We start from the raw sequence: 95,351 nt of genomic DNA, 5'->3' as shown, positions 1-95,351 counted from the left end.
GACTGCACCTGCTCCTTCGCCGCCGGGCGCACATCGGTCGCCGACACCACCGCCCCCAGCCGACGCGCCGTCGCGATCGCCTGCAGCCCGGCCACGCCCGCGCCCATCACCAGCACCCGCGCCGGCGGCACCGTGCCCGCCGCCGTCATCATCATCGGGAAGGCCCGGCCGAACACCGACGCCGCCTCCAGGACCGCCCGGTAGCCCGCCAGGTTGGCCTGGCTCGACAGCACGTCCATCGACTGCGCCCGCGTGATCCGCGGCACCAGCTCCAAGGCGAAGCTCTCGATCCCGGCCTCGGCATAGGCCGACAGGCTGTCGGCGTCGTCATAGGGCTCCAGGATACCGATCAGGGTCGCGCCGCGCGGGATCAGCGACAGCTCGTCGACCTCGCCCTCGCCCGACCGCAGCGGACGACGCACCTTCAGCACCACGTCCGCGCCCGCCAGAGCGGCTGCCGCATCGGGCGCCACCTCCGCCCCCGCCGACCGGTACGCCTCGTCCGTCACCGCGCTGCCGAGCCCGGCGCCGGTCTCCACCACCACCGTCGCGCCCAGCGCCACCAGCTTCTTCACGCTGTCCACCGTCGCCGCCACCCGGCGCTCACCACCCCGCCGCTCCCGCAACACACGTATCCGCATGGACAAGACTCCCCCATGCGGCCCGTGCAGCGGCGCCGCATCGCGTTAGAGACGCCGCGGCAGCCGGTCGGGCCACCGCGGTTCCACTCCTCAAGTGGAGGTCAGGCGTGGACCACGGCCGCGGCCGGGTCCTGCAGCGCCGGCGAGGATTGCTGCAGGAAGTGCCGGATCAGGTCGCGGGCGCTGATCACCCCGACCAGGGTGTGGTCCTCCATCACCGGCACGTGCCGGATGTGGTTCTCGTCCATCAGCCGCAGCACCGTCTCGATGCTGTCGCGCGGCTCGCAGCTGATCACGGTGCGGCCCATGAAGGCCGAGACCGGCATGGCCAGCGCCGCGGCGCCATGGGTGGCCAGCGCCCGGGCGACGTCGCGTTCGGAGAACACCCCGACCACGACATTGCCCTCGGTGCGGCACACCTCCTTGACGACGAGGGCGCCGATGATCTCCTTCGTCATCAGCGCGACGGCGGTGGCCACCGTCTCGCCGACGCGGATCATGACGACGCGCGAATCCTTCTGGCGGAGAATGTCTTCGGCCCTCATTGGCTGGGTTCCTCCTCTGGAAAGCGGCTCTTTCCGGCCGCTCGGACAAGGGTCAGGCCGGCACCAGCGCCGGCGCATGTTTGGCTTCGGCTGGCACGGACCGGCTGTAGAGCCCGGCGATCTCGGCGCGCTGCTGCACCAGGGCCAGGACGGTGTCGACCGTCGGGGTCGGCACCCCGACCATGCGGCCGAGCTCCTGAATCACGGTGACCAGCGGGTCGATCTCCATCGGCCGGCCGCGGTCGAGGTCCTGCAGCATCGAGGTGCGGTGGGCGCCGACCGCGCCGGCGCCGTCCAGCCGCCGCTCGATATCGACCCGGAAATGAACGCCGAGCCGGTCGCCGATCATCTGTGCCTCGGCCATCATCCGCCGCGCCACGTCGCGCGTGGAAGGATCGCCGGTGATGACGTCGAGCGTCGCATGGGTCAGGGCGCTGATCGGGTTGAGGCAGAGATTGCCCCAGAGCTTGAGCCAGATCTCGTCGCGGATGTTGTCCCGCACCGGCGCCTGCAATCCTGCCGCCGTCATCGCCTCACTCAGGGCGGTAACGCGGGCCGAGCGGCTGCCGTCCGGCTCGCCGAGCGGGAACTTGTCGCCGTAGTGATGCTCGACCACGCCGGGCGCCACCACCTCGGTGGCCGGATAGACGATGCAGCCGATGCCGCGCTCCGGCCCCAGCCGCTGCCACTGCACCCCGCAGGGATCGACGGTCTCGATGGTACGCCCCTCGAGCGCGCCGCCATGGCGGTGGAAGTACCAGTAGGGCAGCCCGTTGACCGCGGTGACGATCGCCGTCTCCGGCCCCAGCAGCGGCTGGATCGCCTCGACCACCCCCGGCACCGAATGGGCCTTGAGGCAGATCACGACATAGTCCTGCGGGCCCAGCTCGGCCGGGTTGTCGGTGCAGCGGATGCGGGCGGTGCGGGTTTCGTCGTCGATCCTGAGGGTCAGGCCGTTCTGGCGCATCGCCTCGAGATGCAGGCCGCGGGCGACGAGGCTGACCTCGACCCCCGCGCGATGAAGCTGGACGCCGAGATAGCCGCCGATGGCTCCCGCGCCGTAGATGCAGAGTTTCATGGCCGCGCCTTCCTCCCAGTGATTGGAGTCAGGGCCGCTGAGCAGCCGACCGGACCATCGTGGTATACAAAATACCTCGTGTCAATCGATCCAAGGGCCAATCTGTCCCAGGGAGGAAAGCTGCGTTGGACTCTCGTCTACGGTATACTTGTGACCGGCAGCGCCCGGAGCTATAGCCGAGGGGAACGCCGGCCGCGCAGGCGACAGAAGGGCCTCCGATGAGCTTCCCGCAGATCGACGTCAAACCGCTCGACACCGAAACGAGCTTCCGGATCAAGGCCTACAAGGCGCTGAAGCAGGCCATCACCGAGATGGACATCTACGGCCATGCCGGCGAGATCAAGCTGGAGGAGCGGCAGCTGAGCGAGATGCTGGGGGTCAGCCGCACCCCGATCCGCGAGGCGATGACGCTGTTGGAGCAGGAGGGCTTCGTCCGTTCCGTCCCCCGCCGCGGCATCTTCGTGATCCGCAAGAGCAAGGCCGAGGTGCTGGAGATGGTCACGGTCTGGGCCGCGCTGGAGAGCATGGCCGCGCGGCTGGCGACCCAGGTCGCGACCGACGCCCAGATCCGCAAGCTGCACGACTATGTCGACGTGTTCCATGACCGCAACCCGGAGGAGCATGTCACCGAGTATTCCGAGGCAAACGTCGCCTTCCACAAGCAGATCATCCGGATCAGCGGCTGCCAGCTGATCGTCGATATCACCGACAACCTGTTCATCCATATGCGCGGCATCCGCCGGGTGACGATCGGCCAGGATCACCGGGCGCAGCGCTCGGTGGTCGACCACCAGAAGATCGTCGCCGCGCTGGAGGCCCGCGACGCCGACCTGGCCGAGACGCTGGTGCGCGAGCACACGCTGGGCTTGGCCGAGCACGTGCGGAAGCACGGCGACTTCCTGGACTGATTCCCTCGCCCGACCGAGCGGACCTTGCAAAAAGGATGATCAGTATCATCTAACGCTCATTGCATGATGATAGTCATGTAAAGGAGCGAAAAATGAGACTATTGGATGGCAAGGTGGCCCTGGTCACAGGCGGCACGTCGGGCATCGGCCGCGCCAGTGCCGTGCTGTTCGCCCGCGAAGGCGCCAAAGTGGCGTTGACCGGGCGGCGGGCGGCCGAGGGCGAGGCGGTGGCCGCGGAGATCGCCGCAGCCGGCGGCGAGGCGGTCTTCATCCAGGCCGACCTGACCCGGATCGATGCCATTCCCGGCATCATCGAGCGGGTGGTGGCGCGCTTCGGGCGGCTGGACGCCGCCTTCAACAATGCCGGCATCTCCGGCGGCGGGCCGATCGAGACGCTCGACGAGGCGCGCTGGGACAGCCTGGTCGACACCAACCTCAAGGCCCAGTTCTTCGCGCTGAAGGCGGAGGCGGCGCAGATGAGGGCGCAGGGAGGCGGCGGATCGATCCTGTTCAACGGCTCGGTGCTCGCCGGCATCGCCGCGCCCGGCACCTCGATCTACAGCGCGACCAAGGGCGGCATCGTCTCGCTGGCCCGCGCCGCGGCGGTGGAGCTGGGGCCGCACGGCATTCGCGTCAATTCGATCAACCCGTCGATCACCCGCACCGAGATGACGCAGGGCCGGATCGTGAAGAATGAAGACGGCACCGAATCCCATCCCCTCGCCTATGGCATCCCGCTGAAGCGATTGGCGGAGCCGGAGGAGATCGCGCAGGTCGCCCTGTTCCTGCTGTCGGACCGGGCCTCCTATGTCAACGGCCAGGCCATCATCGTCGATGGCGGCCAGAGCGCGGCCTGACGCCCGCTCGAACACCCCTGAGGACACCATCATGACTCGTGCACGCAAGGCGCCGGCCACCGGCCGGCTGCCGCAGATCCTGCTCGCCGCCGCCCTGTTCGGCGCCTTCGCCACCCGCCCCGCCGCGGCGGAGGTGATCCTGCCCGGCGCCGGCCTGACCGCCACGCTCGGCGACGTGAATATCAGCGTCCATTACCAGCCGGCGGCTTCCGGATACGAGACCGTGGTCACGGCCGGCACCGACGCCCCGGGCAGCGTCGTCCGCTTCGTCTCGACCCTGGCGCCGGGTCAGGAGGCGGTGGTGGCGGTGCCACGTGGCGCCGGCCAGCCGGCCCTGGAGCTGCGCCTGCTGCGCATCGGCGACCGGCTGGAGCTGCAGCGCCCGGTGTCGTAACCGGGGCGAAGGCTCAGAGACCGTTTGGAAATGCGCTGGTGTGAGTCGGCTGGCGGTGGTTTCGAGAACCGGCGCGCAGCGGACGTTTGGGTTCGTGAGCACCGGAAGCGGAGCAATCGCCGTCAGACGGCCTCACCAGTAGCATTTACAGGCGGTCTCTCAGTCCAGCGGCAGCAGCAGCGCGTCGACCTTGCCGGGGAACTTGGCCAGCAGGATCGCCGCCTTTTGCCGCAGCGCCGGGTCGTGGTAGGCCCGGGCGGCGGCCAGCAGGTTGCCCAGCGCCTCGTCCAGCCCGTCGCCCGGCGTCAGCTCGGGATAGGGCCAGGACGGGTCGATGGTGCCGGCCGCGGTGACATAGCCGGCGACGAAGCCGTAGCCCTTCTGCAGCGTGTGGCTGTCGAGCGAGAAGCGCCAGAGGTCGGTCGGGTCGGTGTCGCCATTGGTCAGGCCGGCGTCGACCAGCTCGGAATAACGGCCGAGACGGTTATAAGCCTGCAGGTTGAACTGGCTGTAGTGGAAGGCCCGGGTCCGCTCCAGCTCCGCCATCTGGCGGCCGTCCTTGTCGAACTGGCCGGCCACCCGGCGCAGCGCCGCGATCTTCAGCTGCCGCTTCGCCACCTCCGGCTGGTCGGTGAACAGCGCGAACGCCGTCACCTGGGCGTCGTACCAAGTGCCGTGGTTGTTGTGCCAGTTGGCCTCCTCGAAGCCGTTCTCGCTGGTCAGCAGCCACAGGGTGAAGAGGCGATACCACAGCTTGATCAGCTGATAGTCGAGCTCGCGCAGCGCGCCGCTGGGACGGATCAGCTCGACCGAATCCATCACGTCGATGAAGGCGCGGCTGTCGATGATGCCGATGCCGCGGCCGTCGACGATGCCCGGGATCGCCTGGGCATAGGTCATGTTCGGATTCATCCGCGTCTTCGGCTGGACGAACCAGACCCGCAGCATCTCCGCCGCCTTGACCGCGTATTTCGGGTCGCGGGTGAAGGTGTAGGCGAGCCCCAGGCTGCGCAGGTCGCTGCCGAAGGTGGACAGGCGCAGGCTGTCGGTGGCGTCGGTCTTGCTGTCCGGGTTGGTCTGGCCGTCGCGGCGGACATAGGGCAGCCCGGTCGGCGTGTCCGGGTTCGGCCACCAATAGGGGCCGAAGCTGAAATAGTCGTGCTTGTCGCCGGAGGCCGGGGTCAGCGTCTTGTCGGTGACCGACGGTGCTGTCTTGGCCAGCGCCTTGTCGGCGGCCTGCAGCAGCGCGGTGTAGGATGGACGGTACAGCGGATCCCCGGCGGCGATCTTCGCCCGTGCCTGCTCCAGCTTGGCCGGGTCGTAAGTGAACCAGCGCGGCTGGGCCGCCAGGGCCGATGCGGCCGTCAGAGCCGCGGCAATGATGGTACAGGCGAACGCCGCAGCGCGCATGGCCGATTCCTCCCGGTTGGATATTTGTTCTACCGAGTAGATATCGACCGCTTCTTAGGCTCAATCCTTTTCTGCCCGATGCACCGACTTGACCGAACCGGGATCGAGCACGTTGCCCTTACCTCGAATTGAGCTTATGCTTGCAATTGTTACATCAAAATTCCATCGAATTGTTCGAAATTCTGTTTCCCGCCACTTGATTTTTGGATCCGACAGAACGCTGGCGGATTGCTTTCAGGAGACGACGATGATTTCACTTCAGGATTTGAAAACGCTGTTCCCGAGAGGTCGCGACGACATCGTGGAGGCGTTTGCCAGCCAGGCCAACTCGGTTTTCGCTGATTTCGGCATCTCGAACACGCCCAACCGGCTGCAATTCTTCCTGGCGCAGGTCGCCCATGAATCCGGCGGCCTCACCGTCATCGAGGAGAATCTGAGATACAGCGCCAAGCGGCTGACCGAGGTCTGGCCGTCGCGCTTTCCCACCCTGGCCTCGGCCGAGCCCTTCGGCAACAATCCGGAGGCGCTGGCCAACAAGGTCTATGCCAGCCGCATGGGCAACGGGACCCCGGACTCGGGCGACGGCTGGAAATATCGGGGCCGGGGATACATCCAGATCACCGGCCGCGACGGCTATCGCAGTGTCGGTGCCGCCATCGGGATGAACCTGGAAGCCGATCCGGACCGCGCCGAGGCGCTGCCGGACGCGCTGCGCGTCGCCTGCGGCTTCTGGAAATTGAAGAACATCAATGCGGCCTGCGACGAAGGCGACTTCGTCAAGGTGACACGCCTGATCAACGGCGGCACGATCGGGCTGGCCGACCGGGAAGCCTGGCTGCAGAAGGTGCGAAATGTCCTCAAGCCCGCGCCCGCGACGCAGCCCGCGGCGAGCACGCCACCCACCAAGGACGACATCCGCAAGGTCCAGCAGGCGCTGCGGGACCGCGGCTTCACCTCGGTGACGGCCGACGGGATCATCGGTCCCAAGACCAATGCCGCGATCGACACGTTCCGGCGCGATAACGGCCTGAAGCCGGGGTCGATCGACAGCGATCTGAAGAAGGCCTTGAAGATCTCCTGATCCGGCGCCGGGCGCCGTCACGCCCCGGCGGCGTCCTCACCGGCTCGGTTCAGCCGACCTCCAGGGCGGTGAACCGGGTGTGGACGCCGCCCCAATTGGCGAGGCCGACCTGACCATGGCGAATGGGCCGCTCGTCGGTCCATTCGAACCCGGCCGAGCCCTCGGCGCCGGAGACCTCGCAGCGCAGGGCTGCGCCGGACGCGGCGACGGACAGGCGGTAGCTGCGGCCATGCGACCAGGCGAAGGGCACGGACCGCACCGGGCGGGTCTCGCCTTCGGTCCGGAACAGGGTGAGGCAGCCGTCGCCGGTCAGGGCCAGGGCGTAGCTGCGGCGGGCGCCCTGCACCCGCGTCAGCACGGCGTGGGCGGGACCGACCAGCGGCACGATCGTGGCAGCCACCTGGTAGTCCCGCCACTCGACGTCGCCGGTGTAGCTTTCCGACCGGGTCGCACCGCTGGCGTGATAGCCGCCATCCTCCAGCCGCCAGAAGCCGCGCAGCCAGGTCCATTGGCTGATGCCGCCGGTCTGCGGCCGCTCACGGGCGAAGCTGGTCGAGAACCGCGGCGCGCCGCCCCAGTCGAGCCAGGCCAGGTGCAGCGACCCCGCTTCCCAGGTCCCGCCGAGGTTGCGCAGCACGATGCCGACCTCGGACAGACAGGGGTCCGCGAGCGGCGGGATGTCGAAGGCCAGGTCCTGCCATTCGCCCGGCCGCAGCGGCGTGGTTTCTGCCTGGTGGCTGCGGTCGTGGTTGTCGTCGCGGACATAGAGGCCGGCCCGCAGCGAGGGCGGGGCATCGGGCGGGACCCACAGCCGCGCCGTCACCCGCTGGCCGGGATGGACCTGCGGCGAGAAGCTGGCGCCGTAGAAATTGCCGCTGAGCTCCGACGGCCGGAGGTGGCTGCGGGTCGACAGCCGGATCTCGCCGGTGTCGCCGAGCTTGCGGATCACCACGGCCAGCGCGCCGGCCGGATCGATCTCGGTCGATCGCCGCCATTCGATCGGCCGGCCCAGGCCGCCGGTCGCCCGGGCCTGGAACCCGCCCATCGCCCCGGCGTGGCGGAGATGCCGCCGGGGCGGTACCGGCCCGGCCTCGATCCCGGCCAGGCCGCGGCCAAGCCGGGCGAGCAGGTCGGCACCCTGCGGGATCGTCATCAGGTTGCGGCCGCCGATCAGCCCGGCATTGACCAGGATGTCGTTCACGGGCCGGCGCCAGGACGGGTCGATGCCATCGACACCGACGGCGACACCCATGACCGCGCCGACATTGCCGACATTGCAGTCGGTGTCCCAGCCGGCCATGGCGGCGATCCGCAGCGCCCGGCTGAAATCGCCGGCGCCGTACAGCAAAGCGAGGACGATGACGCCGGCATTCGGCACGATCGGGACGGTGCCCGGGTAGCGGTCGTAGCCGAACTCGGCCGACAGCACGGCGAAGGCGGCCCGCCAGTCGTCGGGACAGCGGCGATGGGCGTCGACCATGGCGCGGACCATGGCGGCATAGTCCCCGTCGCGGTCGATCCGGGCCAGCCCGGCCTCGATCAATGCCGCTGGCTCGCGAACCCCGAAGGCAGCACTGACCATGGCGGCGACGAAGCGGGCGCCCTGCAATGCGTTGCCGTCCCAGGCCACCCGCGCAGCCCGCTCCGACAAATCCGCGGCAAGATCCGGCCGGCCCGGCGCCATCATCCCCCAGATGTCGGCGAAGATCTGGCCGCCGATCTCCTCGGCGACGATCCGGCCGTTGAGCGCGGCCGACCCCGCCAGCGGCGCCGGGATGCCGGCGGCGAGGTTGAGATAGGCGGTGTGCATGGCGGCGACGCCGTAGCCGCCCCACCACAGCGTGCCGTGCTGGTCGCCCAGATAGTTCAGCCAGCCCTCGGCGATCTGCTGCGTCGTCACCTGCGCCGAGGCCCCGCAATCCTCGAAGATGCGGGCCAGGATCATCGAGAAGGCGGTGTCGTCATCCGGCTTGAAGAACCGGCCGTCATCCTCGCTGAGATAGAATTCCAGCTCGCCGATATGGCTGCGGATCTGGGCCTCGGTCCAGTTCTCCAGCGGGGCGCCGAAACGGACGCCGATACATTTGCCCAGCCAGCCGGCATAGACCCGGTCGTCGTAGCCGTCCGGAATCACCCCAGCGCCCCCGCCTCACGCAGGACATCGATCTCCGCGTCCGAGAAGCCGGCCCGACGCAGCACGTCCTCGGCATCGGCGCCGGGCTCCGGCGCCAGGCGGCGGATCGCGCCGGGCGTGGCCGACAGGCGCGGCAGGACGTTGTGCACCGGCAAGGGCCCCAGATCCGGGTCGGGGATCGACACCACCACCTCGCGCTCGATCACATGGTCGTCGGCCATGAAATCGGCGATGTCGTGCACCGGGCCGACGGTGATACCCTCGGACCGGAAGATCTGCAGTGCCGTGTCGCGGTCGCGGGCGCCGATCCATTCGCCGATGACGGCGTCCAGCGCCACCCGGTTGCGCACCCGGTCGGCATTGGTGGCGTAGCGCGGGTCCCGCGCCATGGCGTCGCCGCCGACCAGCAGCAGGATGCGCTTGGCCATCCGGTCGGTGGAGCCGGACATGGCGATCCAGCGGCCGTCGCGGGTCTTGTAGACGTTGCGCGGCGCGCTGTTGCCCGAGGCGCTGCCGGTCCTCTCCTTGACCTGGCCGGTGACGGCGTAGCTGCCGGCCTCCGGCCCCAGCACGGAATACATCGCTTCCAGCAGCGACAGGTCGATCACCTGGCCGCGGGCCATGCCGCGGTCGCGGGCCCGGAGCGCCGCCAGCACCGCCTTGGCGCCATGCAGCCCGGCGATCATGTCGGCCAGGGCCAGGGGCGGCAGCACCGGCTCGCGGTCGGCAAATCCGTTGCGCGAGGCGAACCCGGACATCGCCTCGACCAGCGTGCCGAAGCCGGGCAGCCGGCTGGCCGGCCCGGTCTGGCCGAAGCCGGAGATGCGCACCAGGATCAAATCCGGCGCCATCGCCAGGAGGCGGTCGGGCGCCAGCCCCATCTCCTCCAGCACGCCCGGCCGGAAGTTCTCGATCATCACATCGGCGGTCGGGATCAGCCGTTCCAGCGCCGCCATGCCCTCCGGCTTGCGCAGGTCGAGCACGACCGACAGCTTGTTGCGCGACAGCTCCTTCCAATAGAGGCTGTGGCCCTTCACCAGCCAGTCGCGCAGCGGGTCGCCGCCCGGCGGCTCGACCTTGATCACCTCGGCGCCGAAATCCGCCAGCTCCAGCCCCAGCGCGTTGCCGGCGACGACGCGCGACAGGTCGAGCACGCGGATGCCGGAGAGCGGCCCTTGGCTCTCCGGCTCGAGGCGGGCGGGGTGCGCCTCAGCCATGGGCGGCCTCGCGGATCTCGATCACCCCGGCCTGCATGCGCCCGGCCGAAGGCAGGCGCAGCCCGGCCATGCCATAGGCCAGCGTGCCGTCGCGGGCCTCCAGCAGCACCTTGCCGTCGACCGACAGGGCCAGCCGGTCGCCCACCGCTTCTAGCGCCAGGTTGTAGGTCCGACCCAGCTCGCGCCGGAACGGCGCCCGGGCCAGGACGGTCTCGCCGAAGTCGCGGCGGATGATCGCCACCTCATCAGCCGAGACGAAGCCGGCGGCGTAGCAGCGCTCATTGCCCTGGCCGCGGGCGCAGACCAGGTGCCCGTCGCCGGCCAGCGGTGTCACCTCCGCCGTCACGGTCTGGTCGCGGGCGTAGAGGTGCCCGGTCCAGAGGTCGGCGTCGGATGCCGTGAGGGCGTGGATGCGGCCGTCCTCGATCTTCCAGACGCCTCGGTTCCAGGTGCAGCGGGTGATGCCGCCCCATTCATTGGCCTCGATCTGCGGGTCGAGACGGGTCGAGCCGACGCCGGACACGGTGAATTCGTCGATGAAGATCCGGCCGAGGAACTTCAGCCGGCCGAAATACTCGACCTTGATGCCGATCTCGTCGACCGCCTCGCCACCCGTCTCCGGCACGGTGAATCGCAGCTCATGCCATTCGCCAGCCGGCGGCTGGGTCCAGGCGCCGATCTCGTCGATCGTGCCGCTCATCGCCCGGCGGACATAGGGCACGATGCGGAGATGGCCGTCGCCCTCCCAGGGGTCGAGCCAGAGGCGCAGCGTTGCCTCCTGCCCGGTCGCCACCACCGGCGAGAACATCGGCCGGTAGCGCTCGTCGTCGAAATCGCTGCGGCGGTAGAAGGGCTTCCAGAAGATCCGCCCGCCATCGCCTCGCTCCAGCCGGTCCAGCAGGGCGCAGAGCGCGCCGCGGCCGGTCGCCTTGCGCTCGTCGGACCAGGACAGGGCGATGCGGTTGTCGGGCGCGGTGCGGAAGCCGTGGGTCGATCCCGGCAGGTCGAAATCGAAGCGCAGGCCGCGCCGCTCCATATCCGCGACCCAGTCCGCCGCCCATTCTGCAGGCAACTCCTCCCCCGCCAGACGATGGGCCAGCACCGCCAACTCGCGGCAGAAGCTGGGGATGTCGACGATGTTGAGCGACCCGGTGATGCCGGAGGCGACGATGCCGTCATTGATCGGCTCGCGGTAATGCGGCGCCACCCCGGCGATGCCGGCCAGGGTGCCAACGATGGCCCCGGCATTGCCGGCGTTGCAGTCGGTGTCCCAGCCGCCCATGGTCGCGATCTCGACCGTGCGCGACAGGTCGCCCTGGCCATACAGCAGGGACAGGATCAGCAGCCCCGCATTCGGAATGATGTGGCAGACCCCGGGATAGCGGTCATAGCCGAACTCGCTCTCCAGCATCTGCCGGCAGGCGCGCCAATCCTTCGGCTTCACCCGGTGCAGGGCCTGCACGGCACGGGCGACGCGGGCGTATTCGCTGCCGGCCGGGACCGTGGCCAGGCCGGCTTCCACCACCTCCTCGATCGTCTCGGCGACGAAGGCCTTGGCGATGGCGGCGGCGACGAAGCGGGCGCCGTGCAGGCCGTTGCCGTCATGCGAGACGCTGGCGGCGCGGGCGGCCAGGTCGGCGGCGCGGGCCGGATCGCCGGGGCACACCCAGCCCCAGGAATCGACGAAGATCTGGCCGCCGATCTGCTCGGCGATCACCGTGCCGTTGCGGGCGATCGAGCCGGATTCGGGCGCCGGGACGCCGGATTGGAGATTGGCGAAGGCAGTGTGCTCGGTCGAGATGCCGTAGCCGCCCCACCAGAACATGCCGTGCAGCTCGGCGGCGTAGTTCAGCCAGGTGCGGCCGACATCCTGCGGCGACGGGTCCAGCCCGAAATCGCGCAGCGCCCGGATGAAATAGACCGGCCCGTTGGTGTCGTCGTCGGCGGCGAAGTTCTTGAAGTCGCGCAGGTAGCCGGTGATCTCGCCATAGGTCTTGTCGATCCGGTCCCAGGTCCAGATCGTCGGCTCGACCGGGGCGCCGAGGCGCACGCCGATGGCCTTGCCGAGGAAGCCGGCATAGATGCGGTCGAGGGTGTCGGTGGGGAGGGGCATTCCGGGCTCTTGGTCTTCGGGCGGGTCAGCGGCCGGCGGCGGCGCGGGCCGGCTGGGCGGGATCGGCGGTCAGCGCCAGGCGCTGGGCATCGCGCCGGCGGGTGCGGTCGAGATCGGCGGACAGGATGGCGGCGGTCGCTTCGTGGAAGCGGTCGGCCTCGGCCGCCAAGTCGAAGCGGTTGGCGCGGTCCAGCAGGTCGCGGTCGGCCGGGTCGATCACCGCCTCGCCATGCATCGCGCCGAGGATGGCGCCGGCCATGCAGCCGATGGAATCGGTGTCGCGGCCGGAGTTGACGCCGTCCACCACCGCCTCGCGGAAGTCGCCGTCATGGATCAGGCAGAAGCCCAGCGCCAGCGGCAGTTCCTCGATCGCGCGCAGGCGCGACGGGGTGTAGTCGTTGGTCGGCACCCCCGCCGTCTCGACCCGGCGATGGACGTTGTCGCCCATGCTGGAATAGCGGCCGATGACCGACTGGAACTCCGCCGTCACCCGGGCGTGGTCGGCACGGTGCGGCTTCAGCCGCCGCGCCACCTCGGCGATGTCGGCGATCGCACCCCGAGTGCCGTCCTTGGCGAGATTGATCGCGGTCTCAACCACTGTTTCAACGGTGGTGCCGGGCACCATGGCGGCGGCGACGCAGGCGGCCATCACCCCGGCCGCCTCCAGCCCATAGCTGTGCTGGTGGCCGGCGGCGAGGTCGACCGCCTCGTCATAGGCCGCCTTGGGATCGCAGGCGTTCACCGCGCCGACCGGGGCGATGTACATGGCGGCGCCGCAATTGACCATGTTGCCGATGCCGCCCTCGCGCGGGTCGCAGCTGGTCAGCTGATGGCGCTGGAAGATCCATTTCTCCGGGTAGAACAGCCGCTCGATCAGCATGGTCTCGCGCTGCATCTCGGGGATCCAGCGCGGCGTCCAGGCAATTTGGCGGACCATGCCGCCGGCCATGTCCCAGGCATCGAGATGGCGGCCGGCCTCCTCGTAGACCGCCATCAGGCACAGCGTCATCAGCGTGTCGTCGGTGACGATGCCATGCCCCCGGATTCGGCCGCCGCGCGCCGCCTCCGGCGCGTCCTTGCGGTGCCAGTCGACGTCCAGCGAGGTGACCCGGCCGTAGCGCTGCCGGATCTCGGCCGCGGACAGCTTCTCGATCGTGGCGCCGATGGCGTCGCCGAACGCGACGCCATGCAGCATGCCCCGGACCCGGCCTTTCAGCGAGGCGCCGGCGTCAGTTGGTTCCATTCAGCTTGGTCCTCGCATATTCGGTGATCTCGGCGCCGCCCTTGGCGTTCCACTCGGCGACGTAGTCGTCCCACTTCTCCATCGGCAGCTCGCCGGAGATGAACTTCCAGACATAGCTGCGATAGACGTTCTCCGCCGCGTCCAGCCGGGCCGCGTACTCGCTGGGGAAGACGAAGCTGTCATCCGGCGAATAGTATTTCTGGGCCAGCGCGATCGACTTCTGGGCCTGTTCCGACAGCAGCGGCACCGGCGGCGTCCAGGCGTCCGGCTGGTCGATGATGAAGCGCGGGTACCAGGTCGCCATCTTGTCGGTGGTCTTGACGGTGCCGCCGTCCTTGACCCATTCCTCGCCCTCGAAGCCCATGCGGTCGATCTGCTGGCCTTCGGGGCTCGCCATGAAGTCCAGCAGGGCGACCACGTCCTCCTTGTGCTCGGAGATGGCGGACATGGCGAAGCCGCGGCTCTCGCGGCTGACGTCGACGGCGCGCAGCCCCTGCCCGCCCGGGCCCTTCGGCGGGTCCAGCGGCACCAGGGTCGTGCCCGGATGAACCTGGCGCATCTTGCCCTGGTAGATGTCCAGGTTGACGCCGACGACACCGAGGATCACCCCGACCCGGCCAGAGTAGAACTTGTCCTCGCGGGTGTCCCATTTGGTGGTGATGAAGTCGGGGTCCAGCAGGCCTTCCGCGAACAGCTTGCGGTAATAGGCGACCTTGTCGCGCTCCTGCGGCGAGACGCGGGAATGGATCCACTGGCCCGAGGCGTCCTTCAGCCAGGTGGCGCTGACGCCGAAGGCCTGGTTGAAGATCTCGTCCAGCTCGTCGGTGGCGCCGGCCGGCGGGATGGTGGCCACCGTGATGCCGTAGGTGTCCTTCTTGCCGTTGCCGTCGAGATCGCCGTCGACGATCTTGCGGAACATCGCCTCCCAATCCTCCAGGGTCTGCGGCGCCGGCAGGCCGGTCTTCTCCAGCCAGTCCTGGCGCATCACCCCGACCTTGGCCCGCACCGGGAACGGGTAGATCAGATAGGGGTAGTTCTCGAGCCGCGGCTTGTTGTGCGCCCACAGCGCCTGCTTCAGGTTCGGCGCCTTATCCAGCCAAGGCCGCCAGTCCTCGAGTAAGCCCTGCTCGACGATCTTCTGGTCGCCACCCTGGAAATAGATCAGGTCGGGGATGTCGCCCGACAGCAGCATCAGCGACAGCTTGTCGGCATAGCCGCCGGGCGGCACGTCGACCAGGTCGATCTTGATCGGGTGGCCCTTGGCGGCCATCCCGGCCTCGATCGCCCCGACCAGCTTGACGTCGTCCGGGTTCGCCTTGGTGAAGTCCTTGCTGACGACGCGGAGCGTCACCGGATCGGCGGCCTGCGCCGACGAAACCATCGCCGCCGCGAACACCAGGGCCAGCGCGGAACCCAGCAGCATCTTGTTCATTGCGTCTCCTCCTCGGTTTTTTGGTTGAGGCTCATGGCGGCGGGTCATCCCTTGACCGCCCCGCTCATGGTGCCCTTGGTGAAGAACTTCAGGATCAGCGGATAGATCGCCAGCACCGGGATCAGGGTCAGGATGATCATCCCGGCCTTCAGCGCCCTGAGGTCGATCTGGCTGCCGCCGGTGTACTTGTTCATGGCGTCCAGCCCGACCATCAGCGACTTGTCGCCTTCGACCACGAACTGGCGCAGCACCACCTGCAGCGGCCACATCTTCGGGTCGTTCAGGTAGATCATCGCCCGGAAATATTCGTTCCAGTGCAGCACCGTGTAGAACAGGGTGATGGTGGCGATCGCCGGCAGCGCCAGGGGCGTCACCACGTACCACAGGGTCTGCAGCGGCGAGGCGCCCTCGATCTCGGCCGCCTCCATCAGTTCCTTCGGGATCTCCTCGAAGAAGCGGATCAGCACGATCAGGTACCAGGCGAAGACGCCGCGATAGAGGATCACCGACCAGTAGGAGTTGAGCAGGCCGAGCTGCTTCATCACCAGATAGTCCGGCACCACCCCGGGCTCGAACACCACGGTGACCAGGATGAAGACCAGGATCGCCCGCCGCCCGGGCAGCCCCGGGCGCGACAGGGCCCAGGCCATCAGCGTGGTGGCGACGACGTTGATCACCGTGCCGGCGATGGTGATCAGCAGGCTGTTGGCCAGGCCGCGCAGCACCTGCGGATGGGTCAGCAGCACCTGCCAGACATCGAGCGAGAAGCCGTGCGGCAGCACCGCCAGGCCGCTCATCCCCGGCACCTCGGCGCTGTCGGACAGCGACACGGCCAGCAGGTTCAGGATCGGCTGGACCGTCACCACCACCATCAGCAGCAGGGTCGAGCAGATGATGGCGTATTCGATGCGCTCGAACGGGGTCCGGCGAATGTTGCTGGCGGCCATCACCACACCCCCTTGCCGGTGATGCGCTTGGAAACGAAGTGGGCGGCCAGGATCATCGCCATGCCGATCACCGCCTTGAACACGCCGGCGGCGGTGGCATAGGCGTATTCGCCGCCGAGGATGCCCATGCGGTAGACATAGGTGTCGAGGATGTCGATCCGGTCGCGGATCGCATCGTTCGAGAAGTTGAACACCTGGTCGAAGCCGGCGCTCATGAAGGCGCCGAGATTGAGGATGAACACCGTCGCCATGGTCGGCACCAGGGCCGGCAGGGTGACGTGCCAGATCTTGCGCCAGCGCCCGGCGCCGTCGATCGTCGCGGCGTCGTAGAGCTGCGGGTCGATCGCCATCACGCCGGCGAGGAACAGCAGCGAATCCCAGCCGGCACTGCGCCACATCTCGGAGAAGACCAGGACCCAGAGGATCGAGCCCTCCGACGTCATGAACGGCACCGGGGCGAAGCCGAACAGGCCGAGGATGTCGTTGACCGTGCCGTCGGTCGGCGACAGCACCGCGATGAACACGCCGGCGATGACGATCCAGGACAGGAAATGCGGCAGGTAGATCGCCGACTGCACGAAGCGGCGGTAGCGGCTGCCCTGCACCTCGTTAACCAGCAGCGCCACGATCACCGGTATCGGGAACAGGATGACCAGCTTCATGGCGCTGATCAGCACCGTGTTCCACAGCACCTGGTAGAACACCGGGCTCTCGAACAGCGCCCGGAAATGCTTCAGCCCGACCCAGAGGCTGGGGCCGATGATGCGGTAGTCCTGGAACGCCAGCTTGGCCTGCCAGATCGGCAGGTAGTGGAAGACCACGAAATACAGCAGGCCCGGCAGCAGCATCAGGTAGTAGCCGCGCCAGCGCCAGACCCGGCGGAAACCGGATTGGCGGGCGGCCTTGGGAACGTTCCCAGCGAGGGGATGCGTCAGGTCGGTGGAGCTGTGGTCGAGGCCGGTCATGTCAGGCGCTCTTCTTCCGGACGGTCCGCAAAGCCGGCGGCGGGGCGGCGACCGAGGCGCGCTCGACCACCCGGCAGGGCAGCACCGTGTGCTCGATCTCGGCCTCGCCGTCGATCCCGGCCTGCAGCAGGCGCATCGCGTGGACGCCCATGTCGTAGCGCGGCTTGTCGACCGTGGTCAGGCCGGGATCGGTGAAGCCGCCGGCCTCCACCCCGTCCATGCCCATGATCGAGATGTCGCGCGGGCAGGCCAGGCCGGCGGTGCGGGCGGCCAGGATGGCACCGACCGCCATCAGGTCGTTGGCGGCGAAGACCGCGGTCATCCGCCGGCCCTCGCGCTCGATCAGCCGGCGCGCCGCCGCCAGGCCGGAGTCGGCGGTGTAGTCGCCCTCGTCCATCGGCAGGGATGCGGGGTCGAAGCCGTGGCGCTGCCAATGCGCCTGCGCCTCGGTGACGAAGCGGGTGCGGGCGACGCGCCGGTCGCGGCCGTTGATCAGGCCGATATGGCGGTGCCCGGCGGCGATCAGGTAGTCGAGCGCCAGGCGCACGCCCTGGGCGACGTCGCTGCGCACGCTGGAGAATTCCGGGAAGCGCTCGCCGGAGGAGCCGATCACCACCACCGGCGCCTCGGTCTGGCGCAGCAGGCCACGATCATCGGTCGCCGGATTGAGGATGATGCCGTCGACCCGGGCCTGGCGCAGCGCCTGCAAATGCCGGCGCTCGCGCTCGACATCCCAGTCCGAGCTGAAGATCAGCAGCGACCGCTTCTCCGCCTCCGCCTGGTCCTGGGCGCCACGGGCGAGGTCGGCCCAGAACGGGTTGGAGATGTCGGGGATGACCAGGCCCATCATCCGGCTGCGGCCGGTGCGCAGGCCGAAGGCCAGGTGGTTGCGCTCATAGCCGGACTGGCGGACCGCCTCCTCCACCCGCTGGCGGGTCTCGGCATGGACCGCGCCGACGCCGGACAGCACCCGCGCCACCGTCGTCTTCGACACGCCGGACAGGCGGGCGACATCGATGATCGTTGGCTGGCGCTTGCCGCTCAAGGGCGTCTCCCGGGTGGAATGCTGCCCTGCCTCTCGGACAGGTTGTGTGGGAACGTTACCAATTCCCATCTCCTCCCGTCAAGCGGGCATCGCGGAGGGTGATGATGCCGCAATCGTTCCGGTCCTGGAAAGACACCTTTCTCGACGCGCAGAAAGGCCCGAAAAAATCTGCGAGCGGGCCGGAACCGAACCGCGCAGCCGCTATTCTCCCTGATGAGGCCGTGCTGCGGGCGCGTTTCCGCCGCCGGCAGCCTCACCGGGTTTTCAGAGACCAGCGGGCGCAGCCGTCTCGGTGCACACCGCCTTAGACAGGAAGAAATGCTTCGCCCCAAGGCGATGCGATTTCTTTTGCCTGACAATAAATTGTGTGTTGAAGCAATGTAAGTACCCCGAGAGATGAGAAGAAATAACCTTTCAATTTACAAAACATTCACATTTGTTAGCAAGAATTGCCGTGCGGGTCGGAATCAAAGGGCCATATTGGTCCCAATACTAAAGAAGGATGTGGTGGATGAGCAACGATCGCGACGAGCAGATCCGGCGGCGCGCCTACGAAATCTGGGAAGCGCTGGGCCGGCCCGAAGGCGGGCAGCAGCAGCATTGGGCCGAGGCCGAGGCCGAGATCCTGGGCGAGGAGAGCCAGGGCACCGGCAGCGTCCCGGAAGGCGCCGAGGAGCTGGACCCCGATGGCGCGCCGAAGCGAGGCTGACCGGATGCCGATCCTGGGACTGGAGGGCGGCCGATGACCCCGCCGGCCGCCGCCCGCGCCGCGCCGGCAGCGCCGACGGAACGCACAACCCATGCCATGCCGTTCGGCGCCGAGCTGCGCCCGGACGGCAGCACGCGCTTCCGCCTGTGGGCGCCCGATGCCGAGGGCATGACCCTGCTGCTCGGGCAGGACGGCGCCCCGCTGCCCCTGGAACGCCTCGACAACGGCTGGTTCGGCCGCACCGTGACCGGCGCGCCGGCCGGCACGCCCTATCGCTATCGGCTGGGCGACGGCACCGAGGTGCCGGACCCCGCTTCGCGCGCCCAGGACGGCGGCCCCTTCGGCCCCTCGATCGTCTGGGATCCGAACGGCTATGACTGGCAGGTCACCGGCTGGCGCGGCCGGCCCTGGCACGAGGCCGTGGTCTATGAGCTGCATTGCGGCGCCATCGGCCGGCCCGGCGGCTTCGCCGCGGTGGAGCAGCAGCTGGACCGCCTCGCCGAACTCGGCGTCACCGCGATCGAGCTGATGCCGGTCTCCGATTTCCCCGGATCGCGCGGCTGGGGCTATGACGGGGTGCTGCCCTTCGCCCCGGCGTCGATCTACGGCACCCCGGACGACCTGAAGCGCCTGGTCGACGCCGCGCATCAGCGCGGGCTGATGGTGCTGCTGGACGTCGTCTACAATCATTTCGGCCCGGCCGGGAACTACCTGCCGCTCTACGCTAAATCCTTCTTCGATGCCGACCGCCTGACCCCCTGGGGCCCGGCGATCGACTTCCGCCGGCCGCAGGTGCGCGCCTTCTTCCGCCACAACGCGCTGTACTGGCTGGAGGAGTTCCGCTTCGACGGGCTGCGCCTGGATGCCGTGCATGCCATCCGGGACGACAGCCGGCCCGACATCCTGACCGAGATCGCCGACGCCGCCCGCGCCGCCTTCCCCGACCGGCACATCCATCTGGTGCTGGAGAATGACAGCAACGAGGCGCGGCGGCTTGTCGGCACGCCCGGCCCCGCCGGGCGCTACGACGCACAGTGGAACGACGATGCCCACCACGCCGCCCATGTCGTGCTGACCGGCGAGGATGACGGCTATTACGCCGACTATGCCGACGCCCCGGTGCCGCGCCTGGCCCGGGCGCTCTCGGAAGGCTTCATCTATCAGGGCGACTGGTCGGAGCATCGCAAGGCCACGCGCGGCGAGCCCAGCGCCCATCTGCCGCCGACCGCCTTCGTCAACTTCCTGCAGAACCATGACCAGATCGGCAACCGCGCCCTCGGCGACCGGCTGACCGCCCTGGCCGAGCCGGCTGCGGTCGAGGCGATGACCGCGGTGCTGCTGCTGGCGCCGCAGATCCCGATGCTGTTCATGGGCGAGGAATGGGGCAGCCGCCAGCCCTTCCCCTTCTTCTGCGACTTCGAGGGCGAGTTGGCCGACGCGGTGCGCCGCGGCCGGCGCGAGGAGTTCGCCGCCTTCGCCTCTTTCGCCGGCACGACCGAGGCGCTGCCCGACGCGCTCGATCCCGCCACCTTTGAGTCGGCGGTGCTGCAGCAGCCCGATGACGATGAGGCCGCGGGCCGGCTGGATCTGGTGCGCCGGCTGCTGCACCTGCGCCGGCACCGGGTGATGCCGCTGCTGGCGCCGCGCCGGATCGGTCCCGGCATCGACCGCAGCCGCGACCACATGCTGGACGTCGCCTGGATGCTGCAAGGCGGCGGCTGGCTGCGCATCGTCGCCCATCTGGCCCCGGGGAAGGGTCCCGCCTGGGAGGTGCCGGCCGGCGAGATCCTGTTCGAGAGCACGCCCGGCCTTGTTGCCACCCTGGCCGACGGTGTCGAAGGCTGGGGCACCGTCGTGGTGCTGGAGCCCGCCGCATGACCGTGATCGCCCACCCGCCCCGCGCCACCGCCCGGCTGCAGATCCATGCCGGGTACACGCTGGACGACGCCCGCGCCGCCCTGCCCTATCTTTCCCGGCTCGGCATCAGCCATGTCTATGCCTCGCCGCTGCTCGCCGCCCGGCCCGGCTCCACCCATGGCTACGACGTCGTCGACCCGACCCGGATCGACCCGGAGCGCGGCGGCGAGGCCGGCTTCGAGCGCTTTGCCGAGGCCCTGGGCTCCCAGGGCCTGGGCCTGATCCTCGACATCGTGCCGAACCACATGGCGGCCAGCCCGGGCAATCCCTGGTGGCGCGACGTGCTGGAGCACGGCCGCGCCAGCCCGCATGCCGCCGTGTTCGACATCGACTGGAACGCGCCGGCCCATCCCGGCCGGCTGCTGCTGCCGATCCTCGGCAAGCGCTATGGCGAGGCGCTGCGCGCCGGCGACATCAAGCTGCGCCGCGATCCCGAGACCGGCCGCCCCGTCATCGCCATCCCCGGCCACACCCTCCCCGTCGCCCCCGGCACGGTCGAGGCGATCGACGAGAGCCTGGGGCCGGACGCGCTGCACGCGATCCTGGAGCGGCAGCATTACCGCCTGGCCCATTGGCGGGTCTCGGCGGCCGAGATCAACTACCGCCGCTTCTTCGACATCGACGATCTGGTGGCGGTGCGGGTCGAGGACCCGGCGGTGTTCGACGCTACCCACGGCCGCATCCTGGCCGCCGTCGCCGCCGGCCAGGTCCAGGGGCTGCGCATCGACCATATCGACGGGCTGGCCGACCCGGCCGGCTACCTGGCCCGGCTGCGCCAGGCGGTCGACGCCGTCCGCCCCGCCGGCGTGCCCTTCACCATCTGGGTCGAGAAGATCCTGGCCGAGGGCGAGGACCTGCCCGCCGGCTGGCCGGTCGAGGGCACCACCGGCTACGAGGTCGCCAACGCGATCCACGCGCTGCAGGTCGATCCGGCGGCGGCCGGCCCGATCCGCGCCGCCTATGCCCGCTTCACCGGCGACCAGGGCAGCATGGCCGACACCATCCGCCGCTGCCGCCGCGCGGTGATCGAAGGCAATCTGGCCGCGCCCTTCGAGGCGCTGGTCGATGCCGTCGACCGGCTGGCCTATGCCGGCTGGGAGTCCCGCGACCTGACCCGCGCCGATCTGCGCGAGGCGCTGGCCACGGTGATCGAGCATCTGCAGGCCTATCGCGGCTATCCCGGCGATGGCGGCACCTTCAGCCTCGACGCCGCGATCGCCCGGGCGCGCGAGACCGTGCCCGGGCCGGCGCTCGACGCCGTGGCGAAGCTGGTCTCCGGCCGCGTCCCCGGCGACGACGCCGCCCTGATCCTGCAGCGCTTCCAGCAGCTGACCGGCGCGGTCGCGGCCAAGGCGGTGGAGGACACGGCCTTCTACCGCCACCTGCCGCTGGTCTCGCTAAACGAGGTCGGCGGCTGGCCGGAGCGGTTCGGCATCGCGCCCGACGACTTCCACGCCGCCTTCGCCCGCCGCCGGCAGGACTGGCCCGACGCGCTGTCGTCGCTGTCGACCCATGACCACAAGCGCGGCGCCGATGTCCGCGCCCGCCTGGCGGCGCTGACCGAGCTGGCGCCGGAATGGCAGTCCGGCCTGGTCGCCTGGTCGGCCCTGCTGGCGCCACAGCGCGGCGGCAGCGAGGATCGCCCGGTGCCGAGCCGCCGGCACGAGCACCTGTTCTACCAGACCGTGCTCGGCACCTGGCCCGCCGGCGGGCCCGACAAGGATTATGCCGACCGGATCGTGGCCTATCTGCTGAAGGCGGCGCGCGAGGGCAAGGACGAGACCAGCTGGACCGACCCGGACCAGGCCTATGAGGCCGGGCTGGAGCGCTTCATCCGCGCCGCACTCGACCCCTCCGGCCCGTTCCCGGCCGCGGTCGCGCCCTTCGCTGAGCGCCTCGCCCGCATCGGCGCGGTCAACGGCCTGGCCCAGCTGGCGATGCAGATGACCCTGCCCGGCGTGCCCGATTTGTACCAGGGCACCGAGGAATGGGACCTGTCGCTGGTCGACCCCGACAACCGCCGCCCGGTCGACTGGGACCGGCTGGCGCGGCAGCTCGACACGGTCGCCGAGGCGGATCCGGCAGAGCTCGCCGCCGCCTGGCCGAACGCGCGGATCAAGCACTGGCTGGCGGCGCGGCTGCTGCGCCTGCGCCGCGAGGACCCGGAGCTGTTCGCCCGCGGCGACTATGCGCCGGTGGCGGCGCAGGGCCCGGCCGCGGCCCATGTCGTGGCCTGGCGCCGGTCGCTGGACGGCCGGCATCTGGTCGTCGCTGTGCCGCGGCTGGTGGCCGGCCAGTTGAACGGAGCCCTGGGCCTGACCGGCTTCGACGGCACGGCGCTGACGCTGCCGGATGGACGTTCTGTGGGGGACGACGTGCGGGGGAATGAGGGCAGCCGGGCCGATCTCGGCCCTGTCTTCGGCCGGCTGCCGGTGTTCCTGCATCGTGTTGGAGATCGCAATGGTCAATAGAGTGCTGCGCCTGATCTCGAACCCCGCCGCAGAGGCCGGCCCCGGCCTGCCCCTGCCCCGCACCCCCGCCGGCCTCGACGAGCCGCAGCGCGAGCATTTCGAGCGGCTGGGCCTGTCGGTTGCATCCTCTCCCCCGCACCGGACCGAACTGACCGGCTGCTTCGCCGGGCAGGTTGACATCCGCGCCGTCGCCCGCCCGCCGGGGGACGAGGAGGAGCCGGCCCCGCTGGTCTGGGACGTGCTCGGCCACTGGCGCAAGCGGCGCCGGCTGTGCCTGCACCCCAGCGATCTCGACGAATGGCTGGGCTTGCGCCCGGTCGACGCCTTCGCCCTGCTGCGCGGCCTGCGGAACGATGCGCTGGCCGAGGCGTTGGGACCCACGGCGGCCACCGACGTGTTCGAGTGGCGCGGCCACCGGGTGCTCAACCCGTTCCGCGACCGCTTCGGCAACGAGACCAGCCCGGCGAGCGAATACGGGATGGATTACCGGCTGTGGCGCGCCCGCTGGCGCGACGCGCTGTAGGCGGCTGGGGCGCCGCAGACAAATGAGTCCCCCCTCCCCTCGCGGGAGGGGGTTAGGGGGAGGGGGTTCTCTCGGCCTGGTGCCGCCTGGACTGGGTAGACTGGTTGTGACGGCGGGTTGGATTTCTTGCCCATCCGCGCGCGGACGCGCGCAGACCCCTCCCCCTACCCCCCTCCCGCAAGGGGAGGGGGGACTGAGAAGAAGTAGAGTCGGGCTATTCGGAAAAGACCGCGAGAGAGCCGGTCAGAGGGGATGTAGATGAAGCGCGTACGACCGGCGTCGATGCGGGTGCTGGAGGGGCAGCCCTTTCCGCTCGGCGCCACCTGGGACGGGCTGGGCGTCAACTTCGCCCTGTTCTCGGCCAATGCCACCAAGGTCGAGCTGTGCCTGTTCGACGAGGAGGGCAAGCGCGAGCTCGCCCGGGTCGAGCTGCCGGAATACACCGACGAGGTCTGGCACGGCTACCTGCCCGATGCCCGCCCCGGCACGGTCTACGGCTATCGCGTCTACGGCCCCTATGAGCCCGCCGCCGGCCACCGCTTCAACCCGAACAAGCTGCTGCTCGACCCCTACGCCAAGCGGCTGGTGGGCGAGCTGACCTGGAACGACGCCCTGTTCGGCTACACCATCGGCGCGCCGGAGGAGGACCTGTCCTTCGACGACCGCGACAGCGCCCCCTTCATGCCGAAATGCCGGGTGGTGGACCCCGCCTTCACCTGGGGCCGCTCGCGCCCGCCCGCCATCGCCTGGGACCGCAGCGTGATCTACGAGCTGCATGTCCGCGGCTTTACCATGCGCCATCCTTCGGTGCCGCGGCGCCGGCGCGGCACCTATGCGGGGCTCGGCCATCCCGCGGTGGTCGACCATCTGCGCGACCTCGGCGTCACCACGGTCGAGCTGATGCCGGTGCACGCCTTCGTCCGGGACCGGCACCTGCTGGAGCGCGGCCTCAGCAATTTCTGGGGCTACAACACCATCGGCTTCTTCGCCCCGCACCCGACCTATTCCGCCACCGGCGAGACCACCGAGTTCAAGGAGATGGTGGCGCGGCTGCACGATGCCGGGCTCGAGGTCATCCTCGACGTCGTCTACAACCACACCGCCGAGGGCAATGAGCGCGGCCCCACCCTGTCCTTCAAGGGCATCGACAACGCCTCCTATTACCGGCTGGCGGAGGACAAGCGCTACTACATCAACGACACCGGCACCGGCAACACGCTGAACCTCAGCCAACAGCGGGTGCTGCAGATGGTGACCGACAGCCTGCGCTACTGGGTCACCGAGATGGGGGTGGACGGCTTCCGCTTCGACCTCGCCACCATCCTCGGCCGCGAGCCCTATGGCTTCGACGAGAATGGCGGCTTCCTCGACACCTGCCGCCAGGATCCGGTGCTGGCCCGCGTGAAGCTGATCGCCGAGCCCTGGGACCTCGGCCCCGGCGGCTACCAGGTCGGCGGCTTCCCGCCCGGCTGGGCCGAGTGGAACGACCGCTTCCGCAACACCGTGCGCGGCTTCTGGAAGGGCGACGAGGGCCAGGTGGCCGACCTCGCCTCCCGCCTCGCCGCCTCGGGCGACCTGTTCAACCGCCGCGGCCGCCGGCCCTGGGCCAGCGTCAACTTCGTCACCGCCCATGACGGCTTCACCCTGAACGACCTGGTCTCCTACAACGACCGGCACAACGAGGCCAACGGCGAGGACAACCGCGACGGCCATTCCGACAACCTGTCCTGGAACCACGGCGCCGAGGGCCCGACCGGCGACCCGGACATCCGGATCTTGCGCGAGCGGCAGAAGCGCAACCTGCTGGCCACGCTCCTGCTGTCCCAGGGCACGCCGATGCTCCTCGGCGGCGACGAGTTCGGCCGCACCCAGAACGGCAACAACAACGCCTATTGCCAGGACAACGAGATCGGCTGGGTGGATTGGGCGGCGATCGGCGAGGACGGCCGCGCCTTGGCCCGCTTCGTCCGCCGGCTGATTGCGCTGCGCCAGCGCTATCCGGTGCTTCGCCGCAGCCGCTTCCTGGCCGGAATCTACAATGAGGAGCTGGACGTCAAGGACGTGGCCTGGCTGCGCCCCGACGGGCAGGAGATGGGCAATGACGACTGGGCCAATTCGCAGACCCGCTGCCTGGGCATGCTGATCGACGGCCGCGCCCAGCCGACCGGCATCCGCCGCCGCGGCTCCGAGGCGACCTTGCTGCTCCTGCTGAACGCCCACCACGAGCCGGTGCCCTTCCTGCTGCCGGAAGTTCCGGACGGCACCGTCTGGACCGCTCTGGTCGACACCGCCGAGCCCGACGCGGCGCCGCGGGGGCATCTGCCGGCGGGGGAGACCTACGCGCTGCAGGGCCGCGCGGTGGTGCTGCTGTCGGCGCAGACGGGGGGATGAGGGAATGGAGCTATAGGGACCATCGTCAGCGACGCTGGTAACCCGCTCCTACTGATCTGCCTGCCGAACTAGCTACTAATGCAATACCCTCGGTCATCACGCCCGGGGCCTATCACTCGTCAATTTCGAATCAAAATCGTCGCAATCGGATAGCCAGTAGCGGTACCGAATTGTGTCATTGCCACTCGATATGGTAGAGTTGGCAAATTCTAATGTGAGGCATTCATTATGGAGACTATGTTCTCAATATCGGAAAAAATAGCAACTCCAATTTCATTAGCCGCCCTGGCAATTCTAGTTCTATTTTACTTGTTCAAAATCCTACTGGAACGATTGAATTTGGCTGAAATTCTAGGAAAAAATCTGTATAAATTGGTACTCCGTTCTGTCACTTATATATTTATACTGGCTATTACCGCTTTATGCGTTGGAATCCTAGCCTTCGTTTTCGTTCAGTATATAAATTTTAAGAATAGTTATCGTGCGGATGCTTACATAAACAAGCTGACCGACGAGTCAATCGATGTACGTGCAACAGCGGCTCGAGCACTTTGGGCATTGGCAACGCAATCAGGCGGGCTCGGGCCGATCGCATGCGCCTCGCTGTCCGCTCTGGTTCGGCGACGGGCATCCGACACCCTTGTAGGCAATCATTCTGTCCTTGCCGCCGACATTCAAGAGTCTATGACCGGAATCAGTCAGATCGCTGCAAAGGAACAATGCACAGATGTCGATTTGAGAGGAAGCGACCTTCGGCGCCTCCAGTTGCCCGGCGGCCATCTTGCAGGAGCGAACTTGGTAAAAGCTCGACTTGACCAAGCGAATCTTTCAGACGCAGATCTCAGAACCGCTCGCCTGGTTGGCGCAGTATTTACTGAAGCCGTCCTGAGAGGTGCAAAGTTAAGCGGCGCGGCGCTCAATCAGGTGACTTGGCGGGACGTAGATTTACGCCAGTCAGATTTGAATTCTGCACAAGGCATCGCCGGTGCAGATTTATCTTCTTCGAGATTGGATGGGATAATACTTGACAATGTCGATGTGACGAAGACAAGATTTCCTCAGCATTTTTCTCCAAAATAGATACAGTATATTGAACAAAGAATTTAGATATTGGAGATATTCATGACAAAACACAATCCATTGATGACGAGAAGAGTAATTTTGATGGGATCGGCGGTGTCAATTGCACTGCCATCTCGTGCCGCGCCGTCGGACTCTACTGTTCATTGTTATATAGGCCAAAGCGGAAAACCATGGGATGAACTACACCTGGGAGCTTTGATAACACGTAACCCGTCATCACATAAACAATCTATAAATATAATCCGTGATGTAGTAAATTATACACGGGTCCTTAGAACGAGAACTACGGAGCATCTCAAACTCATATTCTTTCCAGAATTGTTGAGATATCTGCTTCGGCAAAATGAAATGAAGTTTATGTGTATCAAATTTCAAAATCTCCCATGGCCAGACGATGCCTTTGAGAGAGATATTCTATATTTACAAGCACATAGATTGCTTTTAAACAATTCATCAATTAAACCCACCTCAGAATTAGTTATTCACCTCACGGATCATGGGGTTACGCATCGAGATATCTTTAAAAAAGCACTTTCGGAGGTAGAGCCTTGGAAGCCATCAAGTCGCTTTCACTACATCGACCAAGATGATCTCGTACAAATTGCACACTTCTTAACCGGCTTAGTTAACTGCGAAGCAAAGGAGTCTAGAGTACGCAGGGAAATCGTTAGTTTAGCCAAAAAAGAACTAAACGCTTCTTCATTTACTGAAGAGGCGTTTCGCAACCATCCATTCTTCCGAATCAGGCAAATATCAGTTTAGACCAAACATCGCACACAGAGCGGCGACTGTCGACAGACAGATTGATCGACTTTCTTGATTGTGTCAATATCGATTGATATTGAGGGCCAGAAGCCAGCGGCGGCGACTATATAATCTCTACGCGCTCGTGATCGCGGGCAGATGTCTCCGAGCCGTCGGCAGAGGAGTTCCCGAACCCACCAGCGTATCACTCTATGGCCAATGCGGCATCCAGGCGCCCAGTAAACGTCCACCCGGCGTCGCCTTTGGCGTGGACTGTGGCGCTGGAGGTTGGGCATCCGGACAGGCGAGCCATAGTGCGGCGCCATTGGGCGCTATCATCGAAACTCCAACCCGTGCCCACCCGCCTCGCCCGTGCCAAGTATCCATCCCTCACATCTTCAAGCCTAGGGACCGCCCATGCCCTCCCTCCTCCCCGCCGAGCTCGCCTGGTATGTCACCGGTCGCTTCTACCAGGCCGAGCCGGGCGGCCCGGTGGCGGATTACGGCTATTTCCTGCACCTGCCCTTCCTCGACGTGCCGCTGTTCGACAGCAAGCGCTCCGAGACCACCGCGCATTTCACCTTCGCCGCCAAGCCGTTCCAGGCGAAGGGCGTCGACAATGGCGGGCTGAAGCTCGGGGTCGATCCGGTCGGGGAGTTCTCGATCTACCTGCAGCGCCGGCCGGCCGGGACCTTCGACCACCCGGCCTCCTTCGCCCGGGGCGACTGCATCGCCACCTTCCGCCGCGCCAGCCTGGTGGTCGGCACCACCGTCACCCAGTCCGACGGCACCACGGCGGTGTCGCTGGTCGGCACCAACGTGTTCTCCGCCCGCCTGGTCGCCAGCACGCCCTTCGACTTCGGCGGCGGCCGGCACGACGTCGCCGAGCATCTCGGCCGGGGCGTCACCCAGTTCGGCACCGCCGCGGGAGCGCCGATCTCGCCGACGCCGGCGGGCTTCACGGCGGTGGTGCCCTTCACCGGCTCGGCCATCGCGCTGGGCCGGTAGGTGGAGGATCCCGGCGCCCTGGCGCGCCTGATCCGGCAGGTCGCGCCCGGCGCCCGCCTGCTGGCCGCCCGGCCCCTGGCCGGCGGCGTCTCGGCCCGGGTGACGGCGTTGGAGCTCGCGCCTCCGGACGGCCGGACCCTGGTCCTGCGCCGGCACGGCGCCGCCGACCTGGCGCGCGACCCGGACATCGCGGCGCATGAGTTCCGGCTGCTGCAGCTGCTGCAGGCGGCCGGCGTGCCCGTGCCCACCCCGCTGCACCTGGACACCAGCGGCACCATCCTGCCCACGCCCTGGCTGCTGCAGAGCTTCGTCGACGGCGACACCGAGGATGTGCCGGCCGACCTGGACGACCATATGCGCCAGCTGGCCGAAGCACTGGCCGCGATCCACCGCGTGCCGGCGGCCGACCTGGCGTTCCTGCCGCTCCAGGAGGAGCAGGCGGCGGCGCTGATCAGGGAGCATCGGCCGGGGCCGGACGAGACCTTGGCCGAATCCTGCCTGCGCGCCGCCTTGGCCGCATCCTGGCCCCCGCCCCGCCGCAACCCGCCGGTGCTGCTGCATGGCGATGTCTGGCCCGGCAACCTGCTGTGGCGCCGCGGCCGGCTGCAGGCGGTGATCGACTGGGAGGACGCCGCCATCGGCGACCCGCTGGCCGACCTGGCCAATGCCCGGCTGGAGCTGTTCATCGCCCATGACGAGGACGCCATGGCCGCCCTCACCCGCCACTACCTGGCTCTGTCCGAAATCGACTCGACGGCCCTCCCCCTCTGGGACCTATGGGCAGCACTGCGCCCGGTCGCCGGCCTGCCCGGCTGGGGCCTGGCGCCGGAGGAGGAGCACCATTTGCGGGAGCGACACCGGGCGTTCACCAACAGCGCCTTGGCAGCAGTCGGGGATAGGCACGAAGTCGCAGCACCCGATTGACACGCCTAACGGCCGGTGATGGGATCCTGGGCAGAACAGGGCTGTGTTTGCATGAACGATTTTTGATGATGTGGATTGTCACGCTGGCGCGGTGGGCCGACACCTGCGGCGGCAAGGAGATCGCAGATGAGCATAAATTCTCGCCCTAAAATGATTTTGTTCATCGCAATCTTTTCCTTCATCGTCAATTATGCTTCGGACAATTATAAGAAATGGAAGCTTCCAGGATGGCTTTATTTTACTCAATCTCCCTATGTTTTTCTTGCAGCAGACCTGTTGTCGTTGCTTTCCGTTTTAGGACTCGTCTATCTTATTTATCGATACTTTGAAGAAATGGAGGGAGCATCCAGGCGATCCAAAACAATGCTCAAATGGTCGTTCTATGGCTTGCTCGGAGTGACTGCCCTTCGCATCCCTCTTGAATTCGCGGGGCTCTTGATGAAGCTGCATGGGAACGGATAGCGGTTCGCGCCACAGAGCGGCCGGCGAGCCGCCGCAGGCCCGGCAATCCGAGGACCCAATGCAGGAGATCCCGATCCGGAGCTTTGCCGTCTCCGTCGTCGTCATCCGGCATGCCGCGACCGGCTCCGAGGTGCTGCTGCTGCGCCGCACCCGGTCGTTGGCCGGGGAGTGGTGCCAGATCGCCGGCGCCATCGAGCCCGGCGAGACCGCGTGGCAGGCGGCGCTGCGCGAAACCCTGGAGGAGACCGGGCTGGAACTCCAGCAGCTGTACTCCGCCGATATCTGCGAGCAGTTCTACGAGGCGGAGCGCGACGCCATCAGCCTGCTGCCGGTCTTCGTCGGCATCGCAGCCGCGGACGCCGCGGTGCGGCTGAACCCGGAACACAGCCAATCTCGCTGGGTCGGCTTCGGCGAGGCGGCCGGGATGGTGCCCTTCGCCGGCCAGCGCCACGTCCTGCGCCATGTCGAGCAGGAGTTCGTGGCGCGGGAGCCGAGCCGCTGGCTGCTGATCCATCCGCGCGACTAGCCCGCCGCGCCACAGGTCAGGACAGAAGGGTGAGCCAGATCAGCAGCGTCGGCACCGACAGCAGCGTCGTGATCGAGACCGTCGCGGCGACCAGCGGCTCCTCCACCTTGTACTCGCCGGCCAGGATGTAGACCGTCTTCGCGGTCGGCACGGCGGCGCAGACCACGGCGGCGATGGTGTAGAGCGGGTCGAGGCCCGTCGCCAGGCACAGGCCGTAGACGATCAGCGGCATGGCCACCAGCTTCACCACCGCCAGCAGCAACGACGCCCGCAGGTTCGCGCGCAGCCCCGCCACCGACAGGCCGAGCCCGATGGCGAACAGCGCGCAGGGCGTCAGCGCCGCCGCGAAGATATTGAGATAGGCCGCGACCGGCGCCGGAATCGGCAGGCCCGCGATCGCCCCGGCCAGGCCGACCAGGGTGGAGAGCACCATCGGGTTGAGCAGGATCTGCTTCGCCAGGGCGGTCGGGCGTGCGGACCGCCCGCCGTGCCGCTCGCGTTCCAGCAGGATGACGGAAGCGGGAAACATCACCCCCGCCACGAACACGGTGGCGATGGCGGCGGGCAGCACGGCGGGCTGGCCGTAGATCGAATGCAGGATCGGCAGCGCCACGAAGCCGGTGTTGGTCATCGCCGCGGCCATGCCGTGGATCGTGCTGCTGGCGAGACCGCGCCCGGCCCGGACGGCCAGGAACACCAGCGCGAAGCACAGCAGGGAGCCGCCGCCGAAGGCCAGCAGGAAGCGCCCTTGCAGAAGATTGCGCGCCGGCTCCTGCGCGATGGTGACGATCAGCAGCGCCGGCATCGCCACGTTGTAGGCGAAATGCACCAGCCCGTCGGCCAGCGACCGCGAGACATAGCCGGACCAGCCAGCGAGCCAGCCGGTGACGATGATCGCGAACACGGGGAGAACCAGGCTGGCGACGTCCATCTCGGCGTGCTCCCCGACCGGGCGCGATTGCCCGGGGGCGAAGCATAGCGCACCGGGCGGCGTCGCGGGGGCGCATGCTTGCGGGTAACAGCATCACCAACACGCCGATGTCTCCAGGTCCCGCCGCGCCGGTGGTTGACGGGGCCCCGACCAGCGCCGGCTTGCCGCGCTTGCGCGTCCTACCGCCGGCCGCCGACCTCATCGATATGCAGCAGCATGTCGGCCGGGTCCTCGAAGACGCGGTAGGCGCCGGCGCGCTCCAGCTCGTCCTGGCCGTAGCCGCCGGACAGGAAGCCGATGCCCAGCGACCGGGCCCGCTGTGCCGCCAGCATGTCCCAGACGCTGTCGCCGACGACATGGGCGCGCTCGATCGGCACGCCCAGCCTCTCGGCCGCGGCCAGGAACAGGTCGGGGTCGGGCTTGGCGTATTTCACCTGGTCGCGGGTGACGACCGGCACCTTGTCGAAATCGACGCCGAGATTCTCGATCACCGGCCGCGCCGTCTCCATCCGGCCGCTGGTGGCAATGGCCCAGGGAATGCCGGCCTCGGTCAGCCAGGCCAAGAGCTCGCGCGCGCCGGGCAGCGGCACGCTCTGCTCGGGGTGGCGGTTATAGGCCTCGGCATGGCGGCGGCGCAGCCGCTCGACCCGCTCGTCGCTGATGTCCAGCCCGGTCTCGCGCAGCAGCATGTTGGTGAACAGCCCGCCGCTCATGCCGATCTTGCGGTGGATGCGCCAGACCGACAGCTCGATGCCCTCGGCGTCCAGCGCCTCGCGCCAGGCCATGACGTGGTGGTAGACGCTGTCGACCAGCGTGCCGTCGAGGTCGAACAGGAACGAGGTCTGCTGGCGCATCTCACGGTCTCCGCGTCGGGGAAGTAGGGGACAGAATTAGCCCATCCGGCCCCGAGGGAAACCCTCAGCGCGCCGGGTCGGGGTGCTGCGGCACGAACAGCCGGCCGCGCTCGGTCCACAGCACCATCAGCAGGGCCAGCAGGCCGAGGCCGAAATAGCCGAAGGCCAGCGGCACCACCGTGCCGTCGAAGGCCTGGCCGACGACGGCGCCCAGCACCGCGCTGACGATCGTGGTGTAGCTGCCGAACACCGATGACGCGGTGCCGGCGACGTCGCCCAGCGGCTCCATCGCCATGGCGTTGAAGTTCGGCACGGTCAGGCTGAACAGGAACATGTTGGCGGCCAGCACCACGCCGAACAGGAACAGGGGCGGCTTGCCGCCGAAGGCGAAGGCGAAGATCACCTGCAGCGCGCCGACGGCGACGAAGCCCAGGATGCCGGTGTGCGACATCCGCCGCATGCCCAGCCGGCGCACCAGCCGCGAGTTGAGGAAGGAGGCGAAGCCCATCACCATCGCGATCAGCCCGAAGGCCATCGGGAAGTAGGTGCCCAGCGCGTAGACATCGGTCTCGAAGATCGCCTGGGACGAGCCGAGATAGGACATCAGCGCCCCCATCATCAGCCCCATCGCGGTGGCGTAGCCGATCGACACCCGGGTGGTGACGCAGCGCCGCGCCGCCCCGAGGATGCTGGGCAGCGAGAAGCGCTTGCGGTATTCGGGATGCAGCGTCTCCGGCATGCGCAGGTTGAACCAGACGATCTGCACCAGGGCCAGCGCCAGCATGCTGACGAAGATCACGTGCCAGCCGCCGAGCAGCAGGAAGGCCTGGCCGATCGCCGGGGCGAAGACCGGCACGATGATGAACACCATCATGGTCAGCGACATCACCCGCGCCATCTCGCGGCCGGAGTAGCGGTCGCGGACGATGGTGATGGTCAGGACGCGCGCCGCGGCGGCGCCCATGCCCTGCACCACCCGCGCCACCAGCAGCCATTCGAAGCCATGGGCGACGATCGCCAGGACGCTGCCGAAGGTGTAGATCGTCAGACCGATCATCAGCGTCGGCCGCCGCCCGATGACGTCGGAGACCGGGCCGTAGACCAGCTGCATCACGCCGAAGCCGGCCATGTAGGCGGTCAGCACATATTGCAGCGAATTGGCGTCGGCGATGCCGAGATCGGCCTGGATGGCGCCGAAGGCCGGCAGCAGGTTGTCGATCGACAGCGAGATCAGCGCCATCATGAAGGCGATCAGGCCGACGAACTCGACGAAGCCCGGCGCCGGCATGGCGCGGCCCGACGCCTTCGCGGTGATCCTGCTGACGAACGACATCCGGTCCAGTCTCGCTCAAACGCGGCACGGCCCGGCCCGCGCCATGCCGCCTGGGCGATGGTGCCGGTCGAGCGCTGCCCGCCCCCGCGGGGATGATGAGAAACGAGTCAAGCTTCGACCCAAACCGCGATCCGGGACAAGGGCTTGTCGCGCAACGCTGCCGCGCGCCGGAAGGCCGGGTCTTCACATTTGGTCGGAGCGTCGGGTCACATCCCGCCGCGCAGCGCCAGCGCCAGCGACACGCCGCCGACCAGGATAAGGCTGCCGGCCCAGATCGCGTCGAGATTGAACCAGCTGCCGGCCACCGCCTTCAGGCCCAGATACCGGTACACCAGCCAGGCGAAAGCACCGCCGGCCGCGACCATGGCCAGGGAGTGGACGACGGCGACCAGCACGCCCATGCCGAGGTCGCCGCCGATCAGCGTCCCGGCCGCCTGGTCGCTGCCAGCCGCGCGGCACAGGCCGAGATAGATCGGCACCAGCATCAGCCCGGCGCCATGCGCCGTCGCCACCGCGAAGGACCACAGGCCCAGCTGGGTCGGCCGGATCCGCGCCAGCGCCCGCGGGTGTCGCCGGTTCACCAGCCGATACACGCCGAAGCCGATCACCAGCAGGCTGGCGCCGATCCGGATCGGCTGCTGCCACGCCACCAGCGTGACCAGCAGGGCGAAGGGCAGGATCACCACCGCCATCGCCAGCAGATGGCCGATGGTCAGCGGTCCCAGCGCCGCCACCAGGGCGCGCGGGTTGCGCTCCATCAGCCCGGCCGAGACCGCGAGCGGCCAGCCCATCCCCGGGTTTATCCCGTGATAGAGGCCGCTCGCCACCACCGCCAGCCACAGGCCGGCCGCCTCCGGCATGCCTCAGGCCGAGGGGTAGCAGAAGCTGTCGGTCGAGCAGTCGCCGCCCTGCAGCCGGACCTGATGCGCCCGGTAGCCGTCCGGGAACTCGACCCAGTAATCCTTGGCCAGCTCCAGCCCGCCATCCGGCCCTGCTTGCGCCATCACCTGGGCGCCCGGCACCCCGTCCGGATAGAACTGGTCGTCCCAGGTCGAGTACAGCGAGTTGGTCCAGTACACCCGCTTGCCGTCGCGGCTGATCTCGACCATCTGCGGCCCGCCGGCATAGGTCTTGCCGTTCGGATGGGCCGTGCGCCGGTCGATGCCGCCGATATGGACCGAGCCGGACAGCTTCGGCTTGCGCGGGTCACTGACATCGTATTGCCGCATCTCGCCGGTGCCCCAGCAGGAGACGTAGAGGAAGCGGTCGTCCAGCGACAGGTCGATGTCCGACACCAGCGGCGGCACCGCGCCGAAGCCTTTCAGCAGCGGCGGCAGCCGGTCGGCCTCCGCCGGCTCGGGCGGGATCGTCGCCGTCTTCTCGATGTGGAACCGGCCGCCCTCGCGCCACCAGGTCCAGATCGAGCCTTCGAGGTTGGTGGTGTCGACCACGACGCCGAGGAAGCCGTATTCCTTCGCCGGGTCATGCGCCGGCCGGATCTCCAGCGCCATCTGGTGGTTGGCGCCCAGATCGATGGTCTGGACGTTGCGCCGGGCCCGCAGGTCCCAGAAATGCACGCGGTGGCCGTATTTGTTGGCCAGCAGGTCCTCCGGCACGATGCCGTTCTCGAATTGCGGCGGCAGCCCCCATTCGCTGGAGACCATGTAGTCGCGCGGCAGGTTCCACCAGAAATCGTAATGCAGCTCCTGCGGCCCGCGGTCGATCTCCCAGCGGCCCAGCACCTCGAAGGTCTCGCAATCCATGATGAAGATGCCGGGCGGGCCGTCGGTGCCGTCCGCGCCCCCGCCGCCGAGGGTCGAGACATAGATCCCGTCCGGGCCGCAATGCACGGTGTGCGGCCGGGAATAGCCGGTCTTGCGGAACACCTCCTCCGGCTCGATCACCTTGTGGATCTTGGCCTGGGTCGGGTCCGGCTTGGTGTCGACGATATAGATCCGCGACGAGCGGATGCCCGGGATGATCAGGTAGCGCCGCTCCAGGAAGGCGTGGCCGGTCAGCGGCGACAGCGACGAGGAGCAGGCGTTCCAGCCGAAATGATGGAACTCGTCGCCCTTCTCCGGCATCACCACGGTATGAACGATCCGGCTGTAGGTCGGCGAGCCGGGCTTGACGTCGATCACCGCCAGCGCGTCGGGCTGCGAGGCGTCGGGGCTGAGCAGCAGCGTATAGGCGAAATCTTCCGGCGGCGCTTCCATCGCCAGCTTCGGCGAGGCGTGGAAGGTCGGGTCGGGCCTCATGGCCATGGGCGGTCTCCCCTCTCTGCGTCGATGCGTGCGGCGTTGTCCAAGCCTATCACACGACGTGCCCGAAGCCGGGCCGGATCATTGTCCTCCTTTCAGGTGCCCCGCACCTCCCGCGCGGCGTCGCGCACCATGGCCATGAAGATCCGGCCGGCATCGGTCGGCGGTACCTCGGCCCGCATGGTCAGCCCGACCGGGCCGGTGGAATCGCCGTCGTCGATCGGCAGCTCGGCCAGCACCCCCTCCGCCACATCCTGGGCCACGGCGCCGCGCGAGATGATCCAGACCGCATCGGTGCGGCGGGTGTAGGAGCGCCCGAAGGTGGGCGAGACGCTCTCGATCCGGTCGGGCAGCGCCCCCACCCCGGCGGCGATCAGCAGCTTGTCGACTGTCGGCCCGATCACCGATCCGGGCGGCGGCGCGATCACCGGGAAGCCGCTGATATCGCGGATGGCCAGCCCCGCGCGCGACAGCAGCGGATGGCCGGGCCGCACGGCGAAGGCGATGCGCTCGGAATAGAGATGCTCGAAGGACAGGCCGGTCATCTGCTCCGGCTCCGCCAGCCGGCCGAGCACGAGATCCAGCCCGCCGACGCGCAGCTGGCCCAGCAGCATCTGGTTCGGCCCGTCCACCACCCGCACCACCACGCCGGGGCAGGCGGTGCGGAACCGCTCCAGCGCCGCCGGCATCATCTGCCCGGCCACGGTCGGCAGCACGCCGACGCGCAGCAGTTCCTCCCCCGCCGCCCGGGCCCGTACCACGCTCTCGATGCCCTGGCGCAGCGCCGTGACGCTGGTGCCGGCATGGTGCAGGAAGGTGCGGCCGAACGGGGTCAGCACCACGCCCTTGCGGCTGCGGTCGAACATCGGCGCGCCCAGCGCCTCCTCCAGCTCGCGCAGGGTCTTCGACACCGCCGGCTGGCTGACCCCGAGCGCGTCGGCCGCGGCCACCACGCTGCGCAGCCGCACCGCCTCGAGGAAGCATTGCAGGTGGCGCAGCTTGATCCGCCGCTCGATCGCCCCCGCATTGTCGCGCTCTACCATATTCATCCGGTTATGTTTCCTGGCGAATTCCTCATTTTACATAACCGTGCCGGCGACGCACAGTGCGGCACGACACCCGGGCGGAACCAGGGACGAGGGCCAAGGACGAGGGATGGACGCGGTCAAGGCGAACGGCATCGTGCTGCATGTCGAGGACAGGGGCCCGCGCGACGCGCCCGCTTTGGTCTTCATCAACTCGGTCGGCACCGATTTCCGCATCTGGGACGCGGTGGTGCCGCACTTCCCCCACCACCGCACGCTGCGCTACGACAAGCGCGGCCACGGCCTGTCGACCAGCGAGGGCGGCGACAGCATCGACGCCCATGCCGCCGATCTCGCCGCGCTGCTCGACGCCAGCGGCATCCGCCGGGCGACGGTTGTCGGCCTGTCGATCGGCGGCATGATCGCGCTCGGCCTCGCCCGGCTGCGGCCGGACTTGGTTCACCGGCTGGTGCTCTGCGACACGGCCCACAAGATCGGCACCGCCGAGGCCTGGCAGGCCCGGATCGCGGCGGTCGAGGCCGGCGGCGTCGCCAGCATCGCCGAGGCGACGATGGAGCGCTGGTTCTCCCCCGAATTCCGCGCCCGGCAGCCGGAGCTGGTCGCGATCGCCCGGAACATGCTCAGCCGCACCCCGGCCGACGGCTATGTCCGCGCCTGCGCCGCCCTGCGCGACGGCGACCTGACCGCGGCGGCCCAAGGGGTTGCGGTGCCGACCCTGTGCCTGTGCGGCACCGATGACGTCGCCACCACGCCGGAGCTGGTGCGGTCGCTCGCCGCCCTGATCCCGAGCGCGCGCTACCAGGACATCCCGGGCGCCGGCCACCTGCCCTGCGTCGAGGCGCCGGAGCTGCTGGCCGGGCTGATCCGCGACTTCATCGAGGATGGCCGCCATGGCTGACCCGCTGCACGACCAGGGCATGGCGGTGCGCCGCAAAGTGCTGGGCGACGCCCATGTCGACCGCGCCCAGTCCCGCACCACCGAATTCGACGCGCCGTTCCAGGAGTTCATCACCCGCGGCGCCTGGGGCGGGGTGTGGAGCCGGCCGCAGCTGACCCATCGCGAGCGGTCGATGCTGACCATCGCCCTCCTCGCCGCCCTGGGCCATCATGAGGAGTTGGCGATGCACATCCGCGCCACCGCCAACACCGGCGCCACGCCGGAGGACATCCGCGAGGCACTGCTGCATGTCGCGGTCTATGCCGGGGTGCCGGCGGCGAATTCCGCCTTCGCCATCGCCAAGTCAGTGTTCGCCGAACGGGAGGACCAGAAGTGAGCTTCCAGCCGCGCGACTGGCGCATCCACCCGCCGCATCTCTACGAGGGCTATCGCTCGACCGTGCTGCGCGCGCCATCGCAGAAACTGATCCCGCTCTCTGGCCCACTGTCGGAGCATCAGGGCCCGACCTTCCCCGCCGCCCCGTCCGGCGAGGCCGACCTGACCCGCAACGGCCGGGTCAATGGCGAGCCGCTGGGTGAGCGCATCATCGTCACCGGAAGGGTGCTGGACGAGGATGCCCGGCCGGTGGCCAACACCCTGGTCGAGCTGTGGCAGGCCAACGCCTCCGGCCGCTACATCCACAAATCCGACCAGCATGACGCGCCGCTGGACCCCAACTTCCTGGGCGCCGGACGCTGCGTCACCGATGCCGAGGGCCGCTACCGCTTCCTGACCATCAAGCCGGGCGCCTATCCCTGGCGCAACCACGCCAATGCCTGGCGGCCGCAGCACATCCATTTCTCGCTGTTCGGCCCGGMCTTCGCCACCCGGCTGGTGACACAGATGTACTTCCCCGGCGACCCGCTGCACACCCTGGACCCGATGTTCAACAGCATCCCCGACCCGGCCGGGCGCGAGCGCCTGATCGCGGCCTTCAGCCTCGACCTGACCGAGCCGGAGATCGCGCTGGGCTACGAATTCGACATCGTGCTGCGCGGGCGCGTGGCGACGCCGATGGAGAAGTGACAGTGGCGAAACTTCCCCAGACCGGATCGCAGACGGTCGGCCCCTTCTTCGCCTACGGCCTGACGCCGCGGCAATATGGCTACGACTTCCCGCAGGTCGCCGATGGCGCCCTCGCCGCAGACGCCGTGCCGGGCGAGCGCATCCGCGTCAGCGGCCGGGTGCTGGACGGCGCCGGCCAGCCGATCGAGGACGCGCTGGTCGAGATCTGGCAGGCGGATTCGCAGGGCGTGTTCCCGGGGCCGCAGCGCAGCGCCAATGACGGCTTCACCGGCTTCGGCCGCTGCGGCACCGGCACGGATCCGGAGCGGCGCTTCGTCTTCGACAGCATCCGGCCGGGCGCGCCGGGGCCGGGCCAGGCACCGCATCTCAGCGTCATCGTCTTCATGCGCGGCCTGCTGGTGCATTGCTACACCCGGATCTATTTCCCGGAGGAAGCGGCCAATGCCCAGGACCCGGTGCTGAACGCGGTGCCCGAGTCCCGCCGCGGCACCCTGGTCGCCCACGCCGACGGCCCCGGCCGCTACCGCTTCGACATCCGCATGCAGGGCGACGGCGAGACCGTCTTCTTCGAGATCTGACCCCATGGCAAAATTCCAGACCCTGGCCGAGGCCGTCGCCGACAACCTCCGCGACGGCGACACCGCGGCCTTCGAGGGCTTCACCCATCTGATCCCGCACGCCGCCGCGCATGAGGCGATCCGCCAGGGACGGCGCGACCTGACCCTGGTGCGGATGACGCCGGACCTGGTCTACGACCAGATGATCGGCATGGGCTGTGCCCGCAAGCTCGTCTTCTCCTATGCCGGCAACCCCGGCGTCGGCCTGCTGCGCCGGCTGCGCGACGCGGTCGAGAAGGGCTGGCCGAACCCGGTGGAGATCGAGGAACACTCCCACGCCGCCATGGCCAATGCCTATGAGGCCGGGGCGGCCGGCCTGCCCTGCGCCGTGTTCCGCGGCTATCGCGGCGCCGGCCTGGCCGAGGTCAACCCGAACATCCGGTCGGTCACCTGCCCCTTCACCGGCGAGACCTTGGCGGCCGTGCCGGCGATCCGCCCGGACGTGTCCTTCATCCACGCCCAGAAGGCCAACCGCCGCGGCGACGTGCTGATCGAAGGCATCGTCGGGGTGCAGAAGGAGGCGGTTCTGGCCGCCAAGCGCTCGGTGGTGACGGTGGAGGAGATCGTCGAGGATTTCGACGACGTCCATCCCAATGCCTGCGTGCTGCCGCGCTGGACCGTGACCTCGATCGTCCCTGTCCCGGGCGGCGCCCATCCGTCCTACGCCCATGGCTATTATCCGCGCGACAACGCCTTCTACCTGGCCTGGGACAAGATCGCGACCGACCGCGAGGCCTTCCTGGCCTGGATGAAGACCAACGTGATCGACAGCGCCCCCGACGCCTTCGCCGGCCGGGTCGCGACGCTGAGCGGGAGGGCCTGAACATGGCCGACGCCTTCACCCCCGACGAGATGATGACCATCGCGGCGGCCCGGGCGCTGCGCAACGACGACGTGTGCTTCGTCGGCATCGGCGCACCCTCCGCCGCCTGCAACGTGGCGCGGCTGACCCACGCTCCGGACATCACCCTGATCTATGAGAGCGGCACCATCGGCACCGCGCCCGAGGTGCTGCCGCTGTCGATCGGCGATGGCGAGCTGTGCGACACCGCCGTCACCACCGTCTCGGTGCCGGAGATGTTCCGCTACTGGCTGCAGGGCGGCCGGGTCACGATCGGCTTCCTCGGCGCCGCCCAGCTCGACCGCTTCGGCAACATCAACACCACGGTGATCGGCGACTACCACAAGCCCACGGTCCGCCTGCCGGGCGGCGGCGGCGCGCCGGAGATCGCGACCTCCTGCGGCGAGATCTTCATCACCATGAAGCAGAACAAGCGCGGCATGGTCGACACCATCGACTTCTTCACCTCGCTCGGCCACGGCACCGGCGGCGACGACCGCGCCCGCCACGGCGTCACCACCAAGGGCCCGACCCTGCTGGTCACCGACCTCGCGGTGTGGCGCCCCGACCCCGTGACCAAGGAGTTCACCGTGATCTCGCTGCATCCGGGCGCAACCCGCGACCAGGTGCAGGAGACCTGCGGCTGGACCGTCCGCTTCGCCGACAATCTCGAGGAGACCCCGCCGCCCTCGGCGCTCGAGCTGAAGACGCTGCGCGACCTGAAGGAGCGCACCCGCATCGCCCATGGAGAGGCCGCATGAGCCGCGACGCCTATATCTGCGCCTATCTGCGCACCCCGATCGGCCGCTATGCCGGCGCCCTGTCCGCGGTCCGTGCCGACGACCTCGCCGCCATCCCGCTGAAGGCGCTGATGGAACGCCACGGCAAGGTCGACTGGGAGGCGGTCGACGACGTCGTCCTCGGCTGCGCCAACCAGGCCGGCGAGGACAACCGCAACATCGCCCGCATGGCCCTGCTGCTGGCCGGGCTGCCGCAGTCGATCCCGGGCTCGACCATCAACCGCCTCTGCGGCTCCGGCCTCGACGCCGTGACCATCGCCGCCCGCGCGATCAAGGCCGGCGAGGCCGAGCTGATGCTGGCCGGCGGCGCCGAGAGCATGTCGCGCGCGCCCTTTGTCATGCCGAAGGCCGAGACGGCCTTCTCGCGCACCAACGCGGTCTACGACACCACCATCGGCTGGCGCTTCGTCAACCCGCGGATGGAGCAGTTGTACGGCACGGATTCGATGCCGGAGACCGGCGAGAACGTCGCCGAGCAGTTCCGCGTCACCCGCGCCGACCAGGACGCCTTCGCCCTGCGCAGCCAGCAGAAGGCCCTGGCGGCCCAGGCCAACGGAAGGCTGGCGCGCGAGATCGTCCCGGTGACCATCCCGCAGCGCAAGGCCGAGCCGGTGGTGGTCGACCGCGACGAGCATCCGCGCCAGACCTCGCTGGACAAGCTGGCCGCCCTCCCCACCCCGTTCCGCAAGGGCGGCACCGTCACCGCCGGCAACGCCTCGGGCGTCAATGACGGCGCCGCGGCGCTGATCGTGGCGTCGGAGGAAGCGGCGGCGCGCCACGGCCTGACCCCGATCGCCCGCATCCTGGGCGGCGCCACGGCCGGCGTCGAGCCGCGGATCATGGGCTTCGGCCCCTCCCCCGCCAGCCGCAGGCTGCTGGCGCGGCTCGGCCTGTCGATCGGCGATTTCGACGTGATCGAGCTGAACGAGGCCTTCGCCTCCCAAGCCCTGGCCGTGACCCGCGACCTCGGCCTGCCGGACGACGCGCCGCAGGTGAACCCGAATGGCGGCGCCATCGCTTTGGGCCACCCGCTCGGCATGTCCGGCGCCCGCCTCGCCGGCACCGCGGCGCTGCAGCTCAGCCTCGGCGGCGGCAAGCGCGCTTTGGCCACCATGTGCATCGGCGTCGGCCAGGGCATCGCCCTGGCGCTGGAAGCGGTCTGAGTCCCCTTCACCGTCATTGCGAGGAGGCGAAGCCGACGAAGCAATCCATGCCTCCGCACGTGCGGCTTTGGATTGCTTCGCTGCGCTCGCAATGACGTTTTTTGGGACGTCACGACTGACCGACCCGTGGGATACAGTGCCGCCATGACCGTCTCGCCCTTCGATTCCGCCCTGTTCGGCCCGCTGCTCTCCGACGCGGAGATCGCCGTCCTGTTCAGCGACCACGCGGCGCTGCGGACGATGCTGCGGGTCGAGGGGGCGCTGGCCGAGGCCGAGGCGCGCTGCGGCGTGATCCCGGCCGCGGCGGCCAGCGCGATAACCGCCGCGTCCGGCGCGCTCATCCCCGATCCGGCGGCGCTGGCGGCCAAGACGGCCGAGGACGGCGTGCCGGTGCCGGCCCTGGTGGCGGCGCTGCGCCAGGCGGTCGCCGCGTCGGCGGGCGACGAGGCGGCCCAGGCGGTGCATTGGGGCGCCACCAGCCAGGACATCCTCGACACCGGGCTGGTGCTGCGGCTGCGCCGGGTGATCGCGATCCAGGAAAGCCGGCTGGACGCGCTGATCCAGGCCCTGGCCGGCCTCGCCGACGCCCATCGCGCCACGGTGATGCCCGGCCGCACCCGGTCGCAGCAGGCGACGCCGACCTCGTTTGGCCTGAAGGCAGCCGGCTGGCTGGCGCCGCTGCTGCGCGACCGCGACCGTCTCAACCAACTGAAGCCCCGCCTGCTGCTGCTCTCCTTCGGCGGCGCCAGCGGAACCCTGGGCGCGCTGGGCGAGCACGGCACCAGGGTCGAAGCAGCGCTGGCCGAGATCCTCGACCTCGCCGTGCCGCCGATGCCCTGGCACAGCCAGCGCGACGGCATCGCCGAATTCGCCGGCTGGCTGGCGCTGGTGACCGGCACGCTGGGCAAGCTGGGCCGCGACCTGATCCTGCTGGCTCAGACCGAGGTGGCGGAGGTGCGGCCGGGCGCCGGCGGCGGGTCGTCTACAATGCCGCAGAAGTCGAACCCGGTGGGGCCGGAGACGCTGGTCGCCCTCGCCCGCTTCAACGCCGGCCTCGCCGGCCAACTGCAGCAGGCGATGCTGCACGAGCATGAGCGCGACGGCGCCGCCTGGCCGGTCGAATGGCTGGCCTTGCCGCAGATGGCGGTGGCCGCCGGCGCCGCGCTGAACCACGCTTTGGCCGTCACCGGCAGCCTGACCGTCGACACGGCCCGCATGGCCGGGCAGTTCGAGGCCTCGCACGGCCTGCTGCTGGCCGAGGCCGCCAGCTTCGCCCTCGCCGCCCACATGCCGCGCCCGGAAGCACAGCGCCTGGTCAAGGAGGCGGCGGCGAAAGCCACCGCCTCCGGCCGTCACCTGTTCGACCTGCTGGCCGAGGCCTCGACGGCCCCGATCGACTGGCCCGCCTTGCGCGACCCCGCCCGCCACCTGGGCGCGGCGGATGCCTTCATCGACCGGGTGCTGGCCGCGGTGAAGGAGGAATAGCCACCCATTTTTCGTCATCCCCGCGAAAGCGGGGATCTCTTCACGCCATTCGGATGGAGATTCCCGCTTTCGCGGGAATGACGGTGGGAAAATGGGTGGAAGGCATCAGGCCGCCTCCTCCCGATGCGCAAAGATGTGGTCGACGATGCCCCAGTCCTTCGCCTCCGCGGCGGTCATGAAGCGGTCGCGGTCGAGGGTGCGCTCGACCTCGTCATAGGTCCGGCCGCAATGCCGGGCGTAGATCCCGTTCAGCTGCCGCTTCAGCTTCACGATGTCCTCGGCATGGCGCTCGATGTCCGAGGCCTGGCCCTGGAAGCCGCCGGAGGGCTGGTGCAGCACCACCCGGGCGTTGGGCAGGGCGATGCGCCGGCCCGGCGCCCCGGCCATCAGCAGGAAGGCCCCCATCGACCCCGCCGTGCCCATGCACACGGTCGAAACCGGGCTCTTGATGTATTGCATCGTGTCGTAGATCGCGAGACCGCTGCTCACCACCCCGCCGGGCGAGTTGACGTACATCGCGATCTCCTTCCGCGGGTCCTCCGATTCCAGGAACAGCAGCTGGGCGCAGACCAGTGCCGAGACGCCGTCATCGATCGGGCCGTTCAGGAACACGATCCGGTCGCGCAGCAGGCGCGAGAAGATGTCGAAGGCGCGGTCGCCGCGGCCCGACTGCTCCACCACCATCGGCACCAGGCTCATGGTCACGCCGCCCATCGCAGCCTCCCGCCGACCGCGCAGGCCTTGGCCAGCGGCCGTGCCGCGGGGCGCCGCTGGCGCCGCGGCGCCGGCGTCCCGGTCCAGGGCAGCACCCGGGCCTCTGTCCGGAAGCCGCTGTGCACGATGCGCAGCCGGGTGCCGCCCGCCGCCGTGCCGTCCAGGGTGAAGGTCACCACCGTGTCCAGCGTCCGGCCATCGGCATCCGCGTCGCGGCCGCGCCAGCTGTAGCGCAGCAGCCGCGGCGGCTCCGCCGCCAGCACCTCGCAATCGATCGGCTGACCCGTTCCCGGCCCGTCCCGCAGGGTGAAGCGCTTCCCCTGCTCGGCCTCGATGTCGTTCGGCAGCAGCCAGGCGCCGAGCAGCTCCGGCTCGGTCAGCGCCCGCCACACCTTCTCCGGCGGATGGTCCAGGTCGCAATCGACGACGACAGCGTCGTCCGGCTTCGGCTCACGCATCATCCATATCCTCGAGCAGGGACTTCAGGCGCGCCACCTTCTCGGGCCAGAAGGCGCGGTAGCGGTCGATCCAGCCGGCCAGCGGCGCCAGGCCCTCCGGCGCCGCGCGGTAGTAGACGAAGCGGCCGTCGCGCCGCTCCGCCACCAGCCCGGCCCGGCGCAGGGCTGCGAGATGCTGCGAGATCGCCGGCTGCGACACGGCGAAGCCGGCCTTCAGCTCGGTCACGCTCAGCTCGCCGGCGGCCAGCCGCTCGAACACGGCGCGGCGGGTCGGGTCGGCCAGGGCCTGGAAGATCTCGGGCGCGGTCATGCGCTCATATAAGCGGATACTTATTCGATTCGCAACGCCACTCCGCATCTTCGGGGCAGAGCCGTCGAAATTAACATTTGCCGTATTTTGAGCATATGCCGCAACAATAGGCAGAGAATATCATGACAGAAATCCTAATATCGCGATAAAATCAATGCATTTTCCTCCCTCTCTCCCATCATTCAAATAAAATTGATTGCATTTTTTGAGATAAGGAATCTTTTGACTCTGAAAACTCCGATGGCGTAAGTAACATCGGACAAACAGATCATGCATTCTCAACTATATTCGCGCCGCGCGAATAAGGCCAAGACAACTGCACCCAACAACATGATTGCCGCACCGATCCGGCTCCGTCACCGCGAGCGACGACGGATCGGGTGAAGCAATTCACGCCCTGAACTCGGGGCAATGGAGGTTCGATCGTGTCGACTGTTTCATTGCAGAGGCCGCTGACGATCTTCGACACCAGCCTGCGCGACGGCGAGCAGGCGCCCGGCAATGCCATGTCGCTGCAGCAGAAGCTGCGCATCGCCCGCGAGCTCGAAGCGCTCGGGGTGAACACCATCGAGGCAGGCTTCCCGGCGGCGTCCGACAACGACCTTGCCGCCGTGCGCGCCATCGCGGAAGCCGTGCGCGACAGCCGGATCTGCGCCTTCGCCCGGGCCAACCGCACCGACATCGAGGCCGCCGCCAAAGCCGTGGAGCCGGCCCGCGCATCGCAGATCGAGATCCTCGGCGTCGCCTCCGAGATCCACCTGCGCCACAAGCGCCAGATCACGCACCAGCAGGCGCTGGAGGAGATCGAGAGCGCCGTCGAGCTGGCCCGGCAGATCGGCTTCGACGACATCTGCGTCGCCCCCGAGGATGCCACCCGGGCCGCCCCGGAGTTCCTCGGCGCGATGTGCGAAGTCGCGGCCCGGGCCGGCGCCACGATGATCCTGATCCCGGACACCGTCGGCTGCCTGCTGCCCGGCCGGGTGGTGGGTCTGGTCGACATCGTGCGGGCGAGCGTGCCGCTAGGGGTCAAGGTCGCCATGCACGCCCATGACGATCTCGGTCTGGCCGTCGCCAACACCCTCGCCGCCATCGAGGCGGGCATCGACGAGATCCAGGTGACGCTGTGCGGCATCGGCGAGCGCGCCGGCAACTGTGCCCTGGAGGAGGTGGTCGCCGCCCTGACCGCCCATCCGATGCATTTCAACCGGTCGACGACCATCGATGTCGGCCGGGTCTATGCCGCCTGCCGGCTGCTGATCGAGAGCCTCGGCCTGCCGATGGCGCGCGGCAAGGCCATCATCGGCGAGAATGCCTTCGCCACCGCGGCGGGCATCCACCAGGCCGCGATCATCCGCAACCCCCAGACCTACGAGTTCCTGGAGCCGGACCGGTTCGGCGCCGAGCGGCGGATGGTGATCAGCCGTCATTCCGGCCGGCACGCGCTGAAGGCGAAGATCGAGGCCTTCGGCCTGGCGCCGACACCAGGCTTGGTCGAGTCGATCTATCGCGAGCTGACGGCGTCGGAAGAACCCATCTGCAGCGACAGCAAGCTGCGCTCCCTGGTCCTGCAGAACACGGTGGAAGCGGCGCTGCCGGCCTGAATAGAGGCTTTCGACAGAATAAATCACGATAGCGTGAACACGAGGCGTTCGCATGGATATTCATATTGCGGAAACCGTGACCGGCTACGAGACCCTGGTGGCGACGCTGGAGTCATGGGGCATCGAGGTCTGTGCCGGCGTCACCGGCGGCGGGGCGATCCGGTTCCTGGAAAAGCTCGCGCCGCTCCAGGCGGGAGAGGATGCGGCCGGCCTGGGCGAACCTGAGGGGATGCGCTTCCTGTCGCTCGGCGAATATGCCGCCGGCTTCGTGCCGCTCGGCACCTATCTGGCGTCCGGCCGCATCGGCGCCTGCATCGCGACCACCGGCGCGGCGACCAAGCTGCTGGGCTGCGGCCTCAGCGACGCCAAGCTGCACGACATCCCGGCGGTCTACATCGTTCCGGCCTCGCCGGAAGCGACCGAAGGCCTGTCCCCGCTGCAGGACACCAGCCGCCACGGCAGCAACATGCTGGCGCAGCTGCGCGCCGAGCTGCCGGACGGCGTCTTCGTGCTGGACGACGCCGCGACCATGAACCGGCAGTTGCGCCAGGCCCATGCCCAGCTGCAGCGCTGCAAGCCGGTCGTCCTGGTCCTCGACCATGGCGCGCTCAGGACCGAAATGGCCCCGCATCGCGCGCCGCCGCAGCCGGATCCGGCGCTCGCCTTGGCCGAAGCGGAAGCTTTCGCGGACGCATTCTGCCGGCGCATCCGCGGCCGGCGCGTCGTCATCCTCGCCGGCGAGGAGCTGGCGCGGTATCCCAACGCGCCGCAACTGACCTCCCGCCTGTGCGAGCGGCTCGGGAGCCCGATCGTCTGGAGCATCAACGGCGCCAACGGGGTCGAGCGCGGCAATCCCCACGGCCACGGCACTATCTCCTTCGGCGGCAACGACGCGGCGATTCGGCTCTGGCAGGGCATCGGGGCGGAGGACGTGCTGCTGGTGCTCGGGGCCTGCCCGGACGAGTACACGGTCAACCACGCCCCCTATGCCGCCGGCGATACCTTCATCCTGACCGGCCTGCCGGACGGCTACGGCCAGGTCGACGGCGGCTTCGGCCATCGTGCCGCCGGCGCTTACCGGCAGCTCGTCGCTCCGCTGGAGACGGCGCTCCGGTCCCTGCTCGGCCGGCTCGAACGGCACCCGCCGGAGACCCGCCGGACCGGCCCGGCGCCGGACGACCTCAACACGCGCCATCCCGGGGCGCCCAGGCCAGGCCATGTCGACATGGCCGCACTGTTCCGGGCGCTGGACGCCCGCTGGCGGCCGGGCACCATCGGCTTCGACGACGTCTGCCTGGCCTACAAGGACCGCCAATATGTGGTCCAGCGCCCCCACCCGCAGGCGCGCTTCTTCTCGCTGTATCGCGGCTCGGCCATGGGCAATGTGCTCGGCCTGGCCATCGGCGCCAGGCTGGCAGCACCGGACAGCGATGTCGTCGGCTTCACCGGCGACGGCTGCTTCCGTCTGTTCGCCGGATATCTGGCGGAGGCCAGCGACCTGGGGATCCTGCTGTTCCTGCTCGACAACGCCAGCTATGGCATCATCGAGCAGGGGGTGCACACGATCATCCCGGACGCGCCGGCCTCGCGCCGCCACCACCGCCTGGCCCGGATGGATTTCGCCGCCATGGCCGGCGCCTGCGGCTGGCGCTCGGCCGCGCTCCACCCCGACCTCGGCAATCTGGACGACATCCTCGACGCCCATCGCAGCGCCACGACCTCGACCCTGGTCACGGTGCCGGTCGATGCCGGGCACATCCTCGGCATCAATCCGAGAGCGAGCAACCTGTGATGGCCCAGCCTCTCCGCGCCCCGCGCCTCCGTCCCGCGGGCCTGGCCCGCGATCCCGATTTCCTGCGCCTCCTGGCCGGCAGTCATGCCCGGCTGGTCGGCGCGCCGCTGCTGCCGGACGACGTCGGAGACGACGACGCAGCCCGGGCGCGCTGGCTGTACGACGACGCTCCCTTCTGCGTACTCGCCCACAACACCGCGGCCGACCCGCGCTTCGTCTACGCCAACCGGGCGGCCCAGGCCTGCTTCGAATATGGCTGGGACGAGTTCACCGGCCTGTCCTCCCGCCTCTCGGCCGAGGCGCCGGACCGGGCGGAGCGGCAGCGCCTGCTGGACGCCGTTACCCGCGACGGCTTCATCGGCGACTATCGCGGCATCCGCATCGCCAGGTCGGGCCGCCGCTTCCGGATCGAGAGCGCCATCGTCTGGCAGCTGATCGACGAGGCCGGCACTCTGCACGGCCAGGCCGCCACCTTCGGAGACTGGCGGGCGGTGTAGACCCGCTGGGTGCGCTGGCGGCGAGCACGATCGCAGTAGTATTACCGGCTGCTATCGTTCATGATACGTTCTATGGACATGGCGCAACCCGACTCCGACGAGATCCGGCCGACCGACGCCGACATGCATTGGACGGGATGGGCGCTGGATGCGCTGCGCGAACTGGTCCAGTCCGACCTGCGCACCAAGCGGATGATCGAGCGGCAGCAGGACAGGACGCCCGCGGGGCCGGACACACCGGATTTCGGGCTGACGCAGTCGCGGCTGTCCCGGTCGGTGCGGCTGTCGCTGGCGATGACCGAGCGGATCCGGACCGACTATCTGATGCGCCGGGAAAAGCGCAAGGCATCGGGCGAGCAGGAGCGCCGGCGGCAGCGCCGGGAGCAGGCCGCGGAGGCGGTGGTCCAGGCGGTGACGAAGCCGGACGACGCCGACGACGTCGAACGTGTGCGGAAGCTGGTGCGGGAGAGGCTGGTCGAGGACGAGATCCTGGACGTGCAGATCGACACGCTGTCGCCGGAGGAGTTCCTGAAAGCGGTGTGCCGCAAGATCGGCCGCCCGCCGCATCCGATCCGGCAGCCGCAGGGTATGGACGACGTTGCCGAGACGGAGGCGGAGCCCACCGAGGCTGACGATCGCGAACCCGCAGAGGGCTGGCCCCACCCGCCGGATGAGTCCGGCGTCGGCCGGCCTATGCCTAAGCCAGCGGAACCGGACAGCAGCTGAGCGCTGGTGCGGCGTGACCGCGTAGGTTGGGTTCGCCTTCGAACCCAACATCTCGCCGCCGCGCCATGGCCTGTTGGGTTCGCTTGCCGCGAACCCAACCTACGAAGCCACCTTTCCCTTCCACTCTCCCCCTCCCCTTGCGAGAGGGGGTTGGGGGAGGGGCTGCGCGCGTCCGCGCGCCGCTCCGGCTTGCATATACCAAAACCCTCGTCATCCCCGCGAAAGCGGGGATCTCGTCACGTCAGACCGGCGAGAGATTCCCGCTTTCGCGGGAATGACGGCCAAGAGGATGGGGAGCGCCATCACTCTCCGCCCCTCAGCGCCCGAACAGCTGCGGATACTCGGTTCCGGCCAGCGCCTCGCGCAGGGTCCGGCGCTCGGCCTCGGTCAGCGGACGCAGCGGCGGGTGCGGCCGGCGCCAGGCGGCGTCGCCATGGATCTCGGCCACCGTGTCCTTGACCGCCGCCACCAGGGTGACGGTGCTCAGCGCGGCCCGCACCGCCGCGGCGGCGGCCACCGCGGTCTCCGCCTCCGGACTGCCGGCCTGGTGGAAGGCGATCCGGGCCAGGGGGCCGGTGACGTTGGTGGTGGCCGAGATGCAGCCGGCGAAGCCGCGCTCCTTCGTCAGACCCAGCGTGGCCTCGGAGCTCGGGAACACTGCGATGCCCGGCACCCGCCCGGCCAGATCGGTCGAATAGGCGATGTCGCCTGAGGAATCCTTCAGCCCGGCCAGGGTGCCCGGATGCCGCTCGGCCAGCCGCGCCACCACCTCGATCGGCCAGGGCACGCCGGTGTTCTGCGGGATGTGATAGAGGTAGAGGCCGAGCCCCTCGGCCCCGACCCGGTCGATCACCGTGTCGACATAGGCCGCCAGGCTCTCATCGTCGATGCCCTTGTAGTAGAAGGGCGGCAGCAGCAGCGCCCCGGCAAAGCCCAGCGCCTTGGCCTCCGCGGTCAGCCGCACCGCATCGGCCAGCGCCGAGGCGCCGGTGCCGACCATGAAGCGGTGCATCGGCAGGCCGGCCTCGGCCACCACCCGCATCGCCGCCAGCCGCTGCTCGAGCGAGAAGGATGTCGCCTCGCCGGTGGTGCCGAGCAGGTTGACGGCGTCGCAGCCGCCGTCGCCGAGCAGCCAGCGGCAATGCATGACCAGCCGCTCATGATCGATGGAGAGATCGTCGCGCAGCGGCGTGGCGGCGGCGGCGATGACGCCGGTCAGTCTCGGCATGGAGGCCATCCTCAGTCGGTCGGTTCAGCCGGCCTTCCGGCCGGGCACCAGGAAGTCGAAATCGCAGCCCTCATCGGCCTGCAGCACGCTGTCGTGGAACAGCCGGGCATAGCCGCGGTCCGGCGCCGGCCTCGGCGGCGGCGCCTGGGCCGCGCGGCGGGCCAGCTCGGCGTCGTCGACCAGCAGGTCCAGCCGCCGGCCGGCGGTGTCGAGCCGGATCCGGTCGCCGGTGCGCACCAGCGCCAGCGGCCCGCCATCCGCCGATTCCGGCGTGATGTGCAGCACGATGGTGCCGAAGGCGGTGCCGCTCATCCGCGCATCGGACAGGCGGACCATGTCCTTGACCCCCTGCTGCGCCAGCTTGCGCGGGATCGGCAGGTAGCCGGCCTCCGGCATGCCCGGCGCGCCCTTCGGCCCGGCGCTGCACAGCACCAGCACGTCGTCGGCCGCGACGTCGAGATCGGGATCGTCGATCCGCGCCGCCATGTCCTCGATCGACTCGAACACCACCGCCCGACCGGTGTGCTGCAGCAGCGCCGCCGTCGCCGCCGACTGCTTGATCACCGCGCCGCGCGGGCACAAATTGCCCTGCAGCACCGCCATGGCGCCTTGCGCCTTCAGCGGGTTCGACCGCGGCCGGATCACCGCTTCGTCGCGCCATTCGCCCGGCTTGGGCAGCGTGTCGGCCAGGGTGCCGCCGGCCACGGTCGGCACGGTCAGGTCTAGCAGGTCCTGCAGCTCCGCCAGCAGGTGCGGCACGCCGCCGGCATGGTGGAAATGCTCCATGTAATGCGCGCCGGAGGGCTTGAGGTCGATCAGCACCGGCGTCTCGCGCCCGATCCGGTCGAACTCGGCATAGTCCAGGGGCTGCCCGACCCGGCCGGCGACGGCGGCCAGATGCACCAGCCCGTTGGTCGACCCACCCACCGCCTGCAGCGCCACCATGGCGTTGCGGAAGGCGCCGGGGCCCAGGATCTCGGACGGCCGCGGCCCGCCGGTAACCGCCATCCGCGCCGCCGCCTGGCCAGTGGCCTCGGCGCAGCGGATGCGGTCGGCATGGGTCGCCGGGATGGCGGCGGCGCCGGGCAGCGACAGGCCCAGCGTCTCGGCCAGGATCGCCATGGTGCTGGCGGTGCCCATCACCATGCAGGTGCCGACCGACGGCGCCAGCCGGCCGTTCACCGCCTCGATCTCCTCATCGTCGATCTCGCCGGCCCGGTAGCGGCCCCACAGCCGCCGGCAGTCGGTGCAGGCGCCCAGCACCTCGCCCTTGTGGTGCCCGACCACCATCGGGCCGGTCGGCAGCACGATCGCCGGCAGGTCGGCGCTGGCCGCGGCCATGATCTGGGCCGGCACGGTCTTGTCGCAGCCGCCGATCAGCACCACCGCATCCATCGGCTGGGCCCGGATCATCTCCTCCGTGTCCATCGCCATCAGGTTGCGCAGGAACATGCTGGTCGGGTGGGCGAAGGATTCGTGGATCGAGATGGTCGGGAACGCCATCGGCATGCCGCCCGCCAGCATCACCCCGCGCTTCACCGCCTCGATCAGCGCCGGCACGTTGCCGTGGCATGGGTTGAAGTCGCTGCCGGTGTCGACGATGCCGATGATCGGCCGGTCCAGCGCGTCGTCGGAATAGCCCATGGCCTTGATGAAGGCCTTGCGCAGGAACAGCGAGAAGCCGGCATCGCCGTAGCTGGTCAGGCCCTTCCGCAGGCCGCGCTTGTCCATCGTGTGCTCTCTTGCTGGCGGGCCGGGCCTTCCGAGAGGCGCGGCATTGGCCGGACGGTAGGCCGCCGGCCGGGATTGTCAATCCTCCTTGTCATACAACTTCGTCACCCGCCGCGCGCCCTCCGCCAGGGCCTGGCGCAGCTCCGGCGGCTCCAGCACCTCGATGGTGTCGGTGAAGCCGAGCAGCAGCCTTGCGGCGTGGCCGACGCCCTCGATCGGCACCGTCGCCCGCCGCCAGCCCTCGGCGTCGGACTCCGCCCGCTGCACCGCCTCGACTGCATCGGCGCCGAGCCGGTCGAGCAGCGGCAGCGCCTCCGGCGACACACGCAGCACCGCCTCGGCCCGGCGCAGCTCGCGGGCGAAGCGCTGCAGCGATTCCTGCCACTGCGCCGCCAGGTCGAAGCCGGCGGGGTAGTCGAAGCCGTCCGGCAGCACGTCGAGATCCAGCACCTTGGCGACCTTGTAGGTGCGGATGTCGGCACGGATGCCGTCGCCGATCCGCGCCATCAGGTACCAGGCGCCGGCCTTCAGCACGAGGCCGAGCGGGTCGACCGTGCGCCGCACTGTCGCAGACCAGCTCTCGTAACGGATCACCAGCCGCCGCTGGCCCCACACCGCCCGGGCGATCGCCGGCAGGTGCGGCGGCGGCTCGGCCCGGCGGTACCAATCGACCGGGTCGAGGTGGAAGCGGTCGCCGACCCGGGCCGCGCCCTCCCCCGCCGCCTGCGGCACCGCCGCCAGCAGCTTCAGCCGCGCCGCCGCCAGCGGTTCGGCCAGGCCGAGATCCGCCGCCGGCCCGGGCAGCCCGGCCAGCAGCAGGGTCTCGGCCTCGCTCGCGGTCATCCCGGTCAGCCGGGTGCGGTAGCCGTCCAGCAGCGCGAAGCCGCCGCCCGGCCCGCGGTCGGCATAGACCGGCACGCCGGCGGCGGAGAGCTCGTCGATGTCGCGGTAGACGGTGCGCACCGACACCTCGAACTCCGCCGCCAGCGCCTGCGCGGTCAGGCGGCCGCGGGACTGCAGCAGCAGCAGGATCGACAGCAGGCGGTTGGCGCGCATGGCGCGAGCATAGCCGAAAAAATCCTGACACTGGATGTCAGTTGGCCGCCGTCATTCTCCGTCGCATCGACAGTCCAACCCGGAGAGACCGATGCCCGCCCTGTTCGCCAAGCCCGCCCCCGGCACCGATTCCAGCGTCCCCGATATGCCGAACGACGGCCGCGACGATTTCGGCCCGCTGTTCGGCCGCTGGTCGGTGTCGCACCGCCGGCTGCGCCGCCGCCTGGCCGGCGACACCTTGTGGGACGAGTTCGCCGGCGCCTCCGAGATGCGCCCGCTGATCGGCGGCTTGGGCACCATCGACGACAACATCCTGGAGCTGCCGGCCGGCACCTACCGCGCCGCCACGCTGCGCCTGTTCGACGCCGAGTCGAAGCTGTGGTCGATCTGGTGGTTCGACGGCCGCACCCTGAAGATGGACGAGGCGCCGCTGCGCGGCCGCTTCGAGAACGGAATCGGCACCTTCTTCGCCGACGACGTCTGGGAGGGCACGCCGATCCGGGTGCGCTTCATCTGGTCGGAGATCACCGGGCATTCGGCGCGCTGGGACCAAGCCTTCTCCACCGATGGCGGCGACAGCTGGGAGACCAACTGGATCATGCGCTTCGAACGGACCGGCGACTGACCGGCGCCGCCGGGCGGAAAATCCTGTGCAACGCTCCGGCGATGGTTCAAACCGGTCCTGAGACCCCCGACGGCAGGGAGCAGGACCGGGATGGACGAGACCAAGATCGATCGCGAAGCCATGGGGCGCCTGGCCAAGGCGGTGGCCTTCATCTGCGGGCCGGAACACGCGACGGCGGTGGCCTTGAAGGCCGCGGCGGAGAGCGGGGTCGAGCGCGACATCAAGGCAGCCCGGGCGCTGTTCCTGAAGCTGAAGCCGGGCGACCGCAAGGCCGCCCTGACCATGCTCGACACCTGAGTCGGGGACAGCGGCATGATCAGGGACCAGCAGCCGGATGACGATGCCGTGGTGCGGCAGCTGGTCGGCGACGCCTTCCGCGGCCGGCCCTACAGCGACGGCCGCGAGCCGGCCATCCTCGACGCGCTGCGGGCCGCCGGAGCGCTGGCGCTGGTGGCGGAGGAGGACGGCCAAATCCTTGGCCAGGTCGCCTTTTCGCCCGTCGCCATCGACGGCACGGCCCGGGACTGGTACGGGCTCGGCCCCGTGGCGGTCCGCCCCGACCGGCAGGGCCAGGGCATCGGCCAGGCCCTGATCCGCGCCGGCCTCGACCGGATCCGCGCCCTCGGCGCCCAAGGCTGCGTCCTGGCCGGGGCGCCGGGCTACTACAGCCGCTTCGGCTTCACCGCCGACCCACGGCTGCAATCGCCGGGCATCCCGTCCCAATACTTCCTGGTGCTGCCCTTCGGCGCCGAGGTGCCGGGCGGAACGGTGACGTTCCACCCGGCCTTCGACGTCGCGCCCTAGGCGCAGGGCGCCGCCCGGGCCACGCCGCCGAAGGCGTCGAGCAGCCGGTCGCGCCAGGCGAAGACCGGATCGTCGCTCTCCAGCAGCTCGACCGGGCTGATGCAGCGGGCCCACATCAGCATGCCGAAGACACAGTAATCCGCATAGGCCGGCGCCGGCCCGGCGATGAAGGGGGCGCTGGCCAGATTCCGTCGCAGCGGGGCCAGGGCCTGGCGGAAGGTGGCCAGATGCGCCGGCCGGTCGGCCACGGCCTCCTCCAGCGTCCGTCCGAACCGCGTCTCGCGGCTGGCGCGGAAATAGGCGCGGTCGGTGTCATGCACCCGGTCATGGATGTCGAGCAGGATGATGCGCGCGATCGCGGGAGACAGGGTCATGTCGGCCCAGTCGTTGACGAAGCGCGCCGGCGCGATGCCGCCGGGACCGCCGAACAGCGACGGCCGGTCGGGGAACCGCTCCTCCAGATACAGCGCGATCCGCCAGGAGTCGGAGACGGTCTCGCCGTCATGCACCAGCACCGGCACCAGCCCCTGGCCGGAGAAGGCGATCGCCTCCTTCTCCGTGAACCGCCACGGCACCCGGTCCGCCTCCAGCCCCTTATGGGCCAGGGCCATGCGGGTCTTCCAGCAATGCGGGCTGAAGCGCAGCGCGGCATCGGCGCCGGCCAGCTCGTAGAGGGTGAGGGTGTCGGGCATCGTCGGTCGCGGCTCGGACATCGGGGAATCAGGCAGCTATCTTCCGACCACGGCCTCGAGGTTAACAACCCCGCTCGGACGCAGGACGCCGATGCGACGGTGTCTCGGTCGCGTCCTCGACTTATTTCTGAAATAGAAATTATCAGGCTTGTCCGCTGCGGCATCCTGAAATATGAGTCCCATCAGACGCAGCCTTCGAGAACGAAGAGCAGCGCGCGGAGGCGAGATGGGGCGAGGCATCGGAGAGCTGGATCTGCGCGGGCGTGATGCCTCTGAGCTGCTGCGCCTGATCCACCGCCGCGGCGGCGCCAGCCGGATCGAGGCGGCGCGCGAGCTCGGCCTCAGCGCCTCGGCCATGACCCCCCTGGTCCGCACCCTGATCGGCCACGGCCTGCTGCGCGAGACCGGCGCCAAGGCGTCGGGCGGCGGCCGGCCGCGGATGATGCTGGACCTCGACCCCGGCTACGGCACGCTGCTGGGCCTGCATCTCGGCGCCGAATCGGCACAGCTGGTGATCGCCGACCTGGCCGGCACGCCGAAGCAGAGCCCAATCCCCCTGCCCGTCCCGGCCAATGACGACCCGTCGCCGCTGGTCGACGCGCTGGACCGCCTGCGCCGCCAGGGCGGCCCCGGCTGGGACGCCCTCGCCGCCGGCGGCGTGGTGCTGGGCGAGGTCGGGCCGCGCCGGGCCGAGGTGATCGGCGCCGGCCAGCGCCTGACCGCGGCGCTGCAGGACGCCTTCGGCATCGGCGTCGCGGCCGAGACCCCGTCCAACGCCATCGTCGTCGCCGAGCGCATGCTGGGCCTGGCCCGGGCCTATGAGAACTACGCCGTGGTGAGCCTGCAGAACGAGATCGGCTCCGGCATCTCGATCAACGGCGACGTCTATCGCGGCAAGGGCCAGGCCGGCGAGATCGGCCACCTGTCGCTGGCACCCTATTCCGGCGCCGCCTGCCGCTGCGGCAAATGCGGTTGCCTGGCGTCGYTGGCCTCCCTGTCCGCCATCTCGCGCCAGGCGCTGAAGCGCGGCCTGTCCGACGACATCGCCGTGCTGGCCCATATCGCGTCGCAGGGCGACCCGGAGGCGATCGAGATCTTCGACTGCGCCGGCCGCTGGATCGGCCAGGCCCTAGCCCAGGTCGCCAACCTGTTCGACCTGGAGGCGATCGTGTTCCGGGCGCCGCAGCCGGCGCTGAACATCTATCTGCTGAAGGCGCTGAACGAGAGCTTCCGCGCCCATGGCTACAATTTCGACGAATGCCGCACCGGGATCGTCATCAGCCCCGATGAGGGCGACGGCTATCTGCGCGGCGCGGTCGGCCTGGCGCTGGACCTGCTGTTGCGCCAGGGCGGGATGAGACGCCCGCCCTGATCCTCCGGGATCGGGGCTATCCCCAAGCCAACCAACACCAGCCACGGGAGGCTAGAATGAACCTGCGCACAACGCGGCTCGGGCCGAGCCTTTGCATCCTCGTCATCGCCGCCGGCCTCGCCGGGCCGGCCCTGGCCGAGGAGATCCGCTTCTTCATCCCCGGGGCCAGTGAGGAGCGGAACCAGAAGCTGCTGGGCGAGATCGTCGCCGGCTTCCAGGAGAAGAACCCGGACATCACCGTGAAGGTCGAGGGCGTGGGCTGGGACGAGGCGTTCCAGAAGCTGTCGACCGACTTCATCGCCGGCCGCGCCGCCGATGTCGCCTATATCGGCACCCGCAACGTCGCGGAGTTCTCGATGATGGGCGCGATCCAGCCGGTGGATGGCCTGGTCGACGCCGAGACGCTGGGGCGGATCCCGGAGCCGGTGCGCGTCGCGGCGCAGTTCGGCGGCAAGCAGATGGCCGTGCCGATGGCGTTCTCGACCCAGGCCCTCTACTACCGCACCGACCTGATCCCGACCCCGCCCAAGACCTGGGACGAGCTGGTGGCGACGGCCAAGGCGGTGACCGAGAAGAACCCGGGCATGTACGGCTACGCCACCGCCGCGGCCGCCCACGTCACCCTGGTCAGCCAGTTCCTGAACTTCGTCTACCAGAACGGCGGCGAAGCCTTTGATTCGTCGGGCGAGACCAAGATCAACAGCCCGGAGGCGGTGGGCGCGCTGCAGTTCTATGTCGACCTGTTCCAGAAGGACAAGGTCGTGCCCAACCCGCTGGAGTTGAACCGCGAGCAGCACCCGCCGCTGTTCGCCCAGGGCAAGATCGCGATGATGGTCAGCGGCCCCTGGGGCAAGGCGATCATGGGCCTCGACCCCGACAACAAGACCGCGCCCTACGCCGTCGCGCCGTTGCCCTGCGGCAAGGAGTGCAAGGGCGAGCTGGTCTCCGACAGCCTCGCCATCTCGGCCAAGAGCGAGCATCCCGAGGCGGCCGGCAAGTTCGTCGCCTATCTGCTGCAGCCCGACATCCACGCCAAATGGGACGCGACCAGCGGGCTGGTGCCGCTGCTGGCGGAGGAGGAGCAGATGGACACCTTCAAGACGCCGTTCTGGCAGACCTTCATCGCCATGAAGGCGAACGGTTTCGCCCAGCCGACGCCGCGGGCCTGGCAGCCTTTCGAGAAGATCCTGGTCGAGGCGGTGCAGTCGGCGATCCTGGGCAAGGCGACGCCGCAGGAGGCGCTGGATGCGGCGGCGGAGAAGATCCGCAAGGCCCGCATCGAACCGCGCGCCTGACCCCGTGGTCGCGCTCGCCTCCACCGCGCCGCGGAGAGCCACCCGCGCCCGCCCCTGGTCGCCGGACCGGGCGCCCTGGCCCTATCTGGCGCTGCCGCTGCTGCTGATCGCGGCGCTGCTGGGCCTGCCGGTCCTGCGCATCTTCTGGCAGTCGGTGCACCATGTGGTGCTGACCGCGCCTTGGGAGGGCAACGACTTCGTCGGGAGTGAGAACTTCCTGGCGCTGGTGCAGGAGCCGGCCTTCCTGCGGACGCTGCAGCTGACGGTGGTGTGGACCGCCTGCTCGGTGGGGGCGAAGCTTTTGATCGGCCTGGGCGGGGCGTTGCTGCTGCAGCGCCCCTTCCCCGGCCGCAAGGTCTACCTGGCGCTGCTGATGCTGCCTTGGGTGACGCCGGCGGTGATCGCCGCGATCTCCTGGCGCTGGGTGCTGGACGGCCAGTCCGGCTGGATCAACGCCGTGCTCCTGGTCACCGGCGCGATCCGCGAGCCGATCTCCTTCCTCGGCCAGGAGACCACGGCCTTCATCGCCACCGTGGTGGTCGACGCCTGGCTCGGCATCCCCTTCATGGTGGTGACGCTGATGGCCGGGCTGCAGCGCATCCCCGACGATCTCGTCGAGGCGGCGTGGATCGATGGCGCCCGGCCGGTCCAGATCTTCCGCCGCATCACCCTGCCGCTGCTGCGGCCGGTGCTGATGACCTGCGTGCTGCTGTCGACCGTCTGGACCTTCAACTCCTTCCAGGTGATCTGGCCGTTGACCAAGGGCGGGCCGGCCGGCGCCACCGCCACCCTGCCGATCCAGATCTACGAGACCGCCTTCGGCAATTTCGACTTCGGCACCTCTTCGGCCATGGCCGTCGTGGTCTTCGCCATCCTGATGTCGGTGTCGCTGCTGTACTGGCGCGTGCTGAAAGGGGGCGAGGAATGACCACGCGTCGCACCCTGCCGGAAATCGGCCGGCACGGCGCCCTGATCCTGCTGCTGGGCTTCCTTCTGCTGCCGGTCTGGGTGATGCTGAAGACCTCCTTCACCCCTTATGACCGGCTCTACGTCTGGCCACCGGAGTTCCTGCCGCGCAGCCTGGATTTCGGTAACTACGCCCGCGCCTTGTTCGGCCAGTACCGGGTGATCGAGGCGCTGGGCAACAGCCTGATCATCGCCGGCATCGCCGCCGCGATCTCGACCAGCTTCGGCTTTCTCGGCGCCTACGGCCTGGCGCGGTTCCGCTTCACCGGCCGCACCACGCTGCTGTTCCTGGTGCTGGCGACGCAGATGCTGTCGCCGATCGTCATCGTCATCCCGCTCTACGAATTCATGATCGCGGTCGGGCTGCTGGACACCTACCTTTCGGTGATCCTGTGCGACGTCGCCCTGGCCACGCCGATCGCGATCTGGCTGCTGCACGGCTTCCTGCTGGGCATCCCGCGCGAGCTGGAGGAGGCGGCGATGGTCGACGGCTGCTCTCGCCTGAAGAGCCTGTGGCACGTCATCCTGCCGGTGGTGCGGCCGGGCCTGGCGATGACCGCGATCTATACCTTCATCCACGCCTGGAGCGACCTGATCTTCCCGCTGGTGATGCTGACCGACGACGGCAAATGGCCGGTCACCCTGGCCCTGACCCGCTTCGTCGGCGAGAACGTGATCCGCTGGGACTATCTGATGGCCGCCGGCGTCGTCACCACCCTGCCCGCCGCCATCCTGTTCGCCCTGGTCCAGAAGCACTTCACCCGCGGCATGATCGCCGGCGCGGTAAAGGGCTAGCCTCCCAACTCCATCGTTCGAGCCGAAAGCCAAGACCGATGTCCAAATCCCTGAAATCCCAGCAGATCCGCGTCGCGGTGATCGGCGCCGGCAGCCGCGGCATCGAGGCCTATGGCGACTATATCCGCCGCCGGCCGGACCAGGCGCGGATCGTCGCCATCGCCGACCCGCGGGCCGACCGCCTGCAGGACGCCGCCGCCCGGCACGGCCTGGGATCCGAGCATCTCTATGCCGACTGGCGCGACCTGCTGGCGCGCGAGACCGAACTGGACGCGGTGCTGATCACCACCCCGGACGCGCTGCATCTGGAGCCGGCGCTGGCCGCGATCCGCCGCGGCCTCGGCATCCTGCTGGAGAAGCCGATCTCGCCGACCGAGGAGGAGACCCGTATCCTGGCGGAGGCGGCGCGGGAGACCGGGGCGGATGTGACAGTCGCCCATGTGCTGCGCTACACCGCCTTCTTCTCGCGCATCAAAGAGATCCTGGACCGCGGCGTGATCGGCCGGCTGGTGACGCTGCGCCAGACCGAGCACATCGGCTACTGGCATTTCGCCCACAGCTTCGTACGCGGCAACTGGCGGCGGGAGGAGGAGTCCAGCCCGCTGATCCTGGCCAAGACCTGCCACGACCTGGACATCATCCGCTGGCTGGCCGGGGCGCCCTGCCAGGAGGTCTCCTCCTACGGCTCACTGGCGCATTTCCGGCGCGAGAACGCGCCCGATGGGTCGACCGACCGCTGCGACGAGGGCTGCAAGGTCGAGCGGGTCTGCCCCTATTCCGCCCAGCGAATCTATCTCGAGAAGTTCAAGCCGGCCGATGCCTGGCCGCACAAGGTGCTGAGCCTCGACACCTCGCCCGATGGCATCCGCGCCGCCCTGCGCGAGGGGCCCTATGGCCGCTGCGTCTATCGCTGCGACAACGACGTGGTCGACAACCAGGTGGTGGCGATGCGCTTCGCCAACGGCGTCAGCGCCACGCTGAACGTCAGCGCCTTCACCGCCGAGAACACCCGGACATTGCATCTGATGGGCACCCATGGCGAGATCGCCGGGCATCTGGAGAAGAACGAGATCACGGTGATCGACTTCCGCACCGACGACATCACCACGATCCGCCTGACCGTGCCCGGCGACGGTGGCCATGCAGGCGGCGACGATCGGCTGATGGCCGAGTTCCTGGGCCGGCAGATCCAGCGCCGCGGCCGCAGCCAAGTCAATGTCGCCCTGACCTCGCTGGAAGAATCGCTGGACAGCCATTTCATGGCCTTCGCCGCCGAACGCTCGCGCCGCACCGGCACCATGGTCCGGCTGTGAGAAAACGGCGCCGGCCCATCGCTTCGTATTGCCTCTCCCGCCTGGCGGGAGAGGCAACGCGGTGAGCAGTCCCTCGGACGGCGTTTCACGGCCCACGGGCGACCACGGCCGGCTGCGCGCGGTCGCGGCCCTGTCGGCGCATTACGGGGTCAGCGGCATCCTGACCCCCTATCTGCCGGTGTGGCTGGCGGCGAGCGGCCTGGCCGCCGATGCGGTCGGCTGGACCATGGCCGCTGGCTTCGCCCTTCGCGCCGTCTGCATCCTCGGCTTCGGCATGGTCGCGACCCTGCTGCTGCCGGCCGGCGGCGTGGCCGCCGGCGCCGCGCTGGCCGCCGCGCTGGTGCTGATCGCGGCCGCGCTGGTCGGCGACCCCGGCACCGTCGGCCTGCTGTCGGTCCTGGCGGTCGGGCTGGTCTACGGCTCGATCCCGCTGATCGAGAGCTTCGCCAACACCGTCACGCTGCGCAGCGGCCATGGCTACGGCCGGATGCGCGCCTGGGGCTCCTTCGCCTTCATGGTCGGCAATGTCGGCATGGGGGCACTGCTGGTCCTGCCGGACGGCGCGGCGCTGCTGCCCTACATCGCCGCCGGGCTGCTGCTGTGCCTGTGCGTCTCGGTGCTCGGCCCGTCCTGGCAGCCGCCGACGCCGCGCCTCGACCCGCGCGCCAGCGCCGCCGCGTTGGCGGTGGCGGCGCCGCTCCTGGTCCCCGCCCTGCTGCTGCAGGCGTCGCACGCCTTTTACTATTCCTTCGGCACGATCTGGTGGATCGATCATGGCGTCGCCAAGGGCAGCACCGGCATCGTCTGGGGTGCCGCCGTCGCCGCCGAGATCGTGGTCTACCGCTATGCCGCACGGCGTCTGGAGAAGATCCCGCCGGCGACGCTGCTGGCGGCCTGCTGCCTGGTCGCGATCGGCCGCTGGCTGCTGCTGGCGACCGACCCGCCCTTGCCCCTGATCATCCTCAGCCAATTCGGCCACGCCATGACCTTCGGCGGCGCCTATCTGGCGGCCCAGACCGTGATCCGCACCCGGATCCGGCCGGAGCTGCACTACATGGCCCAGGCCGGCTATGCCTTCCTGACCACCTTCGTCGGCCTGGCCGGGACCACCGCGCTGATTCCCTGGGCGCTGCGCGTCACCGGCGCCGATCCCTGGCTGCTGATGGCCGCCGTCGCCGCGGCGGCGCTGGCCTGGCTGGGCCTGGCCCGGATCGCCCGCCCCGCGCCATAGTGCTGCGCCCGGTCACCGGACAGCTTCCGCGCATCGGCGAAGCAGGATACAACTCTGCCCGCCCGCCTGCCCTTCCCGTCATTGCAAAGCAGACCGCGTGCCTGCCTCCAGACTGTCCCTGACCCGTGCCCTGGTCTATCTGGGCGCCTTCTGCCAGAGCCGCGCTCCGTGGGTGATCGGCGCCGCGCTGGTGCTGTCGGTCTGCGCCGTGCTGGTGGTGATGCACCGCCTGTCGGTCAACACCGACACCGGCAAGCTGATCGACCCCAATTTGCCCTGGCAGCTGGACAACGCCGCGCTCGACAGGGCGTTTCCACAGAACACCAATCTGCTGGCCATTGTTATCGACGGCCAGACGCCGGAGTTGGCGGAATCGGCGGCGGTGCAGTTGACTCAGGCGCTGACGGCGGAGCCGACGCTGTTCAGGACCGTCCGTCGCCCGGATGGCGGGCCGTTCTTCGACAAGAACGGCATCCTGTTCCTGTCGGTGAAGGAGGTGCAGCAGACGGCGAACGACGTCATCGCCGCCCAGCCGCTGCTCGGCGGCCTGGGCGCAGACCCGACGCTGCGCGGGCTGTTCGGCGTCCTCGACCTCGCCCTGCAGGGCGTGAAGATGGGCCAGGCGCAGCGGTCGCAAATGCAGCCGGCCTTCACCCGGGTGGCGGCGACGATCGACGCCAACCTGACCTCCGACCACGTGGTCCAGCCGCTGTCCTGGCAGTCGCTGCTATCCTCCGGCCCGACCTCGCCGCGGGCCTTGCGCAAATTCGTGCTGGCGCAGCCGGTGCTCGACTACGGCGCGCTCGAACCCGGGGCGAAGGCCACCGGCTTCGTCCGTGCCACCGCGGAGAAGCTGCACCTGACCCCGGCCTACGGCGTTACCGTGCGGCAGACCGGCAACATCCCGCTGAACGACGACCAGTTCGCCAGCGTCAGCGAAGGCATCGGCGTGTCGACCACGGTGTCGGTGGTGCTGGTGCTGGGGCTGCTGCTGCTGGCCCTGCGCTCCTTCGCCATGACCGGGGCGATCATGATCACGCTGCTGGTCGGGCTGCTGATGACGGCGGCCTTCGCGGCGCTGGCCGTGGGCGCGCTGAACCTGATCTCGGTCGCCTTTGCCGTGCTGTTCGTCGGTATCGCCGTCGATTTCGGCGTCCAGCTCTGCGTCGCCGTACGGGCCAAGCGCACCACTGCGCCCAACATCCACGCCGCCACCAACGCCGCCATCCGCCGCGTCGGCGCCGCCCTGGTGCTGGCCGCGCTGTCCGCCGCCAGCGGCTTCTTCGCCTTCCTGCCGACCGATTATCGCGGCGTCTCCGAGCTCGGGCTGATCGCCGGTGTCGGCATGCTGATCGCCGTCACGCTCAACCTGACGCTGCTGCCCGCCCTGCTGGCGGTGCTGCCGGTGCGGGCCGAGCCGCGCGAGGTCGGCTGGACGGAGCTGGCGCCAGCCGACCGCTTCCTGCTGAAGCACCGGCGCTGGGTGCTCGCCGCCGGTGCGCTGCTGGCGCTGGGATGCCTGGCGCTGATGCCGCGGCTGACCTTCGACTTCAACCCGCTGAACCTGGTCGATCCGCGCTCCGAGGCGGCCTCGACGATGCTCGAGCTGATGCGGGATCCGCTGACCACGCCGAACACCATCGATATCCTGACCCCGTCGGTCGACGCCGCGGCGGCGCTGACGCCGAAGCTGCAGGCGCTGCCAGAAGTCGACACCGTGCTGTCGCTGAACAGCTTCGTGCCCGGCGACCAGGAGCCCAAGCTGGCGATCCWGTCCGACCTCGGCCTGCTGATCGGCCCGACGCTGGACGTGCCCACTATCGCGGCCCCGCCGTCCGACGATGCGGTTCGCGCGGCTGCCGCCAAGACCGCGGCGACGCTGCGCCAGATCGGGCCGGAGCCGGACAGCCCCGAACGCCGCCTGGCTGACGGGCTGGACCGGCTGTCCAAGGCCGATGCGGCGACCCTGGCCCGGGTCAGCGACGCTCTTCTGAACGCGCTGCCGATGACGCTGGACCGGCTGCGGCTGCTGCTCTCGGCCGAGCCGGTGTCTCTGGCCGACCTCCCGAAGGATCTGAAGGACACCTGGGTCGCACCGGACGGCCAGGCCAAGCTGACGGTGTTCCCCAAGGGCAATGCCGCCGACAACGCCGTCATGGAGCGATTCGTCGACGCCGTCCGCAAAGTCGCACCGCACGCCACCGGCACTGCGGTGACGATCCAGGAATCCAGCCGCACCATCGTCGGGGCCTTCCTCACCGCCGGCGTCCTGGCGACGGTGATGATCGCGATCCTGCTCACGATCGCTCTGCGCCGGGTGCGCGACGTGCTGCTGGCGCTGACGCCGCTGCTGCTGGCCGGCCTTCTGACCCTGGCGACCACCGTCATCACCGGCCTGCCGATCAACTTCGCCAACATCATCGCCCTGCCGCTGCTGCTCGGCGTCGGCGTCGCCTTCGACATCTACTTCGTGGTGAACTGGCGCGCCCGGCGCGGCGAGCCGCTGCAGTCCAGCACCACCCGCGCGATCGTGTTCAGTGCCCTGACCACGGCCTCGGCCTTCGGCAGCCTGTGGCTTTCGCCCCATCCGGGGACGGCGGGCATGGGTGAGCTGCTGACGATCGAGCTGCTGTTCACCCTGTTCTCCGTGCTGGTGTTCATGCCGGCGCTGCTCGGCCCACCCGCGCCACCACGGCGCCATCATCCGGCCCCATCGTGAAGCCAGGGTTCTTGCAGCATCCGGAACAGGCCCGGTGACGGCGCGGCCGGATGCGGCTAGTCTCGCCCGGCCGCGACGTTCGCGGCCCCGGCCGGCGCCCGGGTTCGGTGCCCAATACGAAGCGGTCTGACGGAAGGGGAACAAAGTTTTTCGTCAGGTGGTTGTTGCCGCACAGGCTGCAGGATATTGTTCGCATTCTAACTTTCTGTCCGTCGTGGGGTTGGGGTCGACCCGAGCCGCGAACGGAAATGTGCCAAGCCAAGATCACCGACTTTCGGTTGCTTACGGGATCGGACCGGACATGCCGTTGCGCTCATCCTCTCGCCCTCTCGCCCTCGGCATGGCCGTGCTGCTCGCCGCTTCCGCGCTGAGCGGCTGCGCGACGCCGCCGACCGACCCCGCCCAGCGGGCCGAGTTCGACCGGATCAACGATCCGCTCGAGCCGATGAACCGGGCGATCTTCGACTTCAACATGGCGCTCGACAAGAACGCCATCCGGCCTGTCGCGATCGCCTATCGCGACACGGTGCCGGAATTCGCCCGCGACGGCCTGCACAACGCGCTGCAGAACTTCGGCGAGCCGGTCATCTTCGTGAACAAGGTGCTGCAGGGCGAACCGATCGCCGCGATCAAGACGCTGCTGCGCTTCCTGGCGAACTCGACCTTCGGCCTCGGCGGCTTCATCGACGTTGCCACGCCCCGGGGCGTGGTCCGGCAGCAGGCCGGCGATTTCGGCGCCACGCTGTACAAGTGGGGCATCGGCGACGGCCCGTACCTGATGCTGCCCCTGCTCGGCCCGTCGAATCCGCGCGACGCGGTCGGCTTCGCGGTCGACACGGTCAGCAGCCCCTGGGGCTACATCGTMAACATCCCGACCGAGGCCAGCGTCGGCCAGTTCGTGTTCAAGGGCGTCGATGTGCGGTCGCGCACGGTCGACGCCACGGATGAGCTGGAGCGCAACTCGGTCGACTACTACGCCACGCTGCGCAGCGTCTTCCGACAGTACCGGCAGGCCGAACTCGACGGCGGCCAGGCTCCGTCGGGCGGCGACCTCTACACCGACCCCGCCGGAGCGGCTGCTGCCGGTGGCGCGGCCGGTCCGGCTGCGGCCGGCGCTGCCAGCGACGTCCCGGCGTCGCAGCTGCCGAACATTCCCTGATCGACTGACGGGCGGGAGCGGCGCTCCCGCCCGGACCGAGGCCTATTTCTTCGGCGTCAGCTCGACGATCTTGCCTTCGATCAGCTTGATCAGCGCGTCGCCGCCGCCGCTGCGCAGGGCTGCGCCGAATTCGGACCGGTAGTTCGCGAGCTGGCTGATCGTGCCGTTCAGATAGATGTCGATGATCTGCCAGTTCGGCCCCCGCAGCCGGTAGTTCAGCGGCACCGGATCCGCGTTCGGCCGCACCAGCTTGGTGTTGACCACCTGGTCGCCGCCGCTGACCGGCTTGGCATCCTCGGCCTGGAAGCTCTCGCCGCTGTAGCCGTTGAAGCGGGCGGCATAGGTGGTGATGCTGAAGCGGCGGAAGGCATCCGTCACCTTCTGCTGCTGGGCCGGACTCAGGGTCGACCAGTCTGGGCCGACGGCGATTCGCGCCATCAGCGGCAGGTTGAAGGTCTGGTCGAGCACCGGCCCGAGCTTCTGATAGCGCCCGCGGAAGCCCAGCGAGTCGGCGTTCTTCATGACGTCGAGCAGGGCGCTGTCGAGCGTATCGACGACCTGGCGCGGCTCCGCAGCCTGTGAGGGCAGCGCCGCGAAGGGCAACGGCAGCAGGAGTGCCAAGGCCAGGGCAAGGCGTCGGGAGAAGGCAGGAGAGCGCATGGTTGTCTCTTCCGATTCGAACGTTGGGTCCGCCGCCGTCCGTCTCTCGGGCGACGCGATCGGGCCATGATGGCCTCAACCCGCCCCTTTGCCGAGAAGTTCCGAACGCCGCTGCGTCGGAACTCCGCTGTGACGGCCAGCACATCGGCCGAGGCGGCCAGTTGATAAGTATCAATCACAACCCATTGCACGCCCCGCTGGTGGTCACGTTAGTGACACGCAAAGTTGGCGCGTAGTATGGTCGAATTGAGAGCGATTCACTCTGGCGAATCCCGAACCCAGCCAGAACATCAAGGTGCGGAATGCGGATCATCTTGGCCCAGCCGCGAGGCTTTTGCGCAGGCGTCGAGCGGGCGATCGAAATCGTCGAGCGGGCGTTGGAGATCTTCGGGGCTCCCGTCTACGTCCGGCACGAGATCGTGCACAACCGACACGTGGTCGAGAGCCTGCGCGCGAAAGGCGCCAAGTTCGTCGATGAGCTCGACGAGGTCCCGGCCGGCGCCATCACGATCTTCAGCGCACACGGCGTCTCCCGGTCGGTCGAGGCCGATGCGGAGCAGCGCGGGCTGCAGGTGATCGACGCGACCTGCCCACTGGTGTCGAAGGTGCATATCGAAGGCCGGCGCTACGCCGCCCAGGACCGCACCGTCATCCTGATCGGCCATGCCGGCCATGCCGAGGTCGAGGGCACCACCGGGCAGATCCCCGGCGGCGTCACCCTGATCTCGACGGTCGAGGAGGTCGCGACGCTCGAAGTCCCGGACCCGGAGCGCGTGTCCTACATCACCCAGACAACGCTCAGCGTCGACGACACCAAGGCGGTGATCGACGCGTTGACCGCGAAGTTCCCGGCGATCGTCGGCCCGGACACCAAAGACATCTGCTACGCCACCCAGAACCGCCAGCGCGCGGTGCGGGAACTGGCGCAGGTGGCCGACGTGCTGCTGGTGGTCGGCGCCCGCAACAGCTCGAACTCCAACCGCCTGCGCGAGATCGGGGCTGAGCTCGGCGTGCCGAGCTATCTGATCGACGACGCTTCGGCGTTGGACCCGGCCTGGCTGACGGGCAAGAAGGCGGTGGGCATCACCGCCGGCGCCTCCGCCCCCGACAGCCTGGTGCAGGAGCTGGTCGAGACCCTGCGACGTTATGGCGAAGTCGAGGTCTCGACGTTGCAGGGCGTCGATGAGAATATCCGGTTCCGTCTGCCCTCCCAATTGACCGCACCGGTCCCCGCCGAGTAGGCATAGTCGCTTGGCCCCGATTTCGGCCGACAGTTTTGCGAAGGTCCCATGGGTATTCCGCTTCAACAGCAGATCCGTATCGGCGCTTACCTCCTGAAGAACCACCTGATGGGCACCAAGCGGTACCCGATGGTTCTGATGCTGGAGCCGCTGTTTCGCTGCAACCTAGCCTGCGCCGGCTGCGGCAAGATCGACTACCCGGACGAGATCCTGAACCAGCGCCTGTCGGTGGCCGAATGCCTGCAGGCGGTGGATGATTCGGGTGTCCCGGTGGTCTCGATCGCCGGCGGCGAGCCGCTGCTGCACAAGGAGATGGCGGAGGTGGTGCAGGGCATCATCGACCGCAAGAAATACGTCTACCTGTGCACCAACGCGCTGCTGATGGAGAAGAAACTCCACCAGTACAAGCCGAGCCCGTTCCTGATCTGGTCGGTGCATCTGGACGGTGACCAGGAGGACCACGACCGGTCAGTGTGCCAGGACGGCGTCTATGACCGCGCGGTCAGCGCGATCAAGGCCGCCAAGGCCCGCGGCTTCCGGGTCAACATCAACTGCACGCTGTTCAACAACGCGGTGCCGGAGCGCGTCGCGAACTTCTTCGACGACGTCAAGGCGATGGGCGTCGACGCCATCACCGTTTCGCCCGGCTATGCCTATGAGCGGGCGCCGGACCAGCAGCACTTCCTGAGCCGCCAGACCACCAAGCAGCTGTTCCGCGACATCTTCAAGCGCGGTGACAACGGCAAGCGCTGGTCGTTCAGCCAGTCCACGATGTTCCTCGACTTCCTGGCCGGCAACCAGACGTACCACTGCACGCCCTGGGGCAACCCGACGCGCACCTATTTCGGCTGGCAGCGGCCCTGCTATCTCCTCGGCGAAGGCTACGCCCAGACCTACAAGGAGCTGATGGAGGAGACGGACTGGGACAAGTACGGCACCGGCAATTACGAAAAATGCGCCAACTGCATGGTGCATTCCGGCTATGAGGCCAGCGCGGTGAAGGACATGTTCCGCAACCCGCTGAAAGCCTTCCTGGTCAGCATGCGCGGCATCCGCACCGAAGGGCGGATGGCGCCGGAGATCTCGCTCGATCGTCAGCGCCCGGCCGAATTCGTGTTCTCCTCCCACGTCCAGAAGGCGCTGGAGAAGCTACGCCACACTCCGAAAGTCGCGGCCAAGGGGGCCGGCGGCGGCAAGTAGCGCCGCCATCGCCGCGCTGCTCTGCCGCCCCAGCCGGATCAGCGCCGGCAATTGACCCGGGCTGCGGGCCAAGGCCCGCAGCACCGGCCCGATCGCCGGCCGCCCCTCGTTGTCGAGACCGACCAGCGCCGCCGGCGGCAGCCCATGCGCCGCCGGGTCGGCCACGGCCCGCAGCACGCCGAAGGGCAGCCCGGCTTCCGTCGCGGCCGCCGCCACCGCGGCGCTTTCCAGATCGACGATAAAGGCGCCGCTGTGCCGATGCAGCCGGGCCTTGGCCTCGGCGGTGTCGACGATGACGTCGCCGCCCCAGACATTCCCTCTCACCGCGCCGAGCAGCACTAAAGCGAGCCGCGCCGTCAGGTCCGGGTCACAGGGATAGGTGGCCGCGCCTGTCGCCACGGCTGTGCCTATCACCAGGTCCCCGGTCGCGAGCTCCGGCGCCAGCCCGCCAGCGATGCCGAAACTGAGCAGCGCGGTGGCGCCCTGGCTGATCAGGTCACGCGCCAGCCACTCCGCCCGAGCCGGATCGCTGGCCGAGCAGGCGATGAGCGGCGAGATCCGCCGCGCGATCTCCGCCTCCTTCGCCAAGCCGGTCAGGATGCCGAGCATGCGAAGCGCTGACTTGAGTACTCTCCCCCTCCCCTCGCGGGAGGGGGTAGGAGGAGGGGTTTGTCAGTCGAGGGATGCCCCTGCGGCCGGTCGAGAGCCCAACTGCACTCGAACCAAACCCGAAGCGTCGGCTTGACTCGGCGAGAGCCCCCTCCCCCTACCCCCTCCCGCAGGGGGAGGGGGAGGATGAGAGGAAGCAGCCGGTCTTTGCCTCGACAGCTCACATCCCGACCTCGACCCGGCGGCTGTTGCTGTCGCGCAGGCGGCGATAGCGGGACAGGGCCCAGGTCGGGAAGAAGGCCGGGTAGCCGTGGTAGCGCAGGTAGAACACGCGCGGGAAGCCGACCGCGGTGAAGCTGGGCTCGTCCCACAGCCCGTCCGCGCGCTGATGCGCCGAGAGCCAGGCGACGCCACGCTCGACCGCCGGATGGCCGGTCTCGCCCACCGCCATCAGCGCCAGCGCGGCCCAGGCGGTCTGCGACGCGGTCGAGGTGGCCGGCGTCATCTCCGGCTTGCCGTCATAGTAGCTGTCGCCGGATTCGCCCCAGCCGCCATCCTCGCGCTGCTGCGCGATCAGCCAGTCGACGGCACGGCGGATCATCGGGTCCTGCGGGTCCATGCCGATGGCGTTGAGGGCGCACAGCACCGACCAGGTGCCGTAGATGTAGTTGGTGCCCCAGCGCCCGAACCAGGAGCCGTCGCGCTCCTGCTCCTGGCGCAGGAATTCGACTCCGCGGGCCACCGCCGGGTCGTCGATGCGCCGGCCCAGCTGGCCCAGCATGCTGAGGCAGCGCGCCGTCACGTCGGAGGTCGGCGGGTCCAGCAGAGCGCCGTGGTCGGCGAAGGGGATGTGGTTCAGGTAGTGGTAGGTGTTGTCGACTTCGAAGGCCGCCCAGCCGCCGTTCCTGCTCTGCAGCCCGAGCAGCCATTCGACGCCGCGGTCGATCGCCTCGCGGTAGCGCTCCGGGTCGGTCCGGTGCATGGCCATGACCACGACCGCGGTGTCGTCGAGGTCCGGGTAATGCGCATTGTTGTACTGGAAGGCCCAGCCGCCCGGCCGGACATCCGGCCGGCGCTCCGCCCAGTCGCCCTTGACGTCCAGCACCTGGCGCGGGACCAGCCAGTCGAGCCCCTGCTTGGCCCGCGCCACCGCCTCGGGGTCGTCGGATTCCAGCAGGGCATGCGCCGTCAGCGCCGTGTCCCAGACCGGCGACAGGCAGGGCTGGGCGTAGGTGACGCCGTCGACCGCGTCGACCAGCTTCTCGATCGAGGCCCGGGCGATCTGCAGGTCCGGATGGTCATCCGCGTAACCCAGGCATTTGAACATCATCACGGAATTGGCCATGGCCGGGTAGATCGCCCCCAGCCCGTCCTCGCCGTTCAGCCGCTCGGTGACGAAGGCCACCGCCTTGTCGATCGATCTCTGCCGGCGCGGGAAGAACGGCTCGATCGGCCGCAGCACCCCGTCCAGCCGGCGGAAGAACCGGCCCCAGAAGCTGCCGTCGACATGGACGTGCCAGTTCTTCACCTGCTCCGGCGGCTCGACCATCAGCTCCTGGATCGACAGCGCTCCCGGGCTCACTGGCCGCGGCTTCTTCGCCATGATCACCAGCAGCGGCACGATCACCGTGCGGCTCCAATACGACACCTTGTTCAGGTGGAATGGGAACCAGGAGGGCAGCACCATGATCTGCACCGGCATCACCGGCACGGCGCGCCACGGCACCTGCTCGAACAGCGCCAGCAAGATGCGGGTGAAGACGTTGGAGCGGGCGGCGCCGCCCGCGGCCAGGATGGCGGCGCGGGCGCGGGCCATGTGCGGCGCGTCCGGGTCGTCGCCCGCAGCCTTCAGCGCGAAATAGGCCTTCACGCTGGCGCTGATGTTGAACGGCCCGTCATGCCACAGCGGCCAGCCATCGTGCCTGCCCGACTGGATGCTGCGGATATAGGTGGCCAGCAGCGCCTCCTTCTCCCGGTCGACCACGCCGAGGAAGTGCTTCAGCAGGATGTATTCGGCCGGGATGGTGGCGTCGGCCTCCAGGATGAAGGCCCAGTGGCCGTCCTCGCGCTGCAGGTCGAGCAGCCCGCCGACGCCACGGCCGATCGCGTCGTCGAGGCTGGCGCGCGAGGGGCCGGCGAGGTCTTCGGTCTGGAAGGAGGGGCTGGAGATGGTCATTGGGACGGGTCTGACGGCTGACGGGACAGGTCGGGCGCGGCGCCGGGCTGGTTGTAGACGCGGCCCTTCCAGGCCCCGCCGACACCGGCCCAGTGACGCCGCGCCGAATCGATGGTGGCGCCGAGATACACCACCGCGGCAAGCGGCAGGAAGGGCGCCCACAGCGGCGAGCGCCGGTAGAAGCGCAGCATCGGCAGGTAGGTGGCACTCATGATCGCCCAGGCGGCGAGGGCGACATACCGTGCCGTCCCCTCCCCCAGGAGGGTCAGGGCCGGCGGCACGATATAGGTGACGATCAGGCCGGCGACGGTGCCGAGCAGCAGCCAGAGCGAGTAGCGCAGCTGGGTATAGGCGGTGCGGGCCACCATGCGCCAGATCTCGCCGACATCGCCGTAGACGCGCAGGCTCTCCGCCTCGTCGGTGAGGTCGAGCCGGATCCGGCCGTGCCGCTTCAGCGCCGCCGCCAGGGTGCAGTCGTCGATCAGCGCGTCGCGGATCGCGGCGATGCCGCCGATCCGGGCCAAGGCCTTGCGCCGCACCAGCATGCAGCCGCCGGCCGCGCCTGCGGTGGCCTTGTCCGCCCGGTTCACCCAGGCGAAGGGATATAGCATCTTGAAAAAGAACACGAAGGGCGGGACCAGCCAGCGCTCGGCGAAGTCGAGGCAGCGCAGCCGCACCATCAGCGACACGAGGTCCAGCCCGTCCGCCTCGCCGCGCGCCGCCAGCTGCGCCACATTGCTTGGCCGGTGGACGATGTCGCCATCGGTCAGCAGGATCCAGCGCGCCTCCGGGTCGGCCTGCTCCGCCGCCGCGACGCCCTGCGACACCGCCCACATCTTGCCGACCCAGCCGGGCGGCAGCGGCGCGCCGGAGATCACGGTCAGGCGGTCGGACGCGCCGGCGTCCGCCGCCGCGGCGCGGGCCAGGTCGGCGGTGCCGTCGGTCGACTGGTCATCGACCACCACCACCTGCAGCCGGCCGGGATAGGCCTGGCGCAGATGCGAGCCGATCGCGGCGCCGATGCCCTCGGCCTCGTTGCGCGCCGGGATCACCACCACCACGCCCGGCCATTCGGCCGGCGCGGGCGCCTGGGGCGCGGTCGCCGTCTCCCAGAACCGGCCCTGGAACAGCCACAGCTTGAGCCACGCCGCGAGGCTGGCGAGGGCGAGGACCAGGCCGATCATGTCAGGTAGCCATTGGCCCGGAACCAGTCGAGCGCGTCGACCAGGGCCTGGCGCGCCGGCCGCGGCCGATAGTCCAGCGTCGCGCGGGCCTTGTCCGAGGAGAAATACATGGTCTTGCGCGCCATGCGCAGCGCATCGCGCGTTACCATCGGCTCCTTGCCGGTGAAGCGCGACACCGTCTCGGCCACCAGCGCCACCGGCCAGATCGGCGCCAGAGGCAGCCGGATCTTCGGCGCCTTGCGGCCGACCAGGCCGGCGATCTCGGCCAGGATGGCGGAGAGTGCGAAATCCTCCCCGCCCAGGATGTAGCGCTGGCCCGGCACGCCGCCGGCGAAGGCGGCGAGATGGCCCTGGGCGACGTCGTCGACATGCACCAGGTTCAGGCCGGTGTCGACGAAGGCCGGGATGCGGCCCGTCGCGGCCTCGACGATGATCCGCCCGGTCGGGGTCGGCTTGACGTCGCGCGGCCCGATCGGGGTCGACGGGTTGACGATCACCACCGGCAGCCCGGTCTCGGCCGCCGCTTGACGGGCGGCGTCCTCGGCCAGGAACTTCGACCGCTTGTAGAGGCCGATCATCTGGCCTTCGGTCGCGATCGTGGTCTCGTCCGCCGGGCGCCCGTCAGCGTGATGGCCGAGCGTCGCCACGCTCGAAGTGTAGACCACGCGCGAGACCCCGGCCGCCGCCGCCGCACGCAGGATCGCCGCCGTGCCGGCGACATTGGTGCGCAGCATCGCCTGCGGGTTCCTGACCCACAGCCGGTAGTCGGCCGCGACATGGAACAGCGCGGTGCAGCCCTTCAGCGCCGGCGCCAGCGAGGCCGGGTCGTCGAGGTCGCCGGTCACCGGCTCGGCATCGAGCCCGGCCAGGTTGCGGCGGTCGCTGTTCGGCCGCACCAGCGCCTTGACCCGATGGCCTTCGGCCAGGAGCGCGCGGGCCACGGCCGAGCCGACGAAGCCGGTGGCCCCGGTGACGAGGGCGATCTCGCTCATTCGTCCCCGCGGGGATCTGCCGAAAACCTGGTCTGTCGCGGCATTGTCATCATGGCGGCGACACTGTCGAACCGAACCGGCGACCGCAACCGAAAAAGCCGTAGACCACCCCTGCTGCGGCCCTTGGTCCGGGGCCGTTTGCCTTGACAATTCAGCGGGGTCTGCGATCTGGTGGCCCGGTCCGGGGCCGCGCGGCGGATCAGCCGTCGCATCACCATTTCCGAACGGCCCTGGCCGAGGCAAGACAGGCGATCATGACCGTGCCGGCCGACCAAGCCATCGTCGACTCTCCCCCGCCTGCCGGCGCCGCATCGACCGGGGCGGGCGCCGTGGAGTTGGCCGCGAGCAAGACCTCCGGGCAGGAGAACTTCCCGGTCGGGTCGTGGCTGCTGCCGAAGCGCCACCGGCCACATATCGCCACCTTCTACCGCTTCGCCCGCGCCGCCGACGACATCGGCGACGACCCCGACCTGCCGACAGCGGAGAAGCTGGCCCGACTGGACGCGATGGATTCCGGGCTGGTCCAGGCAGGGCCGGAGGCCGCCGCCCGGATGCGCGCCTCGATCGCCGCCACCGGCGTCGGGCTGGTCGACTGCCGCGACCTGCTGGTCGCCTTCCGCCGCGATTCCCAGAATCGCAGCTGCCGCAGCTGGGACGACCTGATCGACTATTGCCGCTATTCGGCCAACCCGGTCGGTCGCTACCTGCTGCGGCTGCACGGCCAGGCCGAATCGACCTTCCCGGCCGGCGATGCGCTGTGCACCGTGCTGCAGATCCTAAACCATCTGCAGGATTGCGGCGACGACTGGCGCAAGCTGCGCCGGATCTATGTGCCGATCGACTGGATCGACACGGCCGGCGGCATCGACCGCTTCTTCACACCGGACGAGGCCTCCGCTCGCCTCCGCCGGCCGGTGCTCGACCGCTGCCTCGATCTGGTCGACACCATGCTCGACACGGCGTCGACGCTGCCGGGGCAGCTGACCTCGCGGCCGCTGGCGGCGGAGGTCAGCGTCATGCTGTGGCTGGCCCGCAAGCTGGCGGCGCGACTGCGCCAGGGCGACCCGATCCTGGCCCGGGTGGCGCTGAGCAAGGCGAATTTCGCCAAGGCGCTGCGCCCCGGCCTGTCGGTCATGGCCTTCGGTGCCAGGCCGCTGGACGACGCGGCCCTGGTGCGGATGGCGGTGGTCCGCGCCAAATCCTCCTTCGCCTCCGGCATGCGCATCCTGCCGGCCGAGGGCCGCCGCGCGATCTATGCCGTCTACGGCTTCTGCCGTCAGGTCGACGACATCGCCGATTCCAGCGCGTCGGTGGCGGAGAAGACCGCCGACCTGCAGGCGTGGAGGCAGCGGCTGGACCGGATCTTCGTTGGCCGGGGCGAAGACCCGCTGGACCGCGAGCTGATCTGGGCGATCCGCCGCTTCGACCTGCCGCGGGCCGAATTCGACGGCATGCTGGACGGCATGACCATCGACGCCGCGGCCGAGGTGCGGATCGCCGACCGTGCCGGTCTGGCGCATTACGCCCGCTGCGTCGCCGGCACCGTCGGCGTCATGGCGGTCAAGATCTTCGGCTGCCCGGACCAGGCCAGCGCGGCCTTCGCCGTGGCCCAGGGCGAGGCGCTGCAGCTGACCAACATCCTGCGCGACGTCGACGAGGATGCCGGGCTGGGCCGCCTGTACCTGCCAGAGAGCTGGCTGCGCGAGGCCGGCATCCCGACCGACGCGCCGATCCCCACCATCGTCGCCGACCCGCGCATCGCCCAGATCTGCGCCCGGCTGGCGGCCGAGATCCAGCCGCTCTACGCCGCCCTGCCCGGGCTGATGCCGGCCGGGACGGAGAAGCGGATGAAGGCCGCGCTGATCATGCAGCGCAGCTATCGCCGGATCTTCGAGCTGCTGCAGGCCCGCGGCTATGCCGACCGGTCGGCGCGGCCGCGCCTGTCGAAGCGCGAGAAGATCGGCATCCTGCTGTCGGTGCTGCTGAAATGACCGTGCATGTGATCGGCGGCGGGCTGGCCGGCCTCGCCGCCGCGGTCGAGCTCGCCCGCACCGGCGTCCCGGCGGTGGTGTACGAGGCCACGCCCCGGCCCGGCGGCCGCTGCCGCGCCTTCCACGAGCCGGCGCTGGACCGGGTGATCGATAACGGCAACCACCTGGTGCTGTCGGGCAACCGCAACGTCCGGCGCTATCTCGACCTGATCGGCGCCCGCGATCGGCTGGCGGCCCCGGCCCGGCCCGGCTTCCGCTTCGTCGACCTGGAGCGCGGCCGCGAATTCACCGTGCGGCCGAACCGCGGCCGGCTGCCCTGGTGGGTGCTGCTCTCCGGCCGTCGGGTGCCGGGGACCCGGCCGCGAGACTACCTGGCGCTGCGCCGCCTGTCCAAGGCCGGGCCGGACGATACCGTGGCCGGCGTGGTGCCGCCCGGTGAGCTGTATCGCTGCCTGATCGAGCCGCTCGCCGTCTCCGCCCTCAACACCCCGGCCGACGAGGCCTCGGCCCGCGGCCTGTGGGCGGTGGTCGAGCAAACCCTGGCCAAGGGCGGCGCCCAGACCATCCCGCTGATCGCCCGCACCGACCTGGCCGACACCTTCATCAACCCGGCGCTGGACTACCTGCACCGGCACCGCGTGACGGTGCGGACCGGCATGCGGGTCAAGGCGCTGGAGTTCGAGGACGACCGCATCATCGCGCTGGAGCTGGACCAGGGCACCCTGCCCCTGGCGCCGGACGACCAGGTGATCCTGGCGGTGCCACCGGCGATCGCCGCGCGGCTGGTGCCGGGGCTGACCCCGCCGGAGACCGACGAGCCGATCGTCAACGGCCATTTCGCCATCCCGTTCAAGGAAGAGCCGCACGACATCGCCGGCATCGTCGGCGGCACGGCCCATTGGGTGTTCCGTCGCCCGGGCATCGCCAGCACCACGGTCAGCGCCGCGCGCGGCCTGGTCGACGCGCCGGCGGAGGAGCTGGCGGCGCTGCTATGGGCCGATGTGGTGCGGGCCTTCCCGGACTTGGCCGGCCCCCTGCCCGCCTATCGCATCATCAAGGAGAAGCGGGCGACGATCCGCCAGACCCCGGCCGACGAGGCCCGGCGGCCGGGCTGCCCGACGCCCTACCCCAATCTCTGGCTGGCCGGCGACTGGACCGCGACCGGCCTGCCGGCGACGATCGAGGGCAGCCTGCTGTCCGGCTTTCGCGCCGCCGACCATGTCCGCGCCGCCGGGGCATCCCCCGGAGCGGCGCGGAAGGGCAAGGTCAAGCCAGCATCTCGCGGACGAGCGGCATGACCTTGCTGCCATAGAGCTCGATGCTGCGCATCAGCTTGTCGTGCGGCAGCGGTCCGGCGCTGTATTTCAGCTGGAAGCGCACGGCACCGAGCGCGGTGACGGTCGCAGCGATCTTGCGCGCCACGGTCTCGGGCGACCCGACATAGAGCGAGCCGTGCTCGGCCTCGCGCTCGAACTCGCCCTGACCCATCGGCGGCCAGCCACGCTCTGCCCCGATCTTGTCGCGCATCCGCTTGTAGTCGGCGAACAGCTCCTCGCGCGCCTGGACATCGGTGTCGGCGACATAGCCCGGCGAATGGACGCTGATCGGCTGTACCGGCCGGCCCAGCTGCTCGAAGGCGCGGTGGTACAGGTCGACATAGGGGCGGAAGCGCTTCGGGTCGCCGCCGATGATGGCCAGCGCCAGCGGCAGGTCGTAGCGGGCGGCGCGGACCACCGATTCAGGGCTGCCGCCGACGCCGATCCAGGTCTTCAGCCGGCGCTCGCCCTCGATCGGCGGGAAGACGCGCTGGTCGCGCAGCGGCGGCCGGGTGCTGCCCTGCCAGGTCACCGGCTCCTGCTTCAGCAGCGCCGTGAACAGGTCCAGCTTCTCCTCGAACAGCGTCTCGTAGTCGCTGAGCTCGTAGCCGAAGAGCGGAAAGGATTCGGTGAAGGAGCCGCGGCCGAGGATGACCTCGGCCCGGCCGTTCGACGCCGCATCCAGCGTCGAGAAGCGCTGGAACACGCGAATCGGGTCGTCGGAGCTGAGCACGGTGACGGCCGAGCCAAGATGGATCTGAGTCGTGCGCCCGGCGATCGTCGCCAGCAGCACCTCCGGCGCGGAAACGGCGAAATCGGCACGGTGATGCTCGCCGACACCGAAGAAGCCGATGCCCAGCTGGTCGGCCAGCACGGCCTCCTCGACCACGTTCCGCAGCACCTGGCCGTGCGGCAGCGGCGCGCCGTCCGGCCCCGTGGTCACGTCGCCGAAGGTGTCGAGTCCGAATTCGAGAGGCTGGGCCATGATGATCTCTGGGTCACGCAGTGAGGTCACCGCAGAGATGGCCACCGGGGACGGCCGATCAACGTCTCTGATGGGAAACAGACTGTCCCATGCACGGCACTTCTCGCCCGCTCATTCCGGCCGGAACCGCCATTTCCGCTCCACCGCCGCGGCCAGGTCGATCCCGTTCGCCCGTGCGAACAGCAGGACATGGCCAAGCATGTCCGCGGTCTCGTCGGCCAGGGCCTGCCGTAGCTCCGCCTCCGACCAGCCATGCGTCCGGCCGCGGCCGGTCAGCTTGTTCGAGACCTGGGTCAGCTCGCCCAGCTCCTCCTGCAGCTTGAGCAAGAACCAGTCGGGATCGCGCCGCAGCCCGTTGGCCTCGGAGTAGCGGTGGGACGCGTCCTCGAACTGATCCTTCAGGCGGTCGAGCATGGGGCCCCCTCATTGTCATGCCCGGTCCTGACCGGGGTATCCAGAGATGTCGATGCCACTCCGGGTGGCCCCTGGATCGCCGGGTCAAGCCCGGCGATGACAGGAAGGGGGAGCGGCAACCGGCTGCGGGCGGCCTCACACCCGGAACTTGTACTCCTTGCCTGCCTCGCGCTCGATGTCGGGCGGGAAGTTGGCGCGCTTCTCGGCGAAGTAGCGCTCGCGGTGGTCGCCATCGGCCAGGCGGTTGTAGGTCAGGTAGAGGATCCGCCGGGCCTTGTCGGTCAGGTTCGGCTTCGACGCATGCGGGGCATAGCTGTCGAAGAACAGCACGTCTCCCGGCTCGGTCGGCACCGGCATCAGCTTGAAGCTGGCCATCTGCTCGTCGGTCAGCGGCTTCCACTCCTCGCCGATCAGCCCGGCCAGGCGCGGCATGTCGGCCATTTCGAGGCAGCCATTCTCGACCGTGGCGCGGTCGACCGAGACCATCACGGTCAGGAAGATGGGCGCGTAGCGTGACCAGCCGGCCTGCTGGTCCTGGTGCGGCTCGAAGCCGGCGCCGCCCGCCATCTTGAAGTTGATCTTCTCCTTGTACAGGCAGGAGGGGCCTTCGAGCAGCTGCTCCACCGCCTGGAACAGCCGGCCGCTCCGGACCAAGCCGTCAAACTGCGGATGATAGGGGCAGAAATTCTCGATCCGCTGGACCACCCGCTTGGACGGGTCGAGCAGGCTGGGCTCGTAATAGACCATGTGCTTGCCCGGCTCCTCGGGCATGGCGCTGAGCTCCTCGGTCCAGCGCGTGATCGCCGCGGTCTCGGCGGCGTCGAAGAAGCCGCGGGCGGCAACCCAGCCGGTGCGCGCGTAGGCGGTCAGGTCCTCCGCCGAAAGCGGGCCGGCCGGAATCACGGTATCGGGCATTCTCAACGCTCCAGCTGCGGCAGGATCTCCCGCTGCGCGCGGGCCACATCCACGTCGAAATCGATCTCGGTCCAGGGCAGGTCGCTGATGTCCGCCACGCCGAACCGGTGCGGCTGCGCAAGGATCAGGTCGCGGATCGCTTCCTCGTACTCAACAGTGGTGATGCCCTCGCGGACATACCAGTCGGTGCGGTCGCCGAGCGCACACGCCATGTCCGGAGAGAAGCGGAAGAAGCCGACCGACTCGCCGTGCCAGTCATGCGCGTGCTCGGGCTGCTTGCGGAAATCGACGATGGTATCGCCGCGGAAGCAGATCTTCACCGGCTCGTCGCCCGGCTCGATCTCGCGGTCGACCAGCAGCACATTCTCCGGTGCCGCATCCAGCAGGCGGCCGATCATCGGGTCGGGATACAGCACGTCGCCGTCCATCAGCAGCACTGGGACGCCGGCCGCGAGTTGGTCCCGCTGGACCCAGAGCGAGACCAGGCTGCCCTCGCGGTAGCGCGGATTCTCGATGAAGCCGATGCGGTCGCCGAGGCCGAGCCGGTCGACCTCGCGCCGGATCGAGTCGCCCTCATGGCCGATGGTGATCCAGATGTCCTCGACGCCGTTCGCATGAAGCGCGGCAATATGCCGTTCCAGCAGCGACTTTTCGCCGAACCGGAGCAGGATCTTCGGGCCGCCGGCGGCCGTTCCCAGGCGCCGGCCGACGCCGGCCGCGAGGATGATCGCGGTGGCCGCCCGCCTATCGGAGAATGACAAGACCGTGATGCTCCGGTTGCATTTTTCTGAAGTCGAACGAAGATACAGGCCGAATTGCCGGCCCGGCAAGCAGTCGGGCGGCCGAGATTCCGCAACCCGGATATCCGGTTTCATGAGTGAAGAAGCGATGAAGGCCTTGGAAGACACCGCCGCGGCGGGCCAGTCCGGCAGCGGTTCGTCGGCCAAGGCCGACCGCCCGAAGACCGTGTTCGCGGCGCTGCGCGAGGAGATATTCTCTCCCACCCTCTCCTTCCTGATGGAAGCGCATAACGGCCTGTCTGCCAAGATCGTCGAGGAAGCCGGCTTTCGCGGCATCTGGGCGTCGGGCCTGACCAACTCCGCCAGCCTGGGCCTGCGCGACAGCAACGAGGCGTCCTGGACCCAGGTGCTGGACGTGCTGGAATACATGGCCGACGCGACCACGCTGCCGATCCTGGTCGACGGCGACACCGGCTACGGCAACTTCAACAATGTCCGCCGCCTGGTGCGCAAGCTGGGTGAGCGGCGGATCGCCGGGGTCTGCATCGAGGACAAGCTGTTCCCGAAGACCAATTCCTTCATCGGCGAGGCCCAGCCGCTGGCCGATATCGAGGAATTCTGCGGCCGCATCAAGGCCGGCAAGGACAGCCAGATCGACGACGATTTCGTGCTGGTGGCCCGGATCGAGGCGCTGATCTCCGGTCGCGGCATGGAGGAAGCGCTACGCCGGGCCGAGGCCTATCACGCCGCCGGCGCCGACGCGGTGCTGATCCATTCCAAGAAGTCGACCGCGAACGAGATCTTCGAGTTCACCGAGCGCTGGGCCAACCGGTCGCCGGTGGTGATCGTGCCGACCATGTACTACGCCACCTCGACCGACCTGTTCCGCCAGGCCGGCATCTCGACGGTGATCTGGGCCAACCATCTGCTGCGCTCCTCGATCACCGCGATGCGCGAGACCGCCAAGCAGATCTTCGAGGACCAGTCGCTGCGCGAGGTCGAGGGCCGCGTCGCCAGCGTCCGCGACATCTTCGCCCTGGTCGGCAATGCCGAGCTGGAGGCGGCGGAGCGGCGCTACCTGCCGGGCAAGGCGGCGCCGAAGGCCGTGGTGCTGGCGGCGTCGCGCGGGGATTTGGGCGACGAGCTGACCCGCGACCAGCCGAAATGCATGATCGACGTGCGCGGTCAGTCGCTGCTGCAGCGCCTGGTCTCAACCCTGGGCGGCAGCGGCCTGAAGGACGTCACCGTGGTCCGCGGCTATCGCAAGGAAGCGGTGGTGGTGCCGGGCATCAAGACGGTCGACAACGACCGCTACGATGAGACCGGCGAGGTCTACTCCTTGGCCCAGGCGCGCAAGGCGCTGGAGGGCGAGACGGTGGTGGCTTACGGCGACGTGCTGTTCCGCCGCTATATCCTGGACGGGCTGATGTCGAGCGAGGGCGATATCGTCCTGGCGGTCGACGCCATGAGCCTGTCGGTCAAGCAGGCGAAGAAGACGCTGCGCGATCTGGTCGCCGCCGACCGGCCCTATTCCGGCAGCTACCTGGACGACACGCCGGTGCATCTGAAGGCGATGTCCGAGTCGATCCCGACCGGCGAGGTCAGCGGCGAATGGATCGGCCTGGCCCGGTTCAGCCCCCAGGGCTCGGTATGGCTGCGCGAGGAGATCGACCGGATCGAGGCCGAAGGGCTGCTGGAGACGGCCGACCTGCCGCTGCTGCTGACCCGCCTGGCGGCGCGCCATCCGGTGGTGGTGCAGTACTTCACCGCCCATTGGCTGGATGTCGACACGCTGAGCGATCTGGCCGACGCGCGCAATTTTACGTAACGGAGAAGCGGCGCGCGACCCTGCCATGCGTCCGTGCGCCGCTTCCCTCCAGGCCGATCGCGCTCTAGAAGAACCGGCATGATCACCGCAGACGAGTTCATCGCAGCGGCGAAGGCGCGCGGCCACGACTTCTACACCGGGGTCCCGTGCAGCTTCCTGACCCCGCTGATCAACGGCGTGCTGTCGAGCAAGGCCCTGACCTATGTCGGCGCCGCCAGCGAGGGCGAGGCGGTGGCGATCGCCGCCGGGGCCTGGTTGGCCGGGCGCAAGACGGTCGTCATGTGCCAGAACTCCGGCCTGGGCAACGCGGTCAACCCGCTGACCTCGCTGAACGCGCCGTTCCGCATCCCGACGCTGTTCGTCACCACCTGGCGCGGCCAGCCCGGCCAGCCGGATGAGCCGCAGCACGAGGTGATGGGCCGCATCACCCAGGACCTGCTGGCGCTGATCGAGGTGCCGCAGGCTCCGTTCCCGGCCGCGGCCGAGGCGCTGGGCCCGTCGCTGGACCAGGCCGCCGCCCGGATGGACGAGACCGGGCTGCCCTATGCCTTCGTTATGAAGAAGGGCGATGTTCGCGACGAGGACCTGCAGGCGGCGCCGCCCTCCCTGCCCCGCCCCGGCCGCCGCGCCGACTGGCCGGAAGCCGGGCCGCGCCCGACCCGGGCCGCGGTGCTGGAGCGCTTCCTGGCCCTGACCGACGACCGTACCGCCGTGGTCGCCACCACCGGCAAGGCCGGGCGCGAGCTGTTCACCCTGGCCGACCGGCCCCAGCACATCTATCAGGTCGGGTCGATGGGCGGCGCCTCCGGCATGGCCCTGGGCGTAGCGCTGAACACCCCGGCGCTGGTCGTGGTGCTGGACGGCGACGGCGCCGCGCTGATGAAGCTGGGCACCTTCGCCACCATCGGCGCCCAGGCGCCCGGCAACCTGATCCACATCCTGCTCGACAACGGTGTGCATGATTCGACCGGCGGCCAGGCGACGGTCTCCGCCTCCGTCGACTTCGCCGCAGTGGCGCTGGCCTGCGGCTATCAGTTCGCCGCCTCCTGCGCCAGCCTGGACGGCTTCGAGGCCGCGTTCCGCGCCGCGTCCGAGGCGCCGCGGCCCGCCCTGATCCATGTCCGCATCGCGCCCGGGTCGATGGACAAGCTGGGGCGGCCGACCGTCGCCCCGGCCGATGTCGCCCGCCGGTTCAAAGATTTCCTCGCCGGCCTGCGCCCGGCGGCAACGGGTGCCGGTTCCGCATCATGAAATGGCCCGCCTGCATCGGAATCGCCGTCGGCCTGGCGGTCGCGGTCGTGCTGGTCTGGCTGACCGGCGCGGCCGAGATCTGGGCCGCGCTGGCCGGCGCCGGCTGGGGCATCCTGGCCGTCATCGCCCTGCACTTCCCGCAGTTCCTGTTCTCGTCGCTCGGCTGGCGCGTGCTGGTGCCGGAGCGGCCGGTGCCGCCCCTGAGCTTCTTCATCCGGCTGCGCTGGATCCGCGAGGCGATCAACTCGCTGCTGCCGGTGGCGCAGATCGGCGGCGAGCTGATCACCGCCCGCCTGCTGGCGATGCGCGGCGTGCCGCTGAACCGGTCCGGCGCCGCCATCGTCGTCGACCTGACGACGCAGATGGCCAGCCAGGTGGTGTTCACCGTCTTCGGCCTGGGCCTGCTGCTGCTCGGCGCCCATGACGGCGCCATGACGCCCTGGATCATCGCCGGCGCCAGCGTCGGCCTGGTGCTGGTGGTGCTGTTCATCGGCGCCCAGCGCTTCGGCATGTTCAAGGTGCTGGAACGCGCCCTGATTCGCCTGGCCGACAGGTTCGGCTGGGACTCGCTGGGCGAGGTCTCCGGCCTGCATGATTCGATCGTGTCGCTGTATGGCGACCACGCCCGCCGGGTCTGGATCTCCGGCGGCCACCACCTGGTCTCCTGGCTGCTCGGCTGCCTGGAGATCTGGGCGACGCTGTGGGCGCTCGGCCTTGAGCCCAGCCTGCGCGACGCGGTGATCATCGAGAGCCTGGCCCAGGCCGTCCGCATTGCCGGGGTGCTGGTGCCCGGCGCGCTGGGCGTGCAGGAGGGCGGCTTCATCGTCATCTGCGGCCTGCTGGGCATCCCGCCGCACAGCGCCGTGGCCATGGCGCTGATCCGCCGGATCCGCGAGATCGCGCTGGGCGTGCCCGGGCTGATGGCCTGGCAGGCCATGGAGGGCCGGCACCTGGCCCGGCGCCGCCGCGCCCGCGCCTCCGAGGCGTCATCATGACCTGGTCCGCGGACGAACCGGCCCTGCTGACCCCCGGGCCGCTGACCACCCGGATCGAGACCCGCCGGGCCATGCTGCGCGACTGGGGCTCGCGCGACCGCGCCTTCATCGCCCTGACGGCGGAACTGCGGCAGCGGCTGCTGGGCATCGCCCGGGGCGCAGCCAGCCACGTCGCGATCCCGCTGCAGGGCAGCGGCACCTTCATCGTCGAGGCCGCGATCGCCACCCTGCTGCCGCCGTCGGGCAAGCTGCTGGTGCTGGCCAACGGGTCCTATGGCGAGCGCATGTTCGCGATCGCCACCCGCCTGGGCCGGTCGGTCGAAGCCCTGCGCTGGCCCGAAGACCGGCCGGTGGAGCCGGAGCAGGTCGACGCGGCGCTGGCCGCCGACTCTTCGATCACCCATGTCGCGCTGGTCCATTGCGAGACCACCTCGGGCATCCTGAACCCGTTCGAGGCGGTGGCCGCCGTTGCCGCCAGGCATGGCCGGGCGCTGATCCTGGATGCGATGAGCAGCTTCGGCGCGCTGCCGATCGATCTTTCGGCCACGCCGGCCGCGGCGGTGCTGGCCTCCAGCAACAAGGGGCTGGAAGGCGTGCCCGGCCTCAGCTTCGCTTTGGTCGAGCGGCAGGCGATCGTGGCGGCGAAGGGCAACAGCCCGTCGATCAGCCTCGACCTGCACGACCAGTGGCGCGGCTTCGAAGGCAACGGCCAGTGGCGCTTCACCCCGCCGGTCCAGGTGGTGGCCGCGCTGGTCGAGGCGCTGCGCCTGCTGGAGGCCGAAGGCGGCCCCGCCGCCCGGCTGCGCCGCTACCAGGACAATTTCGACACGCTGGCCGACGGCATGGCCCGGCTGGGCTTCCACCTGTTCCTCGACCCCGCGGTGCAGGCGCCGATCATCGCCACCTTCCACCCGCTGGACGACCCGCGCTTCGCCTTCGAGCCCTTCTATGAGGCGCTGGCGGCGCGCGGCTTCCTGATCTATCCAGGGAAGCTGACCCGGGCCGACAGCTTCCGCATCGGCTGCATCGGGGCCCTCGACCGCAACGATTTCCAGACTCTGCTCGTTGCCATCGAGGAAGCGTTGTCGGAGATGCGCCGATGAAGATCCCTGCCGCCCTCCTCGCCTTCGCCTGGCTCGCCCTGGGCACCACCATGGCATCGGCTGCGACGGTCGAGATYGTCGTCACCAACATCAAGGAAGCCAAGGGCACGATCCGGATGTCGCTGTGCCCGCAGGCTCAGTTCCTGAAGGACGACTGCCCCTACAGCGGCACCGCGCCCGCCGCCGTGCCCCAGGCGACCGTGGTCATTCAGAACGTCGTCCCCGGCGTCTACGCGGCGCAGGGCTACCAGGACGTCAACAACAACCGCGAGATCGACCGCACCTTGCTGGGCGTGCCGGAGGAAGGCGTCGCCTTCTCGCGCAACCCTTCCTATTTCTTCGCGCCGCCGGATTTCAAGGATGCGTCCTTCACCGTCGGCCCGCGTGAGGCGCTGATCAGCGTCCGGCTGCGCTACTTCTGAACCGCCGGCTTCGGCCGGCGCGCCAGCACCCCGAGCCAGAGCGCGCCAAGCGGTGTAATCACCGCGGCCGCGATCAGCATCGGCCAGGCCAGTCCGAGCCAGACGAAGACCGGCACCAGGGCCAGCGCGTCGTCGGGGTCGACCACCACACCGCGATGGCGCAAGGCGTAGCACGACAACTCGACCACCTTGGTCACGTTGAGCTGCCAGAACAGCACGCCGATGCCGATGCCGGCGGCGGCGGCGAGCAGAACCGGGGCGAAGCCGAGACCGCCGGCCACGGCCAGCCCGATGCCGACACCGACCAAGGCGATCGCGTCGCATAGGCAGTCGACGCACAGGTCGTAGCGGTGGCCCTCCGGGCTCATCTGCCCGGTCTGGCGGGCCAGCTCGCCATCGGCGCGGTCGAACAGCATCGACAGCAGGAACACGACACCACCGAGATCGGCCCAGACCCCGCCGCAGGCGAAGCCCACCGCGGCTGCAATGCCGGCGCCCAGCCGAACGGTTGTAATCTGGTTCGGGGTGATCCCGGTCGGTGCGATCCGCCGGACCGCCGGCCGGACGATGCGATGGATCAGGGTATCGTGGCTCATCCTGGATCTGCCGTCTTCGCGCCTGTCCCGGAGGCGCCCCTCTCAAGGCTTCTAAACCATCAAGCCGAAAGCATGGCAACGGTCTGGCCATGCCGCGGCGTCGAACCGGCGATGCATCTCCGCACGCCGACGCGATTGCAATCCGTCCCCAGTCCTGCGACATGATATAGACGTCGCGCTGGGTTTCGCTGCCTGCCGAGGCTCTTTTTCGTATGAGTGCGTCCATACCCTCCCGGCCCCTGGGCCCGACTCTGACCCGCCGCGCCGCGCTCGGCGTGGTCGGCGGCATTGCCTTGGCCGGGCCTGCTGCTTTTGCCTTGCCGCCCGCGGCGCGGCCCGGCTCGCTGCTGGACGAGGTGCACAACCGGGTCGAGCCCTATCTCGAGCTCGGCCACGCCCACACCGGCGAGAGCTATTCCGGCCGGTTCTATGGCGCCGCCGGCTATGACGTGGCGGAGCTGCAGAAGCTCGACTGGTTCCTGCGCGACTGGCGGCAGCATGTCAGCGTGCAGATGGACCCGCGGCTGTTCTGGGCGCTGGCGGTGATCCGCGCCGTGACCCAGCGGGCCGGCTTCAGCGGCAAGGCGACGGTCAATTCCGGCTATCGCACGCTGAAGACCAACTCGTCGCTCGAGGGCACGGCCCGAAACTCCCTGCACATGGCGGGCCGGGCTATCGACCTGACCTTCGAGAAGGTGCCGCCCAGCCAGCTCGTCGGCTGCGCCCTGGCACTGCAGATCGGCGGCGTCGGCCAATACCCCGGTTTCACCCATATCGATTCCGGCAATCTGCGCACCTGGCAGGGCTGACCTCGCCGCGATCCGAGACAAGAGTCCCAATCGCGGGGTCGACGCGACCGCGCGATCGTTCTATCCATGTTCCAGCCATGCGTGACCGCGCAGGCGCGCCCGCCAGAGGCGCCCCGGACTCGCTGTTTCAAGGGGAGAGCCCGCCGCCATGCCGTTCCCGTTCACCCGAGCCACCGCCGTCTTCGGCCTCGCCCTAATCGTCGCGGGTTGCGGCGAATCGCAGACGACCTCGCTGCTGCGGATGGGCGACAGCATCCGCGCGGCCGGCGACCCGGACACCGCGATCACCTTCTACCAGCGGGCCGCGACCGAGGACCCCGACAATCCGCAGCCGATGATCAAGCTGGGCGATGCGACGCTGCAGGGCGGCGACCCGGTGCGGGCCGCCAGCTACTATCACGCCGCCCTGGCGGTCGAGCCGACCAACGCCGACGCGCTGCGCGGCCTGGGCAAGGTGCAACTGGCCCAGGGCAAGCCGCAGGAAGCGATCGCAGTGCTGGACCAGGCGCTGGCCCGCAAACCGGACGACGCCTCGACCGTGCTGGCCAAAGGCACTGCCCTGGCCCTGCTGGGCCGGCCGCAGGAGGCGCAGGGGCTGTATCAGAAGGCGCTGCTCAAGGCGCCCGCCAATGTCAGCCTGAAGACCAACCTCGCCTTGTCCTACGCCCTGGCCGGCAACACCGGCGAGGCGGTGCGGGTGATGCGCGAGGCCGCGGCGGCGCCCGACGCAACCGCGGTGCAGCAGCGCAACCTGGCGCTGGTCCTGGCGATGGACGGCAAGACCCAGGAGGCGCGCAAGGTCGCCGAGGCGGTCCTGCCGGCGAAGGACGCACGCAATCTCGTCAACGCGGCGCGCCGGATCAGCGGCATGAAGGACCCGGTGCGGCGGGCCCAGGCGATCGGCACTATCGGCTGAGCCGCAGCACCGATGGCGCCTCCCCCAGCTACTGGGCGGCGCCGGAGATGTCGGTGGTGCCGGACCCGGCCGCGGCCGGCGGCAGGACCACGCCCGCCTGGCCATGGTCGGCCCGGGAGTCGGTTCCACTTTCTGTCCTGTCGTCGCCACCAAGCTGCAGATAGCGTTCGGCCGCGCGGACCGAGGGGTTGGCGAAGGCAGGCCCCATCTGGCGGCCCTGGAACAGGTCGCTCTTGCGCTCGACCTGCTGCGCCAGGTTGAGGTCGCTGGCGCAGCCCAGCGGGAGATCCTCCGGCAGCGAGCCATCGGGGGTCATGCAGCGCTTCGGCCACAGCACCGCCTGCCCCGCCGCCGCCACCTGCACGGTGTCGGAGGTGGCGGACGGATCATTGACCAGCGAGACGCTATAGGGTCCGGCGCTGCGCACCACCTCCGCGACCGCCTGCTGCCGCGCCGCCGCCTTCGGGCCGCCGGCGGCAACGGTGACCGACGAGCCCGGCGTCAGCCCGGCGCCGCGGACGAACTCGACCAACCGGGCGCGCTCGGTCGGGCTAAGGCTCGACGTCTGTGGCGCGAACAGCACGGGATGGGCCACCGGCGTCGACAGGCTGGTGTAGCCGTCCTCGGGCCAGTCCGGAATCTTGTGGTCGCAGGCAGCCAGGACACCGGCCAGGGCGATAGCCGCGAGATGCTGGATCGGGAACCTCATGGCACGTCCTATTCGAGCACGAAGCCGGCGCTGCCGCCGGTCATGGAGGGGGATTGGCGCACCCGCCGCACGGTCGGCTCGGTGCGCTGTGCGGGCACCGCCACCGCCTTCGGCGTGTCCGCCGGCTGCATCAGGTACGGGGTGATCAGGATCACCAGCTCGGTCTCGTTGCGCTTGTACCGGCTCGACTGGAACAGCTTGCCGAGGATCGGCACGTCGCCGAGCACCGGGATCTTGTCGGCGGAATTCGACATGTTGCGCTGGAACATGCCGGCCAGCGCGAAGGTCTGGCCCGAGGCCAGCTCGATCGTGGTCTCGGCCCGGCGAATGATCAGCGACGGCACCGAGACGCCGTCACTCTCGACCCTCGCGTCGTCGCTGAGCTCGCTGACCTCCGGCTTCACCCGCATGGCGATGCGGTCGCCCGGCAGCACGGTCGGGACGAAGGACAGCGACACGCCGAACTGCTTGTATTCGATCGTCACCGTGTCGTTGCCCTGCGGCACCGGGATCGGGAATTCGCCGCCGGCCAGGAAGTTCGCGGTCTCGCCGCTGACGGCGGTCAGGGTCGGCTCGGCCAGGATGCTGACCAGACCCTCGCGCTGCAGCGCGTCGATCACCGCATCCACGTTGTTGCCGCCGCTGTGGTAACCGGCGGTGGCGGTGCCGGCTCCACCAACCCCGGCGAAGCCGCCGCTGACCAGGCCGATGTTGAACTTGCCGATGTCGAACATCGCCTGCCAGTTGACGCCGAGATTCTCCACCGCGTTGCGCTGGACCTCGGCGAAGCGGACGCGGATGCCGACCTGCTGCGAGCCGCGCACCGTGTTCAGGTTCATCGCCCCGCCGGAATTGGTGCCGAGCTGCTGGGCCAGGGCGTCGAGCTTCATGGCGCTGCCGAGATCGGCCACCGTGCCGGTGGTCACCGGCCGGTCCTGGATGTAGCCCATCTGGCCGCCGGCGGCCGGGGCCACCCGCATCATCTCGCGCTGCGCCGCCGTCTCGTCCTGGCTGACCCGGACATTCGCCGCTGCCACCACCTGGTCGGCGCTGCTGAGCGCGAACAGGTTGGTGGTGCCGGAGGACACGCCGTAGATATAGGCCGAGCGGGCGGACACCATCTCGACATCGAGCACGTTCGGATTGGCCACCAGCACCGTCTGCACCGGCAGGGCGAAGGTCAGCAGGTTGCCCTGCCCGACCTTCATGTCGATCAGCGAGCGGCTGGGCGTCAACGCCGGCTGGGCCTGCTGCTGCCGCGGCGGCGCCGGCGAGACCTGCATCGTCGGCTGGCCCGGCTGGAGCGAGGGCGGCGGCTGCATCGCCGGCGTCGCCTGCGACGGCGGGTCGGCCGGCGCGCCCGGTGGCAGGGTAACGATCTTCGGCGCCGTGGCCGGCGCGCGCATGGCCGTGACGTCCTCGGTCGGCGTCACGGTCGCGCCGGGCACTGGCGGCAATTGGGCTTGCGGCGGCAGCGGCTGCACCGTCATGCCCGACGGCTCGGCCTGGGCCTGCGCGAGCGGAACGCCGGCGGCAAGGGCTGCAGCCAGGACAGCCGTGGCGGCGAGTGCGCGGCGCAGCCGGGCCAGGGATCGTGACTGGTCCATCTTCCCCCTCACTCCGCCGCGGCCCGGTCGAGCCCGGCCTCGGCATCCTGGCGGACCCGGCGGCCGGTCAGCCGAACCACCGCCACCGGCTGCACCGTGTAGTCCGACGCGATCTCGGCATAGGACAGCACCGACGCCTCGACATGGTTGCGGGCCAGGGCCTGGCGCAGGAAGCGGCGGGTGTCGAGCGCGGTCAGGATCACCGGCGGCCGGCCGCCGGCGACAACCCGGCCGAGATGGCCGCGAACGGTATCAACCAGCTCCTCGGCCTGGCCCTCGGGCAAAGCGAGATAGGCGCCGACCGTGGTCTGCCGGATCGACTGGCGCAGCGCCTCCTCGGCGCTGCGGTCCAGGATCAGTGCGTGGATCACCTTCCGCTCGTCGGCATGGGCATGGCAGATCTGCCGCTTCAGCCCGCCGCGGACATATTCGGCCAGCAGGATCACGTCCTGCTCCTTCGGCCCCCACTCGGTCAGCGTCTCCAGCACCAGCCGATGGTTGCGCAGCGAGATGCCCTCCTCGAGCAGCCGGCGGAACACGTCCGCGACCTGGTTGACCGAGAGGTGGCGCTGCGCCTCGCGCACCAGGTCGCCGCGCGTCGCCTCGATGCCCTTGAGGAAGGCCTGGGTCTCCTGGATGCCGAGGAAGTGCGGGGCATAGCGGCGCAGCGCCCGGGTCAGCGTCTCGGCCACGATCTCCTCCACCGTGGCATGGCCGATGCCGGCCTCGGCCAACGCCGGCTCGTGCTTGGCGTCGATCCAGTGCTGGACCGCACCGCCGGGGCCCTCGCCGGTCTCGGCGGTGAGGCCGAGGAGGTCGAGATGCATCGGGTCGTCGCGCAGCAGAATCCGGCCCCAGCGGGCGGTTCCGGCCTCGACCGGCACCCCGTCGATGTCGATGCGGAAGCCGTCCGCCGGCAGCGCCCCGCCGGGCCCGACCCGGCCAGCCGGGAACGGCACGCCCAGCGCCTGCCCCAGTTCCTCCGCCACGTCCTGCGCCAGCCGCTCGGCCTTGGCGCGGCCCAGCCCGGCCGCCAGATCGGCACCGAAATGCAGCGTCACGGTCTCATCCGCCGCCGCGGCTTCGGAGGCGGTAGCCTCCTCCTGAGCCGCGGTCCCAGCAGCGCGCAGCGTGCGGCGCCGGCGCAGCAGCACGACACCGGCCATGGTCGCGGCGATGGCGAGGAAGATCAGGGTCGGGAAGCCCGGGATGAAGCCGAGCAGCGCGACCACGCCCGCCGCCATCAGCAGCGCCGTGTTGTTGGAGCCGATCTGGCGGGCGATGTCGGCGCCGAGATTGCTGCTCTCCGCCGTGGTGACGCGGGTGACGATGGTGCCGGAGGTGATGGCGACGAACAGCGCCGGGATCTGCGACACCAGCCCGTCACCGATGGTCAGCAGCGAATAGACATGCATCGCCTGCCCCAGCGACATGCCGTGCTGCAGCATGCCGACGGCAAGGCCGCCGATCAGGTTGACCGCAACGATTAGGAGGCCGGCGATGGCGTCGCCCTTCACGAACTTCATGGCGCCGTCCATGGCACCGAACAGCTGGCTTTCCTTCTCCAGCGTCTGCCGCCGGCGGGTCGCCTCGGCCAAGTCGATGTCGCCCGAGCGCAGCTCGCCGTCGATGCTCATCTGCTTGCCGGGCAGGGCGTCCAGGGTGAAGCGGGCCGCGACCTCGGCCACGCGCTCGGCGCCCTTCACCACCACCACGAACTGGACGACGGTGATGATCAGGAAGATCACCAGGCCGATCGCCAGGCTGCCGCCGATGACGAACTCGCCGAAGGTCTGGATGATCGCCCCGGCGTCGGCATCCATCAGGATCAGGCGGGTGACCCCGATCGACAGCGCCAGCCGGAACACCGTGGCGATCAGGATCACCGAAGGCAGCACCGACAGCTCGAGCGGGCTGCGCAGATAGACCGCCACCATCAGCAGCAGGACCGCGAAGGTGATGTTGCAGGCGATCAGCGCGTCGACCAGCAGCGTCGGCAGCGGCAGGATCATCAGCAGGATGGTCGCGACCAGCAGGGCCACGATCATCAGATCCTGCCGCCCCGCGGCGGCAGTCAGGGCCGATTGCCAGCGGTTCGCCCGCGGAGTCGTCACGCCCGTCATGCCGCCACCTGCTGCCGGTCGGGAGCATCGAGATAGTCGCGGAAGGCACGCCGTGCCGCCTCGATCTCGCCGAGCTGGTGCAGCGCCCGGCTGCGCAGCAGGTGACGCGCCGCGGCCGGCGGCTCCTCCCGGTCGAGCCGGTCGAGGACTTCGATCGCCTGGGCCGGGCGGCCGACCGCCAGCAGGGCGACTGCCAGCGCGCGCAGCGCCGCCGGATCGGCCTCGTCGTCGCGTGAGGCCAGCAGCATCGCCAGCGCCAGCGCCCGCCGGTTCTGGCCGTGCCGCAGATAGTCGAAGACGAGGCGGTGCAGCGTGTCGCGCTGGGCTTGCGTCATCCGCATCACCCGCCGATCAGGTCGTTCAGCCGGGCGCGCAGCATGTCGTGCTTGCGCAGCTCCTGCAGCAGCACGGCGCTGCCCCAGCGGGCCAGACGGTCCTCCGCCGCTTCCGCCTGCAACAGGTCCAGGATGTCGGCCAGGGTCTCGGCCTGGCCGCCGGGGGTGGCATGGATCGCTCCGGCCGTGGCCGGGCGGATATAGTCCAGCAGCTCCTCGCGCAGCCGCGAGGTCCGGTCGCGCCGGCCGCGCGCGAGCCCGGCCCGGCGCGGCACCGGCGCCCCGGCGGGGTTGACCGGGCGCCCGACGATGCCGTCGGGCTGCTGGCCGGCCCGGACGCCGTCGAGCGGCTCGGTGCGGGACTGGATCGTCGTCATCTCGCTTCCCCCTTCCCCGGCGACCCTAAGGCTTGGCGGGGTCGGTCAGGGCCATCACGAAGGTCTGCCCAGCCCGGCTGCGCAGGGTGACGGCGTCGGCCCGGATCTTGTCGACCGACCAGCCGCCGCCGAGATCCGCTCCCTCGAAATATTTCGAGCCGGTGTGGGTGATCAGATAGGGGTTGTCGCCGGTCCAGACCGCCTGGATCACGATCTCCGGCGCGCCGCTGCCCGCCCCGGTCGCCACTTCCGACGACAACAGGGCCGAGGCGGCGAAGGTGCGGTCGAACCAGGCCTGGATCTCGCGCCACTGCGCCATGTCGGCGGCCGACAGCCGGCCCGCGGCGACGATGCGGCTGCCCTTCGCCGAGAGGGTCACGCCTTCGAGACGGGCTGCGTCGATGCGGTCCTGCAGCGCCTCCTGCGGCGTCTGCTGCCGCGGCACGACCGGCGCCAGCGCCGCGGTCTGCACCACTGGCTTGACGGCCTCGATCGTCCCGGCCTGGCCGGCCGCCGGCGCGTCGGAGCCCGACCCGCCGGACGACAGTGCGATCCCGGACAGGCCGCCGAGGATCACCAGCAGCGCGATGGTCACGGTGACGGCGCGGAGGCGCGTGCCGCCGACGGTCGCCTCGACTGGGCTGCGCAGCACGATGCGCGAGGATCCCAGCGTCAGCTCGGTCGGCAGCGGCAAGGTCAGAACGTCAGAAC

Annotated in this window: 89 protein-coding genes and 1 pseudogene; 49 read left to right on the top strand and 41 right to left on the bottom strand. The window is 69.4% G+C overall.

The annotated features are described in order from the left end of the window. The 3 genes and pseudogenes from AB4Z01_RS10600 to AB4Z01_RS10590 form a co-directional block, all read right to left on the bottom strand. Window positions 1-641 (bottom strand): annotated as a pseudogene (locus AB4Z01_RS10600) (NAD(P)(+) transhydrogenase (Re/Si-specific) subunit alpha); the annotation flags it as partial. Between the two features lie 101 nt (window positions 642-742). Next, entirely contained in the window at window positions 743-1,186 is a 444-nt protein-coding gene (locus AB4Z01_RS10595; protein WP_441693225.1) for a CBS domain-containing protein, read from the bottom strand. A 52-nt stretch (window positions 1,187-1,238) separates the two neighbouring features. Further along, entirely contained in the window at window positions 1,239-2,264 is a 1,026-nt protein-coding gene (locus AB4Z01_RS10590) for a 2-dehydropantoate 2-reductase (protein ID WP_441693223.1), read from the bottom strand. Between the two features lie 218 nt (window positions 2,265-2,482). Here AB4Z01_RS10590 and AB4Z01_RS10585 point away from each other — a divergent pair, with 218 nt between their 5' ends. The 3 genes from AB4Z01_RS10585 to AB4Z01_RS10575 all read left to right on the top strand — a co-directional run bounded on the left by AB4Z01_RS10585 (window position 2,483) and on the right by AB4Z01_RS10575 (window position 4,423). Continuing rightward, complete coding sequence (locus AB4Z01_RS10585) at window positions 2,483-3,172, top strand: GntR family transcriptional regulator (protein ID WP_441693221.1); 690 nt, start codon at window positions 2,483-2,485, stop codon at window positions 3,170-3,172. Window positions 3,173-3,264: 92 nt separating this feature from the next. Then, window positions 3,265-4,029, top strand: coding sequence for an SDR family NAD(P)-dependent oxidoreductase (locus AB4Z01_RS10580; protein WP_441693219.1), 765 nt, complete (start codon window positions 3,265-3,267; stop codon window positions 4,027-4,029). A gap of 31 nt (window positions 4,030-4,060) precedes the next feature. Further along, window positions 4,061-4,423, top strand: a complete 363-nt coding sequence (locus AB4Z01_RS10575; protein WP_441693217.1) for a hypothetical protein — start codon at window positions 4,061-4,063, stop codon at window positions 4,421-4,423. Window positions 4,424-4,582: 159 nt separating this feature from the next. Here AB4Z01_RS10575 and AB4Z01_RS10570 read toward each other — a convergent pair whose 3' ends face one another. After that, on the bottom strand, window positions 4,583-5,833 hold the full coding sequence (locus AB4Z01_RS10570) for an alginate lyase family protein (RefSeq protein ID WP_441693215.1): 1,251 nt from the start codon (window positions 5,831-5,833) through the stop codon (window positions 4,583-4,585). Between the two features lie 88 nt (window positions 5,834-5,921). Here AB4Z01_RS10570 and AB4Z01_RS10565 point away from each other — a divergent pair, with 88 nt between their 5' ends. After that, window positions 5,922-6,914, top strand: a complete 993-nt coding sequence (locus tag AB4Z01_RS10565) for a peptidoglycan-binding protein (RefSeq protein WP_441693213.1) — start codon at window positions 5,922-5,924, stop codon at window positions 6,912-6,914. Between the two features lie 49 nt (window positions 6,915-6,963). Here AB4Z01_RS10565 and AB4Z01_RS10560 read toward each other — a convergent pair whose 3' ends face one another. Genes AB4Z01_RS10560 through AB4Z01_RS10525 form a run of 8 tightly spaced genes read right to left on the bottom strand, consistent with a single transcriptional unit; the run spans window position 6,964 to window position 18,010 of the window. Next, window positions 6,964-9,048 carry an ADP-ribosylglycohydrolase family protein gene (locus tag AB4Z01_RS10560; protein WP_441693211.1) on the bottom strand — a complete coding sequence of 695 codons (2,085 nt, stop codon included), beginning with the start codon at window positions 9,046-9,048 and terminating at the stop codon, window positions 6,964-6,966. Beyond that, window positions 9,045-10,265 carry a CaiB/BaiF CoA transferase family protein gene (locus tag AB4Z01_RS10555; RefSeq protein ID WP_441693209.1) on the bottom strand — a complete coding sequence of 407 codons (1,221 nt, stop codon included), beginning with the start codon at window positions 10,263-10,265 and terminating at the stop codon, window positions 9,045-9,047. Before AB4Z01_RS10555 ends, AB4Z01_RS10560 begins: the two co-directional genes overlap by 4 nt. After that, window positions 10,258-12,378, bottom strand: a complete 2,121-nt coding sequence (locus tag AB4Z01_RS10550) for an ADP-ribosylglycohydrolase family protein (protein WP_441693206.1) — start codon at window positions 12,376-12,378, stop codon at window positions 10,258-10,260. The genes AB4Z01_RS10555 and AB4Z01_RS10550 overlap by 8 nt, the downstream gene beginning before the upstream one ends. 25 nt (window positions 12,379-12,403) lie before the next feature. Continuing rightward, on the bottom strand, window positions 12,404-13,621 hold the full coding sequence (locus AB4Z01_RS10545; protein ID WP_441693203.1) for an ADP-ribosylglycohydrolase family protein: 1,218 nt from the start codon (window positions 13,619-13,621) through the stop codon (window positions 12,404-12,406). Next, a complete protein-coding gene (locus AB4Z01_RS10540; protein WP_441693200.1) occupies window positions 13,608-15,053 on the bottom strand; it encodes an extracellular solute-binding protein in 1,446 nt (481 codons plus the stop codon). Before AB4Z01_RS10540 ends, AB4Z01_RS10545 begins: the two co-directional genes overlap by 14 nt. A 44-nt stretch (window positions 15,054-15,097) precedes the next feature. Further along, window positions 15,098-16,000 (bottom strand): carbohydrate ABC transporter permease, encoded by a 903-nt coding sequence (locus tag AB4Z01_RS10535; protein ID WP_441693197.1) that lies wholly within the window; start codon window positions 15,998-16,000, stop codon window positions 15,098-15,100. Then, the gene (locus AB4Z01_RS10530) at window positions 16,000-16,965 is read right to left on the bottom strand and encodes an ABC transporter permease (RefSeq protein ID WP_441693194.1); all 966 of its coding nucleotides are present in this window, start codon (window positions 16,963-16,965) and stop codon (window positions 16,000-16,002) included. Before AB4Z01_RS10530 ends, AB4Z01_RS10535 begins: the two co-directional genes overlap by 1 nt. A gap of 1 nt (window position 16,966) precedes the next feature. Further along, window positions 16,967-18,010 carry a LacI family DNA-binding transcriptional regulator gene (locus AB4Z01_RS10525; RefSeq protein WP_441693191.1) on the bottom strand — a complete coding sequence of 348 codons (1,044 nt, stop codon included), beginning with the start codon at window positions 18,008-18,010 and terminating at the stop codon, window positions 16,967-16,969. A 511-nt stretch (window positions 18,011-18,521) separates the two neighbouring features. Between AB4Z01_RS10525 and AB4Z01_RS10520 the strand changes: the two genes are divergently transcribed. From AB4Z01_RS10520 to AB4Z01_RS10470, 11 genes are all read left to right on the top strand, one after another. Beyond that, on the top strand, window positions 18,522-18,719 hold the full coding sequence (locus tag AB4Z01_RS10520; RefSeq protein WP_441693188.1) for a DUF2934 domain-containing protein: 198 nt from the start codon (window positions 18,522-18,524) through the stop codon (window positions 18,717-18,719). 33 nt (window positions 18,720-18,752) lie between these two features. After that, window positions 18,753-20,597, top strand: a complete 1,845-nt coding sequence (gene treZ, locus AB4Z01_RS10515; RefSeq protein ID WP_441693185.1) for a malto-oligosyltrehalose trehalohydrolase — start codon at window positions 18,753-18,755, stop codon at window positions 20,595-20,597. Further along, window positions 20,594-23,107 (top strand): malto-oligosyltrehalose synthase, encoded by a 2,514-nt coding sequence (gene treY / locus AB4Z01_RS10510; protein WP_441693183.1) that lies wholly within the window; start codon window positions 20,594-20,596, stop codon window positions 23,105-23,107. Before treZ ends, treY begins: the two co-directional genes overlap by 4 nt. Beyond that, window positions 23,097-23,630, top strand: coding sequence for a hypothetical protein (locus AB4Z01_RS10505; RefSeq protein WP_441693180.1), 534 nt, complete (start codon window positions 23,097-23,099; stop codon window positions 23,628-23,630). The genes treY and AB4Z01_RS10505 overlap by 11 nt, the downstream gene beginning before the upstream one ends. A gap of 258 nt (window positions 23,631-23,888) precedes the next feature. Then, the gene (gene glgX, locus AB4Z01_RS10500; RefSeq protein ID WP_441693177.1) at window positions 23,889-26,021 is read left to right on the top strand and encodes a glycogen debranching protein GlgX; all 2,133 of its coding nucleotides are present in this window, start codon (window positions 23,889-23,891) and stop codon (window positions 26,019-26,021) included. Between the two features lie 228 nt (window positions 26,022-26,249). Next, entirely contained in the window at window positions 26,250-27,101 is an 852-nt protein-coding gene (locus tag AB4Z01_RS10495; protein WP_441693175.1) for a pentapeptide repeat-containing protein, read from the top strand. A 42-nt stretch (window positions 27,102-27,143) separates the two neighbouring features. After that, window positions 27,144-27,866, top strand: coding sequence for a hypothetical protein (locus AB4Z01_RS10490; RefSeq protein WP_441693173.1), 723 nt, complete (start codon window positions 27,144-27,146; stop codon window positions 27,864-27,866). A gap of 399 nt (window positions 27,867-28,265) precedes the next feature. Continuing rightward, window positions 28,266-28,856 (top strand): hypothetical protein, encoded by a 591-nt coding sequence (locus tag AB4Z01_RS10485; RefSeq protein WP_441693170.1) that lies wholly within the window; start codon window positions 28,266-28,268, stop codon window positions 28,854-28,856. Further along, window positions 28,857-29,780 (top strand): phosphotransferase family protein, encoded by a 924-nt coding sequence (locus tag AB4Z01_RS10480; protein WP_441693168.1) that lies wholly within the window; start codon window positions 28,857-28,859, stop codon window positions 29,778-29,780. A 126-nt stretch (window positions 29,781-29,906) separates the two neighbouring features. Further along, window positions 29,907-30,242, top strand: coding sequence for a hypothetical protein (locus AB4Z01_RS10475; RefSeq protein ID WP_441693165.1), 336 nt, complete (start codon window positions 29,907-29,909; stop codon window positions 30,240-30,242). Between the two features lie 58 nt (window positions 30,243-30,300). Then, entirely contained in the window at window positions 30,301-30,768 is a 468-nt protein-coding gene (locus AB4Z01_RS10470; protein WP_441693162.1) for an NUDIX hydrolase, read from the top strand. Between the two features lie 16 nt (window positions 30,769-30,784). Here the strand turns inward: AB4Z01_RS10470 and AB4Z01_RS10465 are convergent, their stop codons facing one another. From AB4Z01_RS10465 to pcaQ, 6 genes are all read right to left on the bottom strand, one after another. Further along, entirely contained in the window at window positions 30,785-31,699 is a 915-nt protein-coding gene (locus tag AB4Z01_RS10465; RefSeq protein ID WP_441693160.1) for an AEC family transporter, read from the bottom strand. Between the two features lie 179 nt (window positions 31,700-31,878). Then, window positions 31,879-32,553, bottom strand: a complete 675-nt coding sequence (locus AB4Z01_RS10460; RefSeq protein WP_429230513.1) for an HAD family hydrolase — start codon at window positions 32,551-32,553, stop codon at window positions 31,879-31,881. Window positions 32,554-32,617: 64 nt separating this feature from the next. Further along, window positions 32,618-33,886: a multidrug effflux MFS transporter gene (locus AB4Z01_RS10455; protein ID WP_441693158.1), complete on the bottom strand. Its 1,269-nt coding sequence runs from the start codon at window positions 33,884-33,886 to the stop codon at window positions 32,618-32,620. A gap of 206 nt (window positions 33,887-34,092) precedes the next feature. Next, window positions 34,093-34,746 (bottom strand): hypothetical protein, encoded by a 654-nt coding sequence (locus AB4Z01_RS10450; RefSeq protein ID WP_441693157.1) that lies wholly within the window; start codon window positions 34,744-34,746, stop codon window positions 34,093-34,095. Window positions 34,747-34,749: 3 nt separating this feature from the next. Next, window positions 34,750-36,150, bottom strand: coding sequence for a selenium-binding protein SBP56-related protein (locus AB4Z01_RS10445; RefSeq protein WP_441693154.1), 1,401 nt, complete (start codon window positions 36,148-36,150; stop codon window positions 34,750-34,752). Between the two features lie 92 nt (window positions 36,151-36,242). Next, window positions 36,243-37,196, bottom strand: coding sequence for a pca operon transcription factor PcaQ (pcaQ, locus tag AB4Z01_RS10440; protein ID WP_441693152.1), 954 nt, complete (start codon window positions 37,194-37,196; stop codon window positions 36,243-36,245). A 106-nt stretch (window positions 37,197-37,302) separates the two neighbouring features. Between pcaQ and pcaD the strand changes: the two genes are divergently transcribed. The 8 genes from pcaD (at window position 37,303) to AB4Z01_RS10400 (ending at window position 44,062) form a co-directional block, all read left to right on the top strand. Then, window positions 37,303-38,091 (top strand): 3-oxoadipate enol-lactonase, encoded by a 789-nt coding sequence (pcaD, locus tag AB4Z01_RS10435; RefSeq protein ID WP_441693149.1) that lies wholly within the window; start codon window positions 37,303-37,305, stop codon window positions 38,089-38,091. Then, window positions 38,084-38,467, top strand: coding sequence for a 4-carboxymuconolactone decarboxylase (gene pcaC / locus AB4Z01_RS10430; protein ID WP_441693147.1), 384 nt, complete (start codon window positions 38,084-38,086; stop codon window positions 38,465-38,467). The genes pcaD and pcaC overlap by 8 nt, the downstream gene beginning before the upstream one ends. Next, a complete protein-coding gene (pcaH, locus tag AB4Z01_RS10425) occupies window positions 38,464-39,156 on the top strand; it encodes a protocatechuate 3,4-dioxygenase subunit beta (protein WP_441693144.1) in 693 nt (230 codons plus the stop codon). The genes pcaC and pcaH overlap by 4 nt, the downstream gene beginning before the upstream one ends. Window positions 39,157-39,158: 2 nt before the next feature. Continuing rightward, a complete protein-coding gene (pcaG, locus tag AB4Z01_RS10420) occupies window positions 39,159-39,734 on the top strand; it encodes a protocatechuate 3,4-dioxygenase subunit alpha (RefSeq protein WP_441693141.1) in 576 nt (191 codons plus the stop codon). A gap of 4 nt (window positions 39,735-39,738) precedes the next feature. Next, a complete protein-coding gene (locus AB4Z01_RS10415; RefSeq protein ID WP_441693139.1) occupies window positions 39,739-40,596 on the top strand; it encodes a CoA transferase subunit A in 858 nt (285 codons plus the stop codon). A gap of 2 nt (window positions 40,597-40,598) precedes the next feature. Further along, complete coding sequence (locus AB4Z01_RS10410) at window positions 40,599-41,375, top strand: CoA-transferase subunit beta (RefSeq protein ID WP_441693137.1); 777 nt, start codon at window positions 40,599-40,601, stop codon at window positions 41,373-41,375. After that, on the top strand, window positions 41,372-42,577 hold the full coding sequence (pcaF, locus tag AB4Z01_RS10405; RefSeq protein WP_441693135.1) for a 3-oxoadipyl-CoA thiolase: 1,206 nt from the start codon (window positions 41,372-41,374) through the stop codon (window positions 42,575-42,577). Before AB4Z01_RS10410 ends, pcaF begins: the two co-directional genes overlap by 4 nt. A gap of 144 nt (window positions 42,578-42,721) precedes the next feature. Further along, window positions 42,722-44,062, top strand: a complete 1,341-nt coding sequence (locus AB4Z01_RS10400; RefSeq protein WP_441693132.1) for a 3-carboxy-cis,cis-muconate cycloisomerase — start codon at window positions 42,722-42,724, stop codon at window positions 44,060-44,062. Window positions 44,063-44,167: 105 nt separating this feature from the next. On the opposite strand, the gene AB4Z01_RS10395 is transcribed toward AB4Z01_RS10400, so the two are convergent. Genes AB4Z01_RS10395 through AB4Z01_RS10385 form a run of 3 tightly spaced genes read right to left on the bottom strand, consistent with a single transcriptional unit; the run spans window position 44,168 to window position 45,544 of the window. Continuing rightward, complete coding sequence (locus tag AB4Z01_RS10395; RefSeq protein ID WP_441693129.1) at window positions 44,168-44,776, bottom strand: ATP-dependent Clp protease proteolytic subunit; 609 nt, start codon at window positions 44,774-44,776, stop codon at window positions 44,168-44,170. Beyond that, window positions 44,764-45,234 carry an SRPBCC family protein gene (locus AB4Z01_RS10390; protein WP_441693126.1) on the bottom strand — a complete coding sequence of 157 codons (471 nt, stop codon included), beginning with the start codon at window positions 45,232-45,234 and terminating at the stop codon, window positions 44,764-44,766. The genes AB4Z01_RS10395 and AB4Z01_RS10390 overlap by 13 nt, the downstream gene beginning before the upstream one ends. Then, window positions 45,227-45,544: an ArsR/SmtB family transcription factor gene (locus tag AB4Z01_RS10385; RefSeq protein WP_441693125.1), complete on the bottom strand. Its 318-nt coding sequence runs from the start codon at window positions 45,542-45,544 to the stop codon at window positions 45,227-45,229. Before AB4Z01_RS10385 ends, AB4Z01_RS10390 begins: the two co-directional genes overlap by 8 nt. A 425-nt stretch (window positions 45,545-45,969) precedes the next feature. On the opposite strand from AB4Z01_RS10385, the gene AB4Z01_RS10380 reads away from it, so the two are divergent. The 4 genes from AB4Z01_RS10380 (at window position 45,970) to AB4Z01_RS10365 (ending at window position 50,160) form a co-directional block, all read left to right on the top strand. Continuing rightward, window positions 45,970-47,145 carry a LeuA family protein gene (locus tag AB4Z01_RS10380; RefSeq protein WP_441693123.1) on the top strand — a complete coding sequence of 392 codons (1,176 nt, stop codon included), beginning with the start codon at window positions 45,970-45,972 and terminating at the stop codon, window positions 47,143-47,145. Window positions 47,146-47,197: 52 nt separating this feature from the next. After that, a complete protein-coding gene (locus AB4Z01_RS10375) occupies window positions 47,198-48,937 on the top strand; it encodes a thiamine pyrophosphate-dependent enzyme (RefSeq protein WP_441693120.1) in 1,740 nt (579 codons plus the stop codon). Further along, window positions 48,937-49,434, top strand: coding sequence for an MEKHLA domain-containing protein (locus AB4Z01_RS10370; RefSeq protein WP_441693118.1), 498 nt, complete (start codon window positions 48,937-48,939; stop codon window positions 49,432-49,434). Before AB4Z01_RS10375 ends, AB4Z01_RS10370 begins: the two co-directional genes overlap by 1 nt. A gap of 72 nt (window positions 49,435-49,506) precedes the next feature. Next, window positions 49,507-50,160: a hypothetical protein gene (locus AB4Z01_RS10365; RefSeq protein ID WP_441693115.1), complete on the top strand. Its 654-nt coding sequence runs from the start codon at window positions 49,507-49,509 to the stop codon at window positions 50,158-50,160. Window positions 50,161-50,476: 316 nt separating this feature from the next. On the opposite strand, the gene AB4Z01_RS10360 is transcribed toward AB4Z01_RS10365, so the two are convergent. From AB4Z01_RS10360 to AB4Z01_RS10350, 3 genes are all read right to left on the bottom strand, one after another. Continuing rightward, entirely contained in the window at window positions 50,477-51,388 is a 912-nt protein-coding gene (locus tag AB4Z01_RS10360; RefSeq protein ID WP_441693112.1) for a dihydrodipicolinate synthase family protein, read from the bottom strand. Between the two features lie 24 nt (window positions 51,389-51,412). Then, window positions 51,413-53,119 carry an IlvD/Edd family dehydratase gene (locus tag AB4Z01_RS10355; RefSeq protein WP_441693109.1) on the bottom strand — a complete coding sequence of 569 codons (1,707 nt, stop codon included), beginning with the start codon at window positions 53,117-53,119 and terminating at the stop codon, window positions 51,413-51,415. A 78-nt stretch (window positions 53,120-53,197) separates the two neighbouring features. Next, window positions 53,198-54,175 (bottom strand): helix-turn-helix transcriptional regulator, encoded by a 978-nt coding sequence (locus AB4Z01_RS10350; protein WP_441693108.1) that lies wholly within the window; start codon window positions 54,173-54,175, stop codon window positions 53,198-53,200. A 91-nt stretch (window positions 54,176-54,266) separates the two neighbouring features. Between AB4Z01_RS10350 and AB4Z01_RS10345 the strand changes: the two genes are divergently transcribed. The 3 genes from AB4Z01_RS10345 to AB4Z01_RS10335 all read left to right on the top strand — a co-directional run bounded on the left by AB4Z01_RS10345 (window position 54,267) and on the right by AB4Z01_RS10335 (window position 55,604). Continuing rightward, window positions 54,267-54,800: a DUF1579 domain-containing protein gene (locus AB4Z01_RS10345; protein ID WP_441693106.1), complete on the top strand. Its 534-nt coding sequence runs from the start codon at window positions 54,267-54,269 to the stop codon at window positions 54,798-54,800. Window positions 54,801-54,890: 90 nt separating this feature from the next. After that, on the top strand, window positions 54,891-55,097 hold the full coding sequence (locus tag AB4Z01_RS10340; RefSeq protein ID WP_441693104.1) for a hypothetical protein: 207 nt from the start codon (window positions 54,891-54,893) through the stop codon (window positions 55,095-55,097). A 15-nt stretch (window positions 55,098-55,112) separates the two neighbouring features. After that, window positions 55,113-55,604, top strand: a complete 492-nt coding sequence (locus AB4Z01_RS10335; protein ID WP_441693101.1) for a GNAT family N-acetyltransferase — start codon at window positions 55,113-55,115, stop codon at window positions 55,602-55,604. On the opposite strand, the gene AB4Z01_RS10330 is transcribed toward AB4Z01_RS10335, so the two are convergent. Next, window positions 55,601-56,296 (bottom strand): glutathione S-transferase family protein, encoded by a 696-nt coding sequence (locus AB4Z01_RS10330; RefSeq protein ID WP_441693098.1) that lies wholly within the window; start codon window positions 56,294-56,296, stop codon window positions 55,601-55,603. The genes AB4Z01_RS10335 and AB4Z01_RS10330 overlap by 4 nt on opposite strands. Before the next feature lie 226 nt (window positions 56,297-56,522). Between AB4Z01_RS10330 and AB4Z01_RS10325 the strand changes: the two genes are divergently transcribed. From AB4Z01_RS10325 to AB4Z01_RS10290, 8 genes are all read left to right on the top strand, one after another. After that, a complete protein-coding gene (locus AB4Z01_RS10325) occupies window positions 56,523-57,668 on the top strand; it encodes an ROK family protein (RefSeq protein WP_441693095.1) in 1,146 nt (381 codons plus the stop codon). 56 nt (window positions 57,669-57,724) lie between these two features. Next, the gene (locus AB4Z01_RS10320; RefSeq protein ID WP_441693093.1) at window positions 57,725-58,963 is read left to right on the top strand and encodes an ABC transporter substrate-binding protein; all 1,239 of its coding nucleotides are present in this window, start codon (window positions 57,725-57,727) and stop codon (window positions 58,961-58,963) included. Window positions 58,964-58,967: 4 nt separating this feature from the next. Continuing rightward, window positions 58,968-59,891 (top strand): carbohydrate ABC transporter permease, encoded by a 924-nt coding sequence (locus AB4Z01_RS10315; RefSeq protein ID WP_441693091.1) that lies wholly within the window; start codon window positions 58,968-58,970, stop codon window positions 59,889-59,891. Then, a complete protein-coding gene (locus AB4Z01_RS10310) occupies window positions 59,888-60,724 on the top strand; it encodes a carbohydrate ABC transporter permease (RefSeq protein ID WP_441693089.1) in 837 nt (278 codons plus the stop codon). The genes AB4Z01_RS10315 and AB4Z01_RS10310 overlap by 4 nt, the downstream gene beginning before the upstream one ends. 38 nt (window positions 60,725-60,762) lie before the next feature. Beyond that, window positions 60,763-62,037, top strand: coding sequence for a Gfo/Idh/MocA family protein (locus AB4Z01_RS10305; RefSeq protein WP_441693086.1), 1,275 nt, complete (start codon window positions 60,763-60,765; stop codon window positions 62,035-62,037). 61 nt (window positions 62,038-62,098) lie between these two features. Beyond that, window positions 62,099-63,268: an MFS transporter gene (locus AB4Z01_RS10300; protein ID WP_441693083.1), complete on the top strand. Its 1,170-nt coding sequence runs from the start codon at window positions 62,099-62,101 to the stop codon at window positions 63,266-63,268. Between the two features lie 97 nt (window positions 63,269-63,365). Beyond that, window positions 63,366-65,987: an MMPL family transporter gene (locus AB4Z01_RS10295; protein WP_441693081.1), complete on the top strand. Its 2,622-nt coding sequence runs from the start codon at window positions 63,366-63,368 to the stop codon at window positions 65,985-65,987. Window positions 65,988-66,288: 301 nt separating this feature from the next. Beyond that, window positions 66,289-67,146 carry an MlaA family lipoprotein gene (locus AB4Z01_RS10290; protein WP_441693080.1) on the top strand — a complete coding sequence of 286 codons (858 nt, stop codon included), beginning with the start codon at window positions 66,289-66,291 and terminating at the stop codon, window positions 67,144-67,146. Between the two features lie 42 nt (window positions 67,147-67,188). On the opposite strand, the gene AB4Z01_RS10285 is transcribed toward AB4Z01_RS10290, so the two are convergent. Beyond that, window positions 67,189-67,806, bottom strand: coding sequence for an ABC transporter substrate-binding protein (locus AB4Z01_RS10285; RefSeq protein ID WP_441693078.1), 618 nt, complete (start codon window positions 67,804-67,806; stop codon window positions 67,189-67,191). Between the two features lie 302 nt (window positions 67,807-68,108). On the opposite strand from AB4Z01_RS10285, the gene ispH reads away from it, so the two are divergent. Together ispH and hpnH are read left to right on the top strand one after the other, a co-directional pair. After that, window positions 68,109-69,047 carry a 4-hydroxy-3-methylbut-2-enyl diphosphate reductase gene (ispH, locus tag AB4Z01_RS10280; RefSeq protein WP_441693075.1) on the top strand — a complete coding sequence of 313 codons (939 nt, stop codon included), beginning with the start codon at window positions 68,109-68,111 and terminating at the stop codon, window positions 69,045-69,047. Window positions 69,048-69,095: 48 nt separating this feature from the next. Continuing rightward, a complete protein-coding gene (hpnH, locus tag AB4Z01_RS10275) occupies window positions 69,096-70,247 on the top strand; it encodes an adenosyl-hopene transferase HpnH (protein ID WP_441693072.1) in 1,152 nt (383 codons plus the stop codon). Here hpnH and AB4Z01_RS10270 read toward each other — a convergent pair. From AB4Z01_RS10270 to hpnA, 4 genes are all read right to left on the bottom strand, one after another. Next, the gene (locus tag AB4Z01_RS10270) at window positions 70,197-70,856 is read right to left on the bottom strand and encodes a phosphorylase family protein (RefSeq protein ID WP_441693070.1); all 660 of its coding nucleotides are present in this window, start codon (window positions 70,854-70,856) and stop codon (window positions 70,197-70,199) included. The two genes, hpnH and AB4Z01_RS10270, sit on opposite strands and share 51 nt — an antisense overlap. A gap of 220 nt (window positions 70,857-71,076) precedes the next feature. Continuing rightward, window positions 71,077-73,032 carry a squalene--hopene cyclase gene (gene shc / locus AB4Z01_RS10265; protein ID WP_441693067.1) on the bottom strand — a complete coding sequence of 652 codons (1,956 nt, stop codon included), beginning with the start codon at window positions 73,030-73,032 and terminating at the stop codon, window positions 71,077-71,079. Continuing rightward, window positions 73,029-74,216 (bottom strand): glycosyltransferase, encoded by a 1,188-nt coding sequence (locus AB4Z01_RS10260; RefSeq protein ID WP_441693065.1) that lies wholly within the window; start codon window positions 74,214-74,216, stop codon window positions 73,029-73,031. Before AB4Z01_RS10260 ends, shc begins: the two co-directional genes overlap by 4 nt. Beyond that, window positions 74,213-75,208, bottom strand: coding sequence for a hopanoid-associated sugar epimerase (gene hpnA / locus AB4Z01_RS10255; RefSeq protein ID WP_441693063.1), 996 nt, complete (start codon window positions 75,206-75,208; stop codon window positions 74,213-74,215). The genes AB4Z01_RS10260 and hpnA overlap by 4 nt, the downstream gene beginning before the upstream one ends. 254 nt (window positions 75,209-75,462) lie before the next feature. On the opposite strand from hpnA, the gene AB4Z01_RS10250 reads away from it, so the two are divergent. Then, window positions 75,463-77,199 carry a squalene/phytoene synthase family protein gene (locus AB4Z01_RS10250; RefSeq protein ID WP_441693062.1) on the top strand — a complete coding sequence of 579 codons (1,737 nt, stop codon included), beginning with the start codon at window positions 75,463-75,465 and terminating at the stop codon, window positions 77,197-77,199. Further along, window positions 77,196-78,497 carry a hydroxysqualene dehydroxylase HpnE gene (gene hpnE, locus AB4Z01_RS10245; RefSeq protein ID WP_441693059.1) on the top strand — a complete coding sequence of 434 codons (1,302 nt, stop codon included), beginning with the start codon at window positions 77,196-77,198 and terminating at the stop codon, window positions 78,495-78,497. The genes AB4Z01_RS10250 and hpnE overlap by 4 nt, the downstream gene beginning before the upstream one ends. On the opposite strand, the gene AB4Z01_RS10240 is transcribed toward hpnE, so the two are convergent. From AB4Z01_RS10240 to AB4Z01_RS10225, 4 genes are all read right to left on the bottom strand, one after another. Continuing rightward, window positions 78,466-79,500 carry an LLM class flavin-dependent oxidoreductase gene (locus AB4Z01_RS10240; RefSeq protein ID WP_441693057.1) on the bottom strand — a complete coding sequence of 345 codons (1,035 nt, stop codon included), beginning with the start codon at window positions 79,498-79,500 and terminating at the stop codon, window positions 78,466-78,468. The genes hpnE and AB4Z01_RS10240 overlap by 32 nt on opposite strands. A gap of 111 nt (window positions 79,501-79,611) precedes the next feature. Then, window positions 79,612-79,914, bottom strand: coding sequence for a hypothetical protein (locus AB4Z01_RS10235; protein WP_441693054.1), 303 nt, complete (start codon window positions 79,912-79,914; stop codon window positions 79,612-79,614). Window positions 79,915-80,049: 135 nt separating this feature from the next. Beyond that, window positions 80,050-80,829, bottom strand: coding sequence for a phytanoyl-CoA dioxygenase family protein (locus tag AB4Z01_RS10230; RefSeq protein WP_441693051.1), 780 nt, complete (start codon window positions 80,827-80,829; stop codon window positions 80,050-80,052). Window positions 80,830-80,831: 2 nt separating this feature from the next. Next, a complete protein-coding gene (locus tag AB4Z01_RS10225) occupies window positions 80,832-81,590 on the bottom strand; it encodes an NTP transferase domain-containing protein (RefSeq protein WP_441693049.1) in 759 nt (252 codons plus the stop codon). Between the two features lie 112 nt (window positions 81,591-81,702). Here AB4Z01_RS10225 and aepX point away from each other — a divergent pair, with 112 nt between their 5' ends. From aepX to AB4Z01_RS10200, 5 genes are all read left to right on the top strand, one after another. Continuing rightward, on the top strand, window positions 81,703-83,397 hold the full coding sequence (aepX, locus tag AB4Z01_RS10220; protein ID WP_441693047.1) for a phosphoenolpyruvate mutase: 1,695 nt from the start codon (window positions 81,703-81,705) through the stop codon (window positions 83,395-83,397). A gap of 78 nt (window positions 83,398-83,475) precedes the next feature. Further along, complete coding sequence (gene aepY, locus AB4Z01_RS10215) at window positions 83,476-84,648, top strand: phosphonopyruvate decarboxylase (protein ID WP_441693045.1); 1,173 nt, start codon at window positions 83,476-83,478, stop codon at window positions 84,646-84,648. Then, window positions 84,645-85,643 carry a flippase-like domain-containing protein gene (locus tag AB4Z01_RS10210; RefSeq protein ID WP_441693043.1) on the top strand — a complete coding sequence of 333 codons (999 nt, stop codon included), beginning with the start codon at window positions 84,645-84,647 and terminating at the stop codon, window positions 85,641-85,643. The genes aepY and AB4Z01_RS10210 overlap by 4 nt, the downstream gene beginning before the upstream one ends. After that, a complete protein-coding gene (locus AB4Z01_RS10205) occupies window positions 85,640-86,746 on the top strand; it encodes a 2-aminoethylphosphonate--pyruvate transaminase (RefSeq protein WP_441693040.1) in 1,107 nt (368 codons plus the stop codon). The genes AB4Z01_RS10210 and AB4Z01_RS10205 overlap by 4 nt, the downstream gene beginning before the upstream one ends. Continuing rightward, a complete protein-coding gene (locus AB4Z01_RS10200) occupies window positions 86,743-87,168 on the top strand; it encodes a DUF2141 domain-containing protein (RefSeq protein WP_441693037.1) in 426 nt (141 codons plus the stop codon). The genes AB4Z01_RS10205 and AB4Z01_RS10200 overlap by 4 nt, the downstream gene beginning before the upstream one ends. Here the strand turns inward: AB4Z01_RS10200 and AB4Z01_RS10195 are convergent. Further along, window positions 87,159-87,764, bottom strand: a complete 606-nt coding sequence (locus tag AB4Z01_RS10195; RefSeq protein WP_441693035.1) for a CDP-alcohol phosphatidyltransferase family protein — start codon at window positions 87,762-87,764, stop codon at window positions 87,159-87,161. The genes AB4Z01_RS10200 and AB4Z01_RS10195 overlap by 10 nt on opposite strands. A 212-nt stretch (window positions 87,765-87,976) precedes the next feature. Here AB4Z01_RS10195 and AB4Z01_RS10190 point away from each other — a divergent pair, with 212 nt between their 5' ends. Next, on the top strand, window positions 87,977-88,573 hold the full coding sequence (locus tag AB4Z01_RS10190; RefSeq protein ID WP_441693032.1) for a YcbK family protein: 597 nt from the start codon (window positions 87,977-87,979) through the stop codon (window positions 88,571-88,573). Between the two features lie 148 nt (window positions 88,574-88,721). Further along, a complete protein-coding gene (locus tag AB4Z01_RS10185) occupies window positions 88,722-89,489 on the top strand; it encodes a tetratricopeptide repeat protein (RefSeq protein ID WP_441693030.1) in 768 nt (255 codons plus the stop codon). Between the two features lie 28 nt (window positions 89,490-89,517). Here AB4Z01_RS10185 and AB4Z01_RS10180 read toward each other — a convergent pair whose 3' ends face one another. The 6 genes from AB4Z01_RS10180 to AB4Z01_RS10155 form a co-directional block, all read right to left on the bottom strand. Further along, window positions 89,518-90,198: a CpaD family pilus assembly lipoprotein gene (locus AB4Z01_RS10180; protein ID WP_441693028.1), complete on the bottom strand. Its 681-nt coding sequence runs from the start codon at window positions 90,196-90,198 to the stop codon at window positions 89,518-89,520. 8 nt (window positions 90,199-90,206) lie between these two features. Beyond that, complete coding sequence (locus tag AB4Z01_RS10175) at window positions 90,207-91,805, bottom strand: pilus assembly protein N-terminal domain-containing protein (RefSeq protein WP_441693026.1); 1,599 nt, start codon at window positions 91,803-91,805, stop codon at window positions 90,207-90,209. Between the two features lie 8 nt (window positions 91,806-91,813). Next, window positions 91,814-93,928: a type III secretion system export apparatus subunit SctV gene (sctV, locus tag AB4Z01_RS10170; protein WP_441693023.1), complete on the bottom strand. Its 2,115-nt coding sequence runs from the start codon at window positions 93,926-93,928 to the stop codon at window positions 91,814-91,816. Beyond that, window positions 93,925-94,263: a hypothetical protein gene (locus AB4Z01_RS10165; protein ID WP_441693021.1), complete on the bottom strand. Its 339-nt coding sequence runs from the start codon at window positions 94,261-94,263 to the stop codon at window positions 93,925-93,927. The genes sctV and AB4Z01_RS10165 overlap by 4 nt, the downstream gene beginning before the upstream one ends. 5 nt (window positions 94,264-94,268) lie before the next feature. Further along, the gene (locus tag AB4Z01_RS10160; protein WP_441693019.1) at window positions 94,269-94,640 is read right to left on the bottom strand and encodes a hypothetical protein; all 372 of its coding nucleotides are present in this window, start codon (window positions 94,638-94,640) and stop codon (window positions 94,269-94,271) included. Window positions 94,641-94,665: 25 nt separating this feature from the next. Further along, window positions 94,666-95,351: SctD/MshK family protein (locus tag AB4Z01_RS10155; protein WP_441693017.1), on the bottom strand; the 686-nt coding region annotated here is incomplete at its 5' end.

This window comes from Inquilinus sp. YAF38 (genome assembly GCF_052113205.1).
Classification (GTDB): domain Bacteria; phylum Pseudomonadota; class Alphaproteobacteria; order DSM-16000; family Inquilinaceae; genus Inquilinus.
This window is presented reverse-complemented; position numbering and strand designations above follow the sequence as displayed.

Coding starts and splice junctions, on each gene's coding strand:
- AB4Z01_RS10410 (WP_441693137.1), top strand. CDS start 40,599: ATGGCCGACGCCTTCACCCCCGACGAGATGATGACCATCGCGGCGGCC.
- AB4Z01_RS10175 (WP_441693026.1), bottom strand. CDS start 91,805: ATGGACCAGTCACGATCCCTGGCCCGGCTGCGCCGCGCACTCGCCGCC.
- AB4Z01_RS10305 (WP_441693086.1), top strand. CDS start 60,763: ATGTCCAAATCCCTGAAATCCCAGCAGATCCGCGTCGCGGTGATCGGC.
- AB4Z01_RS10355 (WP_441693109.1), bottom strand. CDS start 53,119: ATGGACAAGCGCGGCCTGCGGAAGGGCCTGACCAGCTACGGCGATGCC.
- sctV (WP_441693023.1), bottom strand. CDS start 93,928: ATGACGGGCGTGACGACTCCGCGGGCGAACCGCTGGCAATCGGCCCTG.
- AB4Z01_RS10505 (WP_441693180.1), top strand. CDS start 23,097: ATGGTCAATAGAGTGCTGCGCCTGATCTCGAACCCCGCCGCAGAGGCC.
- AB4Z01_RS10535 (WP_441693197.1), bottom strand. CDS start 16,000: ATGGCCGCCAGCAACATTCGCCGGACCCCGTTCGAGCGCATCGAATAC.
- AB4Z01_RS10195 (WP_441693035.1), bottom strand. CDS start 87,764: ATGAGCCACGATACCCTGATCCATCGCATCGTCCGGCCGGCGGTCCGG.
- AB4Z01_RS10375 (WP_441693120.1), top strand. CDS start 47,198: ATGGATATTCATATTGCGGAAACCGTGACCGGCTACGAGACCCTGGTG.
- AB4Z01_RS10270 (WP_441693070.1), bottom strand. CDS start 70,856: ATGCTCGGCATCCTGACCGGCTTGGCGAAGGAGGCGGAGATCGCGCGG.
- AB4Z01_RS10335 (WP_441693101.1), top strand. CDS start 55,113: ATGATCAGGGACCAGCAGCCGGATGACGATGCCGTGGTGCGGCAGCTG.
- treZ (WP_441693185.1), top strand. CDS start 18,753: ATGACCCCGCCGGCCGCCGCCCGCGCCGCGCCGGCAGCGCCGACGGAA.
- AB4Z01_RS10470 (WP_441693162.1), top strand. CDS start 30,301: ATGCAGGAGATCCCGATCCGGAGCTTTGCCGTCTCCGTCGTCGTCATC.
- AB4Z01_RS10185 (WP_441693030.1), top strand. CDS start 88,722: ATGCCGTTCCCGTTCACCCGAGCCACCGCCGTCTTCGGCCTCGCCCTA.
- AB4Z01_RS10445 (WP_441693154.1), bottom strand. CDS start 36,150: ATGGCCATGAGGCCCGACCCGACCTTCCACGCCTCGCCGAAGCTGGCG.
- AB4Z01_RS10240 (WP_441693057.1), bottom strand. CDS start 79,500: ATGGCCCAGCCTCTCGAATTCGGACTCGACACCTTCGGCGACGTGACC.
- aepX (WP_441693047.1), top strand. CDS start 81,703: ATGAGTGAAGAAGCGATGAAGGCCTTGGAAGACACCGCCGCGGCGGGC.
- pcaF (WP_441693135.1), top strand. CDS start 41,372: ATGAGCCGCGACGCCTATATCTGCGCCTATCTGCGCACCCCGATCGGC.
- AB4Z01_RS10450 (WP_441693157.1), bottom strand. CDS start 34,746: ATGCCGGAGGCGGCCGGCCTGTGGCTGGCGGTGGTGGCGAGCGGCCTC.
- AB4Z01_RS10590 (WP_441693223.1), bottom strand. CDS start 2,264: ATGAAACTCTGCATCTACGGCGCGGGAGCCATCGGCGGCTATCTCGGC.
- ispH (WP_441693075.1), top strand. CDS start 68,109: ATGCGGATCATCTTGGCCCAGCCGCGAGGCTTTTGCGCAGGCGTCGAG.
- AB4Z01_RS10550 (WP_441693206.1), bottom strand. CDS start 12,378: ATGCCCCTCCCCACCGACACCCTCGACCGCATCTATGCCGGCTTCCTC.
- AB4Z01_RS10570 (WP_441693215.1), bottom strand. CDS start 5,833: ATGCGCGCTGCGGCGTTCGCCTGTACCATCATTGCCGCGGCTCTGACG.
- AB4Z01_RS10530 (WP_441693194.1), bottom strand. CDS start 16,965: ATGACCGGCCTCGACCACAGCTCCACCGACCTGACGCATCCCCTCGCT.
- AB4Z01_RS10360 (WP_441693112.1), bottom strand. CDS start 51,388: ATGCCGAGACTGACCGGCGTCATCGCCGCCGCCGCCACGCCGCTGCGC.
- AB4Z01_RS10180 (WP_441693028.1), bottom strand. CDS start 90,198: ATGAGGTTCCCGATCCAGCATCTCGCGGCTATCGCCCTGGCCGGTGTC.
- AB4Z01_RS10160 (WP_441693019.1), bottom strand. CDS start 94,640: ATGACGACGATCCAGTCCCGCACCGAGCCGCTCGACGGCGTCCGGGCC.
- aepY (WP_441693045.1), top strand. CDS start 83,476: ATGATCACCGCAGACGAGTTCATCGCAGCGGCGAAGGCGCGCGGCCAC.
- treY (WP_441693183.1), top strand. CDS start 20,594: ATGACCGTGATCGCCCACCCGCCCCGCGCCACCGCCCGGCTGCAGATC.
- AB4Z01_RS10370 (WP_441693118.1), top strand. CDS start 48,937: ATGGCCCAGCCTCTCCGCGCCCCGCGCCTCCGTCCCGCGGGCCTGGCC.
- AB4Z01_RS10575 (WP_441693217.1), top strand. CDS start 4,061: ATGACTCGTGCACGCAAGGCGCCGGCCACCGGCCGGCTGCCGCAGATC.
- AB4Z01_RS10455 (WP_441693158.1), bottom strand. CDS start 33,886: ATGTCGTTCGTCAGCAGGATCACCGCGAAGGCGTCGGGCCGCGCCATG.
- AB4Z01_RS10595 (WP_441693225.1), bottom strand. CDS start 1,186: ATGAGGGCCGAAGACATTCTCCGCCAGAAGGATTCGCGCGTCGTCATG.
- shc (WP_441693067.1), bottom strand. CDS start 73,032: ATGACCATCTCCAGCCCCTCCTTCCAGACCGAAGACCTCGCCGGCCCC.
- AB4Z01_RS10350 (WP_441693108.1), bottom strand. CDS start 54,175: ATGCGCGCCAACCGCCTGCTGTCGATCCTGCTGCTGCTGCAGTCCCGC.
- AB4Z01_RS10540 (WP_441693200.1), bottom strand. CDS start 15,053: ATGAACAAGATGCTGCTGGGTTCCGCGCTGGCCCTGGTGTTCGCGGCG.
- hpnA (WP_441693063.1), bottom strand. CDS start 75,208: ATGAGCGAGATCGCCCTCGTCACCGGGGCCACCGGCTTCGTCGGCTCG.
- AB4Z01_RS10330 (WP_441693098.1), bottom strand. CDS start 56,296: ATGCCCGACACCCTCACCCTCTACGAGCTGGCCGGCGCCGATGCCGCG.
- AB4Z01_RS10235 (WP_441693054.1), bottom strand. CDS start 79,914: ATGCTCGACCGCCTGAAGGATCAGTTCGAGGACGCGTCCCACCGCTAC.
- AB4Z01_RS10190 (WP_441693032.1), top strand. CDS start 87,977: ATGAGTGCGTCCATACCCTCCCGGCCCCTGGGCCCGACTCTGACCCGC.
- AB4Z01_RS10310 (WP_441693089.1), top strand. CDS start 59,888: ATGACCACGCGTCGCACCCTGCCGGAAATCGGCCGGCACGGCGCCCTG.
- AB4Z01_RS10230 (WP_441693051.1), bottom strand. CDS start 80,829: ATGCCCGATACCGTGATTCCGGCCGGCCCGCTTTCGGCGGAGGACCTG.
- AB4Z01_RS10555 (WP_441693209.1), bottom strand. CDS start 10,265: ATGGCTGAGGCGCACCCCGCCCGCCTCGAGCCGGAGAGCCAAGGGCCG.
- AB4Z01_RS10495 (WP_441693175.1), top strand. CDS start 26,250: ATGGAGACTATGTTCTCAATATCGGAAAAAATAGCAACTCCAATTTCA.
- AB4Z01_RS10460 (WP_429230513.1), bottom strand. CDS start 32,553: ATGCGCCAGCAGACCTCGTTCCTGTTCGACCTCGACGGCACGCTGGTC.
- AB4Z01_RS10260 (WP_441693065.1), bottom strand. CDS start 74,216: ATGATCGGCCTGGTCCTCGCCCTCGCCAGCCTCGCGGCGTGGCTCAAG.
- pcaD (WP_441693149.1), top strand. CDS start 37,303: ATGGACGCGGTCAAGGCGAACGGCATCGTGCTGCATGTCGAGGACAGG.
- AB4Z01_RS10285 (WP_441693078.1), bottom strand. CDS start 67,806: ATGCGCTCTCCTGCCTTCTCCCGACGCCTTGCCCTGGCCTTGGCACTC.
- AB4Z01_RS10365 (WP_441693115.1), top strand. CDS start 49,507: ATGGACATGGCGCAACCCGACTCCGACGAGATCCGGCCGACCGACGCC.
- pcaC (WP_441693147.1), top strand. CDS start 38,084: ATGGCTGACCCGCTGCACGACCAGGGCATGGCGGTGCGCCGCAAAGTG.
- AB4Z01_RS10485 (WP_441693170.1), top strand. CDS start 28,266: ATGCCCTCCCTCCTCCCCGCCGAGCTCGCCTGGTATGTCACCGGTCGC.
- AB4Z01_RS10520 (WP_441693188.1), top strand. CDS start 18,522: ATGAGCAACGATCGCGACGAGCAGATCCGGCGGCGCGCCTACGAAATC.
- AB4Z01_RS10475 (WP_441693165.1), top strand. CDS start 29,907: ATGAGCATAAATTCTCGCCCTAAAATGATTTTGTTCATCGCAATCTTT.
- AB4Z01_RS10385 (WP_441693125.1), bottom strand. CDS start 45,544: ATGACCGCGCCCGAGATCTTCCAGGCCCTGGCCGACCCGACCCGCCGC.
- AB4Z01_RS10340 (WP_441693104.1), top strand. CDS start 54,891: ATGGACGAGACCAAGATCGATCGCGAAGCCATGGGGCGCCTGGCCAAG.
- glgX (WP_441693177.1), top strand. CDS start 23,889: ATGAAGCGCGTACGACCGGCGTCGATGCGGGTGCTGGAGGGGCAGCCC.
- AB4Z01_RS10545 (WP_441693203.1), bottom strand. CDS start 13,621: ATGGAACCAACTGACGCCGGCGCCTCGCTGAAAGGCCGGGTCCGGGGC.
- hpnH (WP_441693072.1), top strand. CDS start 69,096: ATGGGTATTCCGCTTCAACAGCAGATCCGTATCGGCGCTTACCTCCTG.
- AB4Z01_RS10320 (WP_441693093.1), top strand. CDS start 57,725: ATGAACCTGCGCACAACGCGGCTCGGGCCGAGCCTTTGCATCCTCGTC.
- AB4Z01_RS10205 (WP_441693040.1), top strand. CDS start 85,640: ATGACCTGGTCCGCGGACGAACCGGCCCTGCTGACCCCCGGGCCGCTG.
- hpnE (WP_441693059.1), top strand. CDS start 77,196: ATGACCGTGCATGTGATCGGCGGCGGGCTGGCCGGCCTCGCCGCCGCG.
- AB4Z01_RS10250 (WP_441693062.1), top strand. CDS start 75,463: ATGACCGTGCCGGCCGACCAAGCCATCGTCGACTCTCCCCCGCCTGCC.
- AB4Z01_RS10210 (WP_441693043.1), top strand. CDS start 84,645: ATGAAATGGCCCGCCTGCATCGGAATCGCCGTCGGCCTGGCGGTCGCG.
- AB4Z01_RS10395 (WP_441693129.1), bottom strand. CDS start 44,776: ATGGGCGGCGTGACCATGAGCCTGGTGCCGATGGTGGTGGAGCAGTCG.
- pcaQ (WP_441693152.1), bottom strand. CDS start 37,196: ATGAATATGGTAGAGCGCGACAATGCGGGGGCGATCGAGCGGCGGATC.
- AB4Z01_RS10165 (WP_441693021.1), bottom strand. CDS start 94,263: ATGACGCAAGCCCAGCGCGACACGCTGCACCGCCTCGTCTTCGACTAT.
- AB4Z01_RS10580 (WP_441693219.1), top strand. CDS start 3,265: ATGAGACTATTGGATGGCAAGGTGGCCCTGGTCACAGGCGGCACGTCG.
- AB4Z01_RS10585 (WP_441693221.1), top strand. CDS start 2,483: ATGAGCTTCCCGCAGATCGACGTCAAACCGCTCGACACCGAAACGAGC.
- AB4Z01_RS10465 (WP_441693160.1), bottom strand. CDS start 31,699: ATGGACGTCGCCAGCCTGGTTCTCCCCGTGTTCGCGATCATCGTCACC.
- AB4Z01_RS10345 (WP_441693106.1), top strand. CDS start 54,267: ATGCCCGCCCTGTTCGCCAAGCCCGCCCCCGGCACCGATTCCAGCGTC.
- AB4Z01_RS10390 (WP_441693126.1), bottom strand. CDS start 45,234: ATGCGTGAGCCGAAGCCGGACGACGCTGTCGTCGTCGATTGCGACCTG.
- AB4Z01_RS10400 (WP_441693132.1), top strand. CDS start 42,722: ATGACCGTCTCGCCCTTCGATTCCGCCCTGTTCGGCCCGCTGCTCTCC.
- AB4Z01_RS10415 (WP_441693139.1), top strand. CDS start 39,739: ATGGCAAAATTCCAGACCCTGGCCGAGGCCGTCGCCGACAACCTCCGC.
- AB4Z01_RS10490 (WP_441693173.1), top strand. CDS start 27,144: ATGACAAAACACAATCCATTGATGACGAGAAGAGTAATTTTGATGGGA.